The 115,343-nt window shown below is 71.0% G+C and carries 95 protein-coding genes (2 of these 95 cut by a window edge); 39 read left to right on the top strand and 56 right to left on the bottom strand.

Going from position 1 to position 115,343, the window contains the following annotated elements:
* The 6 genes from OG559_RS23655 to OG559_RS23630 form a co-directional block, all read right to left on the bottom strand.
* On the bottom strand, window positions 1-469 hold the 5' portion of the coding sequence (locus tag OG559_RS23655; RefSeq protein WP_405107118.1) for a glycoside hydrolase family 13 protein. Its footprint begins 1,220 nt before the window's first position; only the first 469 of its 1,689 coding nucleotides appear in the window; its start codon is at window positions 467-469; its stop codon lies off the left edge, out of view.
* A 168-nt stretch (window positions 470-637) separates the two neighbouring features.
* Window positions 638-1,525 (bottom strand): carbohydrate ABC transporter permease, encoded by an 888-nt coding sequence (locus OG559_RS23650; RefSeq protein ID WP_405107115.1) that lies wholly within the window; start codon window positions 1,523-1,525, stop codon window positions 638-640.
* Window positions 1,526-1,539: 14 nt separating this feature from the next.
* Complete coding sequence (locus OG559_RS23645) at window positions 1,540-2,496, bottom strand: carbohydrate ABC transporter permease (RefSeq protein ID WP_405107113.1); 957 nt, start codon at window positions 2,494-2,496, stop codon at window positions 1,540-1,542.
* Window positions 2,497-2,578: 82 nt separating this feature from the next.
* Entirely contained in the window at window positions 2,579-3,958 is a 1,380-nt protein-coding gene (locus tag OG559_RS23640) for an ABC transporter substrate-binding protein (protein ID WP_405107110.1), read from the bottom strand.
* A 488-nt stretch (window positions 3,959-4,446) separates the two neighbouring features.
* The gene (locus tag OG559_RS23635) at window positions 4,447-5,448 is read right to left on the bottom strand and encodes a LacI family DNA-binding transcriptional regulator (RefSeq protein ID WP_396673643.1); all 1,002 of its coding nucleotides are present in this window, start codon (window positions 5,446-5,448) and stop codon (window positions 4,447-4,449) included.
* A gap of 121 nt (window positions 5,449-5,569) precedes the next feature.
* Window positions 5,570-6,169 carry a hypothetical protein gene (locus OG559_RS23630; protein ID WP_405107105.1) on the bottom strand — a complete coding sequence of 200 codons (600 nt, stop codon included), beginning with the start codon at window positions 6,167-6,169 and terminating at the stop codon, window positions 5,570-5,572.
* A gap of 226 nt (window positions 6,170-6,395) precedes the next feature.
* Here OG559_RS23630 and OG559_RS23625 point away from each other — a divergent pair, with 226 nt between their 5' ends.
* Together OG559_RS23625 and OG559_RS23620 are read left to right on the top strand one after the other, a co-directional pair.
* On the top strand, window positions 6,396-7,469 hold the full coding sequence (locus OG559_RS23625; protein WP_405107102.1) for an N-acetylmuramoyl-L-alanine amidase: 1,074 nt from the start codon (window positions 6,396-6,398) through the stop codon (window positions 7,467-7,469).
* A gap of 707 nt (window positions 7,470-8,176) precedes the next feature.
* Window positions 8,177-9,529 carry a phytase gene (locus OG559_RS23620; RefSeq protein WP_405107099.1) on the top strand — a complete coding sequence of 451 codons (1,353 nt, stop codon included), beginning with the start codon at window positions 8,177-8,179 and terminating at the stop codon, window positions 9,527-9,529.
* A 56-nt stretch (window positions 9,530-9,585) separates the two neighbouring features.
* Here OG559_RS23620 and OG559_RS23615 read toward each other — a convergent pair whose 3' ends face one another.
* Window positions 9,586-10,326, bottom strand: a complete 741-nt coding sequence (locus OG559_RS23615; RefSeq protein WP_405107096.1) for a GntR family transcriptional regulator — start codon at window positions 10,324-10,326, stop codon at window positions 9,586-9,588.
* 171 nt (window positions 10,327-10,497) lie between these two features.
* Here OG559_RS23615 and OG559_RS23610 point away from each other — a divergent pair, with 171 nt between their 5' ends.
* The 16 genes from OG559_RS23610 (at window position 10,498) to OG559_RS23535 (ending at window position 27,718) form a co-directional block, all read left to right on the top strand.
* Window positions 10,498-11,541: a Gfo/Idh/MocA family oxidoreductase gene (locus OG559_RS23610; RefSeq protein ID WP_405107093.1), complete on the top strand. Its 1,044-nt coding sequence runs from the start codon at window positions 10,498-10,500 to the stop codon at window positions 11,539-11,541.
* On the top strand, window positions 11,538-12,407 hold the full coding sequence (locus OG559_RS23605; RefSeq protein WP_405107090.1) for a TIM barrel protein: 870 nt from the start codon (window positions 11,538-11,540) through the stop codon (window positions 12,405-12,407). Before OG559_RS23610 ends, OG559_RS23605 begins: the two co-directional genes overlap by 4 nt.
* Window positions 12,404-13,357 carry a 5-dehydro-2-deoxygluconokinase gene (gene iolC / locus OG559_RS23600; RefSeq protein ID WP_405107087.1) on the top strand — a complete coding sequence of 318 codons (954 nt, stop codon included), beginning with the start codon at window positions 12,404-12,406 and terminating at the stop codon, window positions 13,355-13,357. Before OG559_RS23605 ends, iolC begins: the two co-directional genes overlap by 4 nt.
* Window positions 13,350-14,219 carry an aldolase gene (locus tag OG559_RS23595; protein WP_405107084.1) on the top strand — a complete coding sequence of 290 codons (870 nt, stop codon included), beginning with the start codon at window positions 13,350-13,352 and terminating at the stop codon, window positions 14,217-14,219. Before iolC ends, OG559_RS23595 begins: the two co-directional genes overlap by 8 nt.
* Window positions 14,216-15,076 carry a 5-deoxy-glucuronate isomerase gene (iolB, locus tag OG559_RS23590; protein WP_405107081.1) on the top strand — a complete coding sequence of 287 codons (861 nt, stop codon included), beginning with the start codon at window positions 14,216-14,218 and terminating at the stop codon, window positions 15,074-15,076. Before OG559_RS23595 ends, iolB begins: the two co-directional genes overlap by 4 nt.
* On the top strand, window positions 15,073-16,950 hold the full coding sequence (iolD, locus tag OG559_RS23585) for a 3D-(3,5/4)-trihydroxycyclohexane-1,2-dione acylhydrolase (decyclizing) (RefSeq protein WP_405107078.1): 1,878 nt from the start codon (window positions 15,073-15,075) through the stop codon (window positions 16,948-16,950). The genes iolB and iolD overlap by 4 nt, the downstream gene beginning before the upstream one ends.
* Entirely contained in the window at window positions 16,947-17,906 is a 960-nt protein-coding gene (locus OG559_RS23580; RefSeq protein WP_405107075.1) for an inorganic phosphate transporter, read from the top strand. Before iolD ends, OG559_RS23580 begins: the two co-directional genes overlap by 4 nt.
* The gene (locus tag OG559_RS23575) at window positions 17,903-18,556 is read left to right on the top strand and encodes a DUF47 domain-containing protein (RefSeq protein WP_405107073.1); all 654 of its coding nucleotides are present in this window, start codon (window positions 17,903-17,905) and stop codon (window positions 18,554-18,556) included. The genes OG559_RS23580 and OG559_RS23575 overlap by 4 nt, the downstream gene beginning before the upstream one ends.
* A gap of 141 nt (window positions 18,557-18,697) precedes the next feature.
* Entirely contained in the window at window positions 18,698-19,888 is a 1,191-nt protein-coding gene (locus OG559_RS23570; RefSeq protein WP_405107070.1) for an ABC transporter substrate-binding protein, read from the top strand.
* A 73-nt stretch (window positions 19,889-19,961) separates the two neighbouring features.
* Window positions 19,962-21,815, top strand: coding sequence for an ABC transporter permease (locus OG559_RS23565; RefSeq protein WP_405107067.1), 1,854 nt, complete (start codon window positions 19,962-19,964; stop codon window positions 21,813-21,815).
* Window positions 21,816-21,817: 2 nt separating this feature from the next.
* Window positions 21,818-22,993: an ABC transporter ATP-binding protein gene (locus OG559_RS23560; protein ID WP_405107065.1), complete on the top strand. Its 1,176-nt coding sequence runs from the start codon at window positions 21,818-21,820 to the stop codon at window positions 22,991-22,993.
* Complete coding sequence (locus OG559_RS23555) at window positions 22,990-23,778, top strand: HAD family hydrolase (protein WP_405107062.1); 789 nt, start codon at window positions 22,990-22,992, stop codon at window positions 23,776-23,778. The genes OG559_RS23560 and OG559_RS23555 overlap by 4 nt, the downstream gene beginning before the upstream one ends.
* On the top strand, window positions 23,775-24,620 hold the full coding sequence (locus OG559_RS23550; protein ID WP_405107059.1) for an inositol monophosphatase family protein: 846 nt from the start codon (window positions 23,775-23,777) through the stop codon (window positions 24,618-24,620). Before OG559_RS23555 ends, OG559_RS23550 begins: the two co-directional genes overlap by 4 nt.
* Window positions 24,617-25,468 carry a Cof-type HAD-IIB family hydrolase gene (locus tag OG559_RS23545; protein WP_405107056.1) on the top strand — a complete coding sequence of 284 codons (852 nt, stop codon included), beginning with the start codon at window positions 24,617-24,619 and terminating at the stop codon, window positions 25,466-25,468. The genes OG559_RS23550 and OG559_RS23545 overlap by 4 nt, the downstream gene beginning before the upstream one ends.
* A gap of 8 nt (window positions 25,469-25,476) precedes the next feature.
* Window positions 25,477-26,169: an MBL fold metallo-hydrolase gene (locus tag OG559_RS23540; RefSeq protein ID WP_405107053.1), complete on the top strand. Its 693-nt coding sequence runs from the start codon at window positions 25,477-25,479 to the stop codon at window positions 26,167-26,169.
* Window positions 26,170-26,233: 64 nt separating this feature from the next.
* The gene (locus OG559_RS23535) at window positions 26,234-27,718 is read left to right on the top strand and encodes a CoA-acylating methylmalonate-semialdehyde dehydrogenase (RefSeq protein ID WP_405107050.1); all 1,485 of its coding nucleotides are present in this window, start codon (window positions 26,234-26,236) and stop codon (window positions 27,716-27,718) included.
* 56 nt (window positions 27,719-27,774) lie between these two features.
* Here the strand turns inward: OG559_RS23535 and OG559_RS23530 are convergent, their stop codons facing one another.
* Complete coding sequence (locus tag OG559_RS23530; RefSeq protein ID WP_405107047.1) at window positions 27,775-28,620, bottom strand: helix-turn-helix transcriptional regulator; 846 nt, start codon at window positions 28,618-28,620, stop codon at window positions 27,775-27,777.
* A 123-nt stretch (window positions 28,621-28,743) separates the two neighbouring features.
* On the opposite strand from OG559_RS23530, the gene OG559_RS23525 reads away from it, so the two are divergent.
* The 5 genes from OG559_RS23525 to OG559_RS23505 are packed head-to-tail and all read left to right on the top strand — an operon-like array spanning window position 28,744 to window position 33,327.
* Window positions 28,744-29,745 (top strand): ABC transporter substrate-binding protein, encoded by a 1,002-nt coding sequence (locus OG559_RS23525; protein ID WP_405107044.1) that lies wholly within the window; start codon window positions 28,744-28,746, stop codon window positions 29,743-29,745.
* Entirely contained in the window at window positions 29,742-30,557 is an 816-nt protein-coding gene (locus OG559_RS23520) for a siderophore-interacting protein (protein WP_405107041.1), read from the top strand. Before OG559_RS23525 ends, OG559_RS23520 begins: the two co-directional genes overlap by 4 nt.
* Entirely contained in the window at window positions 30,547-31,536 is a 990-nt protein-coding gene (locus OG559_RS23515) for a FecCD family ABC transporter permease (RefSeq protein WP_405107038.1), read from the top strand. The genes OG559_RS23520 and OG559_RS23515 overlap by 11 nt, the downstream gene beginning before the upstream one ends.
* Window positions 31,533-32,558 carry a FecCD family ABC transporter permease gene (locus OG559_RS23510; RefSeq protein ID WP_405107035.1) on the top strand — a complete coding sequence of 342 codons (1,026 nt, stop codon included), beginning with the start codon at window positions 31,533-31,535 and terminating at the stop codon, window positions 32,556-32,558. Before OG559_RS23515 ends, OG559_RS23510 begins: the two co-directional genes overlap by 4 nt.
* Window positions 32,551-33,327, top strand: a complete 777-nt coding sequence (locus tag OG559_RS23505) for an ABC transporter ATP-binding protein (protein WP_396673670.1) — start codon at window positions 32,551-32,553, stop codon at window positions 33,325-33,327. Before OG559_RS23510 ends, OG559_RS23505 begins: the two co-directional genes overlap by 8 nt.
* A gap of 6 nt (window positions 33,328-33,333) precedes the next feature.
* On the opposite strand, the gene OG559_RS23500 is transcribed toward OG559_RS23505, so the two are convergent.
* The 5 genes from OG559_RS23500 to OG559_RS23480 all read right to left on the bottom strand — a co-directional run bounded on the left by OG559_RS23500 (window position 33,334) and on the right by OG559_RS23480 (window position 39,904).
* Window positions 33,334-34,338 carry a MerR family transcriptional regulator gene (locus OG559_RS23500; RefSeq protein ID WP_405107032.1) on the bottom strand — a complete coding sequence of 335 codons (1,005 nt, stop codon included), beginning with the start codon at window positions 34,336-34,338 and terminating at the stop codon, window positions 33,334-33,336.
* 6 nt (window positions 34,339-34,344) lie between these two features.
* On the bottom strand, window positions 34,345-35,013 hold the full coding sequence (locus OG559_RS23495; RefSeq protein ID WP_405107030.1) for a HEAT repeat domain-containing protein: 669 nt from the start codon (window positions 35,011-35,013) through the stop codon (window positions 34,345-34,347).
* A gap of 141 nt (window positions 35,014-35,154) precedes the next feature.
* The gene (locus OG559_RS23490; protein WP_405107027.1) at window positions 35,155-37,053 is read right to left on the bottom strand and encodes an ABC transporter ATP-binding protein; all 1,899 of its coding nucleotides are present in this window, start codon (window positions 37,051-37,053) and stop codon (window positions 35,155-35,157) included.
* Window positions 37,050-38,756: an ABC transporter transmembrane domain-containing protein gene (locus OG559_RS23485; protein ID WP_405107024.1), complete on the bottom strand. Its 1,707-nt coding sequence runs from the start codon at window positions 38,754-38,756 to the stop codon at window positions 37,050-37,052. Before OG559_RS23485 ends, OG559_RS23490 begins: the two co-directional genes overlap by 4 nt.
* 83 nt (window positions 38,757-38,839) lie before the next feature.
* A complete protein-coding gene (locus tag OG559_RS23480; RefSeq protein WP_405107021.1) occupies window positions 38,840-39,904 on the bottom strand; it encodes a P1 family peptidase in 1,065 nt (354 codons plus the stop codon).
* Window positions 39,905-40,193: 289 nt separating this feature from the next.
* Here OG559_RS23480 and OG559_RS23475 point away from each other — a divergent pair, with 289 nt between their 5' ends.
* Window positions 40,194-41,420, top strand: a complete 1,227-nt coding sequence (locus OG559_RS23475) for a peptidoglycan DD-metalloendopeptidase family protein (RefSeq protein ID WP_405107018.1) — start codon at window positions 40,194-40,196, stop codon at window positions 41,418-41,420.
* Between the two features lie 120 nt (window positions 41,421-41,540).
* On the opposite strand, the gene OG559_RS23470 is transcribed toward OG559_RS23475, so the two are convergent.
* Both OG559_RS23470 and OG559_RS23465 read right to left on the bottom strand, forming a co-directional pair.
* Window positions 41,541-42,086: a hypothetical protein gene (locus OG559_RS23470; protein WP_405107015.1), complete on the bottom strand. Its 546-nt coding sequence runs from the start codon at window positions 42,084-42,086 to the stop codon at window positions 41,541-41,543.
* A complete protein-coding gene (locus OG559_RS23465; RefSeq protein ID WP_405107012.1) occupies window positions 42,083-42,463 on the bottom strand; it encodes a hypothetical protein in 381 nt (126 codons plus the stop codon). Before OG559_RS23465 ends, OG559_RS23470 begins: the two co-directional genes overlap by 4 nt.
* A gap of 120 nt (window positions 42,464-42,583) precedes the next feature.
* Here OG559_RS23465 and OG559_RS23460 point away from each other — a divergent pair, with 120 nt between their 5' ends.
* Window positions 42,584-43,804: a sensor histidine kinase gene (locus OG559_RS23460; RefSeq protein ID WP_405107009.1), complete on the top strand. Its 1,221-nt coding sequence runs from the start codon at window positions 42,584-42,586 to the stop codon at window positions 43,802-43,804.
* Complete coding sequence (locus OG559_RS23455; protein WP_396673681.1) at window positions 43,801-44,403, top strand: DNA-binding response regulator; 603 nt, start codon at window positions 43,801-43,803, stop codon at window positions 44,401-44,403. The genes OG559_RS23460 and OG559_RS23455 overlap by 4 nt, the downstream gene beginning before the upstream one ends.
* A 24-nt stretch (window positions 44,404-44,427) precedes the next feature.
* Here the strand turns inward: OG559_RS23455 and OG559_RS23450 are convergent, their stop codons facing one another.
* Window positions 44,428-45,105: a macro domain-containing protein gene (locus OG559_RS23450; RefSeq protein ID WP_405107005.1), complete on the bottom strand. Its 678-nt coding sequence runs from the start codon at window positions 45,103-45,105 to the stop codon at window positions 44,428-44,430.
* Between the two features lie 205 nt (window positions 45,106-45,310).
* Here OG559_RS23450 and OG559_RS23445 point away from each other — a divergent pair, with 205 nt between their 5' ends.
* Window positions 45,311-46,918, top strand: a complete 1,608-nt coding sequence (locus OG559_RS23445) for an ADP-ribosyltransferase domain-containing protein (protein ID WP_405107002.1) — start codon at window positions 45,311-45,313, stop codon at window positions 46,916-46,918.
* Between the two features lie 42 nt (window positions 46,919-46,960).
* On the opposite strand, the gene OG559_RS23440 is transcribed toward OG559_RS23445, so the two are convergent.
* From OG559_RS23440 to OG559_RS23410, 7 genes are read right to left on the bottom strand one after another with little or no spacing between them, the layout of a single operon-like run.
* Window positions 46,961-47,971: an ABC transporter ATP-binding protein gene (locus OG559_RS23440; protein WP_405106999.1), complete on the bottom strand. Its 1,011-nt coding sequence runs from the start codon at window positions 47,969-47,971 to the stop codon at window positions 46,961-46,963.
* The gene (locus OG559_RS23435; RefSeq protein WP_405106997.1) at window positions 47,968-48,963 is read right to left on the bottom strand and encodes a succinylglutamate desuccinylase/aspartoacylase family protein; all 996 of its coding nucleotides are present in this window, start codon (window positions 48,961-48,963) and stop codon (window positions 47,968-47,970) included. The genes OG559_RS23440 and OG559_RS23435 overlap by 4 nt, the downstream gene beginning before the upstream one ends.
* A 4-nt stretch (window positions 48,964-48,967) precedes the next feature.
* Entirely contained in the window at window positions 48,968-50,929 is a 1,962-nt protein-coding gene (locus OG559_RS23430) for a dipeptide/oligopeptide/nickel ABC transporter permease/ATP-binding protein (RefSeq protein WP_405106994.1), read from the bottom strand.
* Entirely contained in the window at window positions 50,919-51,908 is a 990-nt protein-coding gene (locus OG559_RS23425) for an ABC transporter permease (RefSeq protein WP_405106991.1), read from the bottom strand. The genes OG559_RS23430 and OG559_RS23425 overlap by 11 nt, the downstream gene beginning before the upstream one ends.
* Before the next feature lie 27 nt (window positions 51,909-51,935).
* A complete protein-coding gene (locus OG559_RS23420; RefSeq protein WP_405106988.1) occupies window positions 51,936-53,426 on the bottom strand; it encodes an ABC transporter substrate-binding protein in 1,491 nt (496 codons plus the stop codon).
* A 44-nt stretch (window positions 53,427-53,470) separates the two neighbouring features.
* Window positions 53,471-54,973 (bottom strand): ABC transporter substrate-binding protein, encoded by a 1,503-nt coding sequence (locus OG559_RS23415; protein WP_405106986.1) that lies wholly within the window; start codon window positions 54,971-54,973, stop codon window positions 53,471-53,473.
* A complete protein-coding gene (locus OG559_RS23410; protein WP_405106983.1) occupies window positions 54,970-56,679 on the bottom strand; it encodes an ABC transporter family substrate-binding protein in 1,710 nt (569 codons plus the stop codon). Before OG559_RS23410 ends, OG559_RS23415 begins: the two co-directional genes overlap by 4 nt.
* A 292-nt stretch (window positions 56,680-56,971) precedes the next feature.
* On the opposite strand from OG559_RS23410, the gene OG559_RS23405 reads away from it, so the two are divergent.
* A complete protein-coding gene (locus OG559_RS23405; protein WP_405095619.1) occupies window positions 56,972-57,829 on the top strand; it encodes an IclR family transcriptional regulator in 858 nt (285 codons plus the stop codon).
* 82 nt (window positions 57,830-57,911) lie between these two features.
* On the opposite strand, the gene aceB is transcribed toward OG559_RS23405, so the two are convergent.
* Window positions 57,912-59,516: a malate synthase A gene (gene aceB / locus OG559_RS23400; RefSeq protein WP_405106980.1), complete on the bottom strand. Its 1,605-nt coding sequence runs from the start codon at window positions 59,514-59,516 to the stop codon at window positions 57,912-57,914.
* Window positions 59,517-59,635: 119 nt separating this feature from the next.
* Here aceB and OG559_RS23395 point away from each other — a divergent pair, with 119 nt between their 5' ends.
* Window positions 59,636-60,403, top strand: a complete 768-nt coding sequence (locus tag OG559_RS23395) for an IclR family transcriptional regulator (protein ID WP_405106977.1) — start codon at window positions 59,636-59,638, stop codon at window positions 60,401-60,403.
* A gap of 196 nt (window positions 60,404-60,599) precedes the next feature.
* Here the strand turns inward: OG559_RS23395 and OG559_RS23390 are convergent, their stop codons facing one another.
* From OG559_RS23390 to OG559_RS23330, 13 genes are all read right to left on the bottom strand, one after another.
* Complete coding sequence (locus OG559_RS23390; RefSeq protein WP_405106974.1) at window positions 60,600-61,292, bottom strand: hypothetical protein; 693 nt, start codon at window positions 61,290-61,292, stop codon at window positions 60,600-60,602.
* On the bottom strand, window positions 61,292-62,257 hold the full coding sequence (locus OG559_RS23385; RefSeq protein ID WP_405106971.1) for an NAD-dependent epimerase/dehydratase family protein: 966 nt from the start codon (window positions 62,255-62,257) through the stop codon (window positions 61,292-61,294). Before OG559_RS23385 ends, OG559_RS23390 begins: the two co-directional genes overlap by 1 nt.
* Complete coding sequence (locus OG559_RS23380) at window positions 62,254-63,600, bottom strand: nucleotide sugar dehydrogenase (protein WP_405106969.1); 1,347 nt, start codon at window positions 63,598-63,600, stop codon at window positions 62,254-62,256. The genes OG559_RS23385 and OG559_RS23380 overlap by 4 nt, the downstream gene beginning before the upstream one ends.
* A 94-nt stretch (window positions 63,601-63,694) precedes the next feature.
* Window positions 63,695-64,783, bottom strand: coding sequence for an endo alpha-1,4 polygalactosaminidase (locus tag OG559_RS23375; protein WP_405106967.1), 1,089 nt, complete (start codon window positions 64,781-64,783; stop codon window positions 63,695-63,697).
* On the bottom strand, window positions 64,780-65,676 hold the full coding sequence (locus OG559_RS23370) for an NAD-dependent epimerase/dehydratase family protein (RefSeq protein WP_405106965.1): 897 nt from the start codon (window positions 65,674-65,676) through the stop codon (window positions 64,780-64,782). The genes OG559_RS23375 and OG559_RS23370 overlap by 4 nt, the downstream gene beginning before the upstream one ends.
* Window positions 65,673-66,485: a sugar phosphate nucleotidyltransferase gene (locus OG559_RS23365; RefSeq protein WP_405106962.1), complete on the bottom strand. Its 813-nt coding sequence runs from the start codon at window positions 66,483-66,485 to the stop codon at window positions 65,673-65,675. The genes OG559_RS23370 and OG559_RS23365 overlap by 4 nt, the downstream gene beginning before the upstream one ends.
* Before the next feature lie 28 nt (window positions 66,486-66,513).
* Window positions 66,514-68,046, bottom strand: a complete 1,533-nt coding sequence (locus OG559_RS23360; protein ID WP_405106959.1) for a hypothetical protein — start codon at window positions 68,044-68,046, stop codon at window positions 66,514-66,516.
* Entirely contained in the window at window positions 68,043-69,752 is a 1,710-nt protein-coding gene (pelF, locus tag OG559_RS23355) for a GT4 family glycosyltransferase PelF (protein WP_405106956.1), read from the bottom strand. The genes OG559_RS23360 and pelF overlap by 4 nt, the downstream gene beginning before the upstream one ends.
* Before the next feature lie 47 nt (window positions 69,753-69,799).
* Complete coding sequence (locus tag OG559_RS23350; RefSeq protein ID WP_405106953.1) at window positions 69,800-71,893, bottom strand: hypothetical protein; 2,094 nt, start codon at window positions 71,891-71,893, stop codon at window positions 69,800-69,802.
* A gap of 1,004 nt (window positions 71,894-72,897) precedes the next feature.
* The gene (locus OG559_RS23345) at window positions 72,898-74,583 is read right to left on the bottom strand and encodes a bifunctional 3-(3-hydroxy-phenyl)propionate/3-hydroxycinnamic acid hydroxylase (RefSeq protein ID WP_405106950.1); all 1,686 of its coding nucleotides are present in this window, start codon (window positions 74,581-74,583) and stop codon (window positions 72,898-72,900) included.
* Window positions 74,584-74,683: 100 nt separating this feature from the next.
* Window positions 74,684-77,932, bottom strand: a complete 3,249-nt coding sequence (locus OG559_RS23340; RefSeq protein WP_405106947.1) for a BTAD domain-containing putative transcriptional regulator — start codon at window positions 77,930-77,932, stop codon at window positions 74,684-74,686.
* 89 nt (window positions 77,933-78,021) lie between these two features.
* A complete protein-coding gene (locus OG559_RS23335; protein ID WP_405106944.1) occupies window positions 78,022-80,067 on the bottom strand; it encodes a sensor histidine kinase in 2,046 nt (681 codons plus the stop codon).
* A 160-nt stretch (window positions 80,068-80,227) separates the two neighbouring features.
* Entirely contained in the window at window positions 80,228-81,988 is a 1,761-nt protein-coding gene (locus tag OG559_RS23330; RefSeq protein WP_405106941.1) for a substrate-binding domain-containing protein, read from the bottom strand.
* A 160-nt stretch (window positions 81,989-82,148) separates the two neighbouring features.
* On the opposite strand from OG559_RS23330, the gene OG559_RS23325 reads away from it, so the two are divergent.
* The 4 genes from OG559_RS23325 (at window position 82,149) to OG559_RS23310 (ending at window position 83,534) form a co-directional block, all read left to right on the top strand.
* On the top strand, window positions 82,149-82,274 hold the full coding sequence (locus OG559_RS23325) for a hypothetical protein (protein WP_405106939.1): 126 nt from the start codon (window positions 82,149-82,151) through the stop codon (window positions 82,272-82,274).
* 71 nt (window positions 82,275-82,345) lie between these two features.
* Entirely contained in the window at window positions 82,346-82,681 is a 336-nt protein-coding gene (locus OG559_RS23320) for a PadR family transcriptional regulator (RefSeq protein WP_405106936.1), read from the top strand.
* On the top strand, window positions 82,678-83,301 hold the full coding sequence (locus OG559_RS23315) for a hypothetical protein (protein ID WP_405106933.1): 624 nt from the start codon (window positions 82,678-82,680) through the stop codon (window positions 83,299-83,301). Before OG559_RS23320 ends, OG559_RS23315 begins: the two co-directional genes overlap by 4 nt.
* Window positions 83,302-83,321: 20 nt before the next feature.
* A complete protein-coding gene (locus tag OG559_RS23310; RefSeq protein WP_405106930.1) occupies window positions 83,322-83,534 on the top strand; it encodes a hypothetical protein in 213 nt (70 codons plus the stop codon).
* A 120-nt stretch (window positions 83,535-83,654) separates the two neighbouring features.
* Here the strand turns inward: OG559_RS23310 and OG559_RS23305 are convergent, their stop codons facing one another.
* Both OG559_RS23305 and OG559_RS23300 read right to left on the bottom strand, forming a co-directional pair.
* A complete protein-coding gene (locus tag OG559_RS23305) occupies window positions 83,655-84,221 on the bottom strand; it encodes a hypothetical protein (RefSeq protein ID WP_405106928.1) in 567 nt (188 codons plus the stop codon).
* 106 nt (window positions 84,222-84,327) lie between these two features.
* The gene (locus OG559_RS23300) at window positions 84,328-88,680 is read right to left on the bottom strand and encodes a S8 family serine peptidase (protein ID WP_405106926.1); all 4,353 of its coding nucleotides are present in this window, start codon (window positions 88,678-88,680) and stop codon (window positions 84,328-84,330) included.
* 263 nt (window positions 88,681-88,943) lie between these two features.
* On the opposite strand from OG559_RS23300, the gene OG559_RS23295 reads away from it, so the two are divergent.
* Window positions 88,944-89,384 carry an ROK family protein gene (locus OG559_RS23295; protein ID WP_405116905.1) on the top strand — a complete coding sequence of 147 codons (441 nt, stop codon included), beginning with the start codon at window positions 88,944-88,946 and terminating at the stop codon, window positions 89,382-89,384.
* Window positions 89,385-89,594: 210 nt separating this feature from the next.
* Window positions 89,595-90,827 (top strand): trypsin-like serine peptidase, encoded by a 1,233-nt coding sequence (locus OG559_RS23290; RefSeq protein WP_405106923.1) that lies wholly within the window; start codon window positions 89,595-89,597, stop codon window positions 90,825-90,827.
* Between the two features lie 113 nt (window positions 90,828-90,940).
* On the opposite strand, the gene OG559_RS23285 is transcribed toward OG559_RS23290, so the two are convergent.
* The 7 genes from OG559_RS23285 to OG559_RS23255 all read right to left on the bottom strand — a co-directional run bounded on the left by OG559_RS23285 (window position 90,941) and on the right by OG559_RS23255 (window position 97,906).
* Window positions 90,941-91,828 carry a polysaccharide deacetylase family protein gene (locus OG559_RS23285; RefSeq protein WP_405106920.1) on the bottom strand — a complete coding sequence of 296 codons (888 nt, stop codon included), beginning with the start codon at window positions 91,826-91,828 and terminating at the stop codon, window positions 90,941-90,943.
* A complete protein-coding gene (locus OG559_RS23280; RefSeq protein ID WP_405106918.1) occupies window positions 91,825-92,535 on the bottom strand; it encodes a cysteine hydrolase family protein in 711 nt (236 codons plus the stop codon). Before OG559_RS23280 ends, OG559_RS23285 begins: the two co-directional genes overlap by 4 nt.
* 109 nt (window positions 92,536-92,644) lie before the next feature.
* The gene (locus OG559_RS23275; protein WP_405106915.1) at window positions 92,645-93,802 is read right to left on the bottom strand and encodes an acyl-CoA dehydrogenase family protein; all 1,158 of its coding nucleotides are present in this window, start codon (window positions 93,800-93,802) and stop codon (window positions 92,645-92,647) included.
* A 160-nt stretch (window positions 93,803-93,962) separates the two neighbouring features.
* Window positions 93,963-95,402: an MmgE/PrpD family protein gene (locus OG559_RS23270; RefSeq protein WP_405106912.1), complete on the bottom strand. Its 1,440-nt coding sequence runs from the start codon at window positions 95,400-95,402 to the stop codon at window positions 93,963-93,965.
* Window positions 95,395-96,237 carry an HpcH/HpaI aldolase/citrate lyase family protein gene (locus OG559_RS23265; protein WP_405106910.1) on the bottom strand — a complete coding sequence of 281 codons (843 nt, stop codon included), beginning with the start codon at window positions 96,235-96,237 and terminating at the stop codon, window positions 95,395-95,397. Before OG559_RS23265 ends, OG559_RS23270 begins: the two co-directional genes overlap by 8 nt.
* Window positions 96,234-96,734 carry a MaoC family dehydratase gene (locus OG559_RS23260; RefSeq protein ID WP_405106907.1) on the bottom strand — a complete coding sequence of 167 codons (501 nt, stop codon included), beginning with the start codon at window positions 96,732-96,734 and terminating at the stop codon, window positions 96,234-96,236. Before OG559_RS23260 ends, OG559_RS23265 begins: the two co-directional genes overlap by 4 nt.
* Complete coding sequence (locus tag OG559_RS23255) at window positions 96,731-97,906, bottom strand: CaiB/BaiF CoA transferase family protein (RefSeq protein WP_405106905.1); 1,176 nt, start codon at window positions 97,904-97,906, stop codon at window positions 96,731-96,733. Before OG559_RS23255 ends, OG559_RS23260 begins: the two co-directional genes overlap by 4 nt.
* Before the next feature lie 164 nt (window positions 97,907-98,070).
* Here OG559_RS23255 and OG559_RS23250 point away from each other — a divergent pair, with 164 nt between their 5' ends.
* The 4 genes from OG559_RS23250 to OG559_RS23235 all read left to right on the top strand — a co-directional run bounded on the left by OG559_RS23250 (window position 98,071) and on the right by OG559_RS23235 (window position 101,986).
* Window positions 98,071-98,466, top strand: a complete 396-nt coding sequence (locus OG559_RS23250) for a VOC family protein (RefSeq protein WP_405106902.1) — start codon at window positions 98,071-98,073, stop codon at window positions 98,464-98,466.
* Complete coding sequence (locus OG559_RS23245; RefSeq protein ID WP_405106899.1) at window positions 98,463-99,809, top strand: MmgE/PrpD family protein; 1,347 nt, start codon at window positions 98,463-98,465, stop codon at window positions 99,807-99,809. Before OG559_RS23250 ends, OG559_RS23245 begins: the two co-directional genes overlap by 4 nt.
* Window positions 99,806-101,161: an MmgE/PrpD family protein gene (locus OG559_RS23240; protein WP_405106896.1), complete on the top strand. Its 1,356-nt coding sequence runs from the start codon at window positions 99,806-99,808 to the stop codon at window positions 101,159-101,161. Before OG559_RS23245 ends, OG559_RS23240 begins: the two co-directional genes overlap by 4 nt.
* Window positions 101,162-101,263: 102 nt before the next feature.
* Entirely contained in the window at window positions 101,264-101,986 is a 723-nt protein-coding gene (locus tag OG559_RS23235) for a GntR family transcriptional regulator (protein WP_405106894.1), read from the top strand.
* Between the two features lie 100 nt (window positions 101,987-102,086).
* Here OG559_RS23235 and OG559_RS23230 read toward each other — a convergent pair whose 3' ends face one another.
* The 10 genes from OG559_RS23230 to OG559_RS23185 all read right to left on the bottom strand — a co-directional run.
* The gene (locus OG559_RS23230; RefSeq protein ID WP_405106892.1) at window positions 102,087-102,986 is read right to left on the bottom strand and encodes an SDR family NAD(P)-dependent oxidoreductase; all 900 of its coding nucleotides are present in this window, start codon (window positions 102,984-102,986) and stop codon (window positions 102,087-102,089) included.
* A complete protein-coding gene (locus OG559_RS23225) occupies window positions 102,983-103,909 on the bottom strand; it encodes an NAD-dependent epimerase/dehydratase family protein (RefSeq protein ID WP_405106889.1) in 927 nt (308 codons plus the stop codon). The genes OG559_RS23230 and OG559_RS23225 overlap by 4 nt, the downstream gene beginning before the upstream one ends.
* Window positions 103,906-104,760, bottom strand: coding sequence for an alpha/beta fold hydrolase (locus OG559_RS23220; protein WP_405106886.1), 855 nt, complete (start codon window positions 104,758-104,760; stop codon window positions 103,906-103,908). Before OG559_RS23220 ends, OG559_RS23225 begins: the two co-directional genes overlap by 4 nt.
* A gap of 57 nt (window positions 104,761-104,817) precedes the next feature.
* Window positions 104,818-105,642: an ABC transporter permease gene (locus OG559_RS23215; RefSeq protein ID WP_405106883.1), complete on the bottom strand. Its 825-nt coding sequence runs from the start codon at window positions 105,640-105,642 to the stop codon at window positions 104,818-104,820.
* Window positions 105,639-106,538, bottom strand: coding sequence for an ABC transporter permease (locus OG559_RS23210; RefSeq protein ID WP_405106881.1), 900 nt, complete (start codon window positions 106,536-106,538; stop codon window positions 105,639-105,641). The genes OG559_RS23215 and OG559_RS23210 overlap by 4 nt, the downstream gene beginning before the upstream one ends.
* A complete protein-coding gene (locus tag OG559_RS23205; RefSeq protein ID WP_405106878.1) occupies window positions 106,535-107,371 on the bottom strand; it encodes an ABC transporter ATP-binding protein in 837 nt (278 codons plus the stop codon). Before OG559_RS23205 ends, OG559_RS23210 begins: the two co-directional genes overlap by 4 nt.
* Entirely contained in the window at window positions 107,368-108,315 is a 948-nt protein-coding gene (locus OG559_RS23200) for an LLM class flavin-dependent oxidoreductase (RefSeq protein ID WP_405106876.1), read from the bottom strand. Before OG559_RS23200 ends, OG559_RS23205 begins: the two co-directional genes overlap by 4 nt.
* 319 nt (window positions 108,316-108,634) lie before the next feature.
* Window positions 108,635-109,615, bottom strand: a complete 981-nt coding sequence (locus OG559_RS23195; protein ID WP_405106874.1) for an ABC transporter substrate-binding protein — start codon at window positions 109,613-109,615, stop codon at window positions 108,635-108,637.
* A gap of 540 nt (window positions 109,616-110,155) precedes the next feature.
* Window positions 110,156-112,069 (bottom strand): hypothetical protein, encoded by a 1,914-nt coding sequence (locus OG559_RS23190; protein ID WP_405106872.1) that lies wholly within the window; start codon window positions 112,067-112,069, stop codon window positions 110,156-110,158.
* On the bottom strand, window positions 112,066-115,343 hold the 3' portion of the coding sequence (locus tag OG559_RS23185) for a vWA domain-containing protein (RefSeq protein ID WP_405106869.1). 463 nt of this gene lie beyond the right edge of the window; the window shows 3,278 of its 3,741 coding nt (coding positions 464-3,741); its start codon lies beyond the right edge, outside the window; the stop codon is at window positions 112,066-112,068. Before OG559_RS23185 ends, OG559_RS23190 begins: the two co-directional genes overlap by 4 nt.

Genomic DNA, 115,343 nt, shown 5'->3' with positions numbered 1-115,343 from the left:
AGGTGTCCCCACCGAACTGGGACACCCAGTCGGTGGGCCGCTGGTCGCCGCCGGGGCCCCGGCCGGGGCGGAACCAGAACAACTCCCGCTCGGGGGCGTCCGGGCCGCCGGCCAGCGCCGCCTGGAACCAGGGGTGCACGTCGGAGCAGTGGTTGGGCACCACGTCGACGATGATCCGGATGCCCAGCTCGTGCGCCTCGGCGATCAGCGCCTCGGCCTCGGCGAGGCTGCCGAACGTCGGATCGATGTCCCGGTAGTCGGCGACGTCGTAGCCGGCGTCGGCCATCGGGGAGGGATACCAGGGGCTGAACCAGATGGCGTCGACGCCGAGCGCGGACAGGTGACCCAGTCGGGACCGGATGCCGGCGATGTCGCCGATGCCGTCGCCGTTGCCGTCGGCGAAGCTACGCGGATACACCTGGTAGATCACCGCTCCACGCCACCACGGACAGTTGTCTGCTGTGGGCACGGGCACCTGCTTTCTGCGTCGGTACGTCGGCGGATTCGCCGGACCTGGATGTGTGTCGGGCGAACGGTCGTTGTTCGCCGCGGGAGGTCGCGCTGGTGGTGGGGCGGCGCGTCGGCCCTTCATCGAGCCCGCCTGAAGGCTGCGATGCCCAGCGTCCGCGCCTTCGGGCTATCCCTTGAGGCTGCCTGTGGTCAGGCCGGACATGATGTTCCGCTGGAAGATCAGAAAGACGACTACGGTCGGGATCGCGGCGATGACCGACGCGGCGATCACGACGTTCATGGGTGTGCCGCCCGAGAAGGCGTAGATGCCGACGCTGACCGTCCGGGTCTCGGGCGACGGCATGACCAGCTTCGGCCAGAGGAAGTCCTTCCAGACCGCCGTCACGGCGAAGATCGAAACTACGCCGAGGATGGGACGCGACATCGGCAGGATGATCGACCACAGCGTGCGCAGCGGCGTCGCCCCGTCCACGAGGGCCGCCGCCATCAGCTCCTCCGGGATCGAGTCGAAGAACCGTTTCAGCAGGAAGATGTTGAACGCGTTCGCGACGGCGGGCAGCCAGATGGCGAACGGCGAGTCGAGCAGGTTGAGGTGCAGGATCGGCAGATCGATCACGGTCACGTACTGCGGAACGATGAGGACCATCGCCGGAATCATCAGCGTCGCCAGCATCAGGCCGAGGATCACGTTGCCGAACGCCGGTCGAAGCTTCGACAGGGCGTACGCCGCGGCGGTGTCGAGGACGAGTTGGAACAGCAGCGCGCCGGCCGCGTAGTAGAACGTGTTGAACAGCAGCTTGGCGAGATCGAGGTTGTTCCACGCGTCGGCGTAGTTCTGCAGTTGTGGATCCTTCGGGAACAGCGACGGCGGGGTCTGCGCGATCTCCTGGCCGGACTTGAGCGCGCCGGTGACCATCCAGTAGAGCGGCCCGAGGAAGACGAGCGTGAAGCCCACGACGACGACGGTGAGCAGCGTCCAGTAGATGACCCTGCCGCGTCCCCGCCTGAGCTGGGCATGGGAGACGAGGGTCCGGGTCCCTGAGTCCTGTGCCATTTCCTCGCCCCGTCCTAATCCTGTTTCGTGCTCAGCCGCACGTACACGGCGGAGAAGCCGGCCAGCACCACGAGCATGATCACGCCGAGCGCCGCGGCGCCGTTGAGGTCGTTCTGGAAGAACCCGTGCTGGTAGATGAGGTACGCCACCGAGGTGGCGGAGTCCTCCGCGCCCGTACCGTTCGCGAGAATCAGCGGCTCGATGAAGAACTGCATCGTGGCGACGATCTGCAGCATCGCCAGGAGCCCGAGGATCAGCCGGGTCTGCGGGATCGTGACGTTGCGGATCCGCCGCCAGACCCCGGCGCCGTCGAGCTCGGCCGCTTCGTAGAGTTCGCCGGGGATGTTCTGCAGTGCCGCCAGGTAGATCAGTACCGCGCCGCCCATGTTCATCCAGGTCGACGCGAGCACCATCGCCGGCATCGTCATCCCGGAGGACTGCATCCACTGCGAGGTGGGCAGGTGCAGCGCCTTGAGGATCGAGTTGAACAGTCCCGCGTCGCTGGGGTCGTACGCGTAGAACTTGAAGAGGAAGAGCGCCGAGGCCGGCGGCAGCATCACCGGCAGGTAGACCAGGATCCGCAGGTATCCCCTGGCGTGGCGGAACTCGTTGAGCAGGATCGCCACGAAGAACGGCACGGCGTACCCGAGCACGAGCGCGAGAACCGTGAAGAAGAACGTGTTCTTCCAGGCCGTCCAGAAGCTGGGATCGGCGATGATGCGGTCGTAGTTGTCCCAGCCGACCCAGGTCGTGACGCCGCGCCGGGTGCGCTGGAAGCTCATGACGACGCCACGGATCATCGGATACCAGGAGAAGAACGCGAAGCAGACCACGGCGCCGAGCAGGAACGCGTGCCCGGTGAGGTTGTCCCGTACCTTGCGGCGGAGGCTCGCACGCCGCGGCCCTGCCGGGTCCGACGAGGCGGGGCGTCCCGGTTCTCTCCTGGTCCCCGGGGCGGTGGTGATCGCCAAGGCAACTCCTGCGTGATTCAGTGACCGGACGGTGCGGCGCGGAGGGTGTGGGGGCCGGCGGTCCGGCCCCCACAGCATCGGATCAGCCCTCGGCGGCGAGGAGCTTGTTGACCTTGTCCTCGGCCGTTGCGAGAAGCGCGTCGATGTTCGCGTTCGGGTTCGTCAGCACACCGGACATCGCGGCGTCGAGCACCGCGTAGATCGCCTGCGCGTTGCGTGGCTCACCCTTGATCGGCACCGGGTTCGCCTCGAAGATCGCGAAGTTCGCGGTGTCGAGGTTCGCGTTCGCCTTGCGCAGCTCCAGTTCCTGCTTCTGCGCGTCGCTGCCGTTGGCGAAGAGCAGCGGCTGGGGCAGGCCCACCGGGTAGTTCTGCGGCTTGGCCCGGACGTAGTCGAACTGACCCTTGCCCGGCGTCAGCTTCTGGTACGCGATCCACTTCAGACCGGCCCTGACCTGCTCGGGGGATTGGCCCTTCTTGAAGAAGTAACCCTCGCCACCACCGAGCGTCCCCTTTGCCGCACCGTCCTGGCCGGGCAGCGGGGCCATCGCCCAGTCCTGGAACTTGCCCTGGAACTGGCTGACGATCGCCTGGGTGGCGTCCGGCGCGCCGATGAACATGCCGACCTTGCCCGCGCCGGCGTTGGTCAGCAGGTCGCCCCACTGCAACAGTTGGCGGGCGCCCATGCTGTTGTCGCCGTACCGCATGTCCTTGAGATTCTGCAGGACCTGCTTGCCCGTGGCGTTGTTGAAGTCTGCCTTCTTGCCGTCCGGGGTCAGCACCTGCCCGCCCTGGGAGTAGAGCAGGGAGATGAAGTGCCAGCCTCCGGTGTTGCCGGCGCTGTACTCCGCGTAGCCGGCGATGCCGTTGCCCAGCGCGGAGATCTTCTTGGCGGCGGACCGGACCTCGCCCCACGTCTTGGGCGGGTTGTTCGCGTCGAGCCCCGCCTGCTGGAACAGGGCCTTGTTGTAGACGAGGCCCATCGAGTAGTTCTTCACCGGGACGGCGTAGAGCTTGCCGCCGTCGCTGAAGACCTCCTTGAGTGCCGGGTCGACGCTGTCCCAGGTCGGGACCGTGTCCTTGGTGGCGAACTCGGTGATGTCCATCGCCTGACCGGAGTCGAGCACCTGCTGGAGATCGGTCATGTATCCGTAGAACACGTCGGTCACGGTGCCGCCGGCGAGGCGGGCGGTGAAGTCCGGCGGGTTGTTGCACTGCTCGCCGACGCTGACGCTCTTGACGACGATGTCTGGGTTCTGCCGCTGGAACTCGGCGACGTCGTCGTTCCAGTTCTTCAACAACTCTTTCTGGGAGCCGACCGGCTGGCAGTCGACGGTGATGGTCACCTTGCCGCTCGCATCGCTCGCTGCGTCGTCGCTCTTCGTGGAGCAGGCCGCGAGGCTGAGCCCCAGGCCCGCCACGAGCGCCAACGCCGCAGCCTTCCGGTACTGCGGTACGGACATCTGTCCATCCCTTCGGGAACGGGTGTCTCCATGAGCTCGCTGAGCTGCGGTGACCGGCACCGCGGCCCTGCTACTGATCTGTATCGGCCATGCGACCTGCCCCTGTGGCCGTGCCGGTCGGGGCCAGGCTGTGAGTGGAGTCACTGTAGCGAGACGAACTCATTTCAGCAAGGTATCGATCGCGCTATGAAAATTAACGACTGCTGGACGGCAGATATGGACAAAGCCTGGGAGTTGCCCCGAGTGGCAGAGTTTGCCCCTTTTGGTGCTCACGGCTGGGTGAGGCCACGCTGGACGTGGATCGGGCCGGCGCCACTCGGGGCCGGCAACGACGCTCCGGCCGTCGACCGCGAGAAGCGGTCGACGGCCGGAGCGTCGCTCAGCGGCGAGGGAGGCGGCCGGTGGCCGGGGCCGATCAGCGCCCGGCGCGACAGGTCAGCGGCGGGAACGGTGGCCGACGGGCGGGCCCGTGACGGGGGCTGACCCGGTCAGCGGCGGGGGGCGGGCGCGGTGGAACCGCGCACCACCAGCTCGGGCTCGAACAGCAGCTCGTCGCGCAGGACGCCGGCGCCGTCGATCTGGGTGACCAGGAGGTTCACGGCTGCCTGGCCCATCGTCTCGATCGGCTGCCGCACGGTGGTCAGCGGCGGGTCGGTGCAGGTCATGAACGCCGAGTCGTCGAAGCCGACCACCGACACGTCGCCGGGCACCGACAACCCGAGCCGGCGTACCGCGCGGATCGTGCCCAGCGCCAGGACGTCGCTGGCGCAGATGACGCCGGTGACGCCCCGGTCCACCAGCTTGGCGGCGGCGACCCGGGCCCCCTCCATCGAGAAGCTGGACCGCTCCACGAGCTCGCCCGGCTCCCGCCAGCCGGCGATCCGCGCCAACGCGGCCAGCTTGCGCCGCGACGGAACGTGGTCCTCCGGGCCCAGCACGATGCCGATCCGCTCGTGGCCGAGCGACCGCAGGTGCCCGTACGCCTGCTCCACCGCGACCGCGTCGTCCGTGGAGACACGGGGGAAGTCCAGCGCGTCGACGCCCGCGTTCACCAGCACGACCGGCAGCCCCCGGTCGGTCAGCCGGCGGTAGTGGTCGTGCGAGGCGCCGGCGAGCGCGTACGACCCGCCGGCGAAGATGATGCCGGACACCTGGTGGTCGAGCAGCATCTCGACGTAGTCCGACTCGGGCACGCCGCCGATGGTCCGGGCGCACAGCGCCGGGGTGTAGCCGCGCTGGGCCAGCGTCCCGGTGACCACCTCGGCGAGCGCCGGGAAGATCGGGTTCTGCAACTCGGGCAGCACCAGCCCGACCAGTCGGGCCCGCTCCCCCCGCAGCTTGGTGGGCCGTTCGTAGCCGAGCACGTCCAGCGCGGTGAGCACGGCGGTGCGGGTGGACTCGGAGACGCCACCGCGACCGTTGAGCACCCGGCTGACCGTCGCCTCGCTGACGCCCGCCTTCCGGGCCACCTCGGTCAGTCGCTTCGTCACGCCGCAATGCTACGTCACGACTCTGCAAAAACTAAGCAGCGCAGTGACGCAGAAAGTCATCCACCTGACGTGAATCGACTGGAGAAATCCGCCGCCGGTGAGGTTGGACGCCCGGGGGCCGTCACGCCGGCCCACACCTGCCCGGTTCCTTGAGTCGCAGGTGCAGTGCGCCGTCGTGCAGGACGCGGCCCTGGTCCCGCCGCACCCACGCCTTTGCCGCCGGCCCGATACGCCAGTTGCGGACCGGCTTGCCGGCGGCCGTCATCAGGTGCGGGGAGGTCACCCCGTTGAGCGCCTTCCACGCAAGGCCGACCAACTCGACGAAGTCCCTCTGCACGCGGTCCGCCTCGGCCTCCGGGAACCACTTGAAAGCCAGTCGGCCGGGCTGCATCTCCTCGGGCTGGGCCCCGACCGGCCGGTATCGGCCGCCCGTCGCCTCGAGGACGTCGGCGTCCGTCGTCCACACGCGCGTGTGCAGGTACTGGATGGCGGGCCCCACCACGCCGCCGTCCCGCCCGAGGAGATGCAGAAACGCCTGGATGCAGCCGTGCCGCATCGCGGACGACAGCGACTCGTGAAGGACGACGCCCGATTCCCGGTCGTGCGTCGCCCACTGCGCGAGCCCTCCGATCGACGGCGCCACCGCGTCGCCGAACGCGGAGACGTCCTCAGGCAGCATGAAGGTCAAGGTCTGCCTGGAACGCGAACCGAGCTCGAACACGGGGACATGATGGCAGACGATGGGGGCGCCACAGGCCCTCCCGCATGTAGGAATCTTCCAAGATCAGGATAATTTCGCGTAAACATTCTTCACGCAGGCATCGATGCTCGTTACGATCTCGCCGGGAACGTCTTCTGGATCACGCCGGTCGGGGCCGAGCACATCGTCGGCCGTGACGCGAGGCCCAGCCCGCCACCCCACCCCACTCCGTAGTCGAGAGGCGTCAATGTCCAGTTTTGGTAACTCCGCCGTGCGACGCCGCACCCTCCTCGCCACCGCGGCGGGCGTACTGGCCGCACCCCTGCTCGCCGGCCGCGCGCAGGCCGCCCTTCCCCGCGTCTACATCGACCCGGGCCACGGCGGCACCGACTCCGGCGCGGTCGGCAACGGCCTGCAGGAGAAGAACCTCACCCTCGCCATCTCGCTCCAGGTGCGCGACATCCTGCTGGCCAACTACAGCGTCGACGTGCGAATGTCCCGCACGACCGACCTCACCCGCAGCCTCGCCTACCGCACGGACGACGCCAACGCCTGGGGCGCGAACATCTTCGTGAGCATCCACATCAACTCCGGCGGCGGCACCGGCTTCGAGAGCTACCGCTATCCCAGCGGGGGTTCGGGGGACCTCAGCCTGCACAACGCCCTCCACCCGCGGATCATCTCCGGCATGCGGTCGATCGGATCAGTGACCGACCGGGGGCAGAAGACCGCCAACTTCCACGTCCTTCGCGAGAGCGCCATGCCGGCGGTGCTGACCGAGAACCTGTTCATCGACTCGGTCGCCGACACGAACCTGCTCAAGCGCGCCGACTTCATCACCGCCGTCGCGCGCGCGCACGCCCAGGGCATCGCCGCCTACCTGGGCCTGGCTACCACGCCGCCGCCGACGTCGTTCAGCACCATCGTGGACAACGCCACCGCGGGCCGCTTCACCGCGAGCGCCAACTGGTCCTCCTCGGCCTACTCGGCGCAGCGCTACGGCACCGAGTACCGCTTCGCGAACCCGGTGCTCGAGAGTGACGCGGCCTGGTTCAAGGTGAACATCCCGGCGGCCGGCAACCACCGGGTCGATGTGTGGTACCCGGCCGACGCCGGCTACAACAGCTCGGCGCCGCACGTCGTGGTCACCGCCGCGGGCAACCAGACGGTGAACGTGGACCAGCGCACCGGCGGCGGGGCGTGGCGTTCGATCGGCACCTTCAACCTTGCCGCCGGCGACCGCAATCTGGTCGGCGTGAGCCGCTGGACCAACGCCGCCGGATACGTGATCGCCGACGCGGTGCGGGTCACCCGGGTCTGAGCTGACCGGGCCTTCCTGACGTCCGGACCGGCGGGCACGAACCCGCCGGTCCGGCGACGGAAATGAGGGCCGCCGGTTGCGGCACGAAGCTGCCGAGGGCGAGCCGGTAGCCGACCAACCAGTCGTAGACGAACGTGCTGAGGACCCCCCGGGCCACCCCGCCATCCGCGTCCGGGTGGACAGATCCGGTCCGGTGAGACAACGAAACACTCCAGGTCCCGGGCAATCTCAATCACCTGATCGAGCGGAACCGCCACGGCCGATCCGTCCTGTCCGCCTTCAGAGCATGGACAACGCCGACCCGTCGTGCGTGGTACCGGCGCAGTGGATGCCTCCCGTGACCGCCCGGGCAGCGTCTCGTGGTCACGTACCCGACGCCGGCGCTGAAGCAGCCACCCGAAGGTGCGCAAGCCGACGAGGCGCGACGGCTCACCATCGTCGCCTCGCGGTGGAGGTCACCTCGGATCGCTCACCCCAACCGCCTTTCTTCCCTGCCCCGGCCGCGCTCCGACTGCGCCCCGGGCCCAGGAACCCACCCGGCGACCGTCGACCCGTCGTCGTTTCACCAGCATGCGGGGCAGATGGGCAAGCTGCCGCCGGCATCACTCACGCCAATATGTCGTGACTATTGTTTGTAAGGACATACTGTTGTAACGTCCGTGATCGCAAGGCTCTCCCCCATCCCCGTCCCACATCCGGGAGGCACAATGCGCTTCAAACCCGACCGCCGTCTGCTGACGGCGGCCTCGTTCTGCCTGACAGCGGTAGTTGTCGTGGCGTCGACCTCGACGCCGGCCGCCGCCATGGCCGTTCCGACCGTCAAGGCGGAAGTCGAGACGCCCACACTGTTCGACGACACCGCAGGCGGCGACGCCAATGCCGACGATCCCGCGATCTGGGTGCATCCGACCAACTCGGCCAAGAGCCTGGTGGTGGGGACCGCCAAGGAAGGCGGCCTGCGGGTCTACAACCTGTCCGGTGGGCTGGTGCAGAGCATCGCGGCGCCGGCGGCACCGGGGCCGGACGACGAGCCCGGCCGGTTCAACAACGTGGACCTGCTCTACGGGGTCCGGGTCGGTGGCGCCACTGTCGACCTCGCCGTGACGACCGACCGTGGCCGTGACACGCTGCGGATCTACCGGATCAACCCGGCCGGTGGCAGCACGGCGCTCACCGATGTGACGAGCGCGGCGGCTCCGCTGGTGTTCGCCGCGAACGCCGGGGAGGTCAACGACGGGCGCACGGCCTACGGGCTGGCGACGTGGAAGGACCGCGCGACCGGGCGCATCTACGCGCTGGCGAGCCAGCGGCACGAGACCACCGTGGCGCTGCTGGAGCTCACCGTCACCCCCACCGGGACCGTCACCTACCACAAGGTGCGCAGCCTCACCCTGCCGCAGAGCTTCGCGCTGCCCAACGGCAGCACCTGGACGCCGTGCGACGACCCTGGCGACCTGCCGCAGGTCGAGGGCATGGTGGTCGACGCCACCAGCGGTGTGCTCTACGCCGGCCAGGAGGACGTCGGCATCTGGAAGGTCTCGGCGACCCTGACCGGGACGCCGGTCCTGATGGACAAGGTGAAGGAGTACGGCCTTCCGCTCGCCTACGACCCGGTGACCGAGGAGTGCTACCAGTCCGGCCCCGATCCCGGCTACGGTGGCACGCACATCACGGCCGACGTCGAGGGCCTGACCATCTACTACCGGGCCAACGGCAAGGGCTACCTGTTGGCGTCGAGTCAGGGCGACAACACCTTCGTGGTGTACCAGCGCTCCGGCGCCAACACCTTCCTCGGCTCGTTCCGGGTCGGGCCGCACTCCGACCCCACCCACCCGGACGGCTCGGAAGAGTGCGACGGGGCGATGGTGATGAACGTGCCGCTCGGTGACAGATTCGACGAGGGTCTGTTCGTCGTCCAGGACGGCTTCGACGGCCCTGAGGTGCTCGACGGCAATGGCGAGCCGCGCACCACGACGAACTTCAAGTTCGTCGAGTGGGATGACATCGCCGAGGATCTCGATCTGGCTGTCGACCCGACAGGCTGGGGTCCCCGGAGCTGAACAAACCGTCGCCCGGTCCCGCATCGCGGGGCCGGGCGACGGTGCGTGCGTCACGATCAGCGCTCGACGAGTGCGATCTCGAAGGTGTACAGCGTCGCGCGATAGACATGCGAGCCGTATTCGACGGCACGGCCGTTGTCGTCGTACGTCGTGCGGCTCATCGTCAGCAGTGGTGCGCCACGCCGTTCGTGCAGCAGCTTGGCCTCCGCGAGGGTCGCGGCGCGCGCGCCGATGCGCTGGTTGGCGACCCGCATGTGAATGGCGGCGGCGCGCAGCATCTCGTAGAGGCCACGCTGCTCCAGCCGTTCGACGGTGAGGTCGGTCAGCCCGTCCGGCAGCCAGTTGTGCATGATCGCCAGGGGTTCGCCCTGCGCGCACCGCAGCCGCCGCAGGTGCACCACCTCGGTGCCCGGTGGGACTCGCAGGGCGAAGGCGACGTCGTCCTCGGCCGGAACACGAGCCATGTTGAGCACGGTGGTGGTGGGCCGCTTGCTGGCCATCGCCAGGTCGTCGTAGAGACTCGACAGCTCCACCGACCGTTTCACCATGCTGTGCACGACCTGCGTGCCGACCCCGCGCTTGCGCACCAGCAGCCCCTTGTCGACGAGGTGCTGGATGGCCTGCCGCATCGTCGGGCGGGACAGACCCATCTGGTCGGCGAGCTGGATCTCGTTGTCCAGCCGGTGGCCGGCGGGCAGGGTGCCGGCGTCGATCATCGCCTCTATCTGCTGGGCGACCTGGAAGTACAACGGGACCGGACTCGTCCGGTCGAGCGTGATCGACAGGGAATTGGTCAATGGTTCCTCACGCTTCGTCGCAGACGCTGATGCTGACACCAACAAGTTAGCAGACATCAGAATGTCCTGACAAAGTCTTGACTTCGGTGTGTGACGGGGACTACGAATCATGGCATGCATCGTGCTGGCGCCTGCCGCCACCGGTGTTCAACACGTGGGAGGTATTCGTTCATGCGCATTGGACTGCTCGGCGTCGGACGCATCGGTGCGACACACGCCCAGTTGCTCGCGAGTCACCCCGAGGTGACCGAGCTCGTGCTCGGCGATGTCATGCCCGAGCGCGCTCGTGACGTGGCCGAGCGCCTTGGCGTACGCGCTGCCGGTCCGATCGACGAGGTGTTCGCCACGCCCCTCGACGGCATCGTCATCGCCACGCCCACGGCCACGCACGCCGACCTGATCGAGCGCGGGGTCGACGCCGGGCTGACCGTGTTCTGCGAGAAGCCGGTCGCGGCCGATCTGGCCCGCACGGTCGAGATCGCCCAGCGGGTGGCGGCGGCCGACGGCCGGGTGCAGGTGGGGTTCCAGCGCCGCTTCGACGCGGGTTACCGGGCGGCCAGGGAGGCGCTGCGCAGCGGCGTGGTCGGCACCCTGCACCGGCTGCATCTGCTCACCGCCGATCCGGCGCCTCCGCCGGCCGAGTACATCCCCCTGTCCGGCGGGATCTTCCGCGACTGCCACATCCATGACTTCGACATCGCCCGCTGGCTGACCGGCCAGGAGGTCGTCGAGGTCTACGCCACCGGCGCGAACCGGGGTGCCAGCTTCTTCGCCGAGGCGAACGACATCGACACCTCCGTAGCCATTCTGACGTTCGCCGACGGCACCCTGGCGACCCTGCAGGGCTCGCGGTACAACGGCGGCGGTTACGACGTGCGCGCCGAACTCGCCGGCACCGAGTCGACCTTCGTCGTCGGTCTTGACGACCGGGCGCCGCTGCGCTCGGCCGAACCGGGCGTCAGCTATCCCAGCGGTGAGCCGTGGCCGGACTTCTGGCAGCGCTTCGGCGCGTCCTACACCGCGGAGATGAACGCGTTCCTCGATTATGTGGCCGGTCGGCGTAGCAGCGCGTGCACGGTTTCCGAGGCGCTCGAGGCGCTCTACATCGCCGAGGCCGCCGACCGCTCGCGGCGTGAGCGCCGGCCCGTGCGGGTCGAGGAGATCCGCGCCAGCGGCTCCGCGAACGGGCTCGAGCGCTCGGCGGTGCTGGCATGACGCGGCGGCTGGCGGGCGCGCCCATCTCCTGGGGCGTGTGTGAGGTGCCCGGCTGGGGCCACCAGCTGGACGTCGACCGGGTGTTGGCGGAGATGGCGGCCCTCGGGTTGACGGCCAGCGAGTTCGGCCCGGACGGGTTCCTGCCCGCAGACGGCGCGGCCCGCCAGGAGACACTGCGACGGCACGGACTGCGGGCCGTCGGTGGGTTCCTGCCGGTGGTGCTACATGGATCGACCCGGGATCCGGTGTCAGAGGTCGCCGCCGCCCTGCAGCAGTTCCGGGCGGCGGAGGCCGGTGTCCTCGTCCTCGCCGCGGCGACCGGTCTCGACGGATACGACTCCCGCCCGGAGCTCGACGCCGACGGCTGGCGGACCCTGCTGTCGAACCTTGACCTGCTGGATCGGGTGGCCGCCGACGCCGGCGTGACCGCCACGCTGCACCCGCACGTCGGCACCATGATCGAAGGGCCGGAGGAGATCGAGCGGCTGCTCGACGGCTCCGGCATCGGGCTCTGCCTGGACACCGGCCATGTGCTGGCCGGCGGCGGCGATCCGGTGCGGCTGGCCGGCCGGGCCGCGGAGCGGGTGAGACACGTGCACCTCAAGGACGTCGACGCGGGGCAGGCCCAGCGGGTCCGCGCCGGTGCGGTGAGCTACCGCGACGCGGTCGCGCAGGGCCTCTACCGCCCGCTCGGCCAGGGTGACGTGGACATCGCCGCCATCGTCGCCTCGCTGGAGGAGGCCGGTTACGCCGGCTGGTACGTACTGGAGCAGGACCTCGTCCTGGACCGGGAACCGCCGGCCGGGGCCGGACCGGTCACCGAGGTTGCCGCCTGCCTGGCCTATCTGCGGGGGCTGCCGTCGTGACCGGCTTCGACCTCATCACCGTCGGTAGGTGCGGCGTCGACCTCTACCCGCTGCGTTCCGGTGTCCCGCTGTCGGAGGTGGACACCTTCGGTCGGTTCCTCGGCGGGTCGCCGACCAACGTCGCGGTCGCCGCCGCCCGACTGGGACGGCACGCCGCGGTGGTGACGCGCACCGGAGACGACCCGTTCGGCGAATTCGTGCGGGCCGCGCTCAAGGAATACGGGGTCGACGACCGGTTCGTCCGGTCGGTGCCGCTCCTCAAAACCCCGATCACCTTCTGTGAGATCTTCCCGCCCGACAACTTCCCGCTGTACTTCTACCGGGAACCCAAGGCTCCTGATCTGGAGATCGCCGCGCAGGAGTTGGACCTGGACGCGCTCGGCGCGGCGCGGATCGTCTGGCTCACCGGCACCGGCCTGTGTGCCGAGCCCAGCCGCGCCGCGCTGCACGCGGTGCTCGCCCATCGCCGTGGACCGACCGTGCTGGACCTGGACTATCGGCCGATGTTCTGGTCCTCGGCCGCGGAAGCCACCGGGCACTACCGGGCCGCGCTCGCCAGTGGCGCGGTGAGCGTAGCGGTCGGCAACCGTGAGGAGTGCGCCGTTGCCACCGGTGAAGATGATCCGGAGCGGGCCGCGCAGGCGCTGCTCGACTTCGGTGTCGCCCTGGCCGTGGTGAAGCTCGGACCGGAGGGAGTGCTCGGCTGCACGGCCGACGGCCAGCGGGTACGGGTGCCACCCACTCCGGTCGAGGTGGTCAACGGCCTGGGCGCCGGCGACGCGTTCGGCGGCGCGCTCTGCCACGGCATGCTCGCCGGCTGGCCGCTGCGTCACACCCTGCGGTACGCCAGCACGGCGGGCGCCATCGTCGCCTCCCGGCTGGCCTGCTCCGCTGCCATGCCCACCGCCGACGAGGTGTCGGCCCTGCTCGGGGAGAACCCGGATGTCTGATGCCAGTGCCCAGATCGGTGACCTGGTCCGGCGCCGCGCCAGCCGGCCCGCGGTGGTCGCGGAGTCCGCACAGGCCCGGCAGCGGCTGTCCGACTGGGGCGACCAGCGGTTGATGATCATCGCCGCGGACCACCCGGCCCGCGGCACGATCGGGGTCCGGGGCCGGGCCGACGCGATGGCCAGCCGGGCCGATCTGCTCGACCGGCTCTGCGTAGCGCTTGCCCGACCCGGCGTGCACGGTGTGCTCGCCACCGCCGACATCGTCGAGGACCTCATGCTCCTCGGCGTCCTGCACGACAAGCTCGTCATCGGATCGATGAACCGGGGCGGCATCACCGGCTCGGCGTTCGAGCTGGACGACCGGTTCACCGGCTACGACGCCGAGACGATCGCCGCGATGAACTTCGACGGCGGCAAGATGCTGTGCCGCATCGACCTCGACGACCCCGGCACGGTCAACACCCTGGAGGCGTGCGGCCGTGCGGTGACGGCGCTGGCCGGGCGCGGCCTGATGGCGATGGTCGAGCCGCTGCCGGTGAGCCGGGTCGACGGCCGGACGCAGCTCGACCAGCGCCCCGAGGCGCTCATCCGGGCGATCAGCATCGGTCAGGCGCTCGGCGCGACCTCGGCGTACACCTGGTTGAAGATCCCGGTCGTCGAGGAGATGGACCGGGTCCTCGACGCCACCACGCTGCCCGTGCTGCTGCTCGGCGGTGAGGCGCCGCCCGAGCAGGCCTACGCCGGTTGGCAGAAGGCGCTGGAACTGCCCGGCGTGCGCGGACTGGTGGCCGGACGCGCGCTGCTCTACCCGGCCGACGACGATGTGGCGGCCGCCGTCGACGCGGCCACCGCCCTGCTGTGAAGGCGGTGAACGCGGTGCACATTTCCCGGGGCGCCACAACGACACCTGGGTGGACGGTCCAGGTGACACCGGAAGTGGCCGGTTGGACCTACTGCGGGCTGCGGGTGTTGGACCTGGAGCCCGGTCAGACGCGCGTCTTCACCACTGGTGACGACGAGATGCTGGTGCTGCCGCTGACCGGTTCGGCACTGGTCGACTGCGACGGGACGCGGTTCGAGCTCGTCGGCCGAACGGGCGTCTTCGACCGGGTCAGCGACTTCTGCTACCTGCCGATCGGGGCACGGGTGGAGGTGTCCAGCAAGACCGGTGGGCGGTTCGCGCTGCCGTCGGCGCGGGCCGGACGCCGGCTGCCCCCGCGTTACGGCCCGGCCGATCAGGTGCCGGTGGAGGTGCGTGGGGCAGGGACGGCGACCCGCCAGGTGAACAACTTCTGCGCCCCGGACGCCTTCGACTGCGACAGGCTCGTCGCCGTCGAACTGCTCACCCCGGGCGGGAACTGGTCGTCGTACCCGCCACACAAACACGACACCGAGACTCCCGGCGAGGCGGTTCTCGAGGAGATCTACTACTTCGAGACGCGCGGCCTTGCCTACCAGCGGGTGTACGGCAGCACCAACGTGCTGGCCGAGGTCGGTGCCGGCGACGTCGTCCTGGTGCCGAACGGCTACCACGGGCCGTCGATGGCCGCCCCCGGCTACGACCTCTACTACCTGAACGTCCTGGCCGGCCCGGCCGCCGAGCGGTCGATGGCCTGCGCCGACGACCCCGCCCACGGGTGGATCCGTAGCTCCTGGTCCGGCCAGCCGGTCGACCCACGCGTACCGATGACGACCTATCTGGGGAGGACCGGCGCATGAAACTCACCGTGGCGCAGGCGACCATCCGCTTCCTCGCCAACCAGTACAGCGAGCGTGACGGGCGACGGCACAGGCTGATCGCCGGCTGTTTCGGAATCTTCGGCCACGGCAACGTCGCCGGGCTCGGCCAGGCGCTGCGGCAGGCCGAGCTGGACGGCGACCCGGGGATGACCTACTACCAGTGCCGCAACGAGCAGGCGATGGTCCACACCGCGGTCGCCTACGCACGGATGACCGCCCGGATGTCGACGTTCGCCTGCACCACCTCGATCGGGCCGGGCGCCACCAACCTCGTCACGGGTGCCGCCCTGGCCACCGTCAACCGGTTGCCGGTCCTGCTGCTGCCCGGGGACATCTTCGCCACCCGGGTGGCGAATCCGGTCCTTCAGGAGTTGGAGGACTCCCGCTCCTACGACGTGTCGGTGAACGACACGCTGCGGCCGGTGTCGCGGTTCTGGGACCGCATCAACCGCCCCGAACAGTTGCCGGCGGCGCTGCTCGCCGCGATGCGGGTGCTCACCGACCCGGCCGAAACCGGAGCGGTCACGCTGGCCATGCCGCAGGACGTGCAGGCCGAGGCGTACGACTGGCCGGACGAGCTGTTCACCGAGCGGACCTGGTACGTGCCGCGCCCGGTGCCCGAGCCGGCCGCGCTGGCCCGAGCGGCACAGGCCCTGCGCGCGGCACGCCGCCCGCTCATCGTCGCCGGCGGCGGCGTGACCTACAGCGACGCCAATGACGAGCTCGCCTCCTTCGCCCGACGCACCGGCATCCCCGTGGCCGAGACCCAGGCCGGCCGCGGCGCGCTCCCCCACGACCATCCGTGCGCGGTCGGCCCGATCGGCGTGACCGGGTCCACCGCCGCCAACGCCCTCGCCGCCGAGGCCGACGTGGTGCTGGGCATCGGCACCCGCTACGCGGACTTCACCACCGCTTCGCGGTCGTTGTTCGCCGAGCCGTCGGTGCGGTTCGTCAACCTGAACGTGGCTGCCTTCGACGCGGCGAAGCTCGGCGCGGTCAGCCTGGTCGCGGACGCGCGGGAGGGGCTGCGGGCACTCGACGCGGCGCTGCCGCGCTGGCAGGTGACCGAGGAGCGCAGGAAGCTGGCCGTGACCCTGACCCGCCGGTGGGACGACGCCGTCGACGAGGCCCGCCGCCCTGGGCCCGGCCCCCTCACCCAGAGCCAGCTCATCGGCGCGGTGAACGACGCCGCCCACCCGGCCGACGTGGTCGTCTGCGCGGCCGGTTCCATGCCCGGCGACCTGCACAAGCTGTGGCGGCCGGCGAGTCCTCGGCAATATCACGTCGAGTACGGCTACTCCTGCATGGGCTACGAGATCGCCGGTGGCCTGGGTGTGAAGCTGGCCCAGCCGGACGCCGAGGTCTTCGTCCTCGTCGGGGACGGCTCCTACCTGATGATGGCGCAGGAGTTGGTCACCGCCGTGGCGGAGGGACTCAAGCTGGTGGTGGTCCTGGTCGACAACGGCGGTTACGCCTCCATCGGGGCGCTGTCCGAGCAGGTGGGTGGTGCCCGGTTCGGCACCGTCTACCGATACCGCGACCCAGCCTCCGGCCGCTTCGACGGACAGCCGCTGCCGGTCGACCTGGCCGCGAACGCGGCAAGCCTGGGCGCCGACGTCCTGACCGCGGACACCCTCGACGAGGTCCGCGCGGCACTGGTGAAGGCGCGCGCCGCCGCCACCACCACCGTTGTGCACGTCCGTACCGAGCTCGGCGGGCCGGGGAGCCCGGCCAACGACACGTGGTGGGACGTCCCGGTGGCCGCGGTGTCGACCACGCCGGACGGCCCGCCGGCCAGACAGCGGTACGTGGACCGCAAGGCGACGCAACGCGGCCACTGGTCAGGTCTGTGAGCGTCGTGCTGTCCGTGCTCGCCGCCGTGTTCGTCTTCGTCTGCGGCGCCAACGACGGCGGAGCGTTGCTCGCCCTCGCCCTACGCCACCGCGAGGTCGCCGGCATCGCCATGCTCGGACTCCTTCTCGCCGCCATCGTCGCCGGCCCCCGACTCTTCGGACTGGAGGTGGCGCACGCGTTCACCGGCCGGCTGGTCGCCTCCGGCGATCGCGGCGGGCAGCCGATCGTCGTGATCGGCGTGGCGGCAGCGGTCGCACTGGTCCTGGTGCTGACGTGGCGGGGCGTACCGACGAGCGTGACCCTGGCGATCATCGGTGGGTTGGCGGGCGCCGGACTCGGGCTCGGGCTCATGCCGTCGTGGAGCACTCTTGCGACGATGCTCGGCATCGGCGCGGCCGCGCCCCTCGTCGGTGGGCTGCTGGGCTATCTGCTCGGCGTGCTGGCCCAGCGGGTCCCGACCACCGGTCGGGCCTCGGCCACGGTCCGGCTGGCGCACGTCGGCGCGTTCGGCTGCCAGTGTCTGGCCTACGCGGCCAACGACGGGCAGAAGATGTTCGCGGTCGCCGCGGTCGCCGTCGCCGCCGTCCACGGCTCGGCCGAACTGTCGCTGCCGGTGTTGTCCGCCGTGGCGGCGCTGTTCGCCGCGGGGGCGCTGACGAGCCTGCGGCGGATGTCGCGCGGCGCCACGTTCAGACTGTCCCCGCCACGTCCGTGGCAGATCGTCTCGGCCGAGATCGCCTCGTCCGCGGCGGTGTTCGGCACGGCCGGGCTGGGTGTGCCGGTCAGCATGACCCAGTCCGTGGCGGCCGGCCTGGTCGGCGTCGGCGCCAGCCAGGGCGCACGCCGGGTGCGCTGGCAGTACGCCGTGCCGATCCTGGTCTCGTGGCTGGTGACCCTGCCGGCCAGCTTCGGCATGGCGGCGGTGGCCGGGCTGGCCGTGCGAGGGCTCCGGTGACCGGCCGTCGGCTGCGCCGGGTCTGGCGGATCGTGGACGACCTCGCCGGCCGCTCCCACCATCGGGTCGTCGGCATCCTGCTGCGCCAGCTCGAGCAGAACCAGGAGGCGGTGGACCTGGCCGTCGACGTGGTCACCAGGGCCGTGCCGTCGGCCACGGGCCGGGCCCGGATGGGCGACATCGAACACGCCGGCGACGACCACCGGCGGCAACTCGTCATCGAGCTCGCCGCCTCGCTCACCACGCCGATCGACCGCGAGGACCTGTTCCGGCTTTCCCGGTCGATCGACGACGTGCTGGACAACCTACGCGACTTCGTACGGGAGAACGACCTCTTCGGTGCGCCCACCGTGGACGCTGCCGTGCCGGCGCTCATCGCCGTTCGGGAAGGGCTCGCGCTGCTGCGCCGCGCCCTTCAGCAGCTGGTCGACCATCCGACCGACGTCGCCGACCTCGTCCTGGCCGTACGGAAGCGGGCCGGTGTCGTGCGTCGCGTGTACCAGGAGGCGCTCGGGCGGCTGCTGGCCGGGGACGTGACCTCCGAGATGCTGCGGCAGCGTGAGCTGCTGCGTCGCATCGACGTCGTCGGCCTTCGGCTGGCCGAGTGCTGCGACGCGCTGGCCGACGCGATGCTGAAGCGAATCGTCTGAAGGGCTGATGTACATATGTCTTGACAAACATTGCCTCCGTATTACGCTCAGGACACTCCGCGGATGTGATGCTTCTTCACCACATCCGACGGACGAGAAGGCTCTCACCCGCATGCTCCGCCACCGAGGAGGTTCGCGCACGTGGACAGCCGCCATATAACGATCCCGATCCGTCCCACCCGTCGCCTTGCCGCTGCCGCAGTCGGCATCGCCGCGCTCGTCGCAGCCGCCGCATGTGCCCCGTCCAGCGGAACCGAACAGCCGGGTGCGCTCCCGTCCGCCTCCGTCGACGCCTCCTTCGACCTCGACGCCCTCGTCGCGGCGGCGAAGACGGAGGGCAGCGTCCTCGTCTACGACTCGACCGGCGACATCAAGAAGGTCGCCGAGGCGTTCACCGCCAAGTACGGCATCAAGGCTGAGGGGGTGAAGTCCGACACCCAGAAGACCGCCGAGAAGCTCGTCCGGGAGAAGGAGGCCGGCAACGTCGCCGTCGACCTCACCCTCTTCTCCGACGGCCCGTTGCTGGCCGGCGAGCTGCTGCCCCGCCAGGTCGTATACACGTGGTTGCCGCCGGATCTGATCAAGGACATCCCGGAGACCAACCGCAACCCACTGTTGGTGCTGTCGAAGGCCAACGTCTGGGTGTACAACCCGAAGATCTACCCGAACGGCTGCCCGGTGAAGAACGTCTGGGAACTCACCGAGGACAGCTGGCGCGGCAAGGTGCTGCTACAGGATCCGCTGGGCAAGGCGACCATCGTGCAGTGGCTCAGCCAGAGCGCCGGCCACGGCGCCGCACCGCTCGCCGACGCCTACCAGCGGCACACCGGCAAGGCCCTGCAGACGACCGAGAAGAACGCCGGCTGGGAGTGGGTCAAGAAGCTGGCGAAGAACAAGCCGATCATCAACAGCGAGGACGAGAACATCGCCGCCGCCGTCGCCGCGCCGCAGCAGACCGAGGGTCGCATCGGCCTGGTGTCGATCGCGAAGTTCCGCGACGTCGAGGGCAAGGGCTACAACATGGCCGTCTGTGAGGGCCTGAGCCCCTGGGTCGGGTTCTCCTACTCCAAGTACGTCGCGATCGCCACCGGGACGAAGCACCCCAACGCCGCCAAGCTGTTCGTCCACTTCGTCATGACGCAGGAAGGCATCAAGCACGAGATGGAGGAAGGCGGCGTCTCGGGCAGCACCGCCGTGCCGCCCAGCGACGGCAACCCGAAGGGCCTCACCGACTGGGGTACGCAGTTGTTCGCCATGGACCCCAAGGGCCTGCTCGACGACTACCAGAACACCCAACCCGTCCAGGACTTCTGGCGCGTGCAGCACAACTGATCCGGCGGGTGCCCACCGAGTCATCACGATCGGTGGGCACCATGGCTCTGCTTGAAGGGACAAGACACTCAAGATGGCAGTCATCGACCGTCCGGCACCGCCAGCGCCGCCGCCGTCCACGCAGACGCCGGCCAGCCGTTGGGGCCGGATACGGTACCGGGCACGAGTCCTGCTCGCCGAACCGACCACCCTCATCGGCATTGCCCTCGTGCTCATCTTCGGTTACCTGGTCATCGCGCCTCTGGTGGCAATCGTGTCGGATGCGGCACGCGTGCAGTTCGGCGACGACAGTCGGGCCGGGGCGCCGGCCGGATCGCTCACGGGCTACTACCTGTGGCGGGTGTTCCGGTCACCGATCAGCGCAAGCCTGTTCTGGGAGCCGTTGTCACACACCGTGGTCGTCGGGCTCGGCGTGGTCGTGTTCGCCGTGGTGCTCGGCGGTTCGATGGCGTGGCTGGTGACCCGAACCAACGTGCCCGGCCGCAAGTTCCTCGCCGGCGCCCTCGTCGTGCCGTACATGCTGCCGTCATGGACGTTCGCCCTGGCCTGGCTGACCCTGTTCAAGAACGGCCGGTCCGGCGGGACCCCGGGCTTCCTGGAGACCTGGGGTGTCCAGACCCCCGACTGGCTCGCGTACGGCGCCGTGCCGATCATCGTCACCCTCGGCCTGCACTACTACCCGTTCGTGTTCCTGCTGTTCGGCAACGCGCTGCGGCGCATCGACTCGCAGTTGGAGGAGTCCGCGCGGGTGCTCGGCGCCAACCGGAGCCAGGGGATGCGCCACGTGGTCCTGCCGCTGCTGCTGCCCTCGCTCTCCTCCGCCGTGCTCCTCGTCCTCGGCCGGGTCCTGGGCACCTTCGGCACCCCGTACATCCTCGGCCTGCCCACCGACTACGCGATGTTGTCGACCAGCCTGTACCGCAGCATCCACACCCGGGCCCCCGGCGTGGCCGCCGTCATCGCCGCCGTCATCGTCCTGCTCGGGGTGCTCGTCGTGCTCATCGACATGCGCCTGGTTCGTGAACAACGCCGGTTCGTCACCATCGGCGGCAAGGGCAGCATGGACCGGGCCACCGACCTGCGCCGCTGGCGGTGGCCCGCCTACGGCCTCGCCATGGCCGTCTTCGTCACCAGCGTCGTGGTGCCGCTCGCGACCCTCGCGTTGTCCACGGTGACCTACGCGCCAGGCGTGTTCCGGGCCGACAACTTCACGCTGAAGTTCTGGACCGCCAAGTCGATCCCGGAGGCGGTCGGTTTCCCGCACGGCCTGCTGCGCAGCGATGACCTCTACGAGGCGATGTGGAACAGCCTGCGCATCGTCGGCATGGCGGCCCTGGTCTGCGGCCTCGTCGGGCTGATGGTCGGGTACGTGGTGGCCCGCTCGCCCAGCCGCCGGCTGTCGGGCACCCTGCGCCAGGTCTCGTTCCTGCCCTACCTGGTGCCGGGCATCGCCTTCGCCGCCGCCTACCTGACGCTGTTCGCCGTCCCGCGCGGTCCGATCCCGGCGCTCTACGGCACGACCCTCCTGCTGGTCGTGGTGATGGCGATCACCCACCTGCCGTACTCGTCGCGGTCCGGCATCTCCGCCATGATGCAACTGGGCCGCGAACCGGAGGAGGCGGCCCAGGTGGCCGGCGCCGGCTGGCTCACCCGGCTGCGCCGGATCGTGCTGCCCATCCAGAAGGGCGCGCTGACCACCGGTGTGTTGCTGCCGTTCATCTCCGGGCTCAAAGAGCTGTCGATCGTCATCATGCTCACGACCGCGAGCACGCCCCTGTTGACCACCCTGTCGATCAACCTGGTCGACTTCGGATATCGGCAGCAGGCCAACGCGGCGGTACTCATCATCGCCGCGCTCTCGTTCACCGTCACCTACCTGGCCCAGCGGGCCACCAGAAGCAACCTCGCCACGGGCCTGGGAGGCTGAACATGCCGAACATCGAACTCATCGGCGTCGACAAGAGCTACGTCGCCGGCCAGTACGCGGTGCGTGACCTGCACCTGACCATCCCCGACGGCGGCTTCATGTGCCTGCTCGGCCCGTCCGGCTGTGGCAAGACCACGACCCTGCGGATGATCGCCGGCCTCGAGCAGCCCACCCGGGGCGATATCCGGGTCGGCTCACGGCTGCTGGACTCCGTGGGTCAGGGCCTCTTCGTGCCACCCGAGAAGCGGGGCATGGGGCTGGTGTTCCAGAGCTACGCGCTGTGGCCGCACATGACGGTCACCCGCAACGTCGAGTTCGGGCTGATGATGCGGAAGACACCCACGGCGCAACGGGCACAGCGCGCCGCCGAGGCCATGGAGATGCTGCACATCGCCGAATACGCTGCCCGCTACCCCTCGCAGCTCTCCGGCGGCCAGCAGCAGCGGGTCGCACTGGCCCGGATGCTCGCGGTCGACCCGGAGGTCATGCTGCTCGACGAGCCGCTGTCGAACCTCGACGCGAGGCTCCGCCTCGAGATGCGCGCCGAGATCAAGAGAATCCACCAGCGCTCGCACGCCACCGTCGTCCTGGTCACCCACGACCAGTTGGAGGCGATGACGATGGCCACCCACGTCACCGTCATGAACGAGGGAGTCGTGGAGCAGACCGGCACGCCGATGGAGGTCTACGAGCGGCCGGCGAGCGTGTTCGTGGCTGAGTTCGTCGGCAGCCCACCGATGAACACCATGCCGTTCGGGTCGGCCGACGTGGCCGGTCCCGGCGCCACCGTGGCGGACTACGTGGCCACCCGGGTCGGCCGCCCGCCCACCGACGGAACGGGCGGTGTCCGGCCCGAGGCACTCAACATCGCGTACGCCGACGCCGATGTTCCCGACGGCGTCTGGCGGGCGCCGGCCGTGGTCGACACGGTCCTGCCCACCGGCTCGGCCTGGACCGTGCAGCTGCGGTGCCACGGCGAACCGCTGTACGTCCAGTCCTACCGGAAGATCGAGACGACGCCGGGCGCCGAGGTGACCCTCTGGGCCGCCGCGGCCGACCTGCACGTCTTCGATGCCGACGGCCGCCGGATGACCGGCTGGGACCAGTTCCTGCGCGAACAGCGGACCGGACAGCGTCCCGCCGCCGGACCGGCCGTCACCTCCGGGTCCGGCCGGTGATCGCCGCACGGCTGCCGCGGCCCCGCGCGCTGCTGCTGGACTTCGGTGGCGTCGTCGTGCAGACCGCACGCCGGGACACCTGGGTCACCGACCTCGCCACCGAGGTCGTCGCGATGCTCGGCTCGGCCGGCTGCACCGAGCTGACCATCGACGACGTGGTCCGCGACGTCCGGGCCGCCGCCGCCGCCGACTCCGCGTGGAAGAACGCGATGTCGCGACTGTCCGCACCGGCCGAGCTGACCTGGCGGGTGTTCTGGTCGGAGTTCGTCGCCGCCGACTGGCCCGATCAGGCGCGCGCGTTGGTGACCAGCCAGGCGTGGCTCCTGTGCCGACGCCAGGGTGAGCTGCGCTCGACGCGTGTCGCCCGCAACGGCATCGAGGATCTGCTCCGGGGCGCGCGGGAACGGGACATCCCGGTGGCGATCGTCAGCAACGCGATGTCGGGCATCGTGCACCGGGACTGGCTCGCCCGGGCCGGCCTCGACAAGGACCTGGCGCTGCAGCTGTACAGCGACGAGCTCGGCATCCGCAAACCCAATCCGGAAATGATCCGCCTGGCGTGCCGCGCGCTCGCGGTCGCGCCCAGTGACGCGTGGTACGTCGGCGACAACTTCGACCGCGATGTCGTCTGCGGCCGCCGGGCCGGGGTCGGAGTGACCGTCCTGATGACTGCCCGCTCCACCCACGACCTGCCGTTCGTCGTCGCCCAGACGCCCGACGCGGTCGTCGACGACCCAGCCGAACTGCTGCGGCTGCTCACCCTCACCGACGAGAGGCCCACATGACCACGATCGACGTGACCCGCTCCGCCCAGCTGGCGGAGGTGGCCGCCGAGGCCGCCACCGCAGTCGGTGACATGCTCCGCGGGGCGTTCCGGTCCCGACCCGAGGTCGACTACAAGCGCGATCGGCACGACCCCGTGACCGTGCACGACAAGGCTGCCGAGGCGCGGATCCGCGAAATAGTGCTCTCCGCCGAGCCGGACAGCCGCATCGTCGGCGAGGAAGGCGGCGCGGTCGGCGAGGGTCGCGTCGAATGGCACGTCGACCCGATCGACGGCACGGCGAACTTCGCCCACGGGCTCCCCTTCTTCTGCACCTCGATCGGTGCGGTGGTCGACGGGCGGGTCGTCGCCGGAGCGATCTACGACCCGCTACGCGACGACCTGTACACCGCCACGCTCGCCGGGGCCTGGCACAACGGACGGCCGCTGGCCAGCGTCGGCGCCGCCAGCGAGCAGCAGGCGCTGCTGCTGACCAGCTACCCGAGCGCACGCGAGATCAGAGCCGCTCCCGACCGGGCGGTGCGACGGCAGACCGACCTCATCCTCGAGTACCAGACGCTGCGTCGCATCGGCAGCGCCGCGCTGAGCCTGGCGCATGTCGCGACCGGCTGGGCGGATGCGGCACTCGGTATCGGTGTCAGCAGCTGGGATGTCGCGGCCGGCTCGCTGCTGGTGACCGCCGCCGGCGGCAGCTACCTCGGGCTGCGCCCGAACGACGTCGAGACGGACCAGGCGGCATGGCGCGAGCGCGGCTACTTCGCCACCGTCGGCACGCTCGACCCGGTCGGATCGACCGCGCTCGAGGCGTTCGCCGACACTCACCGGCCGGTGCCGCTGACATGACCAGCTCCGACACCCGCCTGGGCCCGGATACCGCCCTGCGGTACCGCTGGATCGTCACCGACCTCGACGGCACACTGGTCGACCGCGACCTCGCGATGGTCCCGCGTAGCCGCGCAGCCCTACAGGCGTTCCGCAGCGCCGGCGGGCAGGTCGTCATCGCCACCGGCCGCAGCGCCGCCTCGGGTCGGCGCTACTACGACGAACTCGGTCTCACCGGGCCGGCGATCCTGCTCAACGGCGCGCTCATCGCGAACCTGCACACCGGTGAAGTGCTGCACGCGAGCCGTTTCGACGAGGCGACGTGGACGGCGGTCCGCGCGTTGGTCGAGACGCTTCCGCCCGACGTCGCCGCCGTCGCGTTCGTCGGTGAGCGGGCCCTCGCCACGTACCGGCCGGCCTGGGTCGACACCTATGCCGCCCGCGACCGCGTCACCGTCGAACACATCGAGGACTGGCGCGACATCGACGGCATCAGCAAGGTCATGTTGCTGTGCGCCGACACCGACGCCGCGCACCGCATCGCCGCGGTCGCCCACAGCGCCGCCCCCGAGGTGACCGTCGTGATGTCCGAGGCCACCTACGTGGAACTGCTCCCCGCGGGCGTGGACAAGGGCGTCGCGCTGCGCTGGCTCGCCGAGCACGAGCAGGTGGCCCTGGCCGAGGTCGCGGCCGTCGGTGACAACCCCAACGACGTGCCCCTGCTGCGGGCCAGCGGATTCGGCGTGGCGGTCGGCGACGGCCACCCGGAGGTCCTGGCCGCTGCCGCCGCGGTGGCGGGCACCTGCCTCGAAGGCGCCGTCGCCGACGTCGTCGCCATCGCCATCGGCACCGCCCCGGCCGCCGAATGAGGCTCACCGTGATCGGCTGTTCGGGCTCCGCGCCCGGCCCGGACGCGGCGTGCTCCTGCTACCTGGTCGAGCAGGACGGCTGGCGGCTCCTGCTCGACCTGGGCACCGGAGCGGTGGGGCCGCTGCAGCGGTACGCCCCCGTCACCGCGCTCGACGCCGTCTTCGTCACCCACGCGCACGGAGACCACTGCGACGACCTCACCGCACTGGCCTACCTCCGATCCGCCGCGGGTGAGGCCGGGTCGCTGCCGGTGTACGGGCCGACCGCCGTCGAGAGCCGGTTGGCGGAGCGGCTTCCCGACCATCGGAAGCTCACCTTCGGGCCCGCCCCCGAACGCATCGGCCCGTACCGGGTGCGTACCGCTGTCGGTCGGCACCAGGTGGAGAACTGGGCTGTCCGCCTCGACGACCAGCTGTGTTACACCGGCGACAGCGCGCCCTGCGACGCCCTGGACGACCTGGCCCACGGATGCGCCGTCGTGCTGGCCGAGGCGTCGGGCTTCGACGACGAGCCCGTACCGAACCATCTGACTGCCGGCGACGCCGGCAGGCTCGCCCGCCGGGCGGAAGCCCAACTCCTCGTGCTCACCCACATCCGGCCCTGGCATCGGGATCGGGTCGCCGACCTGCTGGCCGAGGCCGCCCGGCACAGTTCCTGCCCCGTCCTCCTCGCCACTGCCGGCCTCACCCTGAACCTCTGACGGATCCGTCCGGGTGGTGTCGCCGGCCCGGGCCCCGGTCAGCCTCCGTTAGGAAAGGAACACCATGCGCAGCATCGAGCACTGGATCGACGGCAAGCCGGCACAACCCCTGTCGGGCCGCACCGCCTCCGTCTGGAATCCCGCCACCGGCCAGCCGCAGGCCACGGTGCCGCTGGCCAGCTCCGCAGAGGTCGACACGGCTGTCGCCGCCGCGGCGCAGGCGTGGCTCTCGTGGCGGGAGACCTCGCTGACCGCCCGGACGAAGGTGCTCTTCGCCTTCCGCGACCTGGTCGAGAGGCACACCGACGACCTCGCCCGCATGATCACCGCCGAGCACGGCAAGGTCCTCGACGACGCCCGTGGAGAGGTGACCCGTGGCCGGGAGGTCATCGACTTCGCCTGCGGCATCCCGCAGCTGCTCAAGGGCAGCTACTCCGACCAGGTGTCCAACGGCGTCGACTCGTACACGTTCCGGCAGTCGCTCGGCGTGTGCGTCGGTATCACGCCATTCAACTTCCCCATCATGGTCCCGCTGTGGATGCACCCGATCGCCATCGCCTGTGGCAACTCCTTCGTCCTCAAACCCAGCGAGCGTGACCCCTCCCCGTCGAACCTGATCGCCGAGCTGTACGCCGAGGCCGGGCTGCCGGCCGGCGTGTTCAACGTGGTTCACGGGGACAAGGAGGCCGTCGACCGGCTGCTCGAGCATCCCGACACCGCCGCGGTGTCCTTCGTCGGTTCCACGCCGGTCGCACGCTACGTCCACCAGCGGGCCAGCGCCTCGGGCAAGCGGGTCCAGGCACTCGGTGGCGCCAAGAACCACGCCGTCGTGCTTCCCGACGCCGATCTCGCCGACGCCGCCAGGCAGATCACCGCCGCGGCGTACGGCTCGGCCGGGCAACGGTGCATGGCGATCTCCGCCGTGGTCGCGGTCGGCTCCGCCGCCGATGAGCTCGTGTCCCTGCTCACCGAGCAGGCACGCCGGGTACGCGTCGGGCCTGGGGACGCGGAGAGCAGCGAGATGGGACCGGTCATCACCGCCGAGGCCCGCGACAGGATCACCGGGTACGTCACCCGGGCCGCCGAGGCAGGCGTCCCCCTGGTCGTCGACGGGCGTGAGGCACCCGTCCGCGATGGTTTCTTCGTCGGCCCGACCCTGTTCGACACGGTCAGCACCGACGCCGAGGTGTACCGCGACGAGGTGTTCGGACCCGTGCTGGTCGTCGTACGCGCCGACAGCTTCGACGATGCCGTGCGCATCGTCAACGCGAGCGAGTACGGCAACGGGGTCGCGCTGTTCACCGGAAGTGGGGCGGCGGCACGCCGGTTCGCCCGTGCGGTGACCGTCGGCATGGTGGGCGTCAACGTGCCAGTCCCGGTGCCGATGGCCTACCACTCGTTCGGCGGCTGGAAGAACTCCCTGTTCGGTGACACCCACGTGCACGGCCCCGAGGGCGTCAACTTCTACACCCGGGGGAAGGTGGTCACGACCCGGTGGCCCAGCGGAGCCCCCTCGGCGGTCAGCCTGAGCTTCCCCACCACGAGCTGACGGCTCCCGACCGGGGCGACGGTTCCGCTGCTCACCTGGACGGGCCCGGGTCTGCGCTATCGGGGTGAACGGGACAGCAGCAGGGATGCGGCGTCGTCGTCCCCGGCGTGGATCATCGCCGCGGCGCGGCCCGGCGTGCAGCCGTACTCGCGGACGAAGGCGGAGATGAAGGCGGACGGGCTGGCGTACCCGATGCGACGGGCGACCTCGCCGACCGGTCGGGTACGCAGCAGCGTCAGCGACGCGCGCAGCCGCAGCCTGCTCCGCCACTGCGAGTACGACATGCCGAACTCGCGGGCGAAGTCGCGTTGCAGCGTCTTGACGCTGACGTGCAGCCGCTCGGCCCACTCGTCGAGGCGGGTGGGGTCGCCGGGGTCGTTCGCCAGCGCCGTGGCGACCGTCACGGCGACGCCCGAGCCACCGGCCTGCCCGTCATCGGCCGGGTGGGAACGGGGGTCGAGCCCGGCCATGATCCGTCTGCGGGCCTCGGGCGCGCCGCGCTCGTCGTACTCCCGGTCGGCGATCGTCAGGACGAGTTCCGCCGCTTCGACGTCGATGCGGACGGCACCGGCCCGGAGGCCGTCGAGGGCGGTGGGCACCTCGCGCAGGCAGATCCGGTAGACGGTCTGCCGGTCCGCCGCGTGCACCTCGTGGGTCACCGCCCGCTGGATCCAGAAGGCCTCGCCCGGGCCGATGAAGGTGGTGCTCCGGTCGTGCCGGGCGGAGAGCACGCCGTCCGGCGACCAGTAGAGCTGGTGCAGGAAGTCCTGCCGGTTCTCGCCGAACGCCAGCCGGGCCGCCGAGCGGTATCTCAGGACGAGGATCCCGTCGGGCCGGCCGAGGCCGTAGCCGAACTCCTCGCAGCTGACGGGATCCGCCGCGAGTGGGGGCGCGACTGTCACGCTCTGACCTCTCCTCGACATTGGTTGACCTCTCGTCGACATCCCGAAAGGGAAAGTAAGGGTAGCCTAAGCTTCGCAGCCCAGCGGGGCTGCCACCCCTGTAGTCCCTCGAAGGAACAGTAGATGTCCGTACGACAGCACTGGCGTCCGGCCGTCGCCGCAGCCCTGGCACTCGCCGTGGTGACCGGTTGCGGATCCGGCTCCGAACCCGCCCCCAAGTCCGACGGCGGCTCCGGAACCCGCGTCTTCACCGCCGACAACGGCGAGATCAAGATCCCCACCGCCCCCGAGCGCGTGGTCGCCACCGGCTATGCGGTGCCGGCCCTCATCGAGGCGGACGCCGCCCTGGTGGGAGTCTCGACCTGGAAGCGCGGCCTGGCGATGATGACCGAGCAGGACCGCGCCACCTACGACCAGCTGCCCAAGGTCGCGGGAGAGTCGGCCGCCGAGACCAACTACGAGGCCATCGCCGCCGCCAAGCCGGACCTCATCGTGATCGGTGTGCCGAAGCCCGTCCTCGGCGACATCGACCTGAAGCGGCTCGAGAGCATCGCGCCCGTCGTGGCGATCGGCCCGACGGTTCCGGATGCCTGGCGCGAGCTGTCCCGCCGCCAGGCCGACGCCGCCGGACGCACCGAGCACTTCGAGGCGGCCAAGGACGCGTACGAGAAGAAGGCCGCAGAGCTGAAGGCCAAGTACGGCACCGCGCTCGCCAGCCTGAAGTTCGGGCACCTGGGCGCCTACGGGGACATCTCCAAGGGCACGTTCCACCGGGAGTTCGCCAAGTCGTGGGGCACCAACATCGCGCAGGACGTCGGCGTGACCTACTACGGCGAGGTCAAGAAGAAGGGCGGCGGCGGACTCGACGTGACCGAGTATCCCTCGCTCGAGGAACTGCCGGAGAGCCTCGGCGAGGCCGGCGCCATCACGTACACGCTCCAGCCCGACGGCACCCCGGCCGAGGCGGTGAAGCAGGTGATCGACTCCGCGTTGTGGAAGAACCTGCCGGCGGTCAAGGCCGGCCGGGTCTTCCCGTTGCAGTACACGGAGGCGGCGACGTACGAGTCGGCCCTGAAGGCCCTCGACTCGATCGACAAGGCGTTCACGCCACTGCTCAACCGATGACCGTCGACCGCCGCGACCCGGCTGCCCGGGTCGCGGCCCACCACCACACGGGCAGCGGCACCACGCGGATCGGGTATCCGATCGGGGTACGTGACGTCCGGGTCCTCACCCGGCAGCAGTTGACCCCACGGATGCTGCGACTGACCCTCGGCGGCCCGGCCCTCGCCGGTTTCCACACCTACCAGGCGGACGACCACGTCAAGATCGTCTTCCCCGACCCGGACGGCACCCGTCGCGATCCCGTCCCGAACGCGGACGGGATGCTCGACTGGCCGCGCCCGCTGCCCACCACCCGCAAGTACACGGTGCGACGGTACGACGCCGCCGCCGGCGAGATCGACCTGGACTTCGTGCTGCACGACGGCGGCGTCGCCTCGACGTGGGCGGCCTCGGCGGCGGTGGGCGAAGGGGTCACGATCGCCGGCCCACCCGGGGCGAAGGCGTTCCCGCACCACTACGACCACTACGTCTTCGCGGTCGACACCACCGCCCTGCCGGCCGTCGGCCGGTGGCTGGAGCACTCCCCCGCCGACGTGTCGGCCCACGTCGTGGTCGAGATCGACGACGTTGCGGAACGGGGCTACCCGCTGGCGCCGCGCGACGGCGTGGCGGTGACCTGGCTCGCCCGCGAGGGCGCCCGCTCGGCGCTGGCGGAGACGGTGCAGTCGCTGCGCCTCCCCGCCGGGCGGAGTTTCCTCTTCGCGGCCGGCGAGGCGACCGACGTCAAGCCCCTGCGCGCCTGGAGCAGGGAGCACATCGACTCGCTGATCACCGGATACTGGAAACGCGGAGTTGCCGGGCTTGAAGACTGATCCGTCCCGCCGCACGGCCCTCCTGCTCGTGTCCGTCGCGCTGCTCGTCGTCGCGGCGGGCGCGAGCATGGCCGTGGGTGCCCGGTCCGTCGCGGTGGCCGAGGTCTGGCGGGCCCTCACCGACTTCGCCGGCACCGCCGACCACCTCGTCGTACGCGACATCCGGCTGCCCCGCACGATCCTCGGCGTCTGCGTCGGCGCCGCCCTCGGCGCGGCCGGCGTGCTGATCCAGACGCTGACCCGCAACCCGCTGGCCGAGCCGGGCATCCTCGGCGTGACCGCCGGGGCCGGCTTCGCGATCAACCTTGGTGTCCTGGCGGGCGTAGCCGGGTCACAGGCCGGACAGCTCGTGCTCGCGGTCGCCGGCTCCGCCCTCGCCGCGGTCGTGGTCTACGCCGTCGGACGGACCTCGCCGCTGCGGTTGGTCCTCGCCGGCGTCGCCCTGAGCTGGGTCCTGATGGGCGTGTCGCTCGGCCTGCGGCTGACCTTCCCCGATGTCTTCGACCGGTACCGGTTCTGGTCGGTGGGGGCGCTGGCCGGCACCGAGCAGACGCCGTTGGTCGTGCCCGTGCTGGTGACCGTGGCCGCCCTGGTCGCCGCGATGGCCGCGACCGGGCCGCTGAACGCCCTGGCCCTCGGCGAGCACGTCGCCCACTCGCTCGGCGCCCACGTGACGCGGACCCGGATCACCGTCCTGGTGCTCGTCACCCTGCTCACCGGCGTCGCCACCGCCGTCGCGGGGCCGATCGCGTTCATCGGCCTCATGGTTCCGCACCTGGCCCGGCGGCTGGCCGTCGACTCGGTTCCGTGGATCATGGCGTACTCGATGCTGCTCGGTCCGGTCCTGCTGCTCGTCGCCGACATCGGCTCGCGGGTCCTGCTGCCCACCGGCGAGGTCCCGGTCGCGATCGTCACGGCGTTCCTGGGCGGCCCGGTGCTGATCTGGGCCGTCCGTCGCTATGGTGCGGGGGCGCTGTGAGCACGGTGACGCTGCGGGCGGGGCCGGTCGTGGTCCGGGTCGAACGGCGTACGGTCGCCGTGTCGTCAGGGCTCGTCGCGGTCGCGGCGGTCCTCGCCCTGGTGGCCCTCTGCTACGGGCAGGCCTGGGCCAGCCCGGCGGAGGTGTTCACCGCCCTGACCTCCGGCGGCGGCGAGTCGGGTTTCGTGATCAGGGAGTGGCGGTTGCCGCGGGTGACCGCGGCGCTGGTCTTCGGCGCCTCCCTGGGTCTCGCCGGAGCGATCTTCCAGAACCTGACCCGCAACGCGCTGGGCAGCCCCGACGTCATCGGCCTCGACGCGGGCGCCTACACCGGCGCCCTGGTGGCGATCACGATGCTGAACGGCACCGCCGGGCAGCTCGCGGTGGGCTCGGTGACGGGTGGGCTGCTGGCTGCGGCGGTGATCTACCTGCTGTCGCTGGACTCCGGGCTCAGCGGCCTCCGGCTGATCGTCATCGGAATCGCCGTCAACGCGATGCTCACCGCCCTGAACTCCTGGATCGTGCTGCGGGCCGAGCTCGATGTGGCGCTCGCCGCGACCGGCTGGAACGCCGGCTCGCTCAACGGCATCGACTGGGCCGAGGTGCGGCTGCCGTTCGCCATCGTCGCCCTGCTCGTGCTGCTGCTCGTCGTGCTCTCGAACGCCATGCACCAGGCGGCACTGGGCGACGAGATCGCCCGCACCACCGGCGTGCGCCTGGGCCGGCTCCGGCTGCTGATGGTCCTTACCGGCGTGGGCTGCACCGCCACCGTGACCGCGGTCGCCGGGCCGGTCGTGTTCATCGCCCTCGCCGCGCCCCAGATCGGCCGGCGGCTCGCCCGGGCCGCCGGCGTGCCCCTGGCCCCGGCGGCGCTGACCGGCGCGGTGCTGCTCCTGGCCGCCGACCTCGTCGCCCAACTGCTGTTGGCGCCGGTCGCGCTGCCGGTCGGCGTGGTCACGACGGCGATCGGCGGCTGCTATCTCATCTGGTTGCTCGGCATGGAGGTGAAACGGAGTGGGTAGCCGTCTGACCGCGGAGGACGTCACGCTCGGCTACGGGGAGCGGGTGGTGTCGACGCGGGTGAGCCTGGCCGTGCCGGACGGCGCGTTCACGGCCATCGTGGGGCCGAACGCGTGTGGGAAGTCGACGTTGCTCAAGGCGTTCGTCCGACTGCTCACGCCGTCGTCGGGAACGGTCCGCCTCGACGGCCGGGACGTCTCCGACCACCGCCCGAAGAGGTTCGCGCGGCAGGTGGGTTTCCTGCCCCAGGGCCTGGTCGCCCCGGAGAACATCGTCGTCCGGCGGCTCGTGGCCCGGGGCCGTTACCCGCACCAGTCCCTGCTCGCCACCTGGTCGGCCGCGGACGAGGAGGCGGTCCGGTCGGCCATGGCGGTGGCCGGCGTCACCGCCCTGGCCGAACGGCCCGTCGAGGAGTTGTCCGGAGGACAACGGCAACGGGTCTGGATCGCGATGGTGCTGGCGCAGGAGACGCCCTACCTGCTGCTCGACGAGCCCACCACGTTCCTCGACATCACCCACCAGTACGAGTTGCTGGCGCTCTTCGCGCGGCTGCGCGACGAGGGCAGGACGATCGTCGCGGTCCTGCACGACATCAACCAGGCCTGCCGTTTCGCCGATCACATCGTGGCGATGAAGGACGGCCGGGTCGTCGCGCAGGGCGCACCGGCCGACGTGGTGGACGCGGCCCTCATGCAGGAGGTCTTCGGCCTGCCGAGCATCGTGATGGCGAACCCGGTGACCGGCACCCCGATGGTGGTGCCGACCGTCTGACGCCCCCTACCGTGCGTCGCGGAGCCTGAGAATGTATGTCGCGGTAAGCGCAACGGCACGGTCTTCGTCATGTGACAGATCCGCGAGGGCACGTGACGCCGTGATCCCCGGGATATCCGCGAGCGCCTGTGTCAGCCGTCGACGTGCGGACGATTCAACGGTGCCGTTGGCGAGGCAGTCAACGAGCCTGGTGGCGATCTGATCCGCCAACACGGGATCGCTCGCCGGCACGCTCAGCGCATCGGCTGCGTCGGCGTCATTCGCCTCCTCGACGATCATATCTATGAGCGTCGTTACTGCTTCGGCAACTCCACGTGCCCCGAGCGCCAGAGCCGCACACCTGCGGACCACGATGTCGGAGTTCGTGAGGGCGTCCTGAAGCAGTGCGGTCGCGTCACCGTTCGGAATCTCGGCGATGGACTCGACGGCACGTTTCCACACCTCGGCGACTGGCGAGCTGAGGCCCTCCGCCAGCAGTGCCAATCCGCCGTCGCCCGATTGCGCCAGAGCCCAACGAAGGGCTCCGGCGACGTTCGGGTCCGTCTCGCTCAACGCTGCCTCGACCAGAGCTTCCACTGGCACCGGAACCTCTACGACTGAGGACAGGGCCGCGCGTTGGCGCTTCCCAGCGCTCTCCGACCCCAATGCCTGGAGGAGTGCGACGATCTGGAGGACATCCTCCCAGTCCGCGGGTTCCGCGGCACCGGTCCGACGAAGTCGCGTAAGCAGCTCAGTCTCACCCGCAATGCGTTCCCGCGTCCGACGGATGAGGTCGTCGACGAGCTCCGAGGGCGTGAATCCGGGGTCATCCAGCGCGCGCCCGACTTCACGCAGCGACAGCCCCAATGACCGCAGGCTCTCGATATGGAAGATCCGCCGGATGTCCTCGCTGGAGTACTCTCGATAGCCAGCCTCGGTACGACCCGTGGGCCGCACCAGGCCGAGCGAGTCGTAATGCCTGAGCATGCGGGCGCTGACCCCGGCCCGTCGTGCCACCTCACCGATCAACACTGCCGCTCACCCCTCCTGGCTGGTCCTGCCGAGGGCTACGAGGCGCTTCGCCTCCTCGATCGCGAACTCGAATCCGGCATCCGGGTTGTGTGACAGCCGTTCCGTGGCGATCGCGTGCTGACGTACGCGGGGATCGGGATCCGCCGTCGCGGCGCGCACGGTCGGCATGATCACCTCACCGAGCGCGATCAGCGCCCGGCTGAGGCTCAACCGCATCTCACGCTCGCCGCGCCCGAGCTGTGTCGCCAACACTTCGGCCAACTCGGGTTCTTCACCTTCGGGCACGAGTACGACCGCTGCTCGCCAGGCGCTCCGCGCCACCTCGTCGTCGGCGTCGGTCAGAAGCGCCCGGGTGATCGCCGGCCACGCTTGCCGATCCCCGATCTTGGACAGCGTGTGCAACGCCTGGCTTCGTGCCTGCGCGCGCTCCGAGCGGACTTCATCGATGAGCTTCGGGACCGTCGTCAATGACGAGTGGCGGGTGAGTGCCCACGTGAGCATTTCGCGCACAGAAAAATCGGGCTCGATCGCGCATCGTTCGATGAGCTTGTCGATGAACCGCGGGTCAGGGGTCGTGCCGACCGCCAACGCTGCCCGCAGCCGCACCGACGAGCTGCTGCTCTCCAGCCCCTGGAGAGCTCGCATCGTGTTCGTGTCCTCTTTCGGCATGGTCATCGGGGCCACCTCCTTGACACAGTGAAGACCTTGTCACTGTGTCAAGGTCAAGCGCGGCCACGCCGTGAAGTGGCCAGGCACCCCTCTGCCCACCCGAGGCCCGCCTCGGTGGCGTCACACCGTGGTCGAGGAGCGGGAGGGTCAGCTCTCCCCCGGCGCCGACGCCTGGACGTACTCCTCGCTCTCGCGTGCTTGCGGGACCACGAGACCGGGCGTGCTCCAGGAACGCCACAGTCGGCTGTACCCGCCCCCCGCCTCCAGCAACTGGCCGTGCGTGCCGTGCTCGGTGATGCGCCCGTGATCCAGGACAACGATGCGGTCCGCGGTGGCCGCCTGGCTGAGCCGGTGGGCGACGATCAGCGTGGTGCGGCCCTCGGTGGCCGCCGTGGCGGCGCGGTCGAGGTCACGCGCGCCCGCGCTGCCAGCCTCCGCGGTGGCCTCGTCGAGGACTGCGACGGCGGGGTCGGCGAGGACGAGGCGGGCCAGGGCAAGCTGCTGGGCCTGGGCGGCGGTGAGCTGCCGTCCGCCCTCCCCCACGCTCGTGGCGAGGCCGTCGGGCAGGGTACGGAGCAGGGCGGTGGCGCCGACGAGGTCGAGGGCTGCGGTTATCTCGGCGTCGGTGGCGTCCGGGTCGGCGAGGCGCAGGTCGTCGCCGAGCGTACCGGCGAAGACGTGCACCTCCTGGCTGATCAGGGCGATCTCGCGACGGACGCGGTGCTCCCCCAGTTGCGCCAGCGGCACGCCGCGCAGGCACACCGAGCCGCGAGTGGGCGCGATGATTCCGGCGGCGATGCCGGCAAGCGTGCTCTTGCCCGCTCCGCTCGCTCCGACGAGAGCGACGCGTTCCCCGGGTGCGAGACGAAGGGCGACGTCCCGCAGCACCACTGGTCCGTCGTCGTAGCAGTGCCGGGTGATGACCATCTCCAGCGCCGCGGGCTCGGGCTCGCCCGGCCCCGCCGTCGCGGACCGTCCCCGACGAGCGGGCCCAGGGCCGTCGGGGGAAGCGGGGCCGTCGGGGGAAGCGGGGCCGGGCAGTGAGGTGACGCCGACGAGCCGGGCGAGGCTCGCCCCGGCCTGCAGCACGGAGTCCGACTGGAGCAGCAGCAGGCCGATGGGGTTGAAGAGGCGGTGGAAGTAGAGGGCGGCGGTGGTGGCTGCTCCCACGGTAACCAGATCGTCGCGGACCAGCAGGAAACCGGCGAGCAGCACGGCGGCGAGCCCCACGAACTCCGACCGGTTCATCCGCAGCCCAAGACGCGTGTGGAAGTTGAAGATCTCCAACGACAGGTCGCGGGCCACGGCAGAGCGCTCGGCGATCCGGGCGACGTGGGCATCCTCCATCCGGTAGGCGCGCACGGTCGCCGACCCACGAAGCGCCCCGGCCATCGCCTGCGCCCGCTCGCCGGTCGCCACCCGCTCGCGCGCGTAGTACGGAACCGAGCGCTTCAGGTACCAGCGCAGCGCCAACGCGTAGGCGGGGGCCGCCGCCAGCCCGGCGAGGCCGAGCCGCCAGTCGAGGGCGAAGAGCCCCGCCGCGGTCAGCACGATGGACAGCAGCGCGCCGAGGAAGGCGGGTCCGCTGGTGCTGATCACATTCGTCGCCACGGCCACGTCGTCGCCGGCGCGGGCCACCAGGTCCCCGGTCCCGGCTCGCTCCAGCGTGGCTGACGGCAGGTGCAGGGCGCGGTCGAGGACCCGCTCCCGCAGCCGCGCCAGCACGGTCTCGCCGAGGCGTGCCGCGACCGCGGCGCCGGCTGCGGTGAGGAGCCCGGCGAGCAACGCCGCGCCCGCGATCACACCCGCCCAGGCCACGATCCGTGGCGTGTCGGCCCCGTCGATGACGTCATCGACGAGGCGACCGAGCACCCAGGGGGCGAGGAGCCCGGTCGCGGCCGCGGCGACCAGCAACGTGGCGGCTGCGACGCTGAGCCCGGGCAGCCGGGCGAACTCCGTTCGGAGGGCGGCCCAGGTCTGCCGGGCCGTGGCCGTCGGCAGCAGTTGCCTGGATTCAACGCCGATCGTGGTCGACTCGTCGGTCACCGCAGGACCTCCTCCCGGTAGCGGGCGTCGCTGGCGAGCAGGTGGTCGTGAGAGCCCTCGGCGACGACCCGCCCACGGTCGATCACGGCCACTCGGTGCGTGATCCGCAGCAGAGCCGGACTGTTGGTGATCAGCACGGTGCCGCGGGCCTCCGCCCCGCGAGCCGAGGCCAACCCCTCGGCGACCATCAGCTCGGTCACCGCGTCGACCGCCGTGGTGGGGTTGTGCAGCACCAGTACCGGCGGGTCGGCGGCGAGTGCCCTGGCCAGCCCGATCCGCTGCCGCTGCCCGCCGGACAGGTTCGCCCCCCGCTCGGTGAGCAGGCGGTCGACCCCGTGCGGATGCGCGGCGAGCACGTCCTCGGCCGCCGCAGCCCGCACCGCGGCGCGCAGGACCGTCTCGTCGATGCTGGCGTCCGCGGCGAGGTTGGCGCGCAGCGTCCCCTCGAACAACGCCACGTCATGCTGCTCGACCAGGACTGTGCTGCGCAGGGCGTCGATGTGCAGCTCCTCGGCCGGCACGCCGTCGACGTACAGCGTTCCCCGGTAGTCCTCCCGGGGTACCCGGCCGGACAGCAGCGCGACCAGCGCCTCGGCCTCGCCCGGATCGTAGGCGAGCACGCCCAGGACCTCACCGGCGCCGACCCGCAGGCACACTCCGTCGAGTCCGGCGTACCCGACCGTGTCGAGGGCGAGGCGCGACGGGTCCGGGGCCGGCTGCCCGGCGGTCCCCGGCCGGGTGAGCGGCGGGGCACCGAGGACCCGGGCGACCCGCCCCGCGGAGGCGCGGGCCATGGCGAACACCTGTACGCCGTACCCGAGCGTCTGCACGGGCTCGGCGATGAACTGGGCCAGCCCGACGACGGCGACGAGCTCGCCGATGGTGAGCCGGCCCTGTAGCGCGAGCCAGCCGGCGACGCCGGCGACCGCCGCGAGGAAGAGTCCGTTGACGGTGGTGGTGAGCCCTAAGTGCAGGCCCTTGGTGGTGGCGGCACGCAGGGTGACCTTCAGGGCATGACTGCTGGCGACCGCGTACCGGCGTGCGGCGTGTTCCTGTGCGCCGATGCCGCGCAACACGCGTAGGCCGGAGACGAGGTCCACGGCGAGCGAGGTGGTGGCGGCGAGGGCCTCCTGCTGGGACGCGCTGCGCCGGGTGAGCAGCGGCGCCATCCGTTGGAGGGCGACGACCAGCAGCGGCACCCCGATGAGCACCCCGAGCCCGAGCGGAACGTCGACGACGAGCAACGCGACGGCCGCGACCACGAGTGCGGTGAGCGCGGCGGCGCAGAACCCCGCGACCCGTACGACGAGGGCGGACAGTTCGGCGTCGGAGGCGGTGACGGACAGCAGCTCGCCGTCGCGCATGCCCGAGCGGCGTCCGCGCGGGTCGAGGGCGCTCCCGGCGATCTCGACCCGCAGGACGTGTGCCTCCTGCTCCACGGCGGCGTAGGCCTGGCGGGCACCGGTTCGATACGCGAAGGCGAGAACGGAGAAGAGGACGGCAAGACCGGCGAGCGAGAGCAGCAGCGCACCCACGTCCCCGGTGGCGACCGCACGGTCGATGATCACGCCGATGGCGACCGGAACGAGGGCCTCGGTGGCCTGATGGACGCAGAGCAGCGCGATGCCGGCCGCCACGCGACCGCGCTGGCGGCGCAGGGCGCGGCGCAGCACCACCCGACCGCTGATCTCATCGCCGGCCATGAGCGTCAGGCCCCTGCGAGAACGAAGGAAAATGTGTACACGAGCTGCGCCCTCCCAGCGATCAAGGGACAGGTTAGCCTGCCCTAATGCCCGGCGACGCCGGGGCCTTGGCGCTGCCCGGCACGGCCTGCGGTGACGAGCCGCTGGAGCACGCGGTGGTGCGGGACGGCATGCTGCACCCGGCCTCGCACACCGGTGGTGGTCACGGCCATGAACAACGAGTTGAGCAGTGCCTCCTCGACCGAGTCCATGACGGCGGCGAAGAGCGGATCGATCATCGCGTCGGGTAGCGGCTGCTGCGGTTGCGGTGCCGTGGTGAAGGCGATCGCGTAGTCGCCGCTGCCGTTGGTGTACGCCGCACCCACCCGGGACATGGCGAACACGGCCCGGCGGGCGAGCCGGCCGAGCTGACGGGCGTCCACCGGCGCGTCGGTGGCCACGATGATCATGCACGAGTTGCCGGGCGGCTCCTCCCGGTCGTGCTGCGACACCAGTTCGGCAACGGGCATCGGGACTCCCAGCACGGTGAGGATGCCGCTGAAGTTCGACTGGACGAGGGCGCCGACGGTACGGACGGAGCCGTCGACGCCGACCCGTCGCGACGAGGTGCCGATGCCGGCCTTGAAACCCAGGGCTGTCGTGCCGGTGCCCGCGCCGACGCATCCCTCCGCCGGCAGACCGGCCGAGGCGTGCTCGACGGCATCGAGCACGTGCTCCTCGGTCACCGGGCGACGGCGGATGTCGGACAGGTGGGCATCGTTGGTCTCCCCGACCAGCGGATTGAACGACACTCCGGCCGGGTCCCGGTCCATCAGGTAGGTGAGCAGGGCGTCCGCGGCGCGGAAGACCGACAGGGTCGCGGTCAGCACGATCGGTGATTCCAGGACACCGAGTTCGTCCACCTGCGTCGAGCCGACGAGCTTCCCGTACCCGTTCCCGACGTACACCGCGGCCGGAAGCGCCGGGTGCCCGGCGCTGAGCCGGCGCGGCACGACGGCGGTGACGCCGGTGTGCAGGTCGGCGCCGTCATCGACGGTGACGTGACCGACCAGGACGTCGGCCACGTCGGTGATGGCGTTGAGCGGGCCGGTCGGCAGGGTACCGACGGCGATGCCGAGGTCCCGTGTCCGGCGTGGTCTCTGGTCCACCGCACTCCTGTCGTCGTGGTCAGCCTGGCACGGTACCCACGATCGTCGGGTCGGTGTACCGGCCCGGTCCAGGTTCGCACCGGAACGACGCCGGGCGGCAGCCGGGAACCAGGAGGGCGCGTCTATATTCACCCGCAGCGTTGTATCGATGTCGAGAAGATCGCGGGAAGGGCATAGCGTGACTGGAGAGACAGCGGGGAGGCGGCTGCGAGCACTCGTGACAGCCGTGGCCGTCCTGTGCGGACTTGCGCTCGTACCGGCCCAGCCGGCGTCCGCTCAGGCCGGAGCGATGATCCAGCCGGTGGGCGGGCGGGTCACCGGGGTGCTTTCGAACAGGTGTGGCGGCACCGACAGCGATCACTACGGTGTGGACATCGCGGGAAACAGCGGGATGGCGATCGGCGCCGCCTACACCGGCACTGTCACCTTCGCCGGCTGGTCCGCCGGCGGGGGCAACATGGTGACGCTCTCCCACGCCAGCGGTTACCAGACCAGATACCTGCACATGGTGCAGCAGCCCGCGGTCACCGTCGGGCAGCGGGTCGGGCAGGGGCAGGTGCTCGGGTACGTCGGCAGCACCGGCAACTCCACCGGCCCTCACCTGCACTTCGAGATCCGGCGCAACGGCGCGGTGTACAACATCACCCCGGCCTACGCCTGCGGCGGCACGGTCACCAAGGGCGCTGCCATCAACCTGGCGTTCGAGGACCTGACGCCGACCGATGAGGTTCCCGATCGGTTCGCGTTCGTGAACTCGGCCGGCGTCGTGCACGCCAAGGACGGCGCGTACTCGTCGTGGCAGGCCGTCAACGCCGGCGGAGCCACCAAGGTCGTGCTCAGCGGCAACTGGATCGGCTGGCTGCAGGACGGCAACTTCTTCGCCAAGGACGGCATCTACGCCCCGTGGCTCACCATCGCCGGAGGCGGACAGGTCCGCGACATCGCCATAAGCGGCAACCGGTTCGCGTTCGTCAACTCGGCCGGCGTCGTGCACGCCAAGGACGGCGCGTACTCGTCGTGGCAGGCCGTCAACGCCGGCGGAGCCACCAAGGTCGTGCTCAGCGGCAACTGGATCGGCTGGCAACAGGCCGGCAACTTCTACGCCAAGGACGGCATCTACGCCGAATGGCTCACCGTAGCGGGAGGCGGGCAGGTCAGCGACATCGCGATAAACGGCAACCGGTTCGCGTTCGTCAACTCGGCCGGCGTCCTGCACGCCAAGGACGGCGCGTACTCGTCGTGGCAGGCCGTCAACAGCGGCGGAGCCACCAAGGTCGCACTCAGCGGCAACTGGATCGGCTGGCAACAGAGCGGTAACTACTACGCCAAGAACGGCATCTACGCCGAATGGCTCACCATCGCCGGGGGCGGGCAGGTCAGCGACATCGCGGTCAGCGGTCAGGACTGGTTCGCGTTCGTCGGCGGCGGCAACTTCTTCGCCAAGCAGGGCGCCTACGCCTCGTGGTTGACCATGAGCGGCGGCGGGCAGGTCAGCAGGATCGCCATCACCACCTGACGGGCACACCACGTCGAGCGGGCGGGGAGAGCGAGGGTTCGCTCTCCCCGCCCGCTGGGCATCGGGTTGCCCACCTCGGGCGGCTGGGTCTCCCCCGAGATGCGGGCACCCTGAGATCGGCTAGCCGAGGACGACCAGTTGGACCGCGATCAGGATGTCGAACACGCCGCACCACTCGGCGTACGAGCGGGCCACGGCCTTGTCGAGCTTGAGGTGGACGAAGTCCCAGATGCCGTGGAAGAGCCAGCCGGCCGCCACCAGGTAGCGGCCCAGGTCGGGGTCCACGGCCAGCCCGAGGAGGGCGAGCGCGCCGAAGGCGAGCATGCCCAGCGCCTGGACCCGGATCGTGCCGGGCCGCAGCGCGTGACCACCGATCGCGCTCCAGATCAGCGCGCCCAGAGCGACCGGGACGATGACGGCGGTCGCTGGGATCTCCGCCAGCCGCAGGCCCGTGATGAGCAGGACGCAGGCGACCAGCACGATCCAGGAGAGACTCCGCCTTCCCGCCCTGGCGACGACCAGGTAGAGCAGGGGCAGGGTCAGGAGAACCTCGCCGAGCCCGGCCACCTGGCCGGCGCGGTCGTCGCCGCCGAGGCTCAGCGCGGCCGACGCGAGGGCCAGCAGCGTGGGCCAGCGCCGGCCCAGGGTGCGGATCGTGCGGCTCATCGCGCGTACTCCTCGCGGCGGCGGAGCATGACGACGAGCATGAGCGGCAGCATCACGACGTGGGTGGCGATCATCAGTTGGTCGCCCGAGATGACGCTCAGCCAACTCAGTGGCGCGAGAACGACCGCCGGTGCGAACATCGCGCCGACCATCTCCAGCGTGCCCGCCCAGCCGTGGCGGCGGTACCGCATCCAGACGACCATCCCGACCGACATGTCGAACGCCATGGCCAACGCGGCGATCTCGGGGTGCCGTGCCGCCGAGTGGTCGACGCCGGCGAGGGCGAGGACCCCGGCGCGGGCCGCGCCGAGGACCAGCATGCCGACCACCATCGCGGCGACCATCTCCAGGTAGTGCCGAACGAAGTGGCGCCTCATCTGACTGCTCCCTCCGGGTATGGACAGGGGGTGAACTTGCACCGTCCACACTGGGCGCTGCGACGGACCGCCAGTAGTGCCGAACCCGCATGTGGGGGCGTGGGTCCGTCACGAGATCTCATGACACCTGTCATGCCGGTCAACTGCGACAATGGCCGCGTGGTGGACGAGCCGATCGAGCACGGGACGGGGCTCACGGGCTTTCGCCGGTACACCTGGTGGACGCTGACCGGGGCCGTGGTGAGCATGCTGGTCTTCTTCACCGGCGACTGGCTGCTGGGTGGCGGCGTGCCGGCCTGGGCCCGCAGCGTCGGCGGCGCCGCGCTCGCCGTCACCGTCGTCGCGAGCGTGGTGCTGCTCAACCGGCGGCTGATCCCGGTGCCCGGTGACGTGGTGCGGGGCCGGCCCGCCGGATGGCTGATCGCCGGGGGCGCGGGCGCCGCGGTGCTGGGCGCGATTCAGCTCGCCCTGCGGGAGTACGGGCTGTGGGCGGTGGCCCCGGCGATGATGGTGGCGATCGGCGCGGCGTTCCTGTCGGCGCGGGGCCGGCGGGCGCTCGTCGCGGGCGCGCTGGCGGTCACCCCGGTGCCCGGCACGCTCGTCTGCCTGCGCTCCGGCGAGGGTGACCTGCTCTACGCGGCGGCGTTCCCGCTGGGTCTGACGGCCTTCACCGCCTGGACGACGCTGGGTCCGCTGTGGGCGTGGGACGTCGCGGGCCGGCTGCACCAGGCCCGGCGGCTCGCCGCGGAGCTGGCGGTCAAGGACGAACGGCTGCGGTTCGCCGCCGACCTGCACGACATCCAGGGCCACCACCTTCAGGTGATCGCGGTGAAGAGCGAGTTGGCGGCGCGGCTGGCCGAGGTCGACCCGGACCGGGCCGCCGCCGAGATGAGGGAGGTGCGGCGGCTGGCCACCGACGCGCTGCGGGAGACCCGCGCCCTGGTGCAGGGCTACCGCCGCACGACGCTGGAGGAGGAGATCTCCAACGCGACCCGGGTGCTGACCGCCGCCGACATCGACGCGCGGATGGAGCTGCGGCCGGCCGCCGAGAGCCTGTCCGCGTCCGGCCGACACCTGCTCGGGCTGGTGATGCGCGAGGCCACGACCAATGTGCTGCGCCACAGCCGCGCCGCGCGGGCCGACGTCGAGTACCGGGTCGACGGCGGCCGGGCCCACCTGCGGGTGAGCAACGACGGCGCGGTCGAGGTGCCCGACGCGGCGGCCGGCACCGGGTTGGCCACGCTCGCCGAGCGGCTGGCCGCGGCCGGCGGCGACCTGACCTGGCGGCACGACGGGGACCGTTTCGTCGTCGCGGCGAGGCTGCCGGTGGGTGCGGCATGATCCGCCTGCTGCTCGCCGACGACGAGGAGATGCTCCGCGGCGCCCTCGCGGCGCTGCTCGGGCTGGAGGCCGACATCACGGTCGTGGCCGAGGCGTCGACCTCCACGGACGCCACCCGCCTGGCTCTGGAACATCGGCCCGACATCGCCGTACTGGATCTGGAGATGCCGCCGACCGACGGGTTGCGCGCCGCCGAGGAGATCCGGGCCGTGCTGCCCACCCGGATCGTGCTGGTCACCCGGCACGCCCGGCCGGCCGTGCTGCGCCGGGCGTTGTCGGCCGGGGTGAGCGGCTTCGTGCCGAAGAGCACGGCGGCCACCCGGCTCGCGGAGATCGTCCGCGACGTCGCGGCCGGCCGGCGGTACGTCGACCCGGAGATCGCCGCGTCCGCCCTCACCGAGGACGCCTGTCCGCTGACCGAACGCGAACTGGAGATGCTGCGCGCGTCCCGGGCCGGCGCCTCGGTCAACGAGATCGCCGCGCACGTTCACCTCGCCCCGGGCACCGTCCGCAACTACCTGTCCGCGGCCATGACCAAGCTCGGCGTCAGCTCGCGTCACGCGGCCGCGCATCGCGCGTGGGAGGAGGGCTGGATCTAGCCGGGTGGGTCGGCGTTCACGACGTCATCGGTGAGAGCCGGGTGCCGTGGGGGGCGTCACCCGCACCCGCTCCTCCTCAGGACGACTCTCGATGCCGTCGAGCTGCGTACAGATGGTCCTCCGCAGGTCGTCGTAGTCCCGGAAGCGGTAGTCGTTGAACAGGGTGTAGCCGGTCCACATCAGATTGGCGCACACCCGCGGCACCACCCGGCCCGTGGCCGCGCCCATGCCGACCAGCACCACCGACTTGATGCTGCCCGGCTCCTTCTCGTTCTGCATGTGGATCGCCTGGAACGCGGCGGCGCACGCCAGCGCCACGTTCAACGTCTCGCTCACGTTCTCCACCGACTGCTCCATCGTCGGCGTCGAGATCAGGAACTTCGGGTTGGTCGCCCCGGACGGCACACACACGGCACTTCCCAGCGGCAGCGACCCGCCGAACTGATCGCGGATCGCGCGCTGGACGCGTAGCTGGATCCCCGCCCCGAGGTGCCGCTTGATGACCGCATCGACCCCGCCGTCCATCCGGCCGGCCGAGTTGGTCGGGCTGACCCAGGCGTCGGCGTGCTCGTTGGTGATCGACCCCTTGTGGATCTCGACCTCGGGGGTGTCGGCGAACGCCGCCCGCCACGCCTGCACCACCTTGGCGTTGACGTCCTTCAGCACCACCTTGAGCAGCGGCTTTTCAAGATCGGCAGTCATGGCTCGCTCCGATGGCGGGAAGGGGGGGTGTCCGACGTAGATCAAGATACCGCGCCGGGCGACGCACGAAGTGCCGGGTGAAACGCCGACGGGTGGGCTGTCCTGCTTCCCGACATCGCATCTGTCGCACTCGCGCGGCACAATCCTCCCGCACCTTGATCACCCGTGCCGTCACCGCCACGGGTCGCCACCTCAGGAGCCCACGATGAGCGACGCCGACGCCCCCGACCCGACCGATTCGCTGGCCCTCGCCGAGCTCTTCAAGGGCGGCGGCGAGCCGTGGTTGCCGCTCCTGAAACCGGTCATCGAGGCGCAGCCGGCCGCAGCCACGTTCATCGGCCCGGGCCGCGCCCCGAAGGTCGTACCCGTCCGGGAACTGACCTTCCAGGCGCTCAAGCCCAACCCACCGCACAAGTGGAAGGTCGTCGTCTTCGGCCAGAACCCGTACCCGCGGCCCGAGAGCGCCACCGGCATCGCCATGTTCGACAACACCTTCCACGACTGGGCCGACAGCCAGTTCGGCAGGGTCGTCACCATCCGCTGCATCATCAAGGCCGCGGCGATGTGGAAGCACGGCATCCCCAAGAAGACGCCGATCGGGGACATCCGCGCCCTGCTGAAGGAACACGACACCGTGCAGCCGCCGGAGTGGTTCCAGGCGATGCTCACCCAGGGCGTGTTGCTTCTGAACGCGGCACTCACCGCGAGCAGCGACGGCGCGATGTCCACCGCCCAGCACACCGCGTTCTGGCAACCGGTCGTCGAGAGGCTCGTCGAGGAGATTCTGAGGGCGAAGCAGCACGCCGACGAAGAGGACCGGGGCGTGGTGTTCGCGTGGTGGGGGGCGCACGCCCGCAACCTGAAGAAGATCGTGCTCCAGCTCGAGAAGAAGTACCCCGAGGTGGAGGTCCGGCACATCGACCACCCCAACCCCGCGGCACAGGGCGACATCTTCTGCGACGGGAACCACTTCGCCGACGTGAACGCGGCCCTCAGGACGCTGGGGGCCGACGAGATCGACTGGCTGCCCAGCAAGGGGTGGAGCACGCTGACCGGGCAGGCCGGCGGCACGGACGCGGGCATGGCCGACCGGATGGGAGCCTTCATCGCCTCCACGATGGAGCTGCACAAGCTCTACCTCGAGCGGCTCGCCAGCGTCAAGGACGAGGGGCTCGTACTCCCCGCGATCACCGGCGTGTTCGACACCCCCCTCATGGACTTCCGCGAGGCCGCCGAGCCGGTGGCGAAGCTGCTGTCGGGGCTCGACTGGCACGTGGAGCAGTCGCGCCAGTTCGGCGAGACGCAGGTGAACGGCGGGGCCCACGGCCTGTCCGTCGACGAGGTCGCCGCCCTCTACCTGTACACCTGCGAGTCGGCGTTCTACCGACAGATCAACGCCACCCTGCGTGACCCGGACCGCAGTAGGATCCTCCCGTACCTGCCGTACCTGCGACTGTTGTTCTCGGCCGTGTCGCGGCTTCCAGCCCGCACCGAGCCGCTGTGGCGTGGGGTGTCGCTGGACCTGCGGGCGCAGTACCCGCTCGGCCAGACCGTGACGTGGTGGGGCGTGTCCTCGTGCACGTCGAAGCTCAGCGTGGCCCAGGCGTTCCTCGGCAGCCGCGGCAAGCGGACGCTCTTCGAGGTGCTTCCCGTGCGGGCGGTGGGCATCCGCAGGTTCTCCGCGTTCACCGGCGAGGAGGAGTTCATCCTCGCCCCCGGCACGCAGCTCGAGGTGACCGACGTGAGGGCCGAACGCAACGGCCTGTACACCGTGCGGCTGGCCGAACTGGCCGAGCAGCACCTGGTGGCGTGAGCAGTCGAGGCGGGTGCCGGGACAACGCCGGCACCGGAGGCGTCATGCGATGACCGGAAGGCGCCGCGCCGTCGGGGGAATTTCGTTGATGCACGCCACGGGATGCCCGCCACCTCGCGGGACCAGGGCGGGTTGCTCCTCGGCGCAAGCGTCGATGGCCTGCCAACAGCGGGTCCGGAACCGGCAGCCGCTGGGCGGGTTCACCGGACTGGGTGGATCGCCTCGGAGGAGGATCTGCTCACGCTCGTGGTGCGGGTCCGGTACCGGCGCGGCGGACAGCAACGCCTTGGTGTACGGGTGAGCCGGGCGGTCGAAGATCTCCGCCACGGTGCCGGTCTCCACCACCTTGCCGAGGTACATGACGGCGACCCGGTGCGAGATGTGCCGCACGACGGACAGGTCGTGGGCGATGAACACGTACGCCAGGCCGAGGTCCCGTTGCAGCCGCCGGAGCAGGTTGATCACCTGCGCCTGTACCGACACGTCGAGCGCCGACACCGGCTCGTCACAGACCACCACCTCGGGCTGCAACGCCAGGGCGCGAGCGATGCCGATCCGCTGCCGCTGCCCGCCGGAGAACTGGTGCGGGTAGCGGTTGACGTGCTCCGGGTCGAGTCCGACGGTCTCCAGCAGTTCCTGGACCCGCTGCCGGCGCTTGTCGGCGGCGCCCAGCTCCCCGTGCACGGCGAACGGCTCGGCGATGATCTGGCCGATCGTCATCCTCGGGTCGAGCGACGAGTACGGGTCCTGGAAGACGACCTGGATACGCCGTCGCAGGTCGCGCAACTCCCTGCCGCGCAGCCCGGCGATGTCGGTTCCCCGGTAGCGGACCTGCCCGCCGGTCGGCTGTTCGAGCCGGGTCAGCAGCTTGGCCAGGGTCGACTTGCCGCAGCCGGACTCACCGACGATGCCCAGCGTCTCGCCGGCCCGAAGCTGGAACGAGACGCCGTCGACGGCCTTGACCACCCCCGCCGACCGTTTGATCAGGCTTCCTCGCCGGACCGGGAAGTGCCTGGTCAGACCGTCGACATCGAGCAGCAGGTCGCGGGTCATGCCGCGCTCCCGCAGCGCCGGCCGATGACGAAACCGAAGTTGTACGGGTGTACCGGATGGCTGCGCGGAACCGACAGCAGGATCCCGTCGCCGGGCGACCGGTACTCCTCAAGAACGGTGAGGTCGACCGGGGAGAGCAACCGGCCGAGCAGTTCTCCCTCGGTGGTGGCGGTCAGCAGTCGGTCCTCGGTGATCTCGGGTACCAACATGCCGCCGTGCCCGGGCCGCAGGTCCCAGGCGACCTCGACGTCGGTGACCGTCCGGGGCGGAGCCGGCTCGTCGAGCATGCCCAGGTGGACCATCACCCGGCGGACGCCGTCGACGTTCCGGGCGATCCAGTCGTCCTCGCTGCGGGAGCCGAAGCCGAGGCCGCCGACCTCGACGCCGACGGCGGACACCCCGGCGGCGTTGGCTGCGTCGAACACCGAGTTCGGGAACGCGACCGCGGCGTCCTCACCCTGGATGTACGGCATGCCGAAGGCGACGGCCATCTCCCGGCTGGCGGCCGACAGCGGGCCGGTCGCGTCGTAGAGCACGACGCCCCAGGTGGTGCCCCACGGGCCGGGGTGGAAGTCCAGCAGATGGGTGGAGCGCTCGATGATCTGCTCGACGAGCACCTGGCCGGTCCGTCCGGTGATCGACTCGGTGTCGCGCAGGATCGCCTTGTTCATGTTGACGAAGCCGACCTGCTGGATGTCGTTGGAGTAGCGGGTGACGGTCCGCAGGGCGTACGGGTTGGCGGCCGGCACGACCACCAGGGTTCCGCGCAGCGTGGCCGGGTCGGTGCCGGCCAGCACCGCGCGCAGCACCGCGTGCGAGAACCACTCGTTGCCGTGCACCCCGGACAGCAGGGTGAGCGTCGGCCCGTCGGCGGGGCCCGTCACCACGTGGGCGTGGATGGCCAGTTCCGAGCCGTCCAGATCGGTCAGTACGGGGAACCGGAGGGTCTCGCGTTCCCCGGCGCGGGTTCGCAGCGGTGCGCGGGAGGTCATGTCGTCACGGCCTTTCGGGGATCGACGAGGTGGTGGCGGTCCCCGTCAGGGCATCGCCGGGTGGGGTCACGCGCAGGCACGCCGCCAGGTGGCCGGCCGCCACCGGTACGAGGTTCGGCACGGCGTCCGAGCAGTCGGGCGTGCGGATCCCGCAGCGCGGGGCGAACGCGCACCCCGCCGGCAGTGCGGTCATGCTCGGCGGTGAACCGGGGATCGCCCACAGCTCCTCGTCGGCAGGCCGGTCGAGGCGGGGTACGGAGTCCAGCAGGCCCCGGGTGTAGGGCATCGAGGGGTTGTCGAACACGTCGGCGGCGGTGCCGACCTCGACGAGCCGGCCGGCGTACATCACCGCGATCCGGTCGGCGGTCTCGGCCACGATCCCGAGGTCGTGTGTGATCATCAGAATCGCCGCACCGGTGCGCTCCCGGACCGCCCGCAGCGCGGCGAGCACCTGCGCCTGCACGGTGACGTCCAGGGCGGTGGTGGGCTCGTCGGCGATGATGAGATCCGGGTCGTTGGCGATGGCCATCGCGATCACCACCCGTTGGCGCATGCCGCCGGAGAACTGGTGCGGGTAGTCGCCGAGCCGGTTGCGGGCGTCCGGGATTCCGACGGTGTCCAGCAGTTCCACGGCGCGGGCCCGGGCGGCGGACCGGGAGCAGCCCTGGTGCACCCGGACAGCCTCGGCGACCTGGTCGCCGATGGTGTGCACCGGGCTCAGCGAGGACATCGGGTCCTGGAACACCATGGCGATCCGGCTGCCCCGCAGGCGCCGGAACTGCGGCTCGGCCAGCCCGACGAGTTCCTGGCCGGCGAAGTGGATCGAGCCGCTGACGGTGGCGGTGGGCGGCAGCAGCCCCATCAGCGCCGCGGCGCTGACGGACTTGCCCGAGCCGGACTCTCCGACCAGGCCGACGACTTCGCCACGGCGCAGGTCCAGGTCGAGGTGGCGGACGGCGGACACGTCGCCGCTGTCGGCGGCGAACACCACCCGCAGGTCGCGGACCGACAGCAGCACGTCGTCGGGTACCGCATCGGTGCGGGCCGCCGGCCGGGCCAGGTACCGGCGACGGCGCGGGCCCTTGGTCTGGGTCGGGTCGAGGGCGTCGCGCAGCCCATCTCCGACGAAGTTGATGGACAGGGCGATGAGCAGGATGACCAGGCCCGGGAAGTAGAACAGCCAGGGCCGGGTGGCGACCGCGGACTGGGCGTTGGCCACCAGCAGGCCGAGGGAGGTGTCCGGCGGCTGGACACCGAAGCCGATGAACGACAGCGCGGTCTCGGCGAGGATCGCGGTGGCGACCAGGATGGTCACCGACACGATGATCGGGGCGGCCACGTTGGGCAGGATGTGCCGCGCCATGATCCGGAGATCGGACGATCCCAACGCCCGGGCCGCGGAGATGAACTCACGTTCCCGCAGGCCGAGTACGACGCCACGGACCACCCGGGCGACGCTGGTCCACATCAGCGCGGCGAGTACGACCGCGATGAGCACCCACCCGCCGCCGCTGCCGGCGAAGTTGTGCCCGAGTACGGCGGCGACCGCGATCGTCGGCACGGTGAGGAACAGGTCCACCAGCCGCATCAGCAGTGCGTCGGTGCGTCCGCGGTAGTAGCCGGCGACGATGCCGACCACGGTGCCGACCACCGCCGCGCCGAACGCCACGGTGAGCGCGATCAGCAGTGACTGCTGGGTACCGCGCATCACCTGGGCGAGCAGGTCGTGGCCGAGCGAGTCGGTGCCCAGCGGGTGGGTCGCCGACGGTGGCTGCGAGTTGTCGGGCGTGATGTCGTCGTGGTTGTAGCGCCACAGCAGCGGGCCGACGAACGCGAACAACGCGACGGACACGAGGGCCACCAGCGCGGCCACGGCGAGCCGGTGCCGGCGGAACCGGGCGAGGACACCGCGCCACGGACCGGGCACGGCGGCGGGTACGGACACCGGTGGCGGTTCAACGGACACGACGGATCCTCGGATCGAGAGCGGCGTACAGGATGTCGGCGAGCAGGTTGAACAGGACCACTGCGACCGCCGCGACGAGCAGCCACGCCATCACGGCGTTGACGTCCCGCCCGTTGATGGACTCCAGCAGGTAGTCGCCCATGCCCCGCCACTGGAAGACGGTCTCGGTGACCACCGCCCCCGCGAAGACGGCGGTGAAGTCCAGCGCGATGACCGTCACCAGTGGGGTGAGCGCCGTGCGCAGGGCGTACTTGCGCAGCACCGTGCGCCGTCGTAGGCCCTTGGCGGTGGCCAGCTTGACGTAGTCGCTGCCGAGCACGTCCAGCATCGACGAGCGCTGGAACCGGCTCCACGCGGCGAAGTTGATCAGCACGAGCGTGATGGTCGGCAGCACCAGGTGGCCGGCGAGGTCGGCGATCCGGCCGCCCAGGGTGGGTGGCGGGATCACCGAGCTGTCGCCGACGGTGTAGATCAGCGTGCTGCCGGCGAGGGTGTTCAGTTCGATGCCGCCCTGCTTGAGCAGCACGGCCAGCCAGAACGACGGCATCGCCAGGAACAGGAAGCCGGTCGAGGTGAACAGGTAGTCGAGCCAGGAGTACTGGCGGACCGCGCTGACGACCCCGACCAGGATCGCCAGCACGGCCGCGATCAGCATCGCGATGAGGACGAACCGCATCGTGATGCCCAGGCGCGAGGCGATCTCCGTGCCGATGTCGGCATTGCGGTCGACCGACGGACCGAAGTCGCCCTGGACGACCCCGGTCAGCCAGTCCCAGTACCGCTGCAGCACGGGCTGGTCCAGCCCGAGCCGTGCCTCCTCGGCGGCGATCGTGTGCGGCGGCACCGGTGGTTGTCGCTCCCGGAGTTCGGCCAGCGGATCACCGGACTTGGCCACGGCCAGGAATATCAGGAACGTCGACACGAACAGCACCGGAATGGCGACGAGCAGCCGCCGCAGGGCGAAGCCCACGATCTCCATGAGGAACCTTCCCGCGCCCGCTGCCGGCTAGCCTTCGCCGCCGGTGATCTTCCGGAGACGTCCCCAGTGCCAGAACGGGATCCGGAAGTCGACCTGGTCGGCCCAGCCGAAGAACTGGTCGCTGCGCATCAGGTAGATGCAGTACCAGAACAGCGGCACCACGCTCGCGTCGCGGGCCCACACCTCCTGGAGCTGTCGGTAGTGCGCGATCCGCTCGTCCTGGTCGGTGGTCGACCGGCCGGCGACGTAGCAGGCGTCGGCGTCGGGATTGGCCAGCGCGAGGTGGTTGCGCTGCCCGCCGCCCTCCAGCCGGCTGGCGGTGATGTCCGGGTCGGGCATCATGTTCCCGCCGCTGATGGTCAGGTCGAAGTCGCCCTCCCGGCCGATCTGCCGCGACCACGTCTCCGAGTCCAGCCCGGCGTACTCGACGTGCACGCCGATCGCCGCGAGGTCCTCGGTGACGCTGCGCGCCAGCCCGCCGTGGCCGTCGAAGGTCGCCATGTAGTACATCCGCAGCGACAGCCGACGACCGTCCGCGCCGCGCGGGTACCCGGCCTCGTCGAGCAGCTTCTCGGCCGTGGCCGCGTCATGGCCGACCGCCGTGACGTCGCGGGCCACGGCGAAGCTGCTGCCGGGGAAGAAGTTGGCCCACGGCTCCGACCAGCCGGGCTCGGCGAAGCGTTCGAGGCGGCTGCGGTCCACGGCATGCGCGAGCGCCAGCCGCAGCCGGCGGTCGGCCCACCGCTCCTGCCGGTAGTTGAAGCTCAGCAACGCGACGCCGGGACCACGCTCGCGGTACACGCTGGCGTGCTCCGAGCCCTCGGCCAGCGGCAGCCGCTTCATGGTGAGCACGTCCTGCGGAGCGAAGTGTGCCCTGCCGTCGGCGATCATGCGGACGCACTCGTCGAGGTCCGGTTCGACGACGATGGTCACCCGGTCCACGCCGGCCGGCGGCCCCCAGTACCCGTCCCAGGCTTCCAGCACGATCCGCCCGTTGGGCACCATCTCGACGAACCGGAACGGGCCGGAGCCGACCGGCTGCTGGTTGTGCGGGTTGGTCGCCCAGTCGGTGCCCTCGTACAGGTGCTTGGGCAGGACGTGGGTGGCGGCGAAGTTGCCGAGTTGGGTGAGGAACGCGGCGTTGGGCTCCTCCAGGTGGTACTCGACCAGGTGGTCGTCGAGCACCTTGATGTCGGCGATGCCGTGCAGGAACGACGCGGCGTGGTACCCGTTCGCCAGGGCGGTCAGGTGGGTGTAGGCGACGTCGTGGGCGGTGACCGGCTGGCCGTCGTGCCAGCGGGCGTGCCGGTTGAGGGTGAACCGCCAGCGCCGGGCACCGTCCAGGCACTCCCAGTGCTCCGCCAGGTCCGGGTAGGACGCGGCGCCGCCGACCTCGGTGACGACGAGGCGGCTGAAGATGTTGTTGGCGACGAAGTAGCCGGCGCCCCCGACGAAGTTGCGGTACGACTCGTTGATCTCGGTCGTACCGTTGGGTACGACGACGATGTACTCGTCCAAGTCCTGTCCTCGGTGGTTGGGGTGGGAATTTGTGGATGGAAGGGTCAGCGCTCGACGGGCCGGATCCGGCCCCAGTGCCAGAACGGCACCCGGAAGCCGACCTGGTCCGGCCAGCCGAAGAAGCTGTCGCTGCGCAGGTAGTAGGCCGCGTACCAGAACAGCGGCACCCAGTCGACGTTGCGGGCCCAGACCCGTTGCAGCTCCTGGTAGTGCTCGCCGCGCCGGGCCGGGTCGATGGTGGCCCGGGCCGCCGCGTAGCAGGCGTCGGCCTCCGGGTCGGAAAGCCGGGCGTGGTTGCGTCCGCCGCCGGTCTCGAACCGGCTGGCGGTGATCTCCGGGTCGGGGACCATGTTGCCGCCGCTGATCGTGAGGTCGAACTCGGCGTCGCCGGCCACCTGGCGGGCCCAGGTCGGCGAGTCGAGCCCGGCGACCTCGACGTCCAGTCCGACGGCACGCAGGTCCTCGGCGACCGCCGCGGCGATACCGGCGTGGCCGGTGAAGTTCTTCATGTACGCCAGCCGCAGCGTCGGCCGGTCGGCGCCGGCTGACGTGATCCCGGCCGCATCGAGCAGCCGGACCGCCTCCGCCGGGTCGAAGGCCGGTGCGGTCGCGTCGTCGGCGAACGCCCAGTCCACGCTGCGCGGCAGGTAGTGGGTGTACGGCTCGGACCAGCCAGGGTCGGACAGCGGGATCAGCCGGCGGCGGTCGACCGCGTGCGCGATGGCGGCGCGGGCCCGTCGGTCGTGCCACCGGTCCTGGGTGTGGTTGAAGCCGAGCACGGCGATCCCGGGACCGCGTTTGCGCCACACCGAGGCGACCTCGCTCCCCTCGGCCAGGTGCAGCCGGGGGAAAGTGAGCACGTCCTGGACCAGGTAGTGGGCCCGCCCGTCGGCGACCTTGCGGACGGCCTCGTCGAGGTCGGGCTCGATGTCGAGGATGACCCGGTCGATCTGGGGGCGGGGGCCCCAGTAGCCGTCCCACGCCTCCAGCACCACCCGCTCGCCGGGTACGTGCTCGACGAACCGGAACGGGCCGGAGCCGACCGGCTGCTGGTTGTACGGGTTGGTCGCCCAGTCCGTGCCCTCGTACAGGTGCTTGGGCAGGATGTGGGCGAACACCAGGTTGCCCAGTTGGGCGAGGAACCCGGCGTTGGGCTGACGGAGCACGTACCGCAGCTCGTGCGGGCCGAGCACCTCGATGTCCTGCACGTCGTGCAGGAACGACGCGGCGTGGTAGCCGTTGGCCAGGGCGGTCAGGTGGGTGTACGCGACATCCTCGGCGGTCACCGGCTCACCGTCGTGCCAGCGGGCGTGCCGGTTGAGCTGGAACCGCAGCGTACGGGCGTCGGGCGCCATCTCCCAGTGTTCGGCCAGGTCCGGGTACGCCGCCGGGGATCCGGTGTCGAACACGACGAGCCGGCTGTAGATGTTGTTCGCCACGAAGTAGCCGGCCGAGCCGACGAAGTTGCGGTAGACCTCGTTGAATTCCACGGCCGGGGCCGGGACCTCGACGATGAAGTCACGGCCGGACCGGTGTTCACCCGTCACTCTTTGACACCCCACTCCTGGCTGTTGTAGCTGGTGCCGAAGCGGGTCGGGTTGACCCGCACGTTGCCGAGGTCGGTGCGGTACGCGACCAGGGTCGGCGTCTGGTAGATCGGCAGGGTCACGGCCTGCTCGCTGATCCGGGTGTCCACCTTGTTCAGCAGGTCGACGACCTGCTGCGGGTCCAGGGTGCGGGCCGCCGCGGTGAGCCAGCCGTCGATCTCCTGGTCCTTGTAGCCGGTGTGGGTGCCCTTCGAGCCGAACACCGCCTGCGCGGTGGCGGTGGGGATGACGTCGAGGTTGGTGCCGAAGACGATCAGGTCGAAGTCGCCGGTGTTGACCGTGGTGCCGAGGCTGTCGGTCTCCTGGAGCTGGAGCGTGATGCCGAGCTGCTTGAGCTGGTTCTGGACGAGCACCGAGGTGTCCAGCCGAACCTGGTTGCCCTTGCTGTAGCGCATCCGCAGCGTCGGTACCGGCTTGCCCTTGGGGTCGGTGAGCTTGCCGTCGCCGAGCACGTAGCCGGCATCGGTGAGGATCTTCTTGGCCGCGTCGAGGTTTCCGTCGCCGAGCCCCGCCGGGGTCACCGTGTCGGTGTAGGCGGCGGTGCCTTCGAGGGTCTGGCCGGGCATGAAGTTGCGGTTGCCGAGCGGCTTGGTGCCGGCCGCGAACTGGCCGATGGTCTTGTCGATGACGGCCTGCCGGTCGACCGCGGTGAAGATCGCCCGGCGCAGGGCGACGTCAGCCAGTGCCGGGTGGGCGGTGTTGATGTCCAGGTGCTCGTAGACCAGCCCGGAGGCCAGCGACGTGGTGACGTTGCTGATGCCCTTGAGCTGCTCGACGAGGTCGAGGGTCGGACGGGGCACGACGACCTGGATCTCGTTGTTGGCCATCGCGGTGACCGCTTGCCGCTCGTCGGTGAGGATCCGGAAGACGAGTTGGTCGAGGTGCGGGCCGTCGCCGTACCACTTGGGGTTCTTCTTCATGGTGACCGACTGGTTCGGCACGTACTCGGAGATCAGGTACGGCCCACCCGACCAGGTCGGCACCGTGCTGGCGAAGTAGTCGTTGAACGAGGTGGCCAGGTCGCCGTGCTGGGCGGCGATGTGCGCCGGCAGCAGGTGCGGGAACATCAGCCGCCACGGCTGGTAGGTGTTCTTGAACTCGACGGTGACGGTCTTGCCGTTGTCACTGCCGGTCACCGAGGCCACCTGGTCGTACCCGGCCTGGGTGGCCGGCTCGCAGGCGGAGCACTGCTGCGGGTCCTGGACCTGCCAGGTGTACTTGAAGTCGTCGGCGGTGATCGGGGTCCCGTCCGACCAGGCGGCTTCCGGCCGGATGCGGTACTCGACGGTCTGCGGCGAGTCCTTGACGACCTTGACCTCGGTGACCAGCGCGTCGTTCTTGGCCATCGTGAAGTCGGGCTGGGAGATCATCGCGTGCGGGAGCACCGGGTTGAGGATCTGCCGGTAGCCGAAGACGTCGCCGGTGGCGTGCAGGATGTTCCAGTTCTTGACGTCGACCTCGATCGAGTAGGCGAGCGTCCCGCCGTCCTTGACCTTGGCCTGGTTGGCGTCGACCTGCCCGGCCTTGATGCCGTCGCCGACGTTCTCGTCGCCCCCGCCGGTGCTGCAGGCGGCGAGCAGTAGGGGCAGCAGGGCGAGCCCGGCTGTCGCCGCCCGGAGGCGGCGGTGAGGGTTGCGGTGAGACACGGATGACCTCCCGGTACGTGGACGTTCGTCGTGCTGCGCGGGGTCGGGCATCAGACGGTGATGCGCTGGTACCGGGAGGCCAGGCTGGCTAACCGGCACGGCCCCGGCATGCGCACCAAACCAGGCGGCGTTCGTTGACCGGGGCTTCTTTCCACATGGTGGATAGTAGTATCCGCATCGCGCACGTCAAGAGTTCGTTCGGAGGATCTGGATTGGGCCGGGCGGACACTCCGTCACCGGCGCCGAACGGCGCCCGGGTGGATGCAGCGCCGACACCGCCGCACGGCATACGATGTGCGCCGCGCAGGCATCAGCGCGGATCACGGCGGCACGGGAACGAGGGGACATGGAGCGGGAAGGCGACAGCGCAGGCGGAGGCGGGGGCGTCCAGTCCGTCAAGCGAGCATTGCAGATCATGAATGTAATCGCCGACACCGGAGCACCGTGCGGACTGTCCGAACTGGCGACCGCCACCGGCCTGCCGATCGCCACCATCCACCGGCTACTTCGGACGCTGATCAGCGCCGGCATGCTGCGACAGGAGCCGGATCGCCGGTACGCCCTGGGCAGCGCCCTCATCCACCTCGGCGACCAGGCCCTGACCATGATCGCCCCATTGGTCCGGCCGCACCTGGCGACGCTGGTCGAGGCCCTCGGTGAGACCGCCAACGCGGCCCGGCTGGAGGGAACCCACATCGTCTACCTCGCCCAGGTTGCCTCCCGTCACCAGATGCGAATGTTCATTGAGGTCGGTCGGCGGGTGGAGGCGTACCGGACCGCCGTCGGCAAGGCGATGCTCGCCCAACTCGACGACCAGGTCATCGCCGACGTGTACGCCAACACCGAGTTCGTCGCGACCACGCCGACCAGCATCACCAGCCTGGACGACCTGCTGCGCGAGTTGCGGGCCGTGCGGGCGAACGGCTTCGCCACCGACGACGGCGAACAGGAGGTCGGGGTGCGCTGCGTCGCGGTGGCCGTTCCCGGTCCACCCGGCACCCTGGCCCTGTCCGTGTCGGGGCCGACCGCCCGGATCAACGACAGCCTGGTCGCCCAAGCCGTGCCGCTGCTGCAGCAGTCGTCGTCCGTGATCGCCGCGGCGACCCGCGCCACCCACACCGGACTGCCGGCCCCCCGGTCACACCGTTAGGGCCGACTCCTGCACACCCGTCCGGCAGCGCCGGGGCAGCCGGGCATTCCGCCCGGCAGCCCACGCCCGCCGGCCGGGCGCCTCAGTCGTCGAGCAACTGGTACGCCGGCAGGGTCAGGAAGTCGACGTAGGTCGTGCCGAGCGCGACCTCCTCGAACACCTCGCGCGCCACTTCGTACCGGCTCGCGGCGAACCGCTCCACGCCCAGTTCGACCCTCAGCGCGGCGATCTCCTCGGCGATCAGGCCACGGACCAGGTCCGCCGTGACCACCGCGTCGGTGTCCAGCACCGTCCCGGTGCGCACCCACTGCCAGACCTGCGACCGGGAGATCTCCGCCGTCGCGGCGTCCTCCATCAGGTTGAAGATGGCCACCGCGCCGGTGCCGCGTAGCCACGCCTCGACGTAGCGGAGCCCGACCGCGATGTTGTTGCGCAGGCCCGCTTCGGTCACCGCGCCGGGTGTGGCCGCGATGTCGAGCAGGTCGTCGGCCGTGACCTTCACGTCCTCCCGCTGACGGCCGACCTGGTTCGGCCGGTCCCCGAGTACGGCGTCGAACACCTCCCGGCAGACCGCGACCAGGCCCGGGTGCGCCACCCAGGAACCGTCGAAGCCGTCGCCGGCCTCGCGCTCCTTGTCCGCCCGCACCTTGGCCAGGGCCGCCCTGGTGGTCTCCGGCTCGCGGCGGTTCGGGATGAAGGCCGCCATGCCACCCATCGCCACCGCGCCGCGCCGGTGACAGGTCGCGACGAGCAGGTCGGTGTACGACCGCATCATCGGGGCCGTCATCGTCACGGAGTTACGGTCCGGCAGCACGAATCCGGCGCCGGCATCGCGGAAGGTCTTGATGATGCTGAACAGGTAGTCCCATCGTCCGGCGTTCAGGCCGGAGGCGTGCTCGCGCAGCTCGTAGAGGATCTCGTCCATCTCGAACGCGGCGGTGATGGTCTCGATCAGCACGGTGGCACGGACCGTGCCGGTGGGAATGCCGAGCGCCTGCTGCGCGTGCCGGAAGACGTCGTTCCACAGCCGGGCCTCCCGGTGGCCCTCCAGCTTCGGCAGGTAGAAGTACGGTCCACTGCCGGCCGCGATCAACCGGCGGGCGTTGTGGAAGAAGTAGAGCCCGAAATCGACCAACGCGCCGACCGCTGCCGCGCCGTCGACGAGCAGGTGCCGCTCGTCGAGGTGCCAGCCGCGTGGCCGGACGACGATCGCCGGCAGCGGGTCGCCGGTGAGCCGGTACTGCTTGCCCTCGGCGCTGGTGAACTCGATCCGGCGTTCGATGGCGTCGGTCAGGTTGAGCTGGCCGCCGACGACGTTCGCCCAGGTCGGCGCGCTGGCGTCCTCGAAGTCGGCGAGCCACACCCGCGCGCCGGAGTTCAACGCGTTGATCGTCATCTTCCGGTCGGTCGGTCCGGTGATCTCCACCCGCCGGTCGCGCAGGTCGGCCGGTGCCGGCGCGACCCGCCAGTCCGCCGCCCGGACGTCGGCCGTGTCCGGCAGGAAGTCCAGACGCCCGGCACTGGCGATCTCAGCGCGGCGGCGCACCCGGTCGGCGAGGATCCGGTCCCGGTCGGCGGCGAACCGACGGTGCAGGTCGGCGACGAAGGCGAGCGCGTCCGGGGTGAGCACCTCCGCACCGCCCACGACGGCCGGTCCAACGATCGTCACCGAGGCATCTGTGGCCATACCCCAACCCCTGCCTTTCACATCGTGAATACAAATTTCCGCATCGCGGAAGTCGGTGGGTACCATATCATCAGGGCGGGCCATCCGGTACCGCGACCAGAACCACGAGGGGAGCCCTGGTGCCGCAGGAAGCACCGGCCGGCCGGTCCGGCGTGCAGTCCCTTCAGCGCGCCTTCGACCTGCTCGAACACCTCGCCGACGCGGGTGGCGAGATGGGGCTCTCCCAACTCGCCGCCGTCGCCGGTCTCCCCCAGCCCACCATCCACCGGCTGATCAGGACCCTCGTCGAGATGGGGTACGTGCGCCAACAGCCGTCCCGCCGTTACGCCCTGGGCGCCCGGCTCATCCGACTCGGCGACACCGCCAACCGGTACCTCGGCCAACGGGCCCGGCCGGTGCTCGCCGACCTCGTCGCGGCAACCGGCGAGACGGCCAACCTGGCGACCCTGGACGGCGACCGGGTGGTGTACCTGGCGCAGGTGCCGTCACCGCACGCGATGCGGATGTTCACCGAGGTGGGCCGCAGGGTGCTGCCGCACTGCACCGGAGTGGGCAAGGCGCTGCTGGCCCAACTACCGGCGACGGAGGCGCACGGCATCCTCGCTCGCACCGGGATGCCGGCGATGACCGAACACACCATCACCGACCTGGCGGAGTTCGACCGCGAACTCGACCGGGTCCGCGCGGCCGGATACGCGATCGACGAGGGCGAGCAGGAGGTGGGCGTCCGTTGCGTCGCGGCACCGGTTCTCGGCGCGCCCATGATGACCGCGCTCTCCGTCTCCGGCCCAGAGGGACGGCTGACCCGACAGGCCGCCGAACGAATCGCACCGGCGCTGTGTTCCGCCGCGGAACGACTCGCCGCCGACATCGCCGCCGGCAACTGACGGCCTGACGGTCGCTCAGCTCCCGGGCAACGGCCGGACGACCCTTGAACATGGACAGCTTTCGCTGGCCCGGGCCGGGAAGGGCCCGCCGTCACGCGGCAGGCCCTCCCCGCCGAGCTGAAGCCGCTCGCGCGGTGGGGAGCAACTCGCGCGTTCCGGCCCCAGCCCGGCGGGGAGGGCGACGAAGGTCAGGCGATCAGGTCCTGGACAGGGCGCGGTCGCTGACGAAGGACTGGAGACCGAACTGGCGGGCCCGGCGCTCGGCGAACTCGGTCAACCCCTGGCTGTCGGCGTAGTCGAGGCTGTAGAGGTCCAGTTCCAGCTGTAGCAGTTGCTCGGCGATCTGGGCGTGGAACTCAAGCACGTCGGGCGGCCACGGGGCATAGCCGTCCTCGGTCCATCGGGCCGAGAAGGACTCGAAGACGATGCCGTCGACGATCTCGGCCAGCCGAGGCAGCATGCCGAAGCCTCGGTTGGCCAGCAGGTACGCGGGCTTGGCTTCCTCCCGTATCGCGGCGACCAGGGTGAGCAGGTGTGGCACGTCCTCGGGATAGGTCAGCTCGACATTGAGCGTGTCCAGAAAGAGCCCCGCGTAGCCCTGGGCGATCGCCTTCTTCGCCGCACCGACCACGTGCGCCACCCAGAGCGGGTGGCCGACCTGGACGAATGCTCCGCCCCAGTCCGGGTTGCGTTCCTGGCGCTGCCAGGGCGCGGGCGGGCCCTGGTCCTCCGAAAGCGAAAGGTAGGCGAGCGTCTGCACGTCCCGCTCCGCGAGGTATCGCAGCTCGGTGGGTTGGTAGAAATCCGGCTGCAGGACCACCCGCACATACCCGGCGAGGTGGTCCAGATGCCCGTCGCCGTAGTAGAAACAGATGGGACGTCGGCTCATCACCGCCACCCGTGCTCTCGGTACCAGGAGAAGGTGGTGCGCACGCCCTCCTCCAGGCTGACGGTCGGCTCGTAGCCCGTCAGCTCCCGTAGCCGGGACAGGTCCGGGCAGCGGCGGGCGACCGAGCCGGGCGGCGCCGTCTCGGGCGCGATGGCGGGGCTCACCCCGGCCACGCGGAGGACCAGCTTGGCGAGGTCTCCGATGTTGGTCTCCTCGCGGTCGTTGCCGATGTGCACGATCTGACCCGCGGCGGCCGGGGCCGCCATCAGCCGCATCATGGCCTCGACGGCGTCGTCCACGTGGCAGAACGCCCGGTACTGGTCGGCGCCGGGGACCGGGAACGGGTCGGCTCCCCGCAGGGCGCGCAGGGACATCTCCGGAATGACGTGGTCGGCGCCCATCCGTGATCCGTACACGTTGTGGAAGCGGCCCACCACGGTTTCGAAGCCGCGGGCACGGGCCGTGTGCAGGAAGGCGGCCTCACCGAGCAGTTTGCTGGCCGCGTACGCGAAGCGGGGCGCCGAGATGTCGGAGATCATCGTCGGCACGGCCTCGGACGTCGGCACCGGTACCACCCCGGCCGTCACACCCCCGGCGTAGACCTCGCTGGTGGAGGCGAAGAAGACCCGCTCGCCAGGGGCCACCCAGTCGAGCAGGTGCATCGCGGAGAGGGTGTTGACCCGGACGACCCGAGCCGGATCCTGCTCCACGTTACGGACTCCGACGACGGCGGCGAGCAGGTATATCTGGTCCCAGCCCGTCGGCAGTGCGGCCCAGGTGTCCGGGGCGGTCAGGTCTCCGGAGACCACCCGCACCGCCGGGTCGCTCCGCAGGCGGTCGAGGTCGGCGTCGTCACGGCCACGGGAGAAGTCGTCCACGATCGTCACCTGGTGACCGTCGGAGACGAGGCGACGGGCGAGGTGCAGGCCGATGAAGCCGGCCCCGCCGAGCAGAAGCGCCCTCATGCCGGCACCACCTGCGGGGCCGGTGCGGCCGACCCGGATGCGGCGGGGGCGGGCGGCAGGTAGCCGAGGCCCGCGTAGCGGACCCCGGCGGCCATGACCGCGTCGGAGTCGAGCACCCGCCACGAGTCGTAGATGAACGCCGGCCGCGCCGCGCCGAGCACCTCGGGGACCTGGATCGCCCGGTAGTCCGGGTGGTCATTGATGATCAGGACGGCGTCCGCGTCGGTGAACGCCTTGTCCAGGCTGACCGGTTCGCCCCCGTACTGCCGGATCACGTCGCCGGTGACCATCGGGTCGTGACCGAGGACGGTGACGCCGGCGGCGGAGAAGACCCGCATCATGGTGGCGATCGGGGTGCCGCGCATGTCGTCGGTGGCCGGCCACCCCTTGTACGCCCAGCCGAGCACCGCCAGGCGCGCGCCGAGGCTACGGCCGCGCGCCTCGATCAGCATCCGGACCACGGTCTCACCGACGTGGATGGGCAGGTACTCGTTGAGCTGGCGGGCCTTGCCGACGAGGAACGGCCGGCGGTCACCCGCGCTGTCGATCATGATGTACGGATCCTTGGAGAGGCAGCCACCCCCGACGTACCCGGGCTTGGCGAGGTCCGGGCGTGGGTAGTCGACGTTCGCCGCGTTGATCACCTCCAGGGGGTCGAGGCCGTGCCGCTCGGCGATCAGCGCGATCTCGTTGCCGAAGGAGTAGATCAGGTCGGTGTGGCAGTTGTTCGAGAGCTTCACCAGCTCGGCGGTCTCCAGTCCGGACACCGGCACGACGGCCCGCACCAGTCCGTTGAAGAACTCGATCCCGGCGGCGAGGCTCTCGGCGTCCAGGCCGCCGATCACCTGCGGCAGCTCGACGAGTTCACGCAGCGCCTGGCCCTGGATGGTCCGTTCCGGCGCCATCACCAGCCGGACCTGCTCGCCCCAGGCGGCCCGCAGCTCCGGCAACACCACCCGGCGGCTCGTGCCGACCGGCACCGTGCTGCGGACCACCACCAGGGTGTCCGGGCGGCAACTGGCGGCGACGACCCGGGCGGCGGCGGCCAGGTTCGCCAGGTTGGGACGCTGGGTGATGTTGTCGACCGGCGTCGACACGCTGATCACCGCCACGTCGACGGTGTCCTTCGGCAGGTCGGCGCCCACGTGGATGTTCTTGCCGAGGTGGGCGGCGAAGACGTCCTCGATGCCGGGCTCGAAGATGTGCGGCCGGCCGCGGGAGAGCGACTCCAGCACCGCCGGTGACACGTCTGCGCCGTACACCGTGAAGCCCTTGTCGGCGAGGGCGGCGGTGAGCGTGAGCCCCACGTAGCCCAGGCCGACGACTCCGATTTTTGTACTCATTCCTCTTGTTCCCTTCCGTTCATGTGTGTCGTGATTGAGGTGAGGTCCGGCGCTCGGACCTCCCGTCGCGGAGGCCCGGCCGTCCGCGACGCACTCAGCCGCAGCGGGCTGTGAGCCGATCGAGAGCCCGGACGGTGACCGTGCCGGCGAACCGTTCCGCGCGGTAGCGGCGGCAGGCCCCGCGTACGTGGTCGGCGCGCACGGCGTAGTCGACCGCGAGCACGAACTTGCCGGCATCGCGCAGCGCCCGGGTGTGCGCCAGGTTCTCCGCGCACCAGCTCTGGGTGCACGGCTCGTCCGTGGCGAGGTAGAAGAGCTCCTCCATCGCGATGCCGTCGACGGCGGCGGTGTAGCCCGACTGCTCGCGCAGCTCGGGAGAGTTCTGTGGAACGATCAGGAAACCCGGCCGCTTGGCCTTGGCGTACTCGCTGATCCTGACGATCAGGGCGGCCATCTCGGCACCGAGCCGCGCGCGGTCGCGGCCCTGGGTGGCATCGAGGGAGATCTCCTCGTACGCCAGCGGCGTGTCCAGGTAGACCCCGTCGAAGCCGGCGCGCAGTGCTTGGTCGACCCGGGGCCGAACGACCCGTTCCCACCAACGGGTGTCCCAGTAGTGGACGAAGTACTCGCCGGGCCAGTCCGTCCACTCGTTGGCCAGCAGGTCCCGGGCATCGCGGCGGATCACCGGGTACTCCGGGCGGAAGTTCTCGATGCTGCCGATCTCGAAGTACGCCAGCACCCGCTTGCCGCTGCGGCGCAGCGCGCCGATCTCGGCAGCGGTGAAGTAGCCGGTGTGCCCGTCCCGGGTCAGGTCGACGACGGCGAGCTGGTACCGGCCCCGGGTCAGCGCGTCGAGCCGGCCGTCGGCGTACCCCTGTAGCTGGTACGCCCAGTCGGTGATCGTCCCGGGCGAAGTGGTGGCGACACCACCGGGCACGGCGGTGGCCGGGTCGCTCGGCCGCGCCGCGGACGGGGAAACGCCGGCCGGACCTGAGCCCGGACTGACCGGACTGCCTGAACTGGACGGTGCGGCGCTGGTGCCGGATGGCGGCGCCGACACCGGCCCGCTGCCCGGCCGGCGGCCGACGAACCCCCACATCGCGGTCGCCACCAGCACGGTCACCCCGGCGAGGGCGGCCACGAGGAGCCGCTGGTTACCGCCGCCCGGGGACCGGTGGCTCACCGCGTCTCCCCGGCGGCCCAGATGTCCTTGATCGATGTCGCCAGGTCGCGCACCGGCGACCAACCCAGCTCGTGGTCCGCCCGGCTGACGTCGGCCCGGATCCAGTTGACCGTCATCGAGCGCTGCGGCCCGGTGCCGGCCTCGCGGATCCGGCCACGGTAGCCCGCCGTGCCGGCCAGCAGCTCGACCGCCTCCCGCGCGGTGATCGCCCGGCCGCTGCCCGCGTTGAAGACCCGGTGCCGTAGCTCGGGCGCGAGCACCGCCGCGACGATCAGCGCGGCGAGATCCCGCACATCCACGAAGTCCCGGTACGCCGAGAGCGGCCCCAGGGTGATCTCCGGAGCGCCGTCGGCCAGCGCGTTACGGATGCGCGCCGCCGCCCGACCGAGCAGGTTCTCCTCCGACATGCCGGGACCGATCGGGTTGAAGACCCGCAGCGAGACCGCATCGGCCTGCCCGGATTCGCCGGCGAGCTGGAACAGCCGGGTCCCGGCCAGGTGGCTGACGCCGTACGCGCTGACCGGCTGCGCCGGCTCCTCCTCGGTGACCGAGGCACGATCCGGCACCGGGCCGTACTCGCCGGCCGAACCGAGCCGGACCAGCCGGGCCTGTGGCACCGCGGCGACGGTCGCCTCCAGCAGTTTCGCCGCGACCAGCGTATTCGCCGTGACCAGCTGTGCGGTGGAGCCGGCGAGGGCGCCCACGCAGTTGACCACCGCGTCCGGGGCGACCTCGCGCAGGATCGCCGCGAGGGCGTCCGGTTCGCCGTCCAGCAGGTCGAAGGTCGCCCGGCCCGGGCAGATCACCTCGGTCACCCGCGGGTCCGACTCCAGAGCGGCACGCGCGTGCCCACCGATGAAGCCGGACGCGCCGAAGAGCAGCACCCGCGTCACGTCAACTCTCCGGCTCGCACGACGGCCGACAGGTCTGCGACGGCCAGCGGGTCGCCGACGGCCGTCCCGTCACCGAGGGCCACCCCCAGCGGCCTCGGGCGGGCGGGCAACAGGATCGGCTTGAGCTGTGGGAACGAACGGTTCGCCTCGTCGTAGTCCTCCGGCCGGCCGATGTCCAGCCAGAACCCGTCGAACGGGTACGTCACCGGGGGGTCGCCGCCCGCGAGCAGGTCCAGCACCAGCTGGTCGAAGCCGAATGCGAGCCCCGCCGGGTAGGGCTCGAGCGTCTTGCGCGACATCCCGTACACGCCCATGCTGACCGGGTAGCGCAGCGCCGGCTTCTCCCGGAACCCGACGATCCGCCCGGCGGCCACGTCCAGCACGCCGAAGTCGATCTGGTGCACCCGCTCGGAGGTCGCCAGCGTCAGTCCCGCGCCGGAGAGTTTGTGGGTGCGGAGCAGGTCGCCGTAGTCCAGGTCGGTGAGGATGTCACCGTTCATGACCAGGAACTCGTCGGGCAGCCTGTCCTTCAGCCCGAACAACGGGCCGACCGTGGAGAGCGGTTTGTCCTCCTCCACGTAGTCGATGACGAGCCCCCACGGGCGGCCGTCCCCGACGAAGGCCCGGATCAGCGGGCCGAGGTGGTTGATCGCCAGGGTCACCGAGGTGAACCCGTGCGACGCGAGCTGGTCGAGCACGATCTGCAGGATCGAGTGGCTGTCGCCGATCGGCATCAGGGGCTTCGGCAGCGCCGTCGTATACGGCCGTAACCGCACCCCTTTGCCGCCGGCAAGGATCACCGCGTGCATCCGGACCTCCCCAAGGGCCTCGAGTGGACTATCGGTAGTGCCGGACCTGCCCGATCACCGGAACCAGACCGAGCGCGAACAGCGCCTGGAGCAGCACGACGCTGCCCAGGTAGAGCGAGGTGTCGGCGAGCGCGCGGCCGTCCTGCCCGAGCAACGGCGCGACGCCGAGCAGAGCGCCGACTCCGGTGTGCAGCACGATCACGACCGCCATGGACAGGCACAGCCAGCCGTACCGGCCCCGGCCGACCAGCAGGAAGGCCAGGTAGTAGGCGCCGGCAAGTGCCACGTGTGCGGCCGTCATCACGACCCCGGCAGCCGAGAGCATGCCCGCGTGGAACAGCCCGGCCAGTAGCGCCGCCCCCAGCACCGCCGGCACCGCGAGGCATGCGGTGACCTCCCGGCCGATCATGCGCCAGACCCCGACGACGAAACCGTGCGGTTCGTGGGTGTGCCGGGCCAGTGCGACCGCGTTCGCCCAGAACAGGCTGGTCCGCCATTCCACGAACCCCATGGACAGAATCAGCGGTACCGCCGCCGCCGCGATGTCCAACCGACCCAACAGGTACGGCGCCTGCGCGTGGAAGAGCAGCGCCGCCGAGCAGAGCCCGTAACCGGCGACGCCGAGCAGCGCGGGCGCCTCCGGCCAGAGCGGATCCCGTGCTGCCGGTTCCTCGGCCCGGGCCGCTGTCTGGGTTACCCAGAGCGCCGCGGCGAGGGTCGCCAGCACGCCGACAGCCGCTGCGCCCACGGCCCACCGTTGCTGCGTCGGGCCGGCGGACACCAGGTAGATCCCCCCGAACAGGAAGGCCGGGATCATCGCCAGGGCCAGCCACAACTCGCGCCGGTAGAAGATCAGTAGCGTGCTGGCCAGCTGGTACGCCAACTGGAAGACCATCATCGTGGCGAGCGACAGGCCGCCGTACGGCAGCACCGCGCCGCCGGCCACCGTGCCGAGCAGGGGCGCGGTCAGCGCGGCTGTCCGCAGTAGCCGGCTCGCCGAGCGTGGCCGGCCAAGGCCGAGCAGGCGGTACGCCGAGTAGGCGATCACGCCCGAGTAGATCCAGCCGAGCGTCCCGGCGAGGATCAGCCCGAGCACCAGACCCGGGCGCCCCACGGCCGCCAGCACGGCCGGGAACGCGGCACTCGGCAGCACGTAGAGCAGGCCGTGCGAGATCGTTCGCAGGTCGTCCCAGCGGCCCCGGCCGGTCGTCGGCGAGGTGCGTGCCTCGTCCACGACCGGCGAGGTCGGCCCCATCCGCCGGAACACCTCGGAGGCGAGCACGAAGACGTCGCTGTAGCCGTACTCGACCTGGGCGGCCCGGTCGGTGTGCCCGTCGGCCTCCAGGGCGGCGGCGACCTGTAGCGCGTCGACCACGCGGGTCAGCTGGGGCCGGACCCGCTCGACCAGGTCGTCGACCGGATCGGTGGAGATCCTGGGCAGCAGGATCGTGCGTTCGGGCTCGTCCGCCCGATCGGCGTCGCGCAGCGCCGCTCCGGTGGTCGTCGTGCCGCCGGGCCGCCACAGTGGGTCGGTGACGTCAGCGTCCTTGTAGGAGGTCATCGCCGGCCGCCGGTGGGGCGCAGCATCGCGACCGTCGACTCGCCGTCCGAATACGACACCGCCGGACGCACGGACGAGTTCGGGTCGCGGCGCGGCGGGTACGCGGTGGATCCGTACTCTTCGGGTCCACGCTGTCGGGGCACGCGGGCGGGGACGGGCGCCACCCCGGGCCGGATCTTGCGGTCCGGGACCTTGACCCAGCCCTGCGCCTGGCCTCGCAGATGCCGCGGCGGTGCGGACACCGTCCGTGGCGCGGCGAGCCCTTCGTAGATGTTGCGGTACGCCTGCAGCGAGCGCTGCAGGGTGAACTTCTCCAGGACCCGGGCCCGGGCGACCGCCCCGAGTCGCAGCCGCAGGTCCCGGTCCCGCAGCATCCGCACGCAGGCGTCGGCGACGGCGGCGACGTCCCGCGGCGCGACGACGAATCCGGTGTCACCGACCGCCTCGGCGACGCCACCGACGTTGGTGCACACGGTCGGCCGCCCGCACGCCATCGCCTCCACCACGGTGTACGGGAAGCCCTCGGAGATGCTGGTCAGCGCGACCAGGCTGCCGGCGTGGTAGGCCTCGACCGCGTTGCCGACCCGGCCCTCCAGCGTGGCGTGCCCGGTCAGTCCGAGTTCGTCGATCAGCGCCTGGCAGCTGGCGTGGTAGACCTGGTTGGCGACCGGTGTCCCGCCGAAGATGCGCAGCCGGGCGGTCGGGATCTCCGCGCGGACCAGCGCGTACGCCCGGATCAGGGTGTGCAGGTCCTTGAGCGGGTCGATGCGGCCCATGAACGAGATGGTCGGCACCTCCGGTTCACCGACCGCCGGTGGGAACTCGTCCGGGTCGACGCCGTTGTACATCGTCCACATCCGCTCCGGGTCGGCCCCGTTGTGCAACTGCCAGCGCCGGTTGTACTGCGAGTGCGGCGCCAGCGCGCCGGTGATCAGATATGCCGCACCGGCGAGTGAGCGGAAGAAGCTCAGCACCAGCACCCGCACCGGATGCGGTGCGCTGTCATTCAGGTATGAAATGTACCGCTCGCGGAGATATATGCCGTGCTCCGAGAGGACCAGCGGGGTGCCGTAGGTCCACGTCGCAGCCATGCCGACGAGCGTGGCGAGGCCGTTCATCGACGAGTGCACGATGTCGGCGCGCACCGGCGGCGCACTCAGCGGCCGCATCATGTGCGAGATGAGCCAGGCCGCCTCCAGCGCGTCGGCGACGCTGGGCGCGGGCCCGGTCTCGTCGACCCGGAGGGTGTGCCAGGCTTCCAGCATCATCCTCAGAGCCTCGTTGGAGAGCAGGCCCGCGCTCAGGTCGCCACCACCGGCGGCGTACTCGAACATGCCGCGCAAGGCGAGCAGGAAGGTGCTCCGGTTGACCGAGCCCGCCTGGGAACGGGTCGACTCCAGTGGGGTGACCAGCGCCCGCAGGAACACCTCGTAGGACTCGAGGAACTCCGCGCCCGGCCGGCCGGACGGGACCAGCACCCCCCGCTGGGGGCGGCGGCCTGGCGGCCGTCCGCCCCACAACGGGATCGAGTGCACCCGGTCAAGGTTCGCCGGCCTGTCGAACACCGGTTCCTCGGTACCGTCCACGGTGAGCGCCACAACCTCCCACCGGTAGTCCGGCATCCCCCGGATGAGCTGCTCGCACCAGATGCTCACGCCGCCCATCGCATAGGGGTAGGTGCCCTCCGAGACCAGAGCGATCCTCACCAATTACTCCCGTTCACCTTCGCGTCACTGCTTGTCGCTGCCAGGCCCTATGAGCGAGGAGCGGCGTCGAACGTCACAGCGGTGTTCGCCACGAGCGTCACCGGAACGGTCACGTCGCTGCCGTACGTGGTGGCACCCGTGGTGGCCGTGGTCACGCCGCCCAGCCGGAGCGTGCCGGCGGCCGGCGAGGTCACCGTGATGTCACCGGTGGTCCGGTCGTAGATCGCCTCGGCCCCGGCGGTGCGTGCGGCGAAGTGGGCCGTGGTCGCCTTGGTGTACGCGGCGATGTCCGTCCACGCCGAGTTCAGCAGCGGCACCGCGTAGAAGGAGTCGTACTTGGTCAGCACGCCCTTGACCCAGTCGGTGACCAGGCTCTTGCCGGTGCCGTAGTCGCGCACGTTGGCGATGTGGAACGTGTGCGCGTAGATCGAGCCGGACGCCACGTGCTGCAGCGCCACCCCGGACTCGTAGTCCAGGACCTGGGGGTAGGTGCGGTCGGTGGGCCAGTAGGGGAAGAGCCCGTTCGGGCCGTAGAAGGAGTTGTAGAAGACCGTCTCCTCCGCCGGGGTGGTGGTGTGGTAGGCGATGTTCGTCGGCCAGCACGGCACCACCGCGATGCTCTGGTCCAGCGGGTGTGCGGTGGCCCCGTTGAAGTTCGCCGGCACGTGGCTGGGGAAGGACATGTTGCCGGCCACCGCGTTGATGCCGAGGTCCGCCGCGGCCTCCAGCAGCGCGGAGTTGGACGCCGCCAGCCCGTGGTCGGTGGGCGGGCCGGTGTCGTTGTCCGGGTCGTCGTTGTAGACACCGAGGCCGGAGTACTCGGGGGTCTTCAGCACGGTGGTCGGGGCGTTCAGCCCGATCGCCGCGCCCGCGGTCCGGTTGGTGTTGATCTCGCTGTAGCTGGTGTTGTAGTCCGTCGTGTTCAACTCGGGGTGGTTGAACGTGTGGTTGGTCCACCGGAAGTTGTTCTTGAGGCACTTCGTGGTGGCGGTCAGCGTGGTGGCGTCGCCGTTGGGGCTGCACGTGGCACCGGCGAACGGGTCGATGTCGGCGCCGTTGTACGCGATGTTGAAGGTGAATCCGGCCGCCTGCGGGTGGGCGGTACGCAGCGCGGTCTGCTGCGCGTCGAGGTTGACCGTGTCGTGGCCGCTGACCTGGAAGCCGGGGCTGTACTCGACGGTGCCGTCATCGTGGTAGTGGTCCGAGGTGTTGAACCAGTCATCGATGTCGACGTTCAGGTGGTGCTTCTGCTCACCGAAGTGCAGGCCCTTGGTCGTCCACCGGAACAGGCCGTAGACCAGCAGGTCCGAGTGGAGCAGGTACTGGTTCGAGGTGAACGTCAGCGCGATCCGCTCCCGGCCGTCGGGAGAGGTGCTGCGCACGGCCAGCACGTCGGAACCGTTGGTCATCAGGGCGTCGGCGCTGCAGCCGGACCTGATCGAGGTGCGGTAGACGTACGACTGCGTCACGGGAATCTGGGCGGAGCTGCTGAGGTAGTCGAAGACCGCGGCGCCGTTGCTGGTCAGCGAGACGGGCAGGGGCGTGTCGCCGATCGCGCTCTCACCGTTGGAGGTGAGGCAGTAGTCCTCCGGCCAGGTTCCGTAGCTGGTGTAGAGGGCGGCCTGCCGGACCTGGAAGTTGCGCTCGTAGGCCCAGAGGGTGTTCCACTCCGTGCTGGTCAGGCCGCTGAGGTAGTTACCGCCCGACTCGTAGAGCTGCATGCTGTTGGTGAGCAGGATCGCGTTGTACTTGCCGACGCCGTCGGTGCGGACGAGCGTGCTGGGGGTGATCGACTCGGTGGCGGTGTAGATGACGTCGTAGGCCGCGCCGACCCGGTTCAGGGTCGTGGTGAGCGTGGCTACGCCGAAGTCCGCCGTGTTCGTGGCCACGATCAGCGCCCGGAGCGCGACCTTGTCGTTGAGTGCCTGAGTGCCGACGCCGCCACTGCGGGCGCTCTGCTTGGACTCGGCGACCTTGACGGTGCCGGACCTCGTGGGCAGCGGGCCGGGGCGGGCCTCCTTCTTGCTCGCGACCTGACCGAGACCGGGTGCGGTCGGCGGCTGGGCCGGCACGGTCGGCGCGGCCGGCGGCCGGGCAAGGCCCGGAGCCTGAGTGCCGAGGACAACCGTGAGCGCGGTCAACCCGGCGAGGGCGAGTCGTGTCGCGCGACGGCGCGTAGGTCCGGTGGGGACCATGTAGTGACCTCCGATGAGGAGACGACCGATGAGACAGTCCTTTGTGGACTGCGGGGCTGCCGCCGAAGGCTAGCAATTAGCTTTTCGGATCTCCGAGGCTCAGGCGTGTCGCATGTAGAGCATTGACGCAAGCACGGTCGGGTGCTAGTGCGACAAGATCCGAAAGCCGCTTGCAGTAGCACGTTTCGATGGATCATGAATGCGCGTTTCACGGGCACCGTCCGGGCTGACGTGCTCTTTTCCCGGGCCGCCGAAACACGTCATTCATATTCACTTCACAAGAGCCCAGTCGGGCATGGCCGAAATTCCGGCCCCGGTCGGGCCGAAGCGGTCGAGAGCGACCGCTGATCGCTTCGTCGTTCCCAATTACCGAGAAGCAAGTGTGGCCACTCAGTCCACATCGTTCATACGTTCGACTGACATACCAGTCATCCCTACGGCTCACTCGCGACAAAGTGGGCACCCCGGGCATCAGGAGATGCCGGCCAGCCGATGTTCGCGCTGGCAGCAGGACTCCGGCCGCGCGATCCGCGACCTGGGCCGGGAGTTGGGCGTCAACCGTCAGGCCCGGCGGTGGTCGCCGGCAGGCGACGTGACGGACGCCTGGCGTAGGACGCGCGAATCCCGAACATCGGGTACGACGACCGCCGGCTCTACGCCGCCGCGCTGGACCGGAACGGTGGCGAGTGCCCGTGGCGGGCACGGGCCTTGAAGTCGCGCGACAGTCGAAAGCGCACGGCGTCCGCGCACCTCGCCAACCAGGTCCGTCAACCGCTCGATTTATTCGTCATCGACGGCTTTCACCCCGGGGGCGGTGCGGCACCCCGGGCGATTCCATCGATCGCCACCGGGGCGTCAGTGGCGTCCGACATGCTCGACCTTTCCACGACGACAGAAATGGAACTTGCGGGTTATCCCTTAATCCGGGATTCCCACGCCGGACCGCTTTGTCAGCCTCCGATGAGTCCGGCCCCTCTCGCCAAGACCGACGGCCGGGTTGACGCCTGCGGCGTGCCGAGGGCCGCCGCCAGGGCGTGGCCCACCCGGCCGGTCTCACCGGCCGCTACGACGCCGTACACGAACCGGTCCGGTCGCAGCACCACCGCCTCGACGCGATGCCGGCGCAGCCAGGCGCTGATCGTCCCGTCCACATCGACAAGGTCGACCCGCTCCGCCCCGCCGTACCCGCGGACCGGCGGCAAACCGTCCGGCGCGGTGCCCGCCTGGTGCACGACGGCGAAACGCACCGCCAACTCCCGCCACTCCCCCCACTCTCCCCGCGACGGCTCGGCAGCTCCGCCGAGCCCGAGCACGGCGAAGCCGGCGCCGAGCGCCTCGTCGAGAAGGTGCGGCGCGGGCATGGCCGCCGTCGCGACCCGAGGCTGGGGGAACATCGTCCCGACACCGCCGTCGCGCCGACCGCCCGCCATCAGCCCGGTCGGATGGGCCGGCAACGGCTTGAACTCGAAGTGCCGAACGAACCGGCGTATCCGGGGGACGGTCTGAAGGACCCCCAGTGCGTTGTCGCGCAACCACGCCGCCGACCGGCTCCGCACCTGGAAGAGCCGTCCCAACCGCGCGCTCGTCCGCGCCATCGCCGCGGTGTGCGGGCGCCGCTCGATCTCGTACGTCTCCAGCAGCGTCGGGTCGGCGTCACCGGCGAGGACCAGGGCGAGCTTCCAGCTGAGGTTCGCCGCGTCCCGCAGCCCGCTACAGAGTCCTTGACCCATGAACGGGGGAATCTGGTGGGCGGCGTCGCCGAGCAGGAAGACCCGGCCGACGCGCCACTGCCGTGCCACGAAGTGGTGGTAGGTGTTGACCACCGCGCCGGTGACGGCGAAACGCGACGGGTCGACGTACGGCTCCACGAGCGTGCCGATGGTCTCGGGCCGACGCATCTCGTCGGCGGTCTCCCCGGGGCGCAGCATGAACTCCATCCGATAACTTCCCTTCGCCCCGGGTGACGCGAAGGCCGGACGCCGCCAGTCGCAGACGAACGTCGTCCTTTCGACGCGGATTGCGTCCGGCGCCACGTCCCCTGAGATGTCGAGCCAGGGCTCCGCGTAGCTGGAACCCGCCAGGGCGATGCCGGTAGCGGCGCGGGTGGTGCTGCGCGCGCCGTCGCAGCCGAGCACGTAGCGGGCTCGCACCGTCCGGCTCTCAAGGGTGATCATGTCGCGCAGGACCAGGGTCACCCCCTCGGTGTCCTGCCGCAACGCCACCAGCTCGACGCCGAGACTGAGGGCGACCTGGTCGAAGCGGCCCAGGCCGGCGCGGAGGGTCTGCTCCAACGGCCGCTGGTCGACGAAGCTCAGCGGAGGGTGGCCGAGGCCGAAGTCCACCTCCGCCAGGGCGACGGTTGCCAAGGCTCGGCCCCCACGGTTGACGTACTCGACGACCGGGACAGGGTGCATGTCGCGGCTCACCTGCTCGACGAGGCCGGCCTGCTGGTAGATGCGCAGTGCCTCGTCGTCGCAGGGCAGCGCGCGCGGCCGGCCGTGCGGTGCCGGGTTTCGCTCGATGACCAGGGTGCGGACCCCGCGGGCACCGAGCAGGTTGGCGGTCAGCGCGCCGACGGGTCCGCAGCCGATCACCGCGACGTCGACGTCGTAGACCTTCTCCTCAGCCGGGGGCATGGGGCGTCTCCTTCCGACAGGACCCCGCGACAGCCGCCGGCGCTCCTGCCCGTCAACGACACCAGGCGGGCGTAGATGTCCTGTGGAGACCGTGTGGAGGTCAGCCGGCCCGGCGGCGATCCGTGTCGTCCGGCCCGCCCCGCGTCGGCCGGCGCGGGGGGTCCGGTGGAGCCGTCCCGGGGAAGCTGGTCAGCAGCAGCCCGGCGCCCTGCTCGACGGCAAGCCGGACGCCGGCACGCAGTTCCACCGGGTCGTGGCGGGCGGCGCCGCGGATCCGGTGCAGTTGGGCGACGCAGACCCGCTCCCCCAGCTGCTCCGCCACGGACAACGCCTGCTCGGCCAGTTCCGCCGCGGTGCTCCGCTCCCCCGCCACCAGGTACGCCTCAGCGACCGCGCACAGCGTGATGGTGCGGGTCGCGCCCAGCCCAGGACGGTAGATCGCCTCGCCGGCGGCCCGCATCGCCGGCAGCCGACCACGGTCCCCGCCGTAGGCGGTGGCCCACTCGGCGAGGAACTCGCCGGTCGTCACGAAGTGCGGCAGCCCGGTCGCCGCGCCGGCCAGCCGGCACTGCTCCGCCGCGGCACGTACCCCGGGGACGTCGCGTTCCTGCAACGCCCGCCAGCCATCGAAGAGCGCCGCGTTGGCCCGGCCGTGCGGATCGTCGACCTGGTCGGCGAGAATCTCGGCGGCCCGGATGTCCTCCCGCGCCGCCGCGCTCCGCCCCCGCAGGGAGCGGACCAACGCCCGGAAGTTGTGGGCGGCCAGCGGCGGCCGCCGGCCGACCTGCTGGCCGAGCAGCCGCAGGTCCACCTCGCGCAGCCGGTCGACCGCAGCCGTGAGATGCCGATCCGCCTCCGGCAGCCGGCCGGCGAAGTAGCCGACCACGCCCAGGAGGTACTCAGCTGCCGCGCTGATCAGGCCGGTGCCGTCGTCCTCGGCAGCGCCGAGCCGCCGGGCGAGGTCGGCGCAGACCGCGAAGTCGGCCCGGTTGGCGGCCAGCTCACCCAGCGCCCACAGCGCCGGCCGCAGATCCACCTCCGGCCCTACCATCGCCAACAGTTTCCGGGCCCGGGAGCAGACCTCGTCGACCGGGTCACTGCCGATCCCCACGGTCATCTGGAGCAGGGCTGCCCGGTGCAGCTGGACCGTCAGTTCGGTCCGCGCCGTCTCCGGCGAGACCGCCGAGTCCGGGGCGAGCCGCCGCGCGGCGCGGCCGAGGTGACCGAGGGCGTCCTCGTACGCCACCCGCCCGGTCGCGTCGTCGGCGGCGAGCAGCGACCAGCGGAGATGGTCGTCGCCGTGGCCGAGGCCGACTGCCTGGCCGTAGTGGTGGGCCAGTTCGGCGGGGGCAAGACCGCCGCCGGCCCGCTCGCCGGCGGTGGCGAGCCGGGCGTGCAGCGCGGCCCGACGCGGGGGCGCCAGCTCGGCGTAGGCCACCTCGGCGAAGAGCTGATGACGGAAGCGCACCTTGCCCGGCCCCGCCTCGGCGACGAGCGCACTGGCGTACGCGGGCACGAGCCGCTCACCCGCCTCCTCCACCGGCGTGCCGAGGACCCCCGCCAGCACGTGCAGATCGAGTTCGTGTCCGGCGACGCTGAGCAGGTCGAGGCAGTCCCGGGCCGCCTCCGGCAGATCGTCGAGCCGCAGCCGGACGGCGTCCCGAACGGTCGCCGGCAACTCCACGTCCGCCGGGTCGGCTCCCGACCGGAGCAGTTCGGTGATGAAGAACGGGTTCCCTCCGGTACGGGTCACCAACCTCGCCACGACCTCGTCCGGCGGACGCACCCCCGTGCCGGCCGTCAGCAGGATCGCCACCGAGGACGCGTCCAGGCCCGTCAGCGCCAGCCGGGTGAAGTTCCGTTGCCGGGCCAGTTCGGCAACGGTCGCCAGGAGCCCGGCACTGCGGTGGTACGGCCGCGACGTGACCAGGACGAGGGCACGGGTGCCCGCCATGAGCGGGGCGAGGAACCGCAGCAGCAGCAACGAGTCCGGGTCGGCGGCGTGCAGGTCGTCCAGCACGACGAGCAGCCCCCGCTGCCGGGCAACGGCCCGGATCAGGTCGGCCACCGCCTCGTACGCCCGGAACCGCGCCGCCGGGTCGAGTTCGGCGCCCGACGCGGTGAGCGGTTCGGCGGCGAACCCGCCCAGCGACCGCGCCTTCCCTGACTCGCCGGCCTGCGGCATCGCCCGCAGGCTCCGCACCACCTGATTCCACAGCCAGAACGGAGGCGCCTGCCCGACATTCGGACACCTCCCCCACACCACGGGAGTCCCGGACGCCACGGCCCTGGCGCTGACCGCGGCAGCGAGGCTGGTCTTGCCGATCCCCGCCTCACCCACGACGGCGACCAACCGACCGTCGCCGTGCACCGCCGCGACCAGCGCCTCGCCCAGTCGCGCCAGCTCCGCGTCACGCCCCGCGAGCGCGCCCAGCACCTCGGCCGTTGCCACCCCGCCGCCCGGTGCCGTGCCGCCCGGTGCCGTGACCGGGCCTGATCCCACGCCAGCTACGGCCGGCTCGCCCGGCACCTCTCCGGCCGTCACAGCGGCGTGCCGGTCGCCGCCCGCCACCGGCGACCCGGCCACAGCGCGGGAAGTTTCCCGCACGAGCCCCGCCTGGGCGGGCGCGACCGCCGTCGCCGCGGGCACGGCCTGGTCCAGGACGAGCCGGTGTGCCTCGCGTAGTTGCTCGCCCGGATCGAGCCCGTACTCGCGGGCCAACAGCCGTCGGCCCTCGTCATAGACGGCGAGGGCGTCGGTCTGCCTCCCGGACCGGTACAGCGCCAGCATCAGCTGTGCCCGGGCCACCTCCCGCAGCGGCTGCGTGGCCACGAACCTGCGCAGCTCCGGCAGGAGCGTCTCGTGCCGGCCGGCAGCAAGGCCCGCCGTGAGGCGTCCCTCCTCGGCACCGAGACGCAACTCGGCCAGCCGTGCCGCTTCGGGACGTACCGCGTCCAGATCGGCCGCAGCGGTCAGTGGCTCTCCCCGCCACAGTGCCAACGCGGCGCGGTAGCACCGCTCGGCCGCCATGGCATCGCCCGCCGCGAGCAGTTCCGCCGCCCGGCCGACCAGACGCTCGAACCGGACCGCGTCGACGGTGTCCGGCGCGATCCGTAGCTCGTACCCCTTCGGGCGGCCGACGAGCACCCCGCCCGGCCCGCGAGGAGCGCGCTGTGGCTCCAGGGTCCGGCGCAGCCCGGCGACGTACGTGCGCAGGGTCATCTGCCCGCTGGCCGGTGGCCGGCCGTTCCACAAGGCGTCGACGAGCCAGTCGGCGGCGACGAACCGGTTCATTCGCAACAGCAGCAGGACCAGCAACGCCTGCTGCTTGGGACCGCCGGCCGCCACCGGTTCGCCGTCTCGGACAACCTCAAGGGGACCCAGCACGTGGAACTGCACACCGTCACCACAACGCCCGCCCGCGTCCCGGTGCTGTGTCACCATGTGCCGCCCGGCAGGACCAGACGGACCCGGGTGCCCGGACGGACCGATCGGGTGCTCGCGGGACCGGTGGTGAGCTCAGCGCCGATGCCCTCCGCCCGTTCCCGCATGGAGTGGGTGCCCACCCCCGCACTCGCGCCGGCCCCGGTGCCGACCCCCTCGTCCGCCACACACACCTCCAGGCCGTCCGGCCCGCTCCCCACGTCGATCGTGCACCGGTCCACGTCGGCGTGCCGGTGCACGTTGCGGACCGCTTCGGACACGATGCCGTAGACGGCGGTGGCCACGGCGTCGGGCAGGCTCAACTGCGGCGCCCGCACCAGCACCGTCAGCCCGGCGGTGGCGTAGCGCTCGCGAAGCCGGTGCAGCGCCGGCAGCAACCCGCCGTCGTCGAGCAGCGGCGGCCGCAGGTCCCGGGCGATGTCCCGAACACCCACCGTCTGCCGCTCCACCTCGGTAACCAACCGTTCGAGGAGATCGTCGGCGGCGGCGATCTCGGGTAAGCCGCGGTGCTGGTGCAGCATGTTGCGTCCGGCGGCGAGTGCCAGGGCGATCCCGCTGAGCGCCGGTCCCAGCTCGTCGTGCAGGTCTCGGCGTAGTTTCCGGCGCTCCTCGTCGCGTGCGTGGGCCAACCGCAGGCGGGACCGTTCCAGGTCCCCCTGGGCGATCGCCAGCTCCGCCAGTGCGGTCACCACGGGGGCGAGATCGGCCAGCACCGTGTTGGCGCGGCGGGCCAGGCGTTCGCCGGCTCGTGGCCAGGCCCGCAGTACGCCCACCTCCTTGTCCGGGCCGGCGAGCAGGATGGTCAGTGGCGGCCCGGCGGCGGCCGGTGGGCCGTGGGGCCGGCGTGGTCGTGGTATCGCCGCAGGGGGCGGCTCGCCGGTGAGCGTTATCGTCACCTCCGCCAGCCACAGCGAGTCGGCGATCCCGTCGGCGACGGCGTCCAGCATCTGCCGTCCTCGGTCGGTGGTGCTCAGCCGGTCGGCGACCTGGCGGATCAACGGCTGATCCGCGTCGCCGTGCACGAGGCGGTCGACCCGGCGTCGCATCCACCGGCGCAGGGGTTGGCAGGCCACGACTAGCAGCGCGGTCATCAGCATCCCGGACACGGCCGAGGAGGCGGGTGTCACCGTGCTGAGCAGCAGCACGCCGCCGGTGTAGGCGCCGATCGCCAGCCCGGTCGTCAACGCCCAGACCAGAATCCGGCGGACGGCGGGTTCCAGGTCCCGCAGTCGGTGCCCCAGCAGCAGCACCAGAACCGATACCGGGAGGAACGCCTGGGCGCAGAGCAGCACCAACGCAGCGATCGGCACCGGGACGGAGAGCGGCAGCACGGGGTCGAGCGCGGGCGGCAGGAACGCCAGCGAGAGCAGCAGGGTGCCGACCGCGAGCCAGCCGAGGCCGTGCCGATGCCCTGCGGGCACGGCGTGCCGGCGGGCCAGGACCCCGCCGGCCGCGGCCAGTCCGAGCAGGACAAGCACGGGTTCCCGCCACGGCTCGATCGCCGCCCGCACGGTGAGCAGGGTCGGGTCGGTGAGCGGGATCGCATTCCCCCCGTCGGGGAGGGTCAGCACGCAGGCCTGGGCCAGCGCGATGAAGGCTATTCCGATGCCGATGGCGATCCGGGTGGCCCGGGGCAGGGGCCGCACCGGCAGCAGCCAGGGAAGGACGACGATCAGCGCGTAGAACCCCGGTACCCGGGCCCCGGGGGCGGCACCGACCAGTTGCTCCGGTCCCCACAGGTCGGGCCACCGGTGCACGATCATGGCCCAGCAGGTGGCGGCCGAGGAGACCGAGCCGCCGACACCGGCGGCGGCCATGATCCAGGCGGCCGGGTGGGCACGGCGCAGGAGGGTGAGCCACGCGACCACGCCGTAGACGGCGCCCACCACCAGGTCGACCAGGGAGTAGAGCAACCACGGGTGCCACGGCGGGGCCACGACCCACCAGGCGGCCACCGACGCTGCGGTGAGTCCACTGGTGACGATCAGCAGCGCCCACGCCACGACGGGGCTGCGCCGGTCGCTGCCGGGACTCGTCATGCCGAACCTCCGCAACTGCCCCCGCCCCGGTCCGGCGCGGCCGACCCCGGGGCCGCGTGGCACGTATCTTGCCGGGTCGCAGTGATCGGTGCCACCGCGCATCTACCGCTGCCTTTGCGTCGAACACCTACAAGCAGGGTCAGGCACCGCCACTGCCGCGTCAGAAGCTGCTGATCAGCTTGACGAACGCGTCGTCGATCTTCGCCGTGTCGCGGGCGTCGAACGCCTTACCCGCGGACGCCTTGGCGATCCGGTCCAGGGTCGCGAAGTCGGACTGCTCGTCGAACGCGATGCAGAAAATCTTGACTGGGCGATCCGGATCCAGCGCGACGTCCTGGAGCAGCCGGGCGAGCTTGGTGTCCTTGCTGTACTCGTTCTTGCCGTCCGTCAACACGACCACCGCGTTGATCCGGGACTCGTCATAGTGGTCGAGCATGTAACGGCGTGCCGCCCGAACGGTGGCGTACAACGCGGTGTTCCCTTCGACGTGGAGACTGCTGATCTTCTTGGTGAGGACCTTCTGGTTGAACGCCGACAGTCGGACCTCCTCGCTGTAGGGCGATTTCGGCCGCTGTGGTGTCTCGGACGAGAACGACCAGAGCGCCACCTGGTCCTCGGAGTTCAACAGACCGAAACCCTTGGCGGCGGCCTCGGTCGCCACCTGGAATCTGCTCCGGTTACCGATCTTGGCGTTCATCGAACCGGACGTGTCGACGGCGACGAGGATGTTCGCCTTCTTGCGCAGCGTGTCCCAGCCGGTGAGGATCGCCTTGACCACGGTGGGATTCGGCGGGTCGAAGTAGGTGAGATCGGCTGTCCCGCGTCCGCGGACGGAGGCGACCAGCGGGTCGGACGCGTTCCGCTCGTGGTCGCGGAACCCGAGCCGGCTGAAGCTCCGCTGTTGTGCCGGCTCCTGGAGGTACTCCCGGAAGTCGGCGGCGGCGGCACGCTGCTCCGGGTTGGCCGAGGGAAGGACCACGTACGGGTGGTCGAGGTTGAACGTGCCCTCCTTCGGATACAGCGCGACCAGCGGGACCTTGGGCTTCTCACCCCGGGTCGGGCTCAACTCCCCCTCGTTGTACTGGTAGACCAACTCCTCCTGCGTCACGATCGCGCTCACGTCGGTCGAGGCCGACGTGCCGGCTCCGGACAGGTCCGCCTCGGCGAGGTTCTTCAGCAGGTCCACCACGTCGTCGCTGTAGTGGGACACATTGGCCTCGATCCGGCGGACGAACTGGGTCACCCTCGGATTCGCCAGGTCGCTCTCGGTCAGGTCGCTGGCCCGGTTGATGGCCGCGTAGTACGTCGCGATGATGGCCGCCAGCCCGGAGGTGGACAGGTTCGGGTTGACCTTGCCGAAGGTGAACCGCCCCCAGTCGGGGCGACCGAAGGCGGCCCAGCCCGTCCGCCCGGACAGGCCCAGGATCTCGCCCCAGCCAAGCGGCCCCTGTCGTTGGAGAAGCTCTCCCTTCGGGCGCGGCACGGCGATGACCAGCGGGCTGTTCGCGATCGACGGGTATTGGCCGGAGGTCTGCGCCGGGCGCCCGGCGGCCTCGTCGAGCAGCTTCAACTGCCCGGTCCACAGGGTCGACGTCGGCAACCACACCTGCGGTCGCGGGAGGTCGGGCTGTTTGACGGCCCAATCGCCGTCCAGCGCATCCGTCGCCGCACCCGAGGTCAGGCCATGCACGGTCACGGTGGCGCAGCGGCCATCGAACCGCCGATCGCTCTTGTTGTAGCGCTCGGCCAACTCGCCGAGCAGTACGTCCTTCTCCACCGATGAGCTGACCTCCAGCGACGTACACCCCACGTCCGCCGCCGGCCGGACGATCAGGTAGGCCGCCGCGATGACCGCGACTCCGGCCGCGATGGCGGTGGTGTACGGCAACCACGGCCGAGCGTTCGGTCGACCTGTGAGCATTGGTCCTCCAGCGTGTCGGCTGACGGTGTCGGCCTCGAGCCCTTCTCATCGTGATCATGCTGATCACGGCGGGTACGGGCAACCCGGAGATCGATGGGGGTGAGGCTCCAGGTAGGACAGCAGCCGACCAGGATCCGATGCCCCGACCGGGAGGCTCGCCGTGCTGTCTTACCCCGCCGCGATCCCGCTGTCCAGCCGAGCCCTGAACCACCCCGCCGGGCGGGACGCGAACAGGCTCACCTTCGGCCAACTCGAACCGCAGTACCGCCGACTCCGCCAGGGATGACGCTCCGCCGGCCCGCCGCCCAACCCGACATGGCCTTGGTCGTTCTCTACCTAGCTTGGTAGAGTTCGACCATGCCCCCTGAAGTGCGGATGACCCTGTCCACCCAGCTCGTCCTGCGAACACTCCTGGAGCGCCCCAATCAGGAGCTCTACGGGCTGGAGATCTGCGCAGCCGCCGGCCTCGCCAGCGGCACGCTCCACCCGATCCTGGCTCGGCTGGAACGCATCGGCTGGTTGCAGTCGCGCTGGGAAGACCGCGACCCGCACGAGGCGGGGCGACCACGCCGTCGCTACTACTCACTGACCCCGCACGGGGCCGAAAAGGCGCGCAACGCCCTCGCGCGTGCGTCCGCGACCGTGAACCGCCTGACGGCCATGCGACCGGGACTGTCCGGGGGGTGCGCATGACCGGGGCGGACAGCGAGCGCCAGCCGCCGCCCGCACTGCGGCCGAAGCCGCCGACCAGCCACCACCAGACACCCGACGCCAGCGACGAGGTACTGGTCCGCGTGCTGACCCAACTGCGGAGCGATCGACGCGTAGACGTGGTCCACCCGTGGCACGCATCCCGCGGTGCGCCGCTGCCGCGACGCGTGCCGGGCAGCAACCCGATGAACCTTCCTGCCTGGGCTGGGCAGTACGCTCCGCAGCACGTGATGCGGAATCCCACCGCCATCGCCACGAACGCCAGCCACTACTTCCGCGGCTACCGAGCCGGGACGGAACGAGCGTTCAGAGCCGGTGGGGCGTCCGCGGCGGTCCTTCCAGCCCCCATCACCATCACCGCGCCGGCTCGTCCGGCGCGACCGCGGACGCGACCCGCCGCGATCCGCCTCATCACGATGGCACTGCGGATCATCCCCGAGGGGGAGCGCCCCCGGTACGGCGAGGAGTTCTGGGCGGAGCTCGCCGAACTGGACGGACTGCTGCGCCAACTCGCCTACGCCACACGGCTGCTGATCTCAGCGCCATCGCTTCGCCGAAGCCTTCGCGAGAACCCCTGGCACGATGAGGGAGTCCAAGGATGACCTCCGCGCGAAGGTTGAGCATGTTCATCGCCAGCGGCGGCGTGGTTTCCGTCCTCGCCGCGGCGGGCTGGCCCATGGTCGTTCTGCTCCTCGTGACCGCGGGCATGGCAGTAAGCCTCGTCGGCTGGGTCGTCAACGACCGAGAACGCCCCGAACGGCTGGCACTGCTCATTCGCGCTGCTCGCCAGTCCCCCGCGCCCACCCGATCGATCAGGTCACGTCCCCCCACATGAGCCCCTGAGGCAAGCGAGCTACTTGAGCCCCGGCCGTACCGGGGTTGCAACTTCCACCCCTTCGCTCGCCCCGGGGCCCGGCGAGGCCGCGAGCCAGAGGCGTCCGTGCGGGTTGTCGCCCTACTTCATGGAACTGAGCAGCCCGATGTCGGGCCGCAGCGCGCCGTCCTGACCCAGCGACAGGAAGTCGGCCTCGACCGCGGCCCGCTCGATCACCCCCGCCCGCACCGCCTGGTAGCGCACGGCCGACCAGAGGAAGACGTCGAGATTGTCGAAGCGGGTCTCGCCCTCGACGACCTCCTCCTCGTGGAACCAGAGGCCGACCTGCCCGTCGGTGAGCACCACGTAGAGGTTGCCGCTGCCGTCGGCGCCGATCGGGTAGACGTCGTCGTCGGTGAGCTCCGTCTGGTAGTCGGCGTCCAGGATCCGGCAGTCGTTCGCGGCGAAGTCGAACCCGTAGGACCAGTCGTACACGTCCAGGAACTGGGGCATGTGCCCCGACCGCACGCGACGGTCGAACGCCGCCAGCGCCGTAGCGGCCGATGGTGGGAGGCGGTCGAGCATCGGCGCCACCGGCCGGGTCTCCACGGGAACGGTGACGGGAGAACGGCCGGGGAACCACCGTGCGAGGTCGGCGTCGAGGTCGCGTTCGACGTAGCCGATCAGATCATCAGGTGTGAGTGTCACCGGCGGATGCTAACCGGGACCTCCGGTGACCCGCCGGTGTGGCCGCGACCGCGACCACACCGACGAATCCGGCTATCTCACCGTTGGGGCTATCTCGGACGCCACATCACAGTCCACTACATTGACCCGACCTCGGGCCGCCGACCGTGTTCGCCGCCCCGCCGTTCACCGGTGGCGGCTGGTTCCCGACACACCGCAGCGGCCCGTCGATCCGGTTTCCGGAAACGACGATCGGGGTGCCGCCGGTACGGTTGTCGACCAGGCTGACCGGCCCGGCCACCCGGGTCCCGCCGATCAGGATCCGGCCGGTGGCACCGGTGACCGAGACCGGACCGTCGACCCGGCTGTTCGTCAGCTCCACCACCGAGGCCCCGGCGGCGGCCACCGGTCCCGTCACTGTGGCGTCGAGCGCGACCAGTCCAGCGCCCTTCTCGACGCTCACCGGCCCGAACACCCTGGCACCCGGCGCGAGACAGGTCACCGCGGCACGGACCAGCAACGGGCCTCGGTGCTCGCCGCTCACCACCTGGCCGCAGGTCTGGTCGGTGACCTCCAGCTTTACCGGGAGCGTCACCAGAGGGTTGGAGGGGTCGTCGCTGGTGACGCAGAGCTGGGCCCGGTACGTGCCGGCGGCCAGCCCGGTGCTGTCCAGGGAGATCGTCACCTCGCTGGCCTGGCCGGCGCCGGTTCCGGCGGCGATGCGCGTCGTCCTCAGCCACGGCACCTCGTCAGGCGTCACGCATGGTTGCAGGTCCGGCAGCCGTACGTGGGTGATGAACCGGGCCGCGCCCTTGTCGTTCTTGACCCCGACCAGGTGATTGGCCCGGTCGATCTCGTGAACACCACGCGAGCTGGTGGTCAGGATGTTGCCGTTGCCGAGGGGGTGGACGCCCTGGTAGCCGCTGCCGCCGGGCGCGTAGACGCCGAGGAGCTTGCCGGCACGGTCCAGCTCCCAGACTCCGGCAGTGGAGCCACTGCCCCAGCTCGCCGCGAGCACGTTGCCGTTGGGCAACTCCACGAGCTGGCCGGGCCAACTCAGCCCGCTGAAGAAGCGGGCATTGGCGCGCGAGCCGTCCTTGCTGAAGCTGTGGATGGCGTCGCTGTCGCTGGCCGAGACGAGCATGTCGTCGCCGCGGAAGAGGATCGACCACGGTCCCTTGAGCCCGTCCGCCCCCGGCGCGACGAACCTGCCCAGGTACTTGCCCTCGGCGTCGAACTCGACCACGGAGTTGGCGTTGTCCCCGTTGGCGACCGCCACCAGGACGGTCCCGCGCGGGGAGAGCGCGATGCCCCGGGTGTTGGTCATGATCGCCGGGTCCCGCACGCCCGCGGTCGGGGCGAAGACTCGGCGGAACCTGCCGTCCAGGCCGTGCTCGGTGATCACCGAGTTGACCTGGTCGGACATGAGGAAGCCGCTGCCGTCCGGCTTGGCGATGATCTGGAACGGCGTGTACAGGCTGGTGGACGGGTCGAACGCGGTGTGCGGGATGAACTGCGGGTCGATCAGGTTCCCCGAGTGCGGGTCGAACGCCATCACCCCGCGGGTGGCACTGCCCGAGTTGGGGATCAACAGGACGCCGTCACGCAGGAGCCGGATACGCTCGTCGTCCGGCCCCGCGTTCGGGTCGTCGAGCCGCCAGTCCAGCACTCCGTGCCCGGAGTTGCGTACCGTGAACGACTGCTTGGTGACCATGCCGGCCGGCTGCCGGGCCGAGAGCGACCGGGGTGCCACCTCGATCTTCGGTACCGGCACCACCGTCAGTTCCAGCGCGATCGCCGGTGTGGGCTTCTTCGGGTCGTTGCTGGCCAGGCACAGGTTGGCCCGGAACACGCCGCCGTCGTCGAGGCCGGTCGAGTCGAGGGTGACCTTGATGTCCTGGCTGCTGAACGGGGCCAGCGTTCCCTTTGCCGGCGTCACCTTCGCCCATGCCGGCCAGGAGCAGTCGGTACCGTCGCCGGTTGCCTGCCAGGTGAGCTCGGCTCCGCCGGCGTTGCCCACCTTGACGGTGTGGCTCTCGGTCTGCGCGACATCCAGGCTGCTGCTCAGCGTGGCCGGGTCCAGGGTCAGGTCCGGGGCCGCCGGCAGGACGGCGACCGGGAAGTGCGCCTGGGCGATCGGTTGCCCGTCCGACCCGTGCCGGGCGTCGGTAGTCAGGTTGATCGCGCCGAAGAGCCAGTCCTTGCGGGGCGTGCCGGTGACGTCCAGGCTGACGGTCAGCTCCTGGCTGGCGCCGGGCGCCAACGTGAACTGCGCCGGCGTGACCGTGATCCGGGCCCCGGCCGGGGCCTGCGCCGCCGCCCGGTAGGTCGCGTCCACGGTGGCCACGCTGGACACCGTGCGGGTGAAGGTGCAGACCTTCAGGCAGTGGTGTTCGACGACGGCCGGCAGGTTCAGCGTCTGCGGGTCGCCGCCGGCCTCGGGATCGGCCGCGGCGAAGTTCTCAGCCGTCTCGTCGAGCACGAGCCCCGTCCGGGCGGCCTGCCCCAGGTTGATCCGGCCGGATCCGATGTCGAACGCGTCGGCCGGCGTGACACCGTCCTCCTTCACCACCCCGTCGCGGTCCGCGGTGACCGCCAGCGCGGAGCGGATCCGCGTCGGCGACCAGTCTGGGTGCAGGGCCGCCAGCAGCGCGCCGGCACCGGCGACGTGCGGCGATGCCATGGATGTGCCCTGCATGAAGGTGTACTGGGCCGGGTTGCCGGCCGTCCCGATCGTGGCGGCGAGGATGTTCCGGCCCGGAGCGGCGACGGTGGGCGCGAGCATGTCGAACCGGCTGGGCCCGCGCGAGCTGAAGTCGCCCACCACGTCGGTCCAGTCCCCGTCGCGCAGCACCTCGCTGCCGGCGCCCACCCGCACTGAGACGGGCCCGTCGGTGGCGGCCAGGTGGGCGCGCAGCCGCTGCCCGTCGGCGAGGCTGATCATCACGGCGGGGATGGCGCTCCCGGCGAGCGCGCCCATGGTCAGCGGCGGTCCGCCGTACTGGGTGTGCACGACCACACCGGTGGCTCCGGCGGTGGCGGCGTTGCGCACCTTGACGGAGAAGTCGCAGCCGCCTCTGGGGATCAGGGCGACCCCGCCGCTGAACGCCGCCGACGGGAAGGCCGCGCAGCCCTGCGCGTTGTCCGGGTCGACGGTGCCCGCGTACCGGATCTCTCCCTCGATGGGCGGGCTCGGTGAGTTCTCCCCCAGCACGGCGGCGACGCTGGTGAGCGCCGGCGGGGCCGGCGTCGGCCCCGTCACGTCGAGCCGGTGGGCGACGACCCGCTCGTGGCTGACCGCGGCGACGGACATGTTCCACGGCGCGGTCTTCGCGACGGTGCTGGCGTCCGGGCCGTTGTTGCCGGCGGAGGCGGCGACGAAGATGCCGGCCGAGTATGCCTCGAGGAACGCCTGGTCCACGAGGTCGTTCCACGGGTTGTCGCGCCCGGAGATCGAGTAGTTGAGCACGTCCACACCGTCGGTGATCGCCTGGTCCACCGCGGCGATCGTCGCCGAGGAGTTGCAGAGCGTCGTCACGCAGACCTTGTAGGAGATGAGGTTGGCCCGTGGTGCGACCCCGGAGATGGTGAGGGTGTGCGAGTCCGCGCCGACGGTGATGGTCGCCTGGTGCCGGTTGCCGGCGGCGGTCGAGGCGGTGTGGCTGCCGTGACCGTGGTCGTCCCGGGCGTTGGTGCCGGCGGCCATCGACCAGGCGCCGATCAACTTGTCGTTGCAGATGGCCTCGGGGCGCGGGTGGGTCGGTGCGCAGACGCCGACGTAGTTGCCCGTGCCGAACGGGTTGGTGTGCCGGTAGCCGTCGCCGTCCACCGCCGCGAACGACGGATGGCCGGGGTTCACCCCGGAGTCCAGGACCCCGACGATGACGCCCTCGCCCCGGGTCGCGACCTCCCCCGCGGTCTGTCCCTGCCAGACGGCGGCCGACTGGATCAGCGCGTTACTGGTGTCCGTCTCCAGGGTGAGTGCCTGGTCGGGTACGACCGCGGCGACTCCCGGCAGGTCGGACAGGTGCTGCGCCTCGTCCGCGCTGACCGCGACCGCCAGTCCGTTGATCACGTTCCGGTACGTGTGGGCGACCCGCACGGAGCGGCCCAGGGCGGTCTCGATCTCGTCCACCAGCACGTCCTGCTGCCGCGCCAACTCCTTGGCGTAGGAGGTGCTCGCGGCGGACCGGGGGTCGATCCTGCCGGTGCGTGCCATGCTCGCCCTCGAAGCGGCCACCAACGACGGCTTGTCCATCCGCAACAGCCAGAGCCCGCTCTTGGGCTGCGGAAGCTCGGGTGCCGTTCGCTCGGGCGCCGCGGGTGTCTCCTGGCCGTCCGGTAGCGGCTGGCGGGAGGGTGCCGCAGCGGCGGGAACGGCGGTCGCGGCGAGCAGCAGGACACCTGCGGCCACCGACGCGACCAGCCGAGTGTTCGCCCTGCGGGTTGGGAAGGTTCTTCGATAGAGCGGCTGGGCCACCGTGAGCTCCTTATGTCACCGATCGGCGCGATTGGTCCGTGTCTCGCGGCCTCGCCAGAGCGGGGAGGTGCTCAGTGCGACAGGGTGCGATCGTGTGACAACCTAAGTGATCACGAGAGGCTCGGCAATGACCTACATCAATCGGCCCACCTCACCGGGCGCTCGCCGGACGACCGCGCGTCATCACGCGGTGCGCGTGGACCCGCCCTCGGCGGGCGAGGACGTAGGCGAGGACCGCCGCGCCGCCGGCCACGACCAGTGCGCTGCCGGCGGCCAGCGGCGGCCGGGGCTGCCTCGAGCTGCTGATCCGCCCGTCGGCCCTCATCGAGCGGTGCGCCCGCCGCGGCGTCACCGTCGCGGGCCCGTCCGACCTGGTGGCCCGGGCACGCGCCGGCGAGCCGACCGTCCAGGACGTGGTCCGGCATGCCGCGACGCTGCTCGGCCGGGTCCTGTCGGGGATGGTGGTGCAGTTGGACCCGGGCAAGGTGGCCATCGGCGGCATCCTGGCCCACGCCGGCGACGCGGTGCTCGAGCCTGTGCGGGCGGCGATCGGTCAGCTGGCGATCCCCCGTCACCCGCGCCACCTGGACGTCGTGACCGCCCAGTTCGGCGACGAGGGCGGCGCTCTGGGCGCGGTCGCGGCCGCCCTACGGCTCAACGTGTCCGAGCCCTTGCCGGCCCTCCCCGGCGGCGCTACCGCGTGAGCTCGTCGGCCGGGCCGACGCCGACCACCTGCGCACCGACCTGATCGACGCCGCGCCGACCGACGCCTTCGTGCCATCCGTGAGCTGGGACGCGGGCAGTGCTGGGACAACGCCGCAGCGCAAATCAATAGATACATTTGCATGTATTGACTTGCTCGGGTATGAAGGCTGAAAGCACGTCTGGGTGCTGGTTCCTGGAGAGGAGCGACGATGAAGCACACCCTGCGCCGTCTGCGAACGGCGGCGGTCGCGCTCGGCGCCTGCACACTCGGGCTGAGTTTCCTGTCGGTACCCGCCGCCGAGGCGTACCCGGTTCAACCCCTCGCACCGCAGTCCGAGCGGGCACCCGAATCGGACCAGTTCTCGGCCGAGGGCGTCACCACGGTCGGTGAACTCCGCACCGTCGGTGGCTCGCTGTCCTACGCCGGGGGCGGCCGGGAACAGATCATCCGGCATCCCGGTGCGTCGTACGTCAAGGTGCACTTCAGCTCACTGCGACTGGCCCCCGGCGACCACGTGACCGTGTCGAGCCCCGACGGCCGGGAGAGCCACCGGTACGACCGCAACCTGAACCGGGCGACCGGCGCGGACTACACCACCGACGGACAGCCGGGCTTCTGGGCGATGTCGGTGGAGGGCGACACCGCGGTGGTGACGCTGCACAGCAGCCGCCTTTCCCGTGGCAACGCCGCGACCATCGACCGGTTCTGGCGTGGCTACGACCGCGCGGAGATCGCGGCGCACAACTTCTCCACGCAGTCCGTCTGCAGCACCGACGCTCGTCGCGACGCCGTCTGCTACCAGAGCAGCCACCCCACCGAGTACGCCCGCGGCAGGGCGGTGGCACGGCTGCTGATCAGCGGCGGTGGGATGTGCACCACCTGGCGGGTCGGCAACACCAACCGGATGCTGACCAACAAGCACTGCTTCTCGACGCAGTCCGCCGTCAGCGGCAGCGAGATGCAGTTCAACTACCAGTGCGCCACCTGCGGCGGCGCGAACCCCGGCGCCGGCACCAAGGTGAGCGGTGCCACCCTCCACAAGGTGAGCAGCGGCGGCTCCGGCGACCTGGACTACGCCCTGTACTCGGTGAACAACTTCGCCAACATCCAGGCGTTCGGCACGCTGTACCTGGCGACGACCGCCACCACCAACGGCACCCGGATCTACATCCCGGGGCACGGCGACGGCAGCCCGAAGCGACTGTCGATCTACGAGGACACCCAGAACGGCACGACGTGCAGCGTGCGGAACGCGAACTACAACACCTCGAACATCAGCTACAGCTGTGACACCTCCGGCGGCAACTCGGGCTCGCCGGTGCTGAACGCCAGCCACCGGGTGGTCGCCCTGCACCACCTCGGCGGCTGCCCGTCGAACCAGGGCGCGAAGGCACACCTGATCTACAACGAGATCGCCAGCCTGATCGACAACAACGGCTGACGACGACAGGCCGCCGGGGCGCGATGCGTGCCCCGGCAGCCCGTCGGCATCCTGCCCTGTGCGCCGCCAACAGCCGGCAGGGCACCCGCAGAGGGGGCCGGCCGGACCGACCGTCAGCGCTCGGCCGCCGGACGCTGGGCGGTGAACCAGTCGCAGATCTCGCTGCCGGTGAGGAAGATGGTGTCCCCCCGGTTCGACAACTCGTCCAGGATGCGATCGAAGTACCGGATCCGGTGTGGCACCCCGACCATGTGGGGATGGACCGGCAGGGTGAGCACCCTCGGTTCGAGCGCCGCCTCGGCGGCGAGCACCTCGACGGTCTCGGTGAATCGCCGGTACATCTCGTCGGAGGAGTGTTTCTCGGTGGCGTAGATGATGCTGTCGTTCAACTCCAGCGAGTACGGCAGCGCGACCAGTGGTCTCGGCTGGGCCGCCAGCCAGACCGGAACGTCGTCGACCACCCAGTCACAGGTGTAGTCGACGCCCGCTGCGGCCAGCAGGTCGGGAGTCGTGAAGGTCTCCTGGAGGCCGGGACCGAGCCATCCCCTGGGTCGCCGGCCGGTGAACTCCTCAATCTTGCGCAGGCATTCGCCGATCACCACGCTCTCGTCCGGTGCCGACGGCAGCGCCTGCTGGTGCAGACCGTGTGCGATGAACTCCCAGCCGGTGTCCCGCAGTCGCCCGGCCGCCTCCGGATAGGCGTCGATGACGGCGGCGTTGAAACTGACGCTGGCCGGCAGCCCGCGACTAGTGAGCGCCGACACCACCCGGGGTAGTCCCCGGCGCATGCCGTACTCGGCCCAGCTGTAGTTCGGCACGTCGGGGATGTGGTCCGCCCCGTGCGGGCCACCCAGGAGTTTGCGGGGCATCGGGGCATCCAGCGGCCAGTGCTCGACGTTGAGCACCACGTGCGCGATCAGCCCCCTGCCCGGGGCGGGCGGTTCCAGCCCGGTGCCGCTCTCGCCGTACGAGTAGTCGAAACGTGGTGTCGTGGGGGTCATCGCGGTTCCTGAGTGCTCGACCAGATCTCGATGATGTCGGCGGCCGGGCCGACTGTGGCGTACCGGTGTCGGGCGGTATCCAGGGTGGCCTGGTGCAGTTTCATGTCCCACGACGCGCAGGCGTCTTCGGGGATGACCACGTAGTAGTCGTGGCTGAACGCCTCCCGTGCGGTCGCCTCGACGCAGGCGTTGGTGGACACACCGGCGCAGATGACGGTCGACCGGCCGAGGCTCCGCAGCACCAGGTCGAGATTGGTTCCGGCGAACCCGCTGTAGCGGTACTTCTTCACCAGGATGTCGTCCTCGGCCGGTGTGAGTTCGTCGATCACCTGCTGCCCCCAGGATCCGTCGATACAGATGTCCACGACGGAGAAGCTCGCCCGGCTGCGCGCATCCAGCCACGGCCCGGAGTCACTGGCGTGGTCCGGCAGGGTGGTGTGTGACACGTAGATGACGGGCACCCCGGCGGCGTGGGCCGCGTCGATGAGCCGGCGTTGTACCGGGACCACGACCCGGGCCGCGCTGGCGTCCCGGCCTCCCCGGACGATCGTCTTGCCCGCGGGATGCAGGAAGTCGTTACTCATGTCGATGATCAGCAGCGCGGCACGGTCGGGGCGTACCTTCTCCGGCAGCGTGCTCAGTACGGTCGGCCGGCGCCGGTTTCCGAGGCTCGGGTCGGGCGTGGGTGCCGGATTGGGGTCGGTCATGTGATCGTCTCCTGGTCCGTGTCCTCGCGGTGGCGCTGACCCGCCGTGACCTCAAGGACGCTGCCGAAAGGGTGCCCCGGGGCGGGCGGGGCCGCCAACCGGGCACGCTTCAGCTCTGGCTCCGCTGCCGGCTGACGAGCTGGCGGGTGATGATGTTGCGTTGGATCTCGTTGGTGCCCTCGCCCACGATCATCAGCGGCGCGTCCCGGAAGTACCGTTCGACGTCGAATTCCGTCGAGTATCCATAGCCGCCGTGGATTCGCAGCGCGTCCATCGCGATCTGCATGGCGGTCTCCGAGGCGAACAGCTTCGCCATCCCCGCTTCCAGGTCGCAGCGCTCGCCCCGGTCCAGGCGTTCCGCCGAGTCGTGCAGCATCAACCGAGCCGCGGTGAGTCTGGTCGCCATGTCCGCGAGGTAGTTCGAGATCGACTGGTGCTTCCAGATCTGGACGCCGAAGCTCTCCCGCTCCTGGGCGTAGCGCAACGAGTCCTCGAAGGCGGCCCGGCCTACCCCGACGGCCCGCCCGGCAACCTGGATCCGGCCGATCTCCAAGCCACGCATCATCTGGACGAACCCGCGTCCGGGCACGCCACCGAGCACCGCGTCGGCCGGCACCCGGTAGTCGTCGAAGCTGAGTTCACAGCTCTCCACACCCTTGTAACCGAGCTTGGGCAGATCGCGGGAGACTTCGAAGCCGGCCCCCTTCTCCGCCAGCAGAACGCTGATCCCGGCGTGCGGCGGCGTGGCCGTCGGGTCGGTCTTGCACAGCAGCGCGACCAGGCCGGACCGGCGCGCGTTGGTGATCCAGGTCTTGGACCCGTTGACGACGTACTCGTCACCGTCCAGGCGAGCCACGGTGCGGAGCGCCTGGAGATCTGATCCACCCCCGGGCTCGGTGAGCGCCATCGCCGCACGCAGTTCACCGGTGGCCATTCGGGGCAGGTAGCGCTGTCGTTGCTCCTCCGTGCCGTAGAGAAGGATCAGCTTGGCCACCACGGTGTGCCCGCCGATCACGCCGGCCAGCGACATCCAGCCCCGGGCAAGTTCCTCGGTGACCATCGCGTAACAGACGGTGGAGACACGGACCTCGCCGTACGGCTCGGGGATGGTCAGGCCGAACATCCCCATGGCCGCCATCTGCTTGATGAGGTCCTCGGGGTAGACGTTGTCGTGTTCGAGGTCTCGGACGACCGGCTTGACTTCCCTGTCGACGAAGTCCCGAACCAAGTCAACAATCGCCCGTTCCTCGGCGGAGAGTACGAACAACTTGATCTCCTTCGTCAAGTTCGATTATCCAGAAAATAATATATTTTGTGACCGCCCAGAGCAAGAGCACGCCGGACCGCACCTGCAACAACCAGGCTCGGACGACCCGGACCGACCCGACGGAGCGTGGCGGCAGCCGGTTCCCGGTCCGCCCAGACGATCATCGTCGGGCTGGTCCGGCGCGACCCGACCCACTTCTGCCGGGCAGCACGGCGACGAGCTGCCCCAGCCCACCCGCGGTGGGCAGGCTCGCCACGGCCGCCAGCCCGGCGGCGATCTCGGCCCCGGTCAGGCCCGCCCGATCGAGCAGCCAACCCGCCTTGGCCTCGATCTCACCGGCGGTCATGGGTGACTCCGGGTCACCCTTGGTGTCCCGGACCTGCTCGCGGTACCACCGTCCCCCGTACGCCACCGACACCCGCGCCCCCCAACTCGACGGATAAGCCGACGTGTACGGTTCCCCGCCGGCCAGCCGCACCCGGGCCCGGATCGCCGCCAGTTCGGGATCGCACAGGGCCGGCGGGGCCACATCGTCCAGGGATGGCTCCCCGCGCGCCAGCGCGACAGCCACCAGGTGCTGGACCGAGAACAAGGCCTCCGGGGTCGACGCCGGTCGGGGCTGATCGGTGAAGCCCAACGCCTCCGGGTAGGTGACGACCTCGATCTCCTCGATCCGCCCGGCGGGTACCCCGTCCGCCACCAGGTGTCGCCGCACCCGAAGCGCGGCGTCCACGGCGGGGTGCGCATGCCGGCAGCCCGGCCAAGGTTTGAGGGAGGTCTCGGTGATCTTCCACTCGGCGCCGCCGGGCCGATTGACGGCCTCGGGGTCCGCATCCGGACAGCTCGCCGCGAACAGGCCCAGCTCCCCCTCGAGAACGTGCCGTGGACCGGTCAGCCCCAGGTGCGCCAGCCGCGCCGCGCGCAGTCCGGCGCTGGCCGACTCCCCGACGTGGACCAGTTTGGACATCGTCCGTTCGAGGCGGCAGCGCCACAGACCACCGGTACGGCTACCCGCGTTGCCGAGGGCGTCGACCCACTGACGGTCGGTGAGTTCCAGCAGGCTCGCGCCGGCCGCTGCGGCCCCGAACGCGCCACAGGTGCTCGTCGGATGGAAGTGCCGATAATGGGTGGGCCCGGTCGCCTCACCGACCCGGATCATCACCTCGTACCCGCGAACCACGGCGTCGAGGAACCGCGCCCCGTTCGCCCCCTGTCGTTGGGCCATCGCCAGGGCCGCCGCGATCACCACCGGCCCGGGATGCAGCCTGGCCTGTCGGTGTGTGGCGTCCATCTCCAGCACCAGAGCCAGCCCCGCGTTGACGAACGCGGCGGTCGACTCGGCCCGTTCGCCGTACCCGACGGTCCACGCCGGGCCGTCGTCGGCGGAGGCGGCGAACGCGGTGAGGATGCCGCCCTCCTCGGTGTCGAGACCAGCCGTCGCGGTCGCGATCCAGTCGAGCACATGCAGCGCGGCGAGCCTGCGCGCATCCGCGCCGACCGGACGGCGTACCTCGGCGACCAGCGCCTCCGTCAGCGACGGATCGTCCGGCTCACCGATCTCAGCCAGCGACGGATCGTCCAGTTCGCCGATCTCAGCCACCGTTGGCCTCGCCGAGGGCAGCACGATGCGCGGCCAGGATCCGCTCGGCCCGAAGCCGGACGGGCAGGTCCACCATCTCCCCGCCGACCCGGCCGGCCGACGACCCCGCCTCAGTCGCGGCCAGCACCTGGGTCGCCCAGGCAACCCGGTCCGCCGAAGGCCGCAACGCGCGGTGCGCCGGGGGAATCTGCCGGGGATGGACACAGAGCTTGCCGGTGAACCCCAGTGCCCGAGCGCGCTCGGTCGCGGTGAACACCTCCCGCTCGTCGTCGAGCCCGGCGCTGACCCCGTCCACGGGACCGGACAAGCCAGCCAGCCGGGAGGCGATGACCAACTCGGCGCGGGCCGACAGCAACGGCTCCCACGCCTCCTCAGCACCGAGGTCCAGGGCCAGGTCGACCGTGCCGATCGCCAGCCGGGCCACCGCCGGGGCAGCCGCGACCTCGCGGGCCCGGGCCACCCCCCGGGCGCTCTCGACCAGCGCGAGCACCGGGACCCCGAGCCGGTCGCCGACCAGCTGGAGCACATCCGGATCCTCGGCCTTCGCGACCACCACGGCGGTGAGCCCGGGTACGCCGGCCAGGGCGGTCAGGTCATCGGCCTGCTCCGGACCGGCGTTGATCCGCACCGCGGCGGCACCCGTGCCGCAGAGCCAGTCCCGGACCCACTGCCGCGCGGCCGGCTTGTCCGGCCCGCTGACCGCGTCCTCCAGGTCGAGAATGACCACGTCAGCCCCAGCCGCGACGGCCTTGCCGAAGCGGTCGGGACGGGACCCGGGCACGAACAGCAGGGTCCGGGCGGTCTGCACCGATCGCCACGCGGTGCTGGCGTTCACGCGTCGACCGCCGGTACGGGCCGCTGCGGGCTGTGCCCCCGCCGGTAGACCAGCAGGGTCCGGCGGAAGATCACCACGACCGTGCCGTCCTGGTTGTAACCAGTTGTGCGGACCTCGACAACGCCCACATCAGCGCGCGAGCTCGACGGTCGGACGCCGAGCACCTCGGAGCGGGAATAGAGGGTGTCCCCCTCGAACACCGGATGCGGCATCCGGACCTCGGCCCACTCCAGGTTGGCGAAGACGTTCTGCGACACGTCGGTTACGGATTGTCCGGTGACGACCGACAGGGTCAGGCACGAGTTCACCAGCGGACGACCGAACGCGGTCTGTCTGGCGTAGTGGTGGTCGAAGTGCAGGGGGGCGGTGTTCTGGGTGAGCAGGGTGAACCAGCTGTTGTCCGTCGAGGTGATGGTGCGTCCCAACGGGTGCTCGTAGATGTCGCCGACCTCGAAGTCCTCCAGGAATCGGCCGGTCCAGCCAGGTTTGACGGTCATCGGGCAGCCTCATCGGTACTCATGTGCGTGATCTCGTCATCGGTGAACTCCAACTCGGCCAGCACGGTGCGGGTGTGCTGGCCGAGGGCGGGCACCGGATCGACCCGCACGTCGATCTGCTCCGAGGTGACCGGGGGCAGCAGGGTCCGCACCTCACCGGCCGGGGTCGCCACGGTCGTCCACCGGTTCCGCGCGGTGAGCTGCACGTGGTCGAGGAAGTTCGTCACGGTGTTGACCGTCGCGTTGGCGATCCCGGCCGTGTCGAGTCGGGCCGTGATCTCGGCGACGGTGAACCTGCTCATCCACCTGGCCAGCTCCTGATCGAGGTCCGCCCGGTGGGCCACCCGGTCGGAGTTGCTGTCGAACCGCGGATCATCCGCCAGCGCCGGCGCTTCGAGGACCTCGAAGGCGAAGCGACGCCACTCACGCTCGTTCTGGACGGCAAGCTGGACGGTGCCGTCGGCGACCGGGTACGGGCCGTACGGCGCGATGACCGTGTGGTGGGCGCCGAACCGGCGTGGATCCGTTCCGGTGTGCTGGGCCATCAGCGCGGGTTGCGACATCCACTCGGCGAGGGCGTCGAACAGCGAGACCTCCAGCGCGCAACCCTCGCCGGTGCGTTCCCGACGGTAGAGCGCGGTCAGGATGCCGCTGTAGGCGTAGACCCCGGCGGCGATGTCGGCCACCGAGATCCCCACCTTCACCGGCGTGTCCGGGGTGCCGGTGATGGACAGCAGGCCGGTCTCGCACTGGATGAGCGCGTCGTACGCCTTGCGGTCACGCCACGGGCCACCGTTGCCGTAGCCGCTGATCGAGCAGGTGATCAGCTCTGGCCGGTCGGCGCGCAACTCCTCGACCGCGAAGCCGAGCCGGTCCACTGCCCCTGGGGCGAGGTTCTGCACGAACACGTCCGCCCGGGCGAGCAGTCGACGCAGCGCGGTTCGGCCGCCCGGGGACTTGAGGTCCAGGACCACCGACTCCTTCGAGCGGTTGAGCCAGACGAAGTAGCTCGCCTGTCCGTGCACAGTACGGTCGTAGCCCCGGGCGAAGTCACCCTCGGGCCGTTCGATCTTGATCACGCGTGCACCGAGATCGGCGAGCTGCCGGGTGGCGAACGGCGCGGCAACGGCCTGCTCGAGTGAGACGACGACGATGCCATCCAGAGGGAGCACACGTCCTCCTTATCCTGATTTGTTGCAGTCTCCCCGCGCATGGGAAGGTCTCCGGGCCCTGTGCCGACATCGGCCGGCCGAGATTCTCTCGGAGATGAAAAATATGATACACAGTATCCTCGCGCCGTTGAGCGTCCAGAGTTCAGCCGCGAGCAGGAGGAACGATGCAGCTACACCACCTCGGCTGGGCCGTACATTCGATCGAGGCGTCCCGGGAGCACTTCGAGACCCAACTCGGCCTGCCGTACGAAGGGGCCGAGGAGTTCCCGACGCTGACGGTCGCCTTCTTCCGGGCCGGCGCCACCCTGATCGAGCTGCTGGAGCCGAAATCCGATGAGGACGAGGTGGCCCAGTTCCTCCGGGAACGGGGCGAGGGCATCCACCACTGCGCGTACCTGGTCGACGACGTCGCCACCGCGCTGGCCGACGCCGAGGCGCACGGGATGAGTCTGATGGACACGGTGCCCCGCCCCGGCTCGCGCGGAACGACGATCGGTTTCGTCGACCCCCGACGGGCCGACCGGATCCTGGTGGAGTACGTCCGGGAGCCGGTCGCGTGACCACGACCGATCCGGCCGCCCACGAGCTGGCCCGAGGTCTGCTCGACCTGTCCCGTACCGGCCTGAACAGCGAACTCCGCGCGCACGCGGCCCGCAGTCTGTTGAACGTCGTCGCCACCGCGACCGGCGCCTGCCGTGATCGGGCCGTCGAGATCGTCATCGCGACCGCGCTGGACAACGGGGGTGAGCGTCGCTGTCCGGTACCCGGCCGCGTGGAGCGCCTCGATCCGCTGAGCGCCGCGCTGGCGACCGGGCTCGCCGCCCACCTCGACGACTTCGACGACACCCACCTCGACACCGTCGTACACCCGGGCGCGGCCGTGCTCGGCGCCGTGGTGGCGGTCCTGCCGGACCACGAGACCACTGGACCCCGGCTCCTCGACGCGGTCACCCTCGGGCTGGAGACCCAGCTTCGGCTCGCCCGGACGATGACGCCGTGGCACTACGACGACGGCTGGCACATCACCGGAACCGTGGGCCCCCTGGGTGCCGCGGTCACCGCCGGCCTGCTCATGGGGCTGTCCCCGGGGCAACTCGGCAACGCGATCGCGATCGCGTCCAGCATGACGCTGGGGCATCGGGAGGGGTTCGGCACGATGGTCAAGCCGTTCCACCCCGGTAAGGCCGCGGCCAACGGCGTACTGGCGGCTGCCCTGGCCCGGCGGGACTTCACCGGCTCCCCGACGGCGTTGGAGGGCCCACGCGGCTACTTCCGGGCGCTGTCCCCCACGGCAGACCTCACCCGGCTCACCACCGAGCTGGGGACACGCTGGGAGTTCCTGGACAACACCGTCAAGCCGTATCCGTGTGGGATCGTCGCGCATCCCGCGATCGAGGCCGCCGAGCGGCTGCACACCCGGCTCACCGGCCGCACCCCGGTGGCCGTACGGGTCCGCTGCCACCCCCTGGTCGCCGAACTGACCGGGAACCCGGCACCGGACACCGGACTCGCCGCCCGGTTCAGCACCGTGCACGGCGTCGCCGCGGCGTTGGCCGACGGTGTGGTGGGGCTGGCCCAGTACGAGGACGCCCGGGTGGTCGCCCCGGACGTGACCGCCCTCCGCGCGGCCACCACCCTGATCATCGACGGGTCGATGGCCCGCGACGCGGCGACCGTCGAGGTCGTGGTGCCCGACGGGCCGGCGCTCACCGAGTCCGTCACGCATGCCCGGGGCAGCGTCGCGCGGCCGATGACCGACACCGAACTCGACCGGAAGGTCACCGCCCTGGTCGACCGGACCCGGCCCGGTCACGGCCCCGAGGTCATCGCGGCGGTACGCGGCCTGGCCTCGGCCACCTCCTGCGGCGACCTGTTGACGACGATCGTGGGAGAGCCAGCATGACGGGAACAACGCAACCCGGCCCGGGCCCGCTCACCGCCGAGCTTGCCGAGTTCGCCAGCGGCCTGAGCTGGGAGCAGATCCCGGAATCCGCCCGGCACGCCGCCCGGCGTACGTTCGTCAACGTCGTCGGACTGGCCGTGGACGCGTCCCGCCACGACGCCGTCGAGATCGCCGTCGCCACCCTGGGCGACCTGGGCCTGCGCGGGCGCTCCTCGGTGCTCGGCCGCGCGGACACGCTCACCGCCGCCTGGGCGGCGTTCGTGAACGGCATGGCGATGCACGTCGAGGACTTCGACGACACCCACCTGCGTACCGTGATCCATCCCGGCTCGCCGGTGGTGCCGGCCGCTCTCGCCGTGGCCGAACTCACCAACGCGTCAGGGCGTGACCTCCTCACCGCCGTCACCGCCGGAGTCGAGGTGGCCTGCCGGGTCGGCAACGCGCTCGGCCCGGGACACTTCGACCGGGGCTGGCACCTGACCGGCACGATGGGACATCTCGGTGCCGCTGTCGCGGCGGGCCGGCTGCTCGGACTCGACGCCACCCGGATGCGGCACGCGGTCTCGTTGGCGGCGACCCAGGCTGCCGGCACCACCGAGCAGTTGGGCACGATGAGCAAGTCCATGCATCCCGGAAAGGCCGCCGCTGACGGGGTGGAGGCCGCGCTGCTGGCCGCCGCCGGGTTCACCGGGCCCGACGCGCCGCTGGAGGGCCGGCGGGGCCTCGCGGCCCTGTTGGCGCCCGAACCCGACCTGGCCGAGGCCACCCGGGAGCTGGGCCGGGCCTGGGAGATCGAGGCGAACGCGTTCAAGCCTTACAGTTGCGGGATCGTCAGCCACCCGGTCATCGACGCCGCCATCGAGCTACGCGACATCCTGCCCGGGCCGGAGGTCATCGAGTCGGTGGACGTGGTGGTCCGCCCGGTGGTCCTGGAGGTGATGGGAGTCGAGGAACCGGAGGACGGGCTGCGCAGCAAGTTCTCCGTCTACCACTGCTTCGCGGTGGGATTCCTCGACGGCGGCGCCGGACCGGCCCAGTACAGCGACGCCCGGGCGCGGGACGAGTCGGTGATCGCCCTACGCCGCAAGGTGCGGGCCAGCATCGAACCGACGATGCCGAAAGACGCCTGCGAGGTCACCGTACGCACGACCGGGGGCACGACCCACCGGGTCTCGATCGCACACGCCACCGGCAGCGTCGACCGGCCGATGTCCGATGAGCGGCTACGGGCAAAGTTCGACCTGCTCGTCCGTCCCCGGCTCGGGGATCGCGCGGCGGCGTTGTGGCGCACGGCCTGGCATATCGACGAATGCGACGGGATTGGTAACCTGTTCGGCCTCAGCCGTTGGTGACAGGGGCGGTCCGACCGGCGCGCGGGGGCCGGGCCGTCTCCCCTGTCCGAGGACCGATTCAGTATGCTGCGTCGGGCCATATTTCATATTTGAGGACTCTGGATGAACCTACCCGTCAACGGTGCTCAGTCCAAGAACAAGCGGATGCAGCTCAGTGACGAGGCGGCCAGCTACGTCCGAGAATTAATCATGTCCGGACAGCTCCGGCCGGGACAGCACCTTCGTCAGGAACAGGTCGCCGCCGCGCTGGAGATCAGCGTCACCCCGGTCCGGGAAGGACTACTCTCGCTGCGCGCCGAGGGCTTCCTCCAACTCCAGCCCCGGCGTGGTTTCGTGGTCGCTCCGCTGGCCCCGGCGGACATCCGCGACCTGTTCATCGCCCAGGCGCTGATCGCCGGGGAGCTGGCCGCTCGCGCGGCCACGACCCTCACCGAGGAACAGATCGCCGAGCTGCAAGCCCTTCAGGGCCGGATCGACGAGGCGGCGAGCAACGGCGACACCGACGAGATGGAACGCCTGAACCACCTGTTCCACCGGATGATCAACACCAGTGGCGGTTCAGGAAAGCTGCTCTGGTTCCTCGGCTTCATCGCCAAGTACGTGCCCCGCCGCTTCTACGCCATGATCGGTGGCTGGCCGGACGCGTCCCTGCACGACCATTCCTCGATCGTACGAGCGCTGGCCAGTCACGACCCGGAAGCAGCCAGACGAGCCGTCACCGACCACCTCCGGCACGCCGGGGAACTGCTCGCCGATCACTTCGCGTCGAACAGCCTGGACACTGCCGGGACGAGCGGCCCGGACGGCGCTGTCCCGAGGAGCTGACCCACCGAACGGGCCGGCCGGCCACACCCACCGGGCCGAATCGGTCACCAGCGCGGGAAGACGGTCGGGTGGCGGACGCACCGCCACCCGACCGCAACGTTCATCCCTTCAGGGCCGACCCTCCGACCGCCCCGGTGGCCGGACCGGCATCGGATGCCACACCGGTCAGGTGTCCCGAGGTGACACCCAGTCCCGCCGTCGCTCCGGCATCCACCGGAAGCACAACCCCGGTGATCCACCGGGCGCGGTCACCGGCCAGGAAGGCGATCGCCTCGCCGACGTCCCATCCGGTGCCCTCGGTACGCAGCAGAGAACGGTGTCGACGCCGCTCGCGAGCCTGCTCGGAGACCCCGGTGCTGGACACCATCGGAGTCCACACCAGCCCGGGAGCGACGGCGTTGACCCGGATCCCCTCCGGACCGTGCTGCGCCGCCATCGCCCGGGTCAGCTGCACCACCGCGCCCTTGGTGGCCGGGTAGGCGATCGACGGGTGCCCGCCGACCAACCCGGCCACCGACGCCGTGTTGACGATCGACCCGCCGCCGCCCGACCGCATCACCGGGACGCAATGCCGGGACATCAGCACCATCGAGCCGAGATTGACCCGCAGACAGCGGTCCCAGTCGTCCAGGTCGACGTCGACCACGTCACCGGGCGGCCCCACCACCCCGACGTTGTTCACCAGGATGTCGATCCGGCCCCAGAGTTCCAGGGTGGTCCGGGTCAGGGCCGCACACGACCGGGAGCTGGTCACATCGGCCTCGACGACGATCGCCTCGCCGCCCTCCGCCGCGATCAGGTCGGTCGTGGCCTCGGCCCAGTCCCGGACGCTGTCCACCACGACCACCCGGGCTCCCCGCCGGGCCAGCAGGATCGCGGTGGCCCGGCCGATGCCGACGCCGTCCCCCCGCGAACCGCCGCCGGTGACGATCGCGACCTTCCCAGCGAGCCCGGTCGGCTCGATCCCCGAGGTCGAGTCCCCTCGGCCCCGGGTCGTCACCGGCCGGCCCGGGCGGCGATTCCCTCGATCGTGGCGGCAAAACCGTCGCGGATCGACGTCAGCCGGAGGGAGTCGCCCAGCAGGGCGGTCAGCGGGGAGGCGTCGATCTGGTACGGGAAACCGAGCACCCCCGGCTCGACCGTCAGCTCGGCCGAGGGCACCAGCGCACGTACCGTCTCGACCGCGCCGACCATGGTCAGTACCGTCCCTGGCAGGTTGTAGACGGCGTTGTCGGTACTGTCCAGGCGGGACGCCAGCGTGAACGCCGCCGCCACGTCCCGGACGTACTGCCAGCAGTAGACGTCGTCGCCGTAGGGAACCACCCCGGGCTGCCCGAGCGCCGGCCGCTGGAACAACTGCTCGGTGAACAGGCCCTCGCCGCGTACCTTCCCGGCGCCGTAGACCAGCCCGATCCGCAGCCCCACACAGTTCACCCCGTACCGCTGCCGGTACGCGCGGCTGATGTGCTCGCAGTACGACTTCGTCGCCCCGTACGCGTTGTCGGGCGAGTGCGGGGTGTGCTCGGTGAGCAGCTCACCCTCGGCCAATGCCGCGGCGCTGTGCCCGAACACCGCCATCGAACTGGCCCAGGTCACATTGGCCAGGCGAAGGATCCGAGCTGCCTCGAAGATGTTCTGGGTACCGGCGCAGTTGACCTCCAGAGCCCGGTACGGATCCTCGGCCGAGGCCGGGGCCAGCAGGGAACCCAGGTGGATGACGCGGTCCACGCCGTGCTCGGCCAGGACGGCCAGCAGCGACCGCAGATCGGATACGTCACCCCGGACGTACTCGACCCCGGCCTGCCGCAGCTCCTCCCGGGGTTCAAGCGGGTCCAGGGCGAGGACCCGCTCGTCCTGCCCGGCGAGGATCGCAGTGGCGTACTGGCCGACGAAACCGGTGCCGCCGGTGACTAGTGTCGTCATCGCCCGTCGGTCTCCCCGAGCACGGTCTCCCCGTTGATCGTCCCGTCGAGGATGAAGTCCCGCACCAGCTTCGCGCTCTCCTCGGGCCGTTCGACCAGGTGCAGGTGGCCGCAGCCCTCCAGCAGCGTCAGCCAGGCGTTCGGCAGCCGCCGGACCATCTCCCGGGTGCCGACCCCCGCCGGACCGGAGTCCACCGGGGTCATGATGTCCTGGTCACCGCTGGTCACCAGCACCGGCGCCGTGATCTGCGGCAGGTAACCGGTGAGATCCGCCTCGCAGAGCAGGTCGCAGAAGTGCTTCCACAGCTCGGGGTCGTTCTTCTTGAACGCGGCCCCCATCGCCGCCACCTGGGCCGGTGCACGGTCGGTGTCGTGGAACGCCCGGCTGAACGCCTGCGAGGCGATGAGGTTGGCGACCTCCTCGCCCATCCCGGTCGCGGTCGCCATCGCCTTCCACACCTTCTTGTTGAGGATCGCGAGGCTGTCGTACCGGGCCATGCAGCAGCCGATGACCAGCCGCTTGACCCGGTCCGGGTACTTGGCCGCCATCACGATGCCCACCATGCCCCCGAACGAGGTGCCGTGCACATCGACGGCGTCCAGGCCGAGGTGGTCGAGCAGCCCGACCGCCTCGTCGGCCCACCCCTCGATCGAGTACGGCGCCGGCGGCTTGTCACTGTCGCCGAACCCGCGCATGTCGTAATCGATCACGGTGAAGTCCGGACGCAGCAGCGGGGTCACCGGGGCGAAGTTGGCGTGGCCGAGGCCGAGCCCGTGCAGTTGCAGCAGGTGCGGTCCCTGTCCCTCCACCTCGTACCACAGAGATGTGTTGTTGATCGTCGCGTACGCCATGTGGTGCTCCTTGATCAGGGGTCGAACTGGTGGGGAAAGACGGAAAGGTCCCGACGGTCACCGCGCCACGTCGGGGCTGGCCCCGAACCGGGCGCCGAACCGGCGGAGCAGGGCGACGAAGAGGCGATCGGCGAGCAGGCCGAGCGCGCCGAGGGTGATCAGGGCGGCGAACACGCCCCGGATGTTGGTGGTCGCCATGCCGTTGGTGACGATCACGCCGAGACCGGATGGCGCGCCGAGCATCTCCGCGGTCACCACCGTCATGAACGCGTTGCCCAACGCGATCCGGATTCCGGCGAGAATGTACGCCGCGCTGGCGGGAAACCGCACCAGCAGGAAGGTCTGCCACGGCCGGGCGCCGAAGGTCGCCGCCATGCGCAGCTTGTTCTCCGGTACCGCCCGCACGCCCGCCGCCGTGTTCACCGCGACGACGAACACCGTCGTGTAGAGGATCAGGGTCAGTTTCGCCGGCTCACCGGCACCGAGCCAGAGCAGGATGGGAGCGAACCAGGCCAGCGGCGGGATGAACCGGAAGAAGCTGATGAACGGCTCGAGCAACGCCTCAAGTACCCGACTCGAACCGGTCAGCAGGCCGAGCAGCGTACCGATCAGGCTGCCCAGTACGAGGCCTGCGGCGACCCGTCCCAGGCTCGCCGACACCGCCTGCGCGAGACTGCCGTCGGCAAGCACCAGTCGGAACTGGGTGACCACGTCGGGAGGACCGGGGAACAGCATCGGCATCCCGTAGAAGCTGGCGGCCAGCCACCACAGCCCCACCACGGCGACGAAGCCGCCGACGATGCTGAGGGCCCGCCGCCACCGCGGGACACCGCCCGGCCGACGGACGAGGGCGGGTCGGGCCGCCCGGGTCGACACGCTCATCGCGCCACCTGCCCACAGTAGAATCGGCGGAAGATCCGGGCAGTGGCCAGGACGAACACCCGGTCGAAGGCCAGGCCGGCGGCACCGATCAGGAGAATCCCGGCGAACATGGTCGGGGTGTCGAAGAAGAGTCGCGAGTTGTAGATGAGGTAGCCGATGCCGTCGCTGCCCGCCACCATCTCGGCGCCGATCACGCTCATGAAGGAGTAGCCGAGGGACAGCCGCATCCCGGTCAGCACGTAGGGCACCGCACTTGGGATGACCACCGAACGGTAGGTCCGCAACCGCCCGGCGCCGAAGACCCGGGCCATCCGGGTCTTGTTCCGGGCGGCCTGCGCCATCCCGGTCAGGGTGTTGAGGATGACCGGGAAGACGGTGGCGTAGATGACGATGAACCGCATCGACGCGTCCCCGACCCCGAACCAGATCGTGGCCGGCACGATCCAGGCCACCGGCGTGATGGAGCGCAGGAAGTGCACGACGGGTTCCAGCGCGTCGGCCGCCACCCGCGACGAGCCGAGCAGGCTCGCGACGGCGATTCCCAGAGTGCTGCCCAGCGCGAACCCGACCACCACCCGCCACAGGGTGATCAGCACCTCGCCGCGCGAGTCCGTGTCCTGGACCAGTTCCATCAGCGCGCGGGCGCTTTCGACCGGGGTCGGGAAGACCAGCGGGTTGTTCTTCGCCAACGCGGCGACGTGCCACACCACGATCGCGGCCACGACCGCCAGCAGGTTCAGCCCGATCCGACGCCGTGACCAGGATGCCGCCGAACGTGGTCCGCGCCGTCGGGGCCGGGGGCCGGCCGGGCCGCCGGTCGTTCTCGTGGGATCGGCGACCCCGGTGGGGGCGCCGCCGGGCCGCCCACCGAAGTCGGTGGCGGAGGCGGGCTTCATCGCGTACCCACCTCGCCGTCCAGACCGGGACGTCGGGCCTTCGCTGTGGTCACGGTCCGCTCCAGGTCCTGGTAGAGCGCGCCGAAGTCCGGCCCGCCCCGCTCACGCGGACGCGGTAGCGGATTCTCGATGACATCGTGCAGCCTCGCCTCCGGCCCGGACGTCATGATCCCGATCCGGTCGCCGAGGATCATCGCCTCGGAGATGTCGTGGGTGATGAACAGGACGGTGCGGTCGGTGGCTGCCCAGATCCGGGCCAGTTCGTCCTGCAACGTGGTCCGGGTCTGGGCATCCAGGGCACCGAACGGTTCGTCCATCAACAGGATCGGCGCGTCGGTGACCAGGGCCCGGGCGATCTGTACCCGCTGCTTCATCCCGCCGGAGAGTTCGTGCGGGTACTTCTTCGCCTGACCACCGAGTTCGACCATCTCCAGCGCGGCCCGCACCCGCTGCTGGCGTTCGGGGTTCTTGACCCCGAGCACGCGCAGGCCGAACTCGACGTTGCCGTAGACGTTGAGCCAACCGAGCAGCGAATCGTCCCCCTGGAAGATCACCGCCCGGTCCGGCCCGGGGCCGGTGACGGGCCGGCCGGCAACGGTCATCCGCCCCTCGGTCGGGAACTCGAATCCCGCCACCTGATTGAGGACGGTGGTCTTTCCGCAACCGCTGGGGCCCAGCAGCACGAAGAACTCTCCCCGGGACAGCGACAGGGAGACGTCCGCAAGGATCCGCGGCGCACCGGCCGCGTATGCGAACGAGATGTCCTCGATCGTCACGTAGCCGTCCCCGTCCACCGCCGGGTGTCGCCTCGTCGTAGCGTCCGTTGCCGTCATGCCCTGCCTCCCTGAACGAGCCGCCCGATCAATGCGACGTGCGTCATCGGATCGGGAACCGTCGTGGTAAGGACGATCCCCTCGATACCGGCCTTCTCCTCTACGACCCGCAGCCGCTCGGCGACCTCACCAGGGGTCCCCACCAGCGCGAAACGGTCCAACAGGTACGCCTCTTCCCGGGGGTAGTCCGCGAGTGTCCGGGCGTTGACGCCGCCCGGACGCGCGTGCTCGGCGAACACGTATCGCGAGAACAACTCCCGCAGGCCGGGTACCAGGTCCGCCGGGACTCCCCGCCCGGCGAGGTTGACCCGCAGCCCATGCCGGGCCACGGCGACGACCGAAGCGCGGACGGCCTGCCGGGCGGCAGCGACCTCGCTGTCCCGCTCGACCAGGTGGGCCACCGCGACCATCCATCCGCGCTGGGGCCGCCCCGCCGCCTCAGCTGCGGTCGTGGCGAGCCTGCCCAGCCAGCCGGGTTCGAATCCGCCGCCGAGCAGGACACCATCGGCGCTGGCCGGGGTCGCCGCCGCCGCCTGTGGCCCGCTGGCGGCCAGAAAGAGCTGAGGACCCGAGCCGGCCACCGCCCGGATGGTGTCGAGCGCCTCACCCACCTGTCCCGGATCTGCCGGGCGCAACCCCACACTGTGTACGGCCGAGTCACCGGTGCCCATCGCGACGAACACCCGGCCGGGGAACAGTCCGTTGAGCGCGGCCACATCGGCGGCGTGTACCGACGGGTGGCGGGTGATCGGATTCGTCACGCACGGCCCGACCCGGATGGTGCGGGTGTGCGCGAGGATGTGCTGCACCACGGGATACATCGCCCCGTAGAGGTGCGACGAATCGGCGACACCGAACGTTCCGATGCCGACCTCCTCGGCGACCCGGGCGATCTCCAGCGCACGGGCGAGATCGGTCGGGATGTGCGAAACGGCGATTTCCATCTATCTCACTGAGTCCGAAGGCCGGCCGGCGGGTGCGTGCGGCACTCGATCGGCATGGGTGTGGGGGGCACTGATGACTCCTCGGTACGGTGGAACAGGCCGGCGGGTGGCGTCCGCCGGGGTGGGCGTTGCCAGCGGACCCGGGGCTCGAAGTCGGGCGGCCCTGTCCGGTGTTCGACCGGCTTTCCCGGGCCACGGAAACCGTGGCCCGGGTCGGCCTTCCCGTACCGTCCGGATCAACCCAAGGAACTGGTCGATCGGGTGTTCTGGGCATCACCGGTGATCGCCGGGTCGGAATCGAGGACCCAAATGGCGATCGTCAGAGGGCGCTGACCCAATCGGTTATGACGTAGCTCTTCGCATCGACCTTGTTCTTGATGTTGCCCATCTCCAGTTGGTAGTCGGCGACCTGCTGGATCTGGTCGACACTCGCCGGGTCGAAGGCCAGACTGAAATCAATCTTCGCCAGGATCTTCTTGGCCTCGGCGTCGTCGGTGATTCCGGTCTTGGACTTGATGAACTCGATGACCTCGCCCTGGTTGCTCTTCATGTAGGCGGACGTCTCCCGCAGCGCGCGCAGGACCTTGACACCCACCTCCTGGTTCTCGAAGATCTTCGGCCCGGCCACCACATAGCCGATGAAGGGCAGCAGGTCGTCATCGCCCCCGGCCCAGCCGAGGCGTGCGCCTGGCCGCGCGCTGATGGCTTTGGTGACGTTCGGCTCGAAATGAATGATCGCGTTCGCGTCGCCCTTGGCAAAGGCCGGTACGAGCTGGGCGTACTTCGCGTCCTTGACCTTGATCTTCGATTTGTCCAGCTTGTGGAACGCCACGAAGCGGTCGAACCAGTAGCTGGCCGTCGAGTTGGACTGAAGGGCGATCGTCTTGCCGTACAGATCCTGTGGGGTGGCGATACTGCTGTCGACGACGATGCCCCACCATCCGTACGACGTCGCATTGTGCCCGATGATCTTCACCTTGGCGCCCTTTGCCGCGAGGCTCGCGACCGGATAGCCGGCGACGGAGGTCAGGTCGGCCTGGCCGGTGACCACGGCCTCCGTCCCCTCCACGCCGGTCGGGAACTCCTGCAACTTGGCTTCGATTCCCTGCTTTGCAAGAAAGCCCTTCTGCACCGCGAAGTACAGCGGAATTCCAAAGAAGTCGGGTTGAGTGGCGACTGTCAGCGCCTGCTTCCCACCCGCTCCTTCTGTAGTTGGCGACGATGAGTCACTGCCGCAAGCCGCCAGCGTGAGCGCTGCGACGACCAGGGCAACGGCGAATCGCCCTCTTCGAACGAACACAAGACCTCCCGAGTAAGGGCGGAGCATGTACTTTATATTTCATGTGAGCGAGACCGTCAAGAGATCATCTAGCCCACGACCAGGCGAGATCCGCAGGCCCACGCACCGAACCAGACATCCGAGGCGTACCACGACACCGGGCGGGACCAGCGCACGCTCAAGCGGTGCCGGCGGGCACTGCCGTCCGGTCAGCGCCTCCCCGAGCCGACGAGCCGGGTGATCAGGATGGCGTTCCCCCGGGATGCGGACACCGGGTTATGCCGCGATCCGGTGCGGCGTAAAGACTCAGTCGGCGTGCCGGGAGACGGTGGCAGCAGTGTGGTCGGCTTGTGCCGCTCGTCCTAGCCGCGCGGCCCAACCGTTTACCGGGGGCCCGGAGAGCCCGCCGTGGTGCCCGCCGTCGCCATGCTCGTCCGTCCGGGAGGGTCGGGCGCCCGCCCGGGGCTCGGGCGGGCGCCGGGGCCAGGTGATCCGCGGGTTCGCGGTCACCTGGCCTGCCACCCATCGGCCCGGAGCTCAGTCACCCCGGATTCCGGCAGGTCAGCCGACGGGTGGGGCGGTCCAGGAGGACCGGATCAGCTCCCGCTCGGTGGCGGCGAGGTGGGCGGTCACGGCGAGCCAGGCCCAGGCGTACCGGTCCGGGTCGGGATCGGTGAGCCGACCGAACGCGTCCCGACCGCGCCGGTCGGACTCGTCGGCGAGCGCGGCGGCCACCGCGGCGGCGGTGGTGAAGCCGGCGCGGCGCAGCGGACCAGCCAGCCCGCCCTCGCCGCGGGCCGCCTCGGCGACGGCGCGGCGACCGCCGGAGACGGCCAGCTCCACCAGCCGGCGGACCCGCCACAGCGGGGACTCCGCAACCGCGTCGGCCTCGACGGCGAGAACCGGCTCGGTCATCGCGGCCGGTTCGCGCGACGGTAGATGGCTGCCCTGGATCTCGTCGTAGCCGAGGTCCACCCGGCCGTGCCAGCCTGCGGGCAGCCGGAGCGTCGCGGCGGCACCGGGCACCGGGCCGACCGCGAGCGGGTGCAGCGTGCTGGCCCGGTCCGGGTCCAGCCGGCCGACCACCCGGATCCGCAGGCCCGGCCAGGAGGCGAGCCGCCGCAGGTTGGCCACGTGGGCCAGCACCGGGTGAGAGTTCACCGGCGCCAGCCGGATAACCGGCCCGTCCGGCAAAGGCGCACGGTCCGGTCCGACGTCGGTGGCGGGGGCCAGCTCGCGGGCCAGCACCTGGTCACCGACGGCACCTACCACCATCAGGTCACAGCCGACCAGCGCGGTCCCGGCCCGGGCCGGGTCCTCCGGGTCGTCGGCGGCGAGTTGGGCGGTCACCACCTCGGCGAGCGGGCGTGCGAACAGTTCCGCCAGCGGTCCGGCGGACCAGCCGGTCCCGGTGAGCGGGCTGGCCCGGACCCCCTTGCCGGCGCCGAGCCGGCCGTCCGGGGAGACGGTGGTTCCGGTGATCCGCAGGCCGCCACGGGCCAGCACCGAGTGGTTGACCGCGACCGCGCCCATCTCGGTGACCGCCCGGGCGCAGTCCCGTGCCCGGTCCGGGCCGCCCGGTTTCACGTCGCCGAAGGAGAGCCGGCGCCCGTCGGCGGTGACCAGGTGGGTGACCACCCCGGCGTATCCGGTCGCGCTGATCACCGGTTCCCGGCAGACGCCGTACACCTCCAACGTGCCGTCCGGCTGGTAGGCCCGCCGGAGTATGCCGACCAGCGCCGGGTCGGGATCGCCGGCGGCCAGCCGGCCGGCCACGTACAGCAGGTCGTGCAGCACCTCGACCAGCTCGGCCAGCCGGTGGCCGGCCTGTCGTCCCCGGTGGGCGCGCAGGCCACGTACCGTGCGCAACGCGGCGCTCTCGGCCCTCGGCAGGCCGGCCAGCCGGGCGCTGTGCGCGGCCCGCAGCAGTTCGGCCTGGGGAACCGCGCCGGCGGCCGGCACGCCGGCCGCGAGCACCGCGGCGGCTGCCCGCCACAGCGCGCTCGCGGCGGCCCGTTGCGCCTTCGTCGGTGCCGTGCTCCGGCTGGTACGACCGGCGGCCGGGCCAGCCGGTCCCCCGGTCCGCCCGGTGGCCACGCCGGAGTTGTCCGGGGTGGACGATGCGGCGGTGGACGGCAGATCGGGGTGGGTGGCCCGGTCGGCGATCGGGCAGGCGACCAGGACCGCCGTCCGGTGCAGACAGCGGGGCGCCAGCAGGCAGCTGCACCGCGCCTGGTGCGGCTCGGTGACCACGCCGGCCGGTCCGGGCATCAGGGTGACCAGGGCCTCGGCGCCGCAGTCGACCGCTACGCCGCCGTCGACCCGGCGGACCGGTACACCGGCCAGCCGTCCGACGGTGGCGTCCAGCCGCTTGTGCAGCCGAGGTGGCAGGGCCGCCACCGCCGCGGCGGCGACCCCCGGCAGCACCGGCGGCAACCGGTCGGTGTCCACGGCGGTGGGTGTGCGGTCCGTCAACGTGATCCTCCGCGGATGCGGTCGCCCACCCAGCGGGCGAGTTCGAGCGGGCTGAGAGCGGCGACCGGCATCCCGGCCGCGACGAGTTGCTCGGCGACCGGTACCGAGTAGCAGGGCACTCCCCTGTCGTTCAGCGCGGCGCAGCCGAGCAGGTGCACGCCGGAACTGGCCAGCGTGCGAACCTCGCCGAGCAGCCCGGCCAGCGGGTAGCCCTCCTCGAAGTCGCTGACCACCGCGACGATGGTGCGGCTCGGCACGGTCACCAGCGAGCGGGCGTGGGCCAGCCCGGCGGCGATGTGCGTGCCGCCGCCGACGCGCACCTCCAGCAGCAGCGACAACGGGTCGTCGACCCGGTCGGTCAGGTCGGCCACCTCGGTGGAGAAGGCGAGGAAGTGGGTGGACAGGGTGGGCACCCCGGCCAGCACGGCGGCGGTCAACGCCGACCACACCACCGACGCCTCCATCGAGCCGGACACGTCGACCACCAGCACCAGCCGCCAGTCGGCCTCCCTGCGGGTCCGGGTGTTGAAGATTGGACGCTCCGGCACCACCACCGTCCGGCCGTCGCCGAGCCGCTGGGTGTGCGCCAGGTTCGCCCGAAGCGTACGGGCGAGGTTGATCCGGCCACCGGGACGACGGGACGGACGCGGGTTCGTCAGCCCGGTCAGCGCCGGACGCACCTGGGTGGCCAACTGCTTGGTCAGCTCCTCGACCAGCCGCCGGACCAGGGGCCGCAGCTTGGCCAGGTGCCCCTCGGGCAGGCCACCGGCCAGCGACAGCACCGAGGTCAGCAGCTCCATCGAGGGGCGTACCGTGGCCGGGTCGAGCTCGGCGAGCACGTCGGTACGGCCGCTCTCGGCCGCCCGGGCGATGACCTCCTCACGTACCGCTGTGCCGAACAGCGCCTCCAGTTCGTCGGCCCACTCGCGCGCGGTCGGGAAGGATGCCTCCTGGCCGCCGCCGGCCGCCTGGCCGAGGTCGGTGACGCCCTCGCCCTGGCCCGCCCCGTACAGCTCGTCCAAGGCGCGGGCATAGCGGCGGGCATCGGCCGGCAACCGGTCGGGTTGCCGCCCGAGCAGCAGCCGCCACCGGTCCGTGGGGGTGAGCCGGGCGGCCTGCGTCTCCGGCCCGGGTTCAACGCCGGCGGGGTTGGCGGCGGGGGTGTCGGCGGAGCCGGTCGGCGTTCCCGGGAACGGGATGTCGCGGGCGACCAGGGCGGCCCGGCCGGCCGCGTCGGCGGCGGCCCAGCGGGCCAGCAGCTCGGGCGGGGCGGACAGGACCAGATCGAGCCGGTCACCCAGCCGTTCGGTGACGGTGTGCAGCAGCCGACCCCGGGCCGCCGGGGTGAGCACGTCGAACCCGCCACGCAGGGCCGGCAGCCGGTCCAGGAACTCGGTGTCGGTGAGCCGCTCGATCCGCTCCAGCAGCGGGTCCAGCGCGGCCGGGGCGGACTGCAGCAGCGGGTGCGCCGCGGTGAGCAGCCCACCGAGCAGCCGGTGCAGGTGCCGGCGGGTGTCCGGTCCGGTCGCCGCGTCGATCCAGCCGGCCACCCGGGTGCCCAGGGTCTCCAGATCGGTCAGCTCGAGCAGCACCCGGGCGGCCAGGGCCGCGCCCTGGATCAGCGACGAACCGGCCCGGGCCAGGTAGCCGAGGGCCTCGTCCAGGCGCAGGCCGATCCGGTCCTCACCGGCCCGGACCGCGAGGTCGACCAGCGCGGCGGCGTCGGCTGCGGCGTCGCTGCCGGCCAGGCCGGGCAGCCCGCGGACCGCCGCGTCCAGCAGCACGACGGCCAGCTCGGCCGCCCGGGCCCGGCCGTCGGCGGTGGTGCCTGGCAGGTGTTCCCGGCGCAGCGCCTCCAGCAGGTCCAGTGCGGCCAGCAGCTCGGGCAGCGTGCCGGTGCCCGGCAGCACCGTGGCGGCCAGCTCGAGCCGGTCGGTGACCAGTTCGGGCAGGTCACACCGGGCGGCGTCGCGTAGCCCGGTCAGCAGCCGCTCGGCGGTGGGGCCACCGTCGGCGGCCTCCCGGCGAAACCGCTCCCGCAAGGTGCCGGCCGCGGCCAGCGCCGCGGTCACCCCACGTACGCCGACCAGGTCCAGCCGGGCCGCCACGGACGGTGTCCAGGCCAGTTGCCAGCGGGTGGTCAGGGCGGCGCCGTCCCCGGTGCCGGACACCGCGATCGGCTCGCCGTAGCCGACGCCGCAGACCTGGAGGCGTTGCAGCAGGATCTCCCGCCGCCCGTCCAGCTCGGTGCGCAGCGGGTCGAGCCGGACCTCGCGGGACTTCGGGCTGTCCGGGTTGGGCAGCCGCAACGCGGCGAGTTCCGCCTCGACCGCGGGGCCGAGCCCGGACCGGGGCGTACCGGGGGCGATCCGGCCCCGCTCGGCGCCGACCAGCACGGTCTCCAGCGCCCTGGCCAGCGCTCGGCCGCGGCCGAGCAGTTCACCCTGGCCGAGCACGGTGGTCACCGCCTCCAGCACCTCGCCCCGGCCGGGGGCGGGCAGGTCCCGCAGCCGGGCCAGGTCGCCGGCCAGGCGTACCGTCTCGGCGGCCTCGCCGGTGCCGGCGGTGTGACCGGCCGAGCGGAGTTCCCGGCACAGGTCGGTGACCGCCCGGGCGGCGGCGGCCCGGATCCGTTCCGGGTCGCCGGCGGCGGTGAAGACGGACTGCTGCCAGCGTGGATCGCGGATCCCGGCCGGGTAGCCGGACCGGGAGTCGAGCAGGTCGAACGCGTACGGCACCAGCGAGGTGACCGCCGGGCCGCCGTCGGGGGTGGCGGCCGGCCCGCGCTGGGTCGTCACGGACCGGACCGGACCGGCCGGGGCGGCACCGCCGGCCGGCCGGGCCGGACCGCCGCAGGCGTCGGCACCGGTGTCGGTGTCGGTGTCGGGCGACGGGGCGACGAGCAGGGCCGGGGCGTGGAATGCGCCGATGACGGCGGCGACCCGCCGACCGTCCGCGCCGGCCTCGGCCAGCACCCGGCGCATGTGCCGCTCGCGGGCCAGGTCCCGGGCCGGTACGCCGTCGCCGCTGTCGGTACGCATCGCCCAGCCGACGGCGAGGGCGGCCCGGCGGACCGCCTCGGGCGAGCAGCCCGGGGCACGCACCTCGACCACCCGGTCCCACAGGTCGTCGCCGTCCCGACCGGTGCCGCTGGCGCTGAGCGCGGCGGCGTAGCCGGACCGGCGCAGGCCGGGCACCGGCTCACCGGCGTCCGGGGCGGGGTCGCCACCGGCGGTCGGCCCGGACCCGGCAGTCGGCTCCGAGCCGGGAGCCG

The sequence above is a fragment of the Micromonospora sp. NBC_01405 genome, assembly GCF_045040155.1.
In the GTDB taxonomy this organism is placed as follows: Bacteria; Actinomycetota; Actinomycetes; order Mycobacteriales; family Micromonosporaceae; genus Micromonospora.
The sequence above is the reverse complement of the archived record's forward strand: the minus strand, read 5'-3'. Positions and strand labels throughout refer to the sequence as shown.

Coding starts and splice junctions, on each gene's coding strand:
- OG559_RS23435 (WP_405106997.1), bottom strand. CDS start 48,963: ATGACCTCCCGCGCACCGCTGCGAACCCGCGCCGGGGAACGCGAGACC.
- OG559_RS23445 (WP_405107002.1), top strand. CDS start 45,311: ATGAGCGACGCCGACGCCCCCGACCCGACCGATTCGCTGGCCCTCGCC.
- OG559_RS23425 (WP_405106991.1), bottom strand. CDS start 51,908: ATGGAGATCGTGGGCTTCGCCCTGCGGCGGCTGCTCGTCGCCATTCCG.
- OG559_RS23385 (WP_405106971.1), bottom strand. CDS start 62,257: ATGAGGGCGCTTCTGCTCGGCGGGGCCGGCTTCATCGGCCTGCACCTC.
- OG559_RS23215 (WP_405106883.1), bottom strand. CDS start 105,642: ATGAGCGTGTCGACCCGGGCGGCCCGACCCGCCCTCGTCCGTCGGCCG.
- OG559_RS23565 (WP_405107067.1), top strand. CDS start 19,962: ATGGCAGTCATCGACCGTCCGGCACCGCCAGCGCCGCCGCCGTCCACG.
- aceB (WP_405106980.1), bottom strand. CDS start 59,516: ATGGCCACAGATGCCTCGGTGACGATCGTTGGACCGGCCGTCGTGGGC.
- OG559_RS23390 (WP_405106974.1), bottom strand. CDS start 61,292: ATGAGCCGACGTCCCATCTGTTTCTACTACGGCGACGGGCATCTGGAC.
- OG559_RS23625 (WP_405107102.1), top strand. CDS start 6,396: ATGTCCAGTTTTGGTAACTCCGCCGTGCGACGCCGCACCCTCCTCGCC.
- iolD (WP_405107078.1), top strand. CDS start 15,073: ATGAAACTCACCGTGGCGCAGGCGACCATCCGCTTCCTCGCCAACCAG.
- OG559_RS23475 (WP_405107018.1), top strand. CDS start 40,194: ATGATCCAGCCGGTGGGCGGGCGGGTCACCGGGGTGCTTTCGAACAGG.
- OG559_RS23260 (WP_405106907.1), bottom strand. CDS start 96,734: ATGACCGTCAAACCTGGCTGGACCGGCCGATTCCTGGAGGACTTCGAG.
- OG559_RS23345 (WP_405106950.1), bottom strand. CDS start 74,583: ATGCCCCCGGCTGAGGAGAAGGTCTACGACGTCGACGTCGCGGTGATC.
- OG559_RS23235 (WP_405106894.1), top strand. CDS start 101,264: ATGAACCTACCCGTCAACGGTGCTCAGTCCAAGAACAAGCGGATGCAG.
- OG559_RS23335 (WP_405106944.1), bottom strand. CDS start 80,067: ATGACGAGTCCCGGCAGCGACCGGCGCAGCCCCGTCGTGGCGTGGGCG.
- OG559_RS23535 (WP_405107050.1), top strand. CDS start 26,234: ATGCGCAGCATCGAGCACTGGATCGACGGCAAGCCGGCACAACCCCTG.
- OG559_RS23290 (WP_405106923.1), top strand. CDS start 89,595: ATGAAGCACACCCTGCGCCGTCTGCGAACGGCGGCGGTCGCGCTCGGC.
- OG559_RS23315 (WP_405106933.1), top strand. CDS start 82,678: ATGACCGGGGCGGACAGCGAGCGCCAGCCGCCGCCCGCACTGCGGCCG.
- OG559_RS23620 (WP_405107099.1), top strand. CDS start 8,177: ATGCGCTTCAAACCCGACCGCCGTCTGCTGACGGCGGCCTCGTTCTGC.
- OG559_RS23550 (WP_405107059.1), top strand. CDS start 23,775: ATGACCACGATCGACGTGACCCGCTCCGCCCAGCTGGCGGAGGTGGCC.
- OG559_RS23240 (WP_405106896.1), top strand. CDS start 99,806: ATGACGGGAACAACGCAACCCGGCCCGGGCCCGCTCACCGCCGAGCTT.
- OG559_RS23365 (WP_405106962.1), bottom strand. CDS start 66,485: ATGCACGCGGTGATCCTTGCCGGCGGCAAAGGGGTGCGGTTACGGCCG.
- OG559_RS23405 (WP_405095619.1), top strand. CDS start 56,972: ATGTGCGCCGCGCAGGCATCAGCGCGGATCACGGCGGCACGGGAACGA.
- OG559_RS23470 (WP_405107015.1), bottom strand. CDS start 42,086: ATGAGCCGCACGATCCGCACCCTGGGCCGGCGCTGGCCCACGCTGCTG.
- OG559_RS23560 (WP_405107065.1), top strand. CDS start 21,818: ATGCCGAACATCGAACTCATCGGCGTCGACAAGAGCTACGTCGCCGGC.
- OG559_RS23380 (WP_405106969.1), bottom strand. CDS start 63,600: ATGAGTACAAAAATCGGAGTCGTCGGCCTGGGCTACGTGGGGCTCACG.
- OG559_RS23220 (WP_405106886.1), bottom strand. CDS start 104,760: ATGGCGTACGCGACGATCAACAACACATCTCTGTGGTACGAGGTGGAG.
- OG559_RS23650 (WP_405107115.1), bottom strand. CDS start 1,525: ATGGCACAGGACTCAGGGACCCGGACCCTCGTCTCCCATGCCCAGCTC.
- OG559_RS23485 (WP_405107024.1), bottom strand. CDS start 38,756: ATGGCCGGCGATGAGATCAGCGGTCGGGTGGTGCTGCGCCGCGCCCTG.
- OG559_RS23210 (WP_405106881.1), bottom strand. CDS start 106,538: ATGAAGCCCGCCTCCGCCACCGACTTCGGTGGGCGGCCCGGCGGCGCC.
- OG559_RS23280 (WP_405106918.1), bottom strand. CDS start 92,535: ATGACCGACCCCAATCCGGCACCCACGCCCGACCCGAGCCTCGGAAAC.
- OG559_RS23605 (WP_405107090.1), top strand. CDS start 11,538: ATGACGCGGCGGCTGGCGGGCGCGCCCATCTCCTGGGGCGTGTGTGAG.
- OG559_RS23610 (WP_405107093.1), top strand. CDS start 10,498: ATGCGCATTGGACTGCTCGGCGTCGGACGCATCGGTGCGACACACGCC.
- OG559_RS23450 (WP_405107005.1), bottom strand. CDS start 45,105: ATGACTGCCGATCTTGAAAAGCCGCTGCTCAAGGTGGTGCTGAAGGAC.
- OG559_RS23495 (WP_405107030.1), bottom strand. CDS start 35,013: ATGACCATGCCGAAAGAGGACACGAACACGATGCGAGCTCTCCAGGGG.
- OG559_RS23205 (WP_405106878.1), bottom strand. CDS start 107,371: ATGACGGCAACGGACGCTACGACGAGGCGACACCCGGCGGTGGACGGG.
- OG559_RS23520 (WP_405107041.1), top strand. CDS start 29,742: ATGACCGTCGACCGCCGCGACCCGGCTGCCCGGGTCGCGGCCCACCAC.
- OG559_RS23310 (WP_405106930.1), top strand. CDS start 83,322: ATGTTCATCGCCAGCGGCGGCGTGGTTTCCGTCCTCGCCGCGGCGGGC.
- OG559_RS23250 (WP_405106902.1), top strand. CDS start 98,071: ATGCAGCTACACCACCTCGGCTGGGCCGTACATTCGATCGAGGCGTCC.
- OG559_RS23595 (WP_405107084.1), top strand. CDS start 13,350: ATGTCTGATGCCAGTGCCCAGATCGGTGACCTGGTCCGGCGCCGCGCC.
- OG559_RS23285 (WP_405106920.1), bottom strand. CDS start 91,828: ATGACCCCCACGACACCACGTTTCGACTACTCGTACGGCGAGAGCGGC.
- OG559_RS23465 (WP_405107012.1), bottom strand. CDS start 42,463: ATGAGGCGCCACTTCGTTCGGCACTACCTGGAGATGGTCGCCGCGATG.
- OG559_RS23360 (WP_405106959.1), bottom strand. CDS start 68,046: ATGACCTCCTACAAGGACGCTGACGTCACCGACCCACTGTGGCGGCCC.
- OG559_RS23525 (WP_405107044.1), top strand. CDS start 28,744: ATGTCCGTACGACAGCACTGGCGTCCGGCCGTCGCCGCAGCCCTGGCA.
- OG559_RS23460 (WP_405107009.1), top strand. CDS start 42,584: ATGACACCTGTCATGCCGGTCAACTGCGACAATGGCCGCGTGGTGGAC.
- OG559_RS23200 (WP_405106876.1), bottom strand. CDS start 108,315: ATGGAAATCGCCGTTTCGCACATCCCGACCGATCTCGCCCGTGCGCTG.
- OG559_RS23330 (WP_405106941.1), bottom strand. CDS start 81,988: ATGCTCACAGGTCGACCGAACGCTCGGCCGTGGTTGCCGTACACCACC.
- OG559_RS23225 (WP_405106889.1), bottom strand. CDS start 103,909: ATGACGACACTAGTCACCGGCGGCACCGGTTTCGTCGGCCAGTACGCC.
- OG559_RS23320 (WP_405106936.1), top strand. CDS start 82,346: ATGCCCCCTGAAGTGCGGATGACCCTGTCCACCCAGCTCGTCCTGCGA.
- OG559_RS23440 (WP_405106999.1), bottom strand. CDS start 47,971: ATGACCCGCGACCTGCTGCTCGATGTCGACGGTCTGACCAGGCACTTC.
- OG559_RS23545 (WP_405107056.1), top strand. CDS start 24,617: ATGACCAGCTCCGACACCCGCCTGGGCCCGGATACCGCCCTGCGGTAC.
- OG559_RS23455 (WP_396673681.1), top strand. CDS start 43,801: ATGATCCGCCTGCTGCTCGCCGACGACGAGGAGATGCTCCGCGGCGCC.
- OG559_RS23640 (WP_405107110.1), bottom strand. CDS start 3,958: ATGTCCGTACCGCAGTACCGGAAGGCTGCGGCGTTGGCGCTCGTGGCG.